The 115,343-nt window shown below is 65.6% G+C and carries 88 protein-coding genes, 1 other RNA gene and 1 pseudogene (2 of these 90 only partly in view); 39 read left to right on the forward strand and 51 right to left on the reverse strand.

The features are described 5' to 3' along the window. The 8 genes from FHW58_RS13360 to FHW58_RS13395 all read right to left on the reverse strand — a co-directional run. Positions 1-1,702: the 5' portion of a metallophosphoesterase gene (locus FHW58_RS13360; RefSeq protein WP_179673637.1), read on the reverse strand. The gene continues 437 nt to the left of window position 1, outside the view; 1,702 of the gene's 2,139 nt are visible here — the first part of the coding sequence; it begins with the start codon at positions 1,700-1,702; its stop codon lies off the left edge, out of view. An 87-nt stretch (positions 1,703-1,789) separates the two neighbouring features. Next, positions 1,790-3,094: an MFS transporter gene (locus FHW58_RS13365; protein WP_179674212.1), complete on the reverse strand. Its 1,305-nt coding sequence runs from the start codon at positions 3,092-3,094 to the stop codon at positions 1,790-1,792. Between the two features lie 219 nt (positions 3,095-3,313). Next, a complete protein-coding gene (locus tag FHW58_RS13370) occupies positions 3,314-4,024 on the reverse strand; it encodes a BON domain-containing protein (protein WP_179673638.1) in 711 nt (236 codons plus the stop codon). An 89-nt stretch (positions 4,025-4,113) separates the two neighbouring features. Beyond that, a complete protein-coding gene (locus FHW58_RS13375) occupies positions 4,114-4,788 on the reverse strand; it encodes a hypothetical protein (protein WP_179673639.1) in 675 nt (224 codons plus the stop codon). 80 nt (positions 4,789-4,868) lie between these two features. Continuing rightward, positions 4,869-6,569, reverse strand: coding sequence for a hypothetical protein (locus FHW58_RS13380; RefSeq protein ID WP_179673640.1), 1,701 nt, complete (start codon positions 6,567-6,569; stop codon positions 4,869-4,871). 240 nt (positions 6,570-6,809) lie between these two features. Next, positions 6,810-8,285, reverse strand: a complete 1,476-nt coding sequence (locus FHW58_RS13385; protein ID WP_179673641.1) for an efflux transporter outer membrane subunit — start codon at positions 8,283-8,285, stop codon at positions 6,810-6,812. A 24-nt stretch (positions 8,286-8,309) separates the two neighbouring features. Further along, positions 8,310-9,920, reverse strand: a complete 1,611-nt coding sequence (locus FHW58_RS13390; RefSeq protein WP_179673642.1) for a DHA2 family efflux MFS transporter permease subunit — start codon at positions 9,918-9,920, stop codon at positions 8,310-8,312. Positions 9,921-9,931: 11 nt separating this feature from the next. Beyond that, complete coding sequence (locus FHW58_RS13395; protein ID WP_179673643.1) at positions 9,932-11,056, reverse strand: HlyD family secretion protein; 1,125 nt, start codon at positions 11,054-11,056, stop codon at positions 9,932-9,934. A 131-nt stretch (positions 11,057-11,187) separates the two neighbouring features. Here FHW58_RS13395 and FHW58_RS13400 point away from each other — a divergent pair, with 131 nt between their 5' ends. From FHW58_RS13400 to FHW58_RS13410, 3 genes are all read left to right on the forward strand, one after another. Continuing rightward, positions 11,188-11,901: a TetR/AcrR family transcriptional regulator gene (locus FHW58_RS13400; RefSeq protein WP_179673644.1), complete on the forward strand. Its 714-nt coding sequence runs from the start codon at positions 11,188-11,190 to the stop codon at positions 11,899-11,901. 89 nt (positions 11,902-11,990) lie between these two features. Next, positions 11,991-12,173 carry a hypothetical protein gene (locus FHW58_RS13405; RefSeq protein ID WP_179673402.1) on the forward strand — a complete coding sequence of 61 codons (183 nt, stop codon included), beginning with the start codon at positions 11,991-11,993 and terminating at the stop codon, positions 12,171-12,173. A gap of 2 nt (positions 12,174-12,175) precedes the next feature. Then, the gene (locus FHW58_RS13410) at positions 12,176-13,120 is read left to right on the forward strand and encodes an alpha/beta fold hydrolase (RefSeq protein ID WP_179673645.1); all 945 of its coding nucleotides are present in this window, start codon (positions 12,176-12,178) and stop codon (positions 13,118-13,120) included. Positions 13,121-13,150: 30 nt separating this feature from the next. Here the strand turns inward: FHW58_RS13410 and FHW58_RS13415 are convergent, their stop codons facing one another. Together FHW58_RS13415 and FHW58_RS13420 are read right to left on the reverse strand one after the other, a co-directional pair. Further along, positions 13,151-13,816, reverse strand: a complete 666-nt coding sequence (locus FHW58_RS13415) for a thiol:disulfide interchange protein DsbA/DsbL (protein ID WP_179673646.1) — start codon at positions 13,814-13,816, stop codon at positions 13,151-13,153. A 33-nt stretch (positions 13,817-13,849) separates the two neighbouring features. Continuing rightward, complete coding sequence (locus FHW58_RS13420; RefSeq protein WP_179673647.1) at positions 13,850-14,761, reverse strand: LysR family transcriptional regulator; 912 nt, start codon at positions 14,759-14,761, stop codon at positions 13,850-13,852. A gap of 95 nt (positions 14,762-14,856) precedes the next feature. Between FHW58_RS13420 and FHW58_RS13425 the strand changes: the two genes are divergently transcribed. After that, a complete protein-coding gene (locus FHW58_RS13425) occupies positions 14,857-15,279 on the forward strand; it encodes a PACE efflux transporter (protein WP_179673648.1) in 423 nt (140 codons plus the stop codon). A 36-nt stretch (positions 15,280-15,315) separates the two neighbouring features. Then, positions 15,316-16,614, forward strand: coding sequence for a M20/M25/M40 family metallo-hydrolase (locus tag FHW58_RS13430; protein WP_179673649.1), 1,299 nt, complete (start codon positions 15,316-15,318; stop codon positions 16,612-16,614). Here the strand turns inward: FHW58_RS13430 and FHW58_RS13435 are convergent. Beyond that, complete coding sequence (locus FHW58_RS13435) at positions 16,611-17,033, reverse strand: hypothetical protein (protein WP_179673650.1); 423 nt, start codon at positions 17,031-17,033, stop codon at positions 16,611-16,613. The genes FHW58_RS13430 and FHW58_RS13435 overlap by 4 nt on opposite strands. Before the next feature lie 51 nt (positions 17,034-17,084). Here FHW58_RS13435 and FHW58_RS13440 point away from each other — a divergent pair, with 51 nt between their 5' ends. From FHW58_RS13440 to FHW58_RS13450, 3 genes are all read left to right on the forward strand, one after another. Further along, a complete protein-coding gene (locus FHW58_RS13440) occupies positions 17,085-18,320 on the forward strand; it encodes an HlyD family secretion protein (protein ID WP_229265315.1) in 1,236 nt (411 codons plus the stop codon). Positions 18,321-18,330: 10 nt separating this feature from the next. Beyond that, positions 18,331-20,427, forward strand: a complete 2,097-nt coding sequence (locus tag FHW58_RS13445) for a peptidase domain-containing ABC transporter (RefSeq protein WP_179673652.1) — start codon at positions 18,331-18,333, stop codon at positions 20,425-20,427. Positions 20,428-20,551: 124 nt separating this feature from the next. Continuing rightward, positions 20,552-20,728 (forward strand): hypothetical protein, encoded by a 177-nt coding sequence (locus tag FHW58_RS13450; RefSeq protein ID WP_179673653.1) that lies wholly within the window; start codon positions 20,552-20,554, stop codon positions 20,726-20,728. 73 nt (positions 20,729-20,801) lie between these two features. On the opposite strand, the gene FHW58_RS13455 is transcribed toward FHW58_RS13450, so the two are convergent. The 4 genes from FHW58_RS13455 to aceE all read right to left on the reverse strand — a co-directional run bounded on the left by FHW58_RS13455 (position 20,802) and on the right by aceE (position 27,500). Further along, the gene (locus FHW58_RS13455) at positions 20,802-21,065 is read right to left on the reverse strand and encodes a hypothetical protein (protein ID WP_179673654.1); all 264 of its coding nucleotides are present in this window, start codon (positions 21,063-21,065) and stop codon (positions 20,802-20,804) included. A 254-nt stretch (positions 21,066-21,319) separates the two neighbouring features. Beyond that, positions 21,320-23,113 (reverse strand): dihydrolipoyl dehydrogenase, encoded by a 1,794-nt coding sequence (gene lpdA, locus FHW58_RS13460; RefSeq protein WP_179673655.1) that lies wholly within the window; start codon positions 23,111-23,113, stop codon positions 21,320-21,322. 9 nt (positions 23,114-23,122) lie between these two features. Further along, entirely contained in the window at positions 23,123-24,790 is a 1,668-nt protein-coding gene (gene aceF, locus FHW58_RS13465) for a dihydrolipoyllysine-residue acetyltransferase (protein ID WP_179673656.1), read from the reverse strand. 19 nt (positions 24,791-24,809) lie between these two features. Next, positions 24,810-27,500, reverse strand: a complete 2,691-nt coding sequence (aceE, locus tag FHW58_RS13470; protein ID WP_179673657.1) for a pyruvate dehydrogenase (acetyl-transferring), homodimeric type — start codon at positions 27,498-27,500, stop codon at positions 24,810-24,812. Positions 27,501-27,768: 268 nt separating this feature from the next. Between aceE and folD the strand changes: the two genes are divergently transcribed. The 5 genes from folD (at position 27,769) to FHW58_RS13495 (ending at position 33,074) form a co-directional block, all read left to right on the forward strand. Beyond that, positions 27,769-28,614: a bifunctional methylenetetrahydrofolate dehydrogenase/methenyltetrahydrofolate cyclohydrolase FolD gene (gene folD / locus FHW58_RS13475; RefSeq protein WP_179673658.1), complete on the forward strand. Its 846-nt coding sequence runs from the start codon at positions 27,769-27,771 to the stop codon at positions 28,612-28,614. 101 nt (positions 28,615-28,715) lie between these two features. After that, complete coding sequence (locus FHW58_RS13480) at positions 28,716-30,794, forward strand: M3 family metallopeptidase (protein ID WP_179673659.1); 2,079 nt, start codon at positions 28,716-28,718, stop codon at positions 30,792-30,794. 91 nt (positions 30,795-30,885) lie between these two features. Then, on the forward strand, positions 30,886-31,317 hold the full coding sequence (locus tag FHW58_RS13485) for a DNA polymerase III subunit chi (protein WP_179673660.1): 432 nt from the start codon (positions 30,886-30,888) through the stop codon (positions 31,315-31,317). Continuing rightward, positions 31,314-31,691 carry a hypothetical protein gene (locus FHW58_RS13490; RefSeq protein ID WP_179673661.1) on the forward strand — a complete coding sequence of 126 codons (378 nt, stop codon included), beginning with the start codon at positions 31,314-31,316 and terminating at the stop codon, positions 31,689-31,691. Before FHW58_RS13485 ends, FHW58_RS13490 begins: the two co-directional genes overlap by 4 nt. A 246-nt stretch (positions 31,692-31,937) precedes the next feature. Beyond that, the gene (locus tag FHW58_RS13495; protein WP_179673662.1) at positions 31,938-33,074 is read left to right on the forward strand and encodes a branched-chain amino acid ABC transporter substrate-binding protein; all 1,137 of its coding nucleotides are present in this window, start codon (positions 31,938-31,940) and stop codon (positions 33,072-33,074) included. 97 nt (positions 33,075-33,171) lie between these two features. On the opposite strand, the gene FHW58_RS13500 is transcribed toward FHW58_RS13495, so the two are convergent. Beyond that, positions 33,172-33,492, reverse strand: coding sequence for a c-type cytochrome (locus tag FHW58_RS13500; protein WP_179673663.1), 321 nt, complete (start codon positions 33,490-33,492; stop codon positions 33,172-33,174). Between the two features lie 155 nt (positions 33,493-33,647). Between FHW58_RS13500 and FHW58_RS13505 the strand changes: the two genes are divergently transcribed. Then, positions 33,648-33,872 (forward strand): TIGR04438 family Trp-rich protein, encoded by a 225-nt coding sequence (locus FHW58_RS13505; protein ID WP_179673664.1) that lies wholly within the window; start codon positions 33,648-33,650, stop codon positions 33,870-33,872. A 38-nt stretch (positions 33,873-33,910) separates the two neighbouring features. Here FHW58_RS13505 and ilvD read toward each other — a convergent pair whose 3' ends face one another. Continuing rightward, positions 33,911-35,773: a dihydroxy-acid dehydratase gene (gene ilvD / locus FHW58_RS13510; protein ID WP_179673665.1), complete on the reverse strand. Its 1,863-nt coding sequence runs from the start codon at positions 35,771-35,773 to the stop codon at positions 33,911-33,913. A gap of 114 nt (positions 35,774-35,887) precedes the next feature. Between ilvD and FHW58_RS13515 the strand changes: the two genes are divergently transcribed. Further along, positions 35,888-36,784 carry a LysR substrate-binding domain-containing protein gene (locus FHW58_RS13515; RefSeq protein WP_179673666.1) on the forward strand — a complete coding sequence of 299 codons (897 nt, stop codon included), beginning with the start codon at positions 35,888-35,890 and terminating at the stop codon, positions 36,782-36,784. After that, positions 36,778-37,626 (forward strand): prolipoprotein diacylglyceryl transferase, encoded by an 849-nt coding sequence (gene lgt, locus FHW58_RS13520; RefSeq protein ID WP_179673667.1) that lies wholly within the window; start codon positions 36,778-36,780, stop codon positions 37,624-37,626. The genes FHW58_RS13515 and lgt overlap by 7 nt, the downstream gene beginning before the upstream one ends. A gap of 98 nt (positions 37,627-37,724) precedes the next feature. Here lgt and FHW58_RS13525 read toward each other — a convergent pair whose 3' ends face one another. The 8 genes from FHW58_RS13525 to FHW58_RS13560 form a co-directional block, all read right to left on the reverse strand. Beyond that, positions 37,725-38,186: an EVE domain-containing protein gene (locus FHW58_RS13525; protein WP_179673668.1), complete on the reverse strand. Its 462-nt coding sequence runs from the start codon at positions 38,184-38,186 to the stop codon at positions 37,725-37,727. 64 nt (positions 38,187-38,250) lie between these two features. Next, a non-coding RNA gene (gene ssrS, locus FHW58_RS13530) (6S RNA) lies at positions 38,251-38,430 on the reverse strand. Between the two features lie 55 nt (positions 38,431-38,485). Then, positions 38,486-38,797 (reverse strand): cell division protein ZapA, encoded by a 312-nt coding sequence (locus FHW58_RS13535; RefSeq protein ID WP_179673669.1) that lies wholly within the window; start codon positions 38,795-38,797, stop codon positions 38,486-38,488. Further along, entirely contained in the window at positions 38,794-39,036 is a 243-nt protein-coding gene (locus FHW58_RS13540; protein ID WP_179673670.1) for a hypothetical protein, read from the reverse strand. The genes FHW58_RS13535 and FHW58_RS13540 overlap by 4 nt, the downstream gene beginning before the upstream one ends. A gap of 88 nt (positions 39,037-39,124) precedes the next feature. Continuing rightward, complete coding sequence (gene galA, locus FHW58_RS13545) at positions 39,125-41,911, reverse strand: beta-galactosidase GalA (protein WP_229265316.1); 2,787 nt, start codon at positions 41,909-41,911, stop codon at positions 39,125-39,127. 109 nt (positions 41,912-42,020) lie between these two features. Continuing rightward, positions 42,021-44,618: a TonB-dependent receptor gene (locus FHW58_RS13550; RefSeq protein ID WP_179673671.1), complete on the reverse strand. Its 2,598-nt coding sequence runs from the start codon at positions 44,616-44,618 to the stop codon at positions 42,021-42,023. 136 nt (positions 44,619-44,754) lie between these two features. Beyond that, the gene (locus FHW58_RS13555) at positions 44,755-45,723 is read right to left on the reverse strand and encodes a LysR substrate-binding domain-containing protein (RefSeq protein ID WP_179673672.1); all 969 of its coding nucleotides are present in this window, start codon (positions 45,721-45,723) and stop codon (positions 44,755-44,757) included. A gap of 57 nt (positions 45,724-45,780) precedes the next feature. Next, on the reverse strand, positions 45,781-46,695 hold the full coding sequence (locus FHW58_RS13560) for an SMP-30/gluconolactonase/LRE family protein (RefSeq protein WP_229265317.1): 915 nt from the start codon (positions 46,693-46,695) through the stop codon (positions 45,781-45,783). A gap of 220 nt (positions 46,696-46,915) precedes the next feature. Here FHW58_RS13560 and dgoD point away from each other — a divergent pair, with 220 nt between their 5' ends. The 5 genes and pseudogenes from dgoD to araH all read left to right on the forward strand — a co-directional run bounded on the left by dgoD (position 46,916) and on the right by araH (position 54,366). Further along, a complete protein-coding gene (dgoD, locus tag FHW58_RS13565) occupies positions 46,916-48,064 on the forward strand; it encodes a galactonate dehydratase (protein ID WP_179673673.1) in 1,149 nt (382 codons plus the stop codon). Continuing rightward, positions 48,064-50,652 carry a beta-galactosidase gene (locus FHW58_RS13570; protein WP_179673674.1) on the forward strand — a complete coding sequence of 863 codons (2,589 nt, stop codon included), beginning with the start codon at positions 48,064-48,066 and terminating at the stop codon, positions 50,650-50,652. The genes dgoD and FHW58_RS13570 overlap by 1 nt, the downstream gene beginning before the upstream one ends. Positions 50,653-50,777: 125 nt before the next feature. Next, positions 50,778-51,749: an arabinose ABC transporter substrate-binding protein gene (locus FHW58_RS13575; protein WP_179673675.1), complete on the forward strand. Its 972-nt coding sequence runs from the start codon at positions 50,778-50,780 to the stop codon at positions 51,747-51,749. A gap of 2 nt (positions 51,750-51,751) precedes the next feature. Then, positions 51,752-53,260, forward strand: a pseudogene (araG, locus tag FHW58_RS13580) (L-arabinose ABC transporter ATP-binding protein AraG); the annotation flags it as partial. A gap of 125 nt (positions 53,261-53,385) precedes the next feature. Continuing rightward, the gene (gene araH / locus FHW58_RS13585; protein WP_179673677.1) at positions 53,386-54,366 is read left to right on the forward strand and encodes an L-arabinose ABC transporter permease AraH; all 981 of its coding nucleotides are present in this window, start codon (positions 53,386-53,388) and stop codon (positions 54,364-54,366) included. A gap of 9 nt (positions 54,367-54,375) precedes the next feature. Here araH and FHW58_RS13590 read toward each other — a convergent pair whose 3' ends face one another. Together FHW58_RS13590 and FHW58_RS13595 are read right to left on the reverse strand one after the other, a co-directional pair. Next, positions 54,376-55,758, reverse strand: coding sequence for an MFS transporter (locus FHW58_RS13590; protein WP_179673678.1), 1,383 nt, complete (start codon positions 55,756-55,758; stop codon positions 54,376-54,378). Between the two features lie 6 nt (positions 55,759-55,764). Continuing rightward, on the reverse strand, positions 55,765-56,889 hold the full coding sequence (locus tag FHW58_RS13595; RefSeq protein ID WP_179673679.1) for an ROK family transcriptional regulator: 1,125 nt from the start codon (positions 56,887-56,889) through the stop codon (positions 55,765-55,767). Positions 56,890-57,028: 139 nt separating this feature from the next. On the opposite strand from FHW58_RS13595, the gene FHW58_RS13600 reads away from it, so the two are divergent. Then, complete coding sequence (locus FHW58_RS13600; RefSeq protein WP_179673680.1) at positions 57,029-59,524, forward strand: TonB-dependent receptor; 2,496 nt, start codon at positions 57,029-57,031, stop codon at positions 59,522-59,524. 5 nt (positions 59,525-59,529) lie between these two features. Beyond that, positions 59,530-60,687, forward strand: coding sequence for a YdcF family protein (locus FHW58_RS13605; protein WP_179673681.1), 1,158 nt, complete (start codon positions 59,530-59,532; stop codon positions 60,685-60,687). On the opposite strand, the gene FHW58_RS13610 is transcribed toward FHW58_RS13605, so the two are convergent. Both FHW58_RS13610 and FHW58_RS13615 read right to left on the reverse strand, forming a co-directional pair. Continuing rightward, positions 60,582-62,129: an FAD-dependent monooxygenase gene (locus FHW58_RS13610; RefSeq protein WP_179673682.1), complete on the reverse strand. Its 1,548-nt coding sequence runs from the start codon at positions 62,127-62,129 to the stop codon at positions 60,582-60,584. The genes FHW58_RS13605 and FHW58_RS13610 overlap by 106 nt on opposite strands. A gap of 158 nt (positions 62,130-62,287) precedes the next feature. After that, positions 62,288-63,052, reverse strand: a complete 765-nt coding sequence (locus tag FHW58_RS13615; RefSeq protein WP_218892758.1) for a helix-turn-helix domain-containing protein — start codon at positions 63,050-63,052, stop codon at positions 62,288-62,290. Between the two features lie 159 nt (positions 63,053-63,211). On the opposite strand from FHW58_RS13615, the gene groES reads away from it, so the two are divergent. The 3 genes from groES (at position 63,212) to FHW58_RS13630 (ending at position 65,739) form a co-directional block, all read left to right on the forward strand. Beyond that, positions 63,212-63,502, forward strand: coding sequence for a co-chaperone GroES (gene groES / locus FHW58_RS13620; protein WP_161015212.1), 291 nt, complete (start codon positions 63,212-63,214; stop codon positions 63,500-63,502). Between the two features lie 46 nt (positions 63,503-63,548). Beyond that, positions 63,549-65,198: a chaperonin GroEL gene (gene groL / locus FHW58_RS13625; protein WP_179673683.1), complete on the forward strand. Its 1,650-nt coding sequence runs from the start codon at positions 63,549-63,551 to the stop codon at positions 65,196-65,198. Positions 65,199-65,286: 88 nt separating this feature from the next. Beyond that, entirely contained in the window at positions 65,287-65,739 is a 453-nt protein-coding gene (locus FHW58_RS13630) for a cupin domain-containing protein (protein ID WP_179673684.1), read from the forward strand. Between the two features lie 124 nt (positions 65,740-65,863). Here FHW58_RS13630 and FHW58_RS13635 read toward each other — a convergent pair whose 3' ends face one another. From FHW58_RS13635 to FHW58_RS13650, 4 genes are all read right to left on the reverse strand, one after another. Continuing rightward, positions 65,864-66,286, reverse strand: a complete 423-nt coding sequence (locus FHW58_RS13635) for a hypothetical protein (protein ID WP_179673685.1) — start codon at positions 66,284-66,286, stop codon at positions 65,864-65,866. Between the two features lie 218 nt (positions 66,287-66,504). Next, positions 66,505-67,386, reverse strand: a complete 882-nt coding sequence (locus FHW58_RS13640; protein WP_179673686.1) for an SMP-30/gluconolactonase/LRE family protein — start codon at positions 67,384-67,386, stop codon at positions 66,505-66,507. A 32-nt stretch (positions 67,387-67,418) separates the two neighbouring features. Further along, complete coding sequence (locus FHW58_RS13645; RefSeq protein WP_179673687.1) at positions 67,419-68,042, reverse strand: 2-dehydro-3-deoxy-6-phosphogalactonate aldolase; 624 nt, start codon at positions 68,040-68,042, stop codon at positions 67,419-67,421. A 2-nt stretch (positions 68,043-68,044) separates the two neighbouring features. Then, complete coding sequence (locus FHW58_RS13650; RefSeq protein WP_218892759.1) at positions 68,045-68,944, reverse strand: 2-dehydro-3-deoxygalactonokinase; 900 nt, start codon at positions 68,942-68,944, stop codon at positions 68,045-68,047. Positions 68,945-69,154: 210 nt separating this feature from the next. Between FHW58_RS13650 and FHW58_RS27520 the strand changes: the two genes are divergently transcribed. Then, positions 69,155-69,745, forward strand: coding sequence for a hypothetical protein (locus tag FHW58_RS27520; protein ID WP_229265318.1), 591 nt, complete (start codon positions 69,155-69,157; stop codon positions 69,743-69,745). A gap of 6 nt (positions 69,746-69,751) precedes the next feature. Here the strand turns inward: FHW58_RS27520 and FHW58_RS13660 are convergent, their stop codons facing one another. The 5 genes from FHW58_RS13660 to FHW58_RS13680 form a co-directional block, all read right to left on the reverse strand. Continuing rightward, a complete protein-coding gene (locus tag FHW58_RS13660) occupies positions 69,752-70,993 on the reverse strand; it encodes an MFS transporter (RefSeq protein WP_179673689.1) in 1,242 nt (413 codons plus the stop codon). After that, a complete protein-coding gene (locus tag FHW58_RS13665) occupies positions 70,990-71,517 on the reverse strand; it encodes a PadR family transcriptional regulator (protein WP_373996675.1) in 528 nt (175 codons plus the stop codon). Before FHW58_RS13665 ends, FHW58_RS13660 begins: the two co-directional genes overlap by 4 nt. Before the next feature lie 146 nt (positions 71,518-71,663). Continuing rightward, complete coding sequence (locus FHW58_RS13670) at positions 71,664-72,212, reverse strand: EF-hand domain-containing protein (RefSeq protein ID WP_179673690.1); 549 nt, start codon at positions 72,210-72,212, stop codon at positions 71,664-71,666. Positions 72,213-72,300: 88 nt separating this feature from the next. Then, on the reverse strand, positions 72,301-74,175 hold the full coding sequence (locus FHW58_RS13675) for a glucokinase (protein WP_179673691.1): 1,875 nt from the start codon (positions 74,173-74,175) through the stop codon (positions 72,301-72,303). 87 nt (positions 74,176-74,262) lie between these two features. Next, the gene (locus FHW58_RS13680; protein WP_179673692.1) at positions 74,263-75,900 is read right to left on the reverse strand and encodes an alpha-glucosidase family protein; all 1,638 of its coding nucleotides are present in this window, start codon (positions 75,898-75,900) and stop codon (positions 74,263-74,265) included. 220 nt (positions 75,901-76,120) lie between these two features. Here FHW58_RS13680 and FHW58_RS13685 point away from each other — a divergent pair, with 220 nt between their 5' ends. The 6 genes from FHW58_RS13685 (at position 76,121) to FHW58_RS13710 (ending at position 85,344) form a co-directional block, all read left to right on the forward strand. Continuing rightward, entirely contained in the window at positions 76,121-77,668 is a 1,548-nt protein-coding gene (locus tag FHW58_RS13685) for an oligopeptide:H+ symporter (protein WP_179674218.1), read from the forward strand. Between the two features lie 16 nt (positions 77,669-77,684). Then, positions 77,685-77,912 (forward strand): hypothetical protein, encoded by a 228-nt coding sequence (locus tag FHW58_RS13690; RefSeq protein ID WP_179673693.1) that lies wholly within the window; start codon positions 77,685-77,687, stop codon positions 77,910-77,912. Next, positions 77,896-78,165 carry a type II toxin-antitoxin system RelE/ParE family toxin gene (locus tag FHW58_RS13695; protein ID WP_179673694.1) on the forward strand — a complete coding sequence of 90 codons (270 nt, stop codon included), beginning with the start codon at positions 77,896-77,898 and terminating at the stop codon, positions 78,163-78,165. Before FHW58_RS13690 ends, FHW58_RS13695 begins: the two co-directional genes overlap by 17 nt. A gap of 85 nt (positions 78,166-78,250) precedes the next feature. Further along, positions 78,251-80,962, forward strand: coding sequence for an alpha-1,6-glucosidase domain-containing protein (locus FHW58_RS13700; protein WP_179673695.1), 2,712 nt, complete (start codon positions 78,251-78,253; stop codon positions 80,960-80,962). Positions 80,963-81,114: 152 nt separating this feature from the next. Then, complete coding sequence (locus tag FHW58_RS13705; RefSeq protein ID WP_179673696.1) at positions 81,115-83,394, forward strand: GH92 family glycosyl hydrolase; 2,280 nt, start codon at positions 81,115-81,117, stop codon at positions 83,392-83,394. 162 nt (positions 83,395-83,556) lie between these two features. Next, positions 83,557-85,344 (forward strand): GGDEF and EAL domain-containing protein, encoded by a 1,788-nt coding sequence (locus FHW58_RS13710; RefSeq protein WP_179673697.1) that lies wholly within the window; start codon positions 83,557-83,559, stop codon positions 85,342-85,344. 11 nt (positions 85,345-85,355) lie between these two features. On the opposite strand, the gene FHW58_RS13715 is transcribed toward FHW58_RS13710, so the two are convergent. The 3 genes from FHW58_RS13715 to FHW58_RS13725 form a co-directional block, all read right to left on the reverse strand. Continuing rightward, entirely contained in the window at positions 85,356-87,086 is a 1,731-nt protein-coding gene (locus FHW58_RS13715) for an alpha-amylase family glycosyl hydrolase (protein ID WP_179673698.1), read from the reverse strand. A gap of 19 nt (positions 87,087-87,105) precedes the next feature. After that, positions 87,106-88,737, reverse strand: coding sequence for an alpha-D-glucose phosphate-specific phosphoglucomutase (locus tag FHW58_RS13720; RefSeq protein ID WP_179673699.1), 1,632 nt, complete (start codon positions 88,735-88,737; stop codon positions 87,106-87,108). A gap of 99 nt (positions 88,738-88,836) precedes the next feature. Next, positions 88,837-90,153, reverse strand: a complete 1,317-nt coding sequence (locus FHW58_RS13725; protein WP_179673700.1) for an MFS transporter — start codon at positions 90,151-90,153, stop codon at positions 88,837-88,839. A gap of 257 nt (positions 90,154-90,410) precedes the next feature. Here FHW58_RS13725 and FHW58_RS13730 point away from each other — a divergent pair, with 257 nt between their 5' ends. Beyond that, positions 90,411-92,849: a TIM-barrel domain-containing protein gene (locus FHW58_RS13730; RefSeq protein WP_179673701.1), complete on the forward strand. Its 2,439-nt coding sequence runs from the start codon at positions 90,411-90,413 to the stop codon at positions 92,847-92,849. 8 nt (positions 92,850-92,857) lie between these two features. On the opposite strand, the gene FHW58_RS13735 is transcribed toward FHW58_RS13730, so the two are convergent. From FHW58_RS13735 to FHW58_RS13745, 3 genes are all read right to left on the reverse strand, one after another. Further along, complete coding sequence (locus FHW58_RS13735) at positions 92,858-94,504, reverse strand: response regulator (RefSeq protein WP_179673702.1); 1,647 nt, start codon at positions 94,502-94,504, stop codon at positions 92,858-92,860. Positions 94,505-94,506: 2 nt separating this feature from the next. Then, complete coding sequence (locus FHW58_RS13740; RefSeq protein WP_179673703.1) at positions 94,507-95,943, reverse strand: ATPase domain-containing protein; 1,437 nt, start codon at positions 95,941-95,943, stop codon at positions 94,507-94,509. Positions 95,944-96,092: 149 nt separating this feature from the next. After that, on the reverse strand, positions 96,093-97,730 hold the full coding sequence (locus tag FHW58_RS13745) for an ATP-dependent helicase (protein WP_179673704.1): 1,638 nt from the start codon (positions 97,728-97,730) through the stop codon (positions 96,093-96,095). A gap of 165 nt (positions 97,731-97,895) precedes the next feature. Here FHW58_RS13745 and FHW58_RS13750 point away from each other — a divergent pair, with 165 nt between their 5' ends. After that, positions 97,896-99,713 carry a M2 family metallopeptidase gene (locus FHW58_RS13750; RefSeq protein WP_179674219.1) on the forward strand — a complete coding sequence of 606 codons (1,818 nt, stop codon included), beginning with the start codon at positions 97,896-97,898 and terminating at the stop codon, positions 99,711-99,713. A 79-nt stretch (positions 99,714-99,792) separates the two neighbouring features. On the opposite strand, the gene FHW58_RS13755 is transcribed toward FHW58_RS13750, so the two are convergent. Then, positions 99,793-100,689 carry an SDR family oxidoreductase gene (locus tag FHW58_RS13755; RefSeq protein WP_179673705.1) on the reverse strand — a complete coding sequence of 299 codons (897 nt, stop codon included), beginning with the start codon at positions 100,687-100,689 and terminating at the stop codon, positions 99,793-99,795. Between the two features lie 93 nt (positions 100,690-100,782). Between FHW58_RS13755 and FHW58_RS13760 the strand changes: the two genes are divergently transcribed. Continuing rightward, positions 100,783-101,598, forward strand: a complete 816-nt coding sequence (locus tag FHW58_RS13760; RefSeq protein ID WP_179673706.1) for a helix-turn-helix transcriptional regulator — start codon at positions 100,783-100,785, stop codon at positions 101,596-101,598. Between the two features lie 44 nt (positions 101,599-101,642). Here the strand turns inward: FHW58_RS13760 and FHW58_RS13765 are convergent, their stop codons facing one another. Then, positions 101,643-104,396 (reverse strand): TonB-dependent receptor, encoded by a 2,754-nt coding sequence (locus FHW58_RS13765; protein WP_179673707.1) that lies wholly within the window; start codon positions 104,394-104,396, stop codon positions 101,643-101,645. Between the two features lie 513 nt (positions 104,397-104,909). Between FHW58_RS13765 and FHW58_RS13770 the strand changes: the two genes are divergently transcribed. Continuing rightward, positions 104,910-108,173 (forward strand): alpha/beta hydrolase-fold protein, encoded by a 3,264-nt coding sequence (locus FHW58_RS13770; RefSeq protein WP_179673708.1) that lies wholly within the window; start codon positions 104,910-104,912, stop codon positions 108,171-108,173. Here FHW58_RS13770 and FHW58_RS13775 read toward each other — a convergent pair. The 5 genes from FHW58_RS13775 to FHW58_RS13795 form a co-directional block, all read right to left on the reverse strand. Further along, positions 108,163-109,614: a bifunctional diguanylate cyclase/phosphodiesterase gene (locus FHW58_RS13775; protein ID WP_179673709.1), complete on the reverse strand. Its 1,452-nt coding sequence runs from the start codon at positions 109,612-109,614 to the stop codon at positions 108,163-108,165. The two genes, FHW58_RS13770 and FHW58_RS13775, sit on opposite strands and share 11 nt — an antisense overlap. Before the next feature lie 114 nt (positions 109,615-109,728). Continuing rightward, positions 109,729-111,342 carry a methyl-accepting chemotaxis protein gene (locus tag FHW58_RS13780; RefSeq protein WP_179673710.1) on the reverse strand — a complete coding sequence of 538 codons (1,614 nt, stop codon included), beginning with the start codon at positions 111,340-111,342 and terminating at the stop codon, positions 109,729-109,731. A 140-nt stretch (positions 111,343-111,482) separates the two neighbouring features. Next, a complete protein-coding gene (locus FHW58_RS13785; protein WP_179673711.1) occupies positions 111,483-111,995 on the reverse strand; it encodes a GNAT family N-acetyltransferase in 513 nt (170 codons plus the stop codon). Continuing rightward, on the reverse strand, positions 111,992-112,513 hold the full coding sequence (locus FHW58_RS13790) for a GNAT family N-acetyltransferase (RefSeq protein ID WP_179673712.1): 522 nt from the start codon (positions 112,511-112,513) through the stop codon (positions 111,992-111,994). Before FHW58_RS13790 ends, FHW58_RS13785 begins: the two co-directional genes overlap by 4 nt. Positions 112,514-112,591: 78 nt before the next feature. Then, on the reverse strand, positions 112,592-113,866 hold the full coding sequence (locus FHW58_RS13795; RefSeq protein ID WP_179673713.1) for an amidohydrolase family protein: 1,275 nt from the start codon (positions 113,864-113,866) through the stop codon (positions 112,592-112,594). Between the two features lie 158 nt (positions 113,867-114,024). Between FHW58_RS13795 and FHW58_RS13800 the strand changes: the two genes are divergently transcribed. Continuing rightward, positions 114,025-114,630 (forward strand): phasin family protein, encoded by a 606-nt coding sequence (locus tag FHW58_RS13800; RefSeq protein WP_179673714.1) that lies wholly within the window; start codon positions 114,025-114,027, stop codon positions 114,628-114,630. 142 nt (positions 114,631-114,772) lie between these two features. Then, positions 114,773-115,343: the start of an ABC transporter ATP-binding protein gene (locus FHW58_RS13805; protein WP_179673715.1), read on the forward strand. 1,184 nt of this gene lie beyond the right edge of the window; only the first 571 of its 1,755 coding nucleotides appear in the window; its start codon is at positions 114,773-114,775; its stop codon lies off the right edge, out of view.

A 115,343-nucleotide genomic window follows, 5' to 3' on the forward strand; every position in this document is an offset into this window, starting at 1 on the left:
TGCCCTTGGCGGCGCAGGCGGCGCTGATCGGCAGCACCGACGGGTTGTCTTTCAGCTGCGCCAGCGTGACCCTGGTTTGCAGTTGCGACAGGATCAGCATCTGCCGCGCGTCCAGCGACATCGCCGCCTCCTTCATTTCGCACGGCCAGTAATCGCCCATGAAGCGCAGGCGCGACAGTTCGCCGAAGTAGGTGCGGGTGAATTCGCCATACGATTTGCTGTCGAGGATGCCGCGGTTCCAGCGCTTGGCGACATCGCCGGCGGCGCTGCTGCCTTGCAGGTAGTCGTATTCGACCTGGTACAGCGGGAACAACTCGTTGTGGCGCGCCACGTTGTTGAGGCCGACCGTCTGCACGTCGACCACGTCCTTGCTCTGGTAGCTGACGATCTTGTACGCCGCGCCAAACACCGCCAGCGACGGCGACTGCACGTTGACCAGGTAGTTGCCGGCGCTGTCCTTGTAGTCGTTGGTGCCGTTGAAGTGCATGTGACCGCCGATGTGCAGCGGCAGGCCGGTGGCGGCCAGCGCGGCGGTGGTGGCGGCGGCCGGCATGCGCGACACCTGGAACGCGCCCGGCTTGAACACGGCCTTCATGGCGTCGGTCTGGTTGGCGTAGAAGTCCATGGTCGGGTAGTGCGAGAAGGCCATCAGCTGCTTGCCCTGGGCCTTGGCGCGTGCGGCCACCGACTTGATCCATTCCATCTGGTGGAGCTTGTGGGTCTGCACCTTGTTCCAGCCGGCGTCGCCGGCGTTGTCGAAGCCCTTGAAGGCGGTCGGATTGGCCGGATCGAAGTTGGCGTTGGGCACGTGGACGTTGGCGTCCAGCGCCAGCAGCCAGATGCCCTTGACCGGCTCGACCAGGTAGCTGGCGTCGATGATGCTGGTGCAGCGGCTGTAGGTCTTGCCGGCCACCTTGTACTTGCCGCCCTCGCCTTCGGCGCAGATGTCGAACTTGCGCTTGCTGAGGTCGGCCGCGGCGGCGGCGGCGTCGTAGCTGTACTTGTTGTCGGCGTAGCTGGTGAACGGGGTTTCCCAGTAGACGTCGTTCTTGTTGGGCGCGTAGCCAAATTCGGCCAGCTTGGTCAGCAGCTTGTCGTAGCCCTGCTCCATCAACTGGTTGGTGCACACCACGGCCGGATCCTTGGCCTTGCAGGCGGCGCTGTTGACGGCGTAGATTTTCTGTTCCTTGCCATCCTTGGTCAGGAAATCGTTCTTGCCGGCCTCGTCGTCATCGTACGGCTCGTTGGGGTCGTGGTTGCCGGGCGCGATGAAGAAGCGCATGCCCTTGGCCTGGTATTCGTGCAGGATGTCGGCCAGGCCGTCGATGTTGATCGGCTGGGCGTCGTCCGAGATGTCGCCCGGCAGCGCCACCAGGCGCAGGCCCTTGGCGTAGGCGTCGTCCAGCGCGGCGCGGAAGGCGAAGTAGTTTTCGTTGAACAGCCGGGTCGAGGTCAGCTCGGCGTACATGGTGCGGATGGTGGCGTTCTTGCCGTCCTTGGTCGGAATGCCGGCAAATTGCGTGCTCTTCAGGTCGCCGTAGATGTTCTCGAAGTGGACGTCGCTCATGAAGGCGACGGCGGTCTGGTTGACCGTGTCGGCCGGCGCGGCGGCGGCGGCCGGTTGGCTGTCGCTGCCGCAGGCGGCCAGCAGCGCGGCAATGGCGACGGCCGAGAGGGCCGCCGCCGGCAGGGCGTAACGCATACAAAACTCCATCAGGCTGGTTGCAAACCGGCGCATTGTCACACCGGCAAATGACAACCTGATTACATTTTGGAAGCGCTCCCAGGCTTATGCGGCGCGCGCCGCGGCCGGGGCGGCGGCACTGGCGGCGGCCGGCTTGCGGATCAGCCAGATGATGGCGGCGGCCAGCAGGCAGGCGGCGCCGGCGGCGAACAGCGCCGGGTTATAGGTCAGCAGCAGGGTGCGCACGCGACCGGCGCCATAGGCGGCCACTGCCGCGCCGAGCTGGTGGGCGGCGAAGATCCAGCCGAACACCATGCCGGCCTTTTCCTTGCCGAAGGTGGCGCCGGCCAGGCGCACGGTCGGCGGCACGGTGGCGATCCAGTCGAGGCCGTAGAACATGGCAAACACCGACAGGCCGTACAGCGTGAACTCGGAATACGGCAGCCACAGCAGCGACAAGCCGCGCAGGCCGTAGTACATGAACAGCAGCTTGCGGTTGTCGTAGCGGTCCGACAGCCAGCCGGAGGCGATGGTGCCGACCAGGTCGAAGGCGCCCATCATGGCCAGCACCGAGGCGGCCGGCACCGGACCGAGGCCGGCGTCGCCGCACAGCGAGATGAAGTGGGTCTGGATCAGGCCGTTGGTGCTGAGGCCGCAGATGAAGAAGGTGCCGGCCAGCACCCAGAACACGCGGCTGCGCGCGGCCTCGGCCAGGATGCGGAACGGCGTGGCCAGCGTGATGTGCATGGCCGGCGCGGCGGGCGCCACGCTGCCGGGGGCGGCGCCGTAGGGCGCCAGGCCGACGTCGGCTGGCCGGTTGCGCATCAGCAGGAACACCGCCACCGCCATCAGCGCGCAGGCGCTCAGCACCGGCAGCACGGCCAGGCGCCAGCCGTAGTGCTCGATCATCCACGCGCCGACCGGCAGGAAGATCAGCTGGCCGGTGGCCGAGCTGGCCGTGAGGATGCCGACCACCAGGCCGCGGTGCTGGTCGAACCAGCGGTTGGACACCACCGCGCTCAGCACCAGCGCGGTCAGGCCGGAGCCGACGCCAAGCATGATGCCCCAGAACAGCACCAGCTGCCAGAACTGGGTCATTTGCGTGGCCAGCGCCATGCCGGCCGCCACCAGCGTCAGCGCGGTGACGACGACGTTGCGCAGGCCGAAGCGCTCCATCAGGATGGCGGCGAACGGGCCCATCAGGCCAAACAGCGCGAAGCGCACCGCCAGCGCGGACGAGATCTGTTCGACGTCCCAGCCGAATTCTTTCGACAGCGGTTGCAGCAGCGCGCCGGGCAGGCCCAGCGCGGCGGACGAGCTGAGCGCGGTCAGGAAGGTCACCGCGACGATGACCCAGGAGTAGTGCAGGCCGCGCCGGTGCAGCCAGGTGGATAGGGGTTGTGCGAACATCATGTTCCTCATGCGGGCAATGCGCGCGGGAGGCGCGCTTGCCTTGCATTTTAAATGATGATCATCATGAATACAACCAGAATCAAGTTTTACCCCAAAAACGAAAGGGTCTGACCCCGTACGGGGTCAGACCCTGGCCGCAGCGCTGTGCGAGGTGCACCTGTGCCGCGGACGCAACAGGTAGGGCGGGCGGTGGTGGGGGAAGGCCGCCCTACGCCGTTACTTGATGCGCAGCGAGCTTTGCACTTTGTTCACGCCCTTGACGTTGCGGGCCACGTCCACTGCCTTGTCCACTTCGGCCTGCGAAGGCACGAAGCCGCTCAGCATCACGGTGCCGTTCATGGTTTCCACGTGCACGTCCAGCGATTTCAGCGCCGGCTCGGCCATCAGCTCGGTCTTGACCTTGGTGGTGATGGCGGTGTCGGCGATCGCGTCCTTGGCCAGCTCGGTCTTCGAGCGCGCTTCGCACGAGGCTTTGTCGCTGCCGGTCATGGCGCTGCAATCGATGCCGGTCTGCGCGGTGTCGGCGGCTTTCTTGCCGGCCTTGGCGTCGTTGACCCAGGCGGTGTGCTGCTGTTTCGCGCCGCTCAGGCAGCTGTCCTTGTCGGCGCCGCTGCGGTTGGCGCACTGCGCTTTGGCGAGGTCGTAGTTGGCGTCAGCCACGTTGATCTGGGCTTTTTCCACCGATTTTTTATCGTTCTTGTATTGCAGGGTGGCGGTCGATTCGGCGTTGGCGCGGGCCACTTTGGCCTGCTCCTGGCAGACATCCTTGGCATTACCCGATTGTGCGTCGCAAGCGGCCTTGGCCGCTTTGTAGTCGGCGTCCGATTTGTTGATGGCGGCCTTGTAGGCCACGGTGTCGTTGGTCGGCGTCGCGGCGAAGGCGGCGCTGGCTGCGGTGGCCAGCACGAAGCAGAGTAATTTGTTCATGATCTGTGTCCCTATTGTGGTGGTTGATGGACACATTAGACCTCTGCAGCGCTACCGGCTCCGTGCGGAAACGTACACAGATCCAGTTTTCATTGTTCTTGCAACAAGCCCTGGCGCCACAGCAGGCTGGCCTGCTCGAACACCGGCAGGCCCGGCTGGAAGGCGGCGCCGCTGGGCGCCAGTTGCAGCCAGGTCAGCGTGCTGTGGCTGCCGCTGGCCGGCGACGGTTCGCGCACCTGGCGCATCCAGGCCGCCACCGTGGCGTACTGGGCGGGATGACGCTGCTGGGTCCACGCCAGCGCCACCAGGTCGGCGTAGCCTTCCTCGCGGCGGGTGTCGCGCAGCTGTTCGGCGGCGGTGGCGTGCGTCTCCTGCTGGCGTTCCTCGAAGCCGGCCGGCAGCGCGTGCCACACGCCCTGGGCGTAGCGCCAGCAGTGGCCGAGCTCGTGCGCCACCATGGCTTCGATCATCAACGGCCGTTGCGCGGCGGGCACGCCGGCCAGGATGTCCTCGGCCTGCGGGTTGCCGCGCATCGACAGCACCAGCTTGCAGCGGCCGTTGTCGTAGCCCAACGCCAGCGGCACGTCGTTGGGGCGCGCCTGCGGCTGCACGGTGATGTCGATCGGCAGCTTCAGCTCCTGCTTGGCGTAAGCCAGCACGGCGGAACCGGCGGTCAGCCAGCGGATTTCCACCTCGGTCAGGTCGGCGGCGGAGGCCGCGCCGGACGTCAACAGCAGCAGGGGGAGGAAGGCGCGTTTGATCATGGTGATCAAACTGTAGCATGCACCGGGCAATAATTATTGCCCGGTGGCAGGTAAATTACTACGTAGAAAAACAGGAATGTTTACTGTGCCAACAAGGTATTTGCCGTTTTGAACTCGGGGCGAATGTCGTTGGGCACGGCCTTCATCTTGTCCAGCGCCTTTTGCACGTCGGGGCGGATCACCACGTAGCGGCTCATCATGTCCTTGGCGCGGGCATAGTCACCGGTGGCCTCGATGGTCAGGAACTCGCGGTCCAGGTCGGCCACGGCCTGCTTGATCTTGCCGAAGTCGACCGCGAAGGTGCCGTCGCCGTGCGACACGAAGCCGCCCTTGTCGAGGAGGTAGTTGACCTGGATCGCCATGCCGCGCGCGTGCGAGTCGGTCAGGCCGAAGTGCAGCGTGCGGAAGGCCGAGGCCAGGAAGGTGGTGTACAGCTTGCGCTCGGCCGCCGCGCCCTGCCCCAGCGTGCCCTTCAGCTGGCCCTTGTCCATCATGTAGGCCAGCGCGTACAGGCCGGTGATGTCGGCCTTGGCTTCCTCGATGGTGGAATAGGCTTCCTTCAGGTCCTGGCGCGGCGTCGATTCCTTGCCGTCCTTGCGGGTGATGTGCGGGCCGAGGCCGTGCGTGATTTCGTGCGCCAGGATGTGGGTGAAGAAGGAATCGAAGTCGAGGTCTTTCTGGTCGGCCGGGCGCAGCACCAGCTTGGCGATCGGCGTCAGCGTCGACTTGAACTTGGCCTGCTGGACGTTCTTCAGCATCACGCGCTTGGAGCCGCGCTGGCTGATGATGCGCTCGTCGTTGGGCAGGTTGTAGGCGGCGGTCTGCACGCCCATGTTGCCGTCGCCGGCGCCGTACACCTGGTTGACCACCACCATCGGCGCCAGCGCGCCGACCTTCGGATTGCGGTATTGCGCATCCAGCGGCAGGTTGTCTTCCAGCTCCTGCATGTGCTTGGCGAAGAAGTCGAGCTTCTGCGTTTCCTTCTGGTCGCGGATGTTGACGTAGGCTTCAAACGCGGCCTTGTAGCCGAACAGCTCGTCGTTGTAGGTTTCGTAGGGGCCGATGGTGACGTCGACCGGCGAGTCCAGGTCCATCCAGGCGAAGTCCGAGGCCAGGTAGTCGTTGCTGAGGAAGGCGTCGGCGCGCAGGTCGAGGAATTTCTTCAGCGAGGCGTTGTCGGTGTCGGCGGCGGCCTGCTTCAGCAGCGCCGCGGCTTTCTCCAGGTCGTCCTTGTATTCGTCGGCGTATTTGACGGTGGTGAACAGGCCGTCCTTGTTCTTGCGGATGACGGTGAAGAACCACTGCGCCTGCTCCTTGTCGACCGCCGGCAGCGCGTTCATCCACGCTTCCAGTTCGGCCTTGGTGGCGCCTTCCGGATAGAAGTTGCCGCCTTCCGGTTTCTTGTCCGGCACCTGGATGCCGACCACCTCGGCCGGCAGGAAGGACTGGTGATCGTCGAGGATGGACCACGGGCCCTTGTTAAGCCAGAAGTAGTTCAGGCGCGCCTTGCCCAGCGGCGTGGTGTCTTTTTGCAGCGCGGCCCACAGCGCCTCGTTGCCGGACCAGCGCTGGCGCAGTTGCAGCACGTCGATGATCTTGGCGGCCTCGATCAGCTTGGCGATGGCCTTCTTGTCGCCGGCCGACAGCTTGCTGGTGTCGGCGGTCAGCGCGACCGGCGCGTAGCGCTTGCTCATCTTGTTAAGTTGATTGACGTCGGCCGGCACGGCCCAGGCGGTGGCGCAGGCGACAACCATCGCCAGCGGGAGCAGGATTTTTTTCATGTGGTCCTCTTGTGGAGTGAGGGCCACATTGTAACCCCGCAGGGCCACAGAGGGGTCTGACCCCGCATGGGGTCAGACCCCGGCGGCGATGCACCGGTTGAGGGGGAAAGGTCGCGCCACCAGGCTGATAGATTTGGCCGGCTTCTCCCCCTCGACGTTCACAGCCGATTGACCTCGTTCTGCCACGCTTAGGACCAGCAGCGCCACCGCTGCTGGCCTCATCGCGTAAATGGAAAAGGCTTACTGCGCCTTGAGGTTGCCGTTCTGGGCGACCTGCGCCAGTTGCGGCGACGGCTGCCAGCCGGCGCCCAGCGCGCGCGCCACCGACACCGCCGCCAGCAGGCGCTGGGTGTTGATCTGCACCGCCGCGCGGTCGGCCGCCAGCGCGCTGCGCTGGGCGTCGGTCACGTCCAGGTAGGTCGACACGCCGCGCTCATAGCGCGCCCGCGCCACCAGGTAGCCGCGCGCCGCCGCTACTTGCGAGGCCTGCTGCGCCTCGCCCTGTTGCTGGCGTTGCTGCACGTCCGACAGCGCGTCCTCCACCTCGCGCAGCGCGGTCAGCAGCTTGGTCTGGTGGTTGGCGATCGCTTCCTCGTATTTGGCCTTGGCGATGGCCAGGTTGGCCTTGTTGCGGCCACCGTCGAACACCGGCAGCGACAGCGCCAGCGGGCCGACGCTGAACTGGCGGGCGTCGCCCTTGGCCAGGTTGCTCAGGCTCTCCGACGCGAAGCCGAAGTTACCGGTCAGCGAGAACGACGGGTAGAACGCGCCCTCGGCCACGCCGATCTGCGCGTTGGCCGAGCGCAGCGTCGCCACGCTGCCCGCCAGGTCCGGCCGCTGGGCCAGCAGGCTGGCCGGCAGGCCGACCGGGATCGCCGGCGGCGCCGGCAGCACGGCCGGGGTGGCGGTCGGCGCGGTCAGCATGGCCGACGGCGAGGCGCCCACCAGCGTGGCCAGGCTGTGCTCCAGCAGATTGCGCTGGCGCTGCACCTCGTGCAGGTCGGCCTGGGCGTTGGCGCGCTCGATGCGGGCGCGCGACACATCCAGTTCATTGGACAGGCCGGCGTCGAAGCGCGCCGTGACCAGCTCCTCGGTCTCGCGCCGGGTGTCCAGCGCGCCGTTGAGGATGGCGATTTCGGCGTCCAGGCCGCGCAGTTGCCAGTAGGTGGTGGCCAGCTGCGACGACAGCATCAGCAGCACGCCGTCGCGGTCGGCCTCGGCCGCCAGCGCCTGCGCGTCCGACGCCTCCACCAGGCGTCGCACGCGGCCCAGCAGGTCGATCTCGTACGAGAAGCTGGAGCCGACCGCGTAGTTGTTGCCCTTGATCGCGCGCCCGCCCAGCGCCAGGCCCTGCGAGGTTTCGGCCGAGGTACGCGAATTGGAGATGCCGGCGTTGACGCTCAACTGCGGCTGCTGGTTGGCGCGCGCCACGCCGGCCTGTTCCTGCGCCTGCAGCAGCCGCTGGGCGGCCGCCTTGACGCTCGGGTTGTCGCGCAGCGCGGCTTCCTCCAGGCGGTTCAGGGTGGCGTCGTTAAACACGGTCCACCACTGGGCCGGCAGGTGCGCGGCGCTGGTGCCGCCCTGCGGCAGGTGGCGGAACGACGCGTCGGCCACATTGGCCGGGGCCTGGAAGTCGCTGCCCACGGTGGCGCAGCCGGTCATGGCCAGGGTGACGGAAACAGCGAGCGTCAGGCGCTTCAAAGCTGAATGCAACATGTGATTACCTCTTGTTTGATTTTGTTAGTGAGCGCCGCCGCCACCGCCGGAGGGGGCTTTGACCTTGTCCGAGAACCACAGCACGCCGATGCACGCGAACAGCACCATCGCCACCAGGAAGAAGCCGTCGTTGTAGGCCATGACGAACGCCTCGCGGCGCACGATGCCGTCGACCGCCTTCACCGCCATGTCGGACGCGGTGGCGCTATCGAAGCCGTTGCCGACGAACGACGCCGTCAGCGCGCTCAGGCGCTCCTGCGTGGTCAGCGCGTAGTTGCTGACCGACTCGCCGATGCGCGCCGAGTGGAAGTGCTCGCGGTTGGTCAGCGCGGTGGCCAGCAGCGCGATGCCGATCGAGCCGCCCAGGTTGCGGGTCATGTTGATCAGGCTCGATGCCGACGGCATGTCCTTCGGCTGAATGCCGTTCATGGCGAAGTTCGACAGCGTCAGCATGACGAACGGCTGGCCCAGCGCGCGCACGATCTGCGACAGCAGCAGCTGGTCGTAGCCGGTGGTGGCGTCCATGTAGGAGTTCATCAGGCACGAGCCGCCGAACAGCAGCAGGCCGAAGGTGCACAGGATGCGGTTGTCGATCTTGGACGACAGCTTGGCCACGAACGGCATGATGAACAGCTGCGGCAGGCCGGCCCACATGATCACCTCGCCGATCTGCATCGGCGAGTAGCCAGGGATCTGCGCCAGGAACAGCGGCAGGATGAAGGCCGAGCCGTACAGGCCCATGCCCATCGCCATCGACAGCGCGGTGGCGGCGGCGAAGTTGCGCTGGCCATACAGGCCGAGGTTGACGAACGGCTGCTTGCGCAGCGTGCTGTTGACCACCCAGCCCAGCAGGCCGACCACGGCCAGCGCGGCAAAGGTGTTGATGAACGGCGAGTCGAACCAGTCCTTGGTGTTGCCCTCTTCCAGGAAGATGGTCAGGCTGCCCAGGCCAACGGCCATGAAGGCGATGCCCAGCCAGTCGGCGGTCAGCAGCGCCGCCAGGTTGCTCTTCTCCTTGTCCAGGCCAACGGCGATGCCGCCGATCAGCAGCAGGCCGGGCACCCAGTTGATGAAGAAGATCGACGGCCAGCCATACAGGTCGCTCAGGTAGCCGCCCAGCGTCGGGCCCATGGCCGGCGCCAGCGTCGCGGTCAGGCCGAAGATGGCCATGCCGGTGGCGCGCTTGGACGGCGGCAGCTTGGCCATCACCAGCGTCATCGCCATCGGGATCAGCGCGCCGCCGGTGAAGCCCTGCAGCATGCGGAACACGATCATGCTCGGCAGGTTCCAGGCGAAGCCGCACAGCGTCGAGAAACCGAGGAACAGCGCGGTGGTGCCCATCATGTAGGCGCGCATGCCGAACACGCGCACGAACAGCCCGGTCATCGGGATGACGATGATCTCGGCCACCAGGTAGGCAGTGGCGATCCACGAGCCCTCCTCCTGCGTGGCCGACAGGGCGCCGAGGATGTCCTTCAGCGACGAGTTGGTGATCTGGATGTCGAGCACCGCCATGAAGGCGCCCAACATGCCGGCGGCCACCGCCAGCCAGGTGCGGCCGGAAACCTTGTCGCTCGGCGCGGGCGGGGCGAACGCCTTCCCGCCGGCCGGCGTATCGAGAGTGGTGCTAGCCATGAGGCGGCTCCTTAGTGGGCGGCGTCGGACTTCAGCGACACTTCGGCGATCGCCGACATGCCCGGCACCAGGCGGCCGCTCAGGGCCTTGACGTCTTCCGGCTTGAAGGTGATCTTGACCGGCACGCGCTGGACGATCTTGGTGAAGTTGCCGGTGGCGTTATCCGGCGGCAGCAGCGAGAACTGCGCGCCCGAGGCCGGGGCGAAGCTGTCGACCTTGCCGATCAGTTCCTTGCCCGGCAGCGCGTCCACGGTCACCTTGACCGGCTGGCCCGGCTTCAGCTCGGCCAGCTGGGTTTCCTTGAAGTTGGCGGTCAGCCAGACGTTTTCCTGCACGATGGCGGTCAGCTGCTGGCCCGGCTGCACGCGCTGGCCCACCTCGATGGTGCGCTTGCCGATGCGGCCCGCCACCGGCGCCAGGATCTGGTTGTAGGCCAGCTGCTGCTTGGCGTCCTTCAGTTGCACCTGCAGCACGGCGATCTGCGCCTGCAGCACCTCTCGCGCCGACTTGGCCGAAGCAATCTGCGCCTTGGCGGCAGCGGCGCTGTCCTTGCGCGCAGCCACGTCGGCCACGGCGCTGGCGCGCGCCGCCACGGCGGCGTCCAGCTCGGCCTTCGAGACCGCCTTCATCTGGTTGTTGTACAGCTGGCCGAAGCGGTCAGCGTCCTGCTTGGCGCGCACCAGTTGCGCCTCCGACTGCGCCACCTGGGCGGCGGCGGCGCTGGCTTGGGCCTGCACCTGGGCGATCTGGGCGTCGGCCTGGGTTACCTGCTGTTGCGCCGAGGCGATCTGCGCCTGGATCTGCTCCACCTTGACGCCCTGGTCGAACGGATCGAGTTCAGCGATGACGTCGCCTTCCTTGACCAGCTGGTTGTCGTCAATCAGCACCTTGGTCACCACGCCGGCGATGCGCGCCGACACCGGATGCACGTGGCCGGCCACATAGGCGTTGTCAGTCTCGACATAGTAATGGCTGCGATACCACATGCGCCCGCCGATGCCGATGGCGGCCAGCGCGATGATGGCGGCCACCACCAGCACGCGGCGGTTCGGGCCCTGGGCAGCCGGCGCGGCGGCCGCTGCCGCGGCGGCCGCCGCCGGTGGAACTGCGCTGAGTTTTTGTTCTGGATTGGACATGGACAGCTCCGAAAAAAATGAAATGAGATAGGTGCATTATGGCGGGTTTCCGCGCAAAGTCAAGAAATGAAACGATTGCATTTCATTTTTTTTTGGACTAGCATGGCGGCATTCGCTATCATTCGACCGCCATGAACACCACCGACCTGACCGACCACGCCTCGGCGGACGAGCAAGATTGTCCGGAAGGCATGTATTCCCCCGACTCGCCCTGCTTCGGCAAGGCCGCCGGCCGCCCGCGCGCGGCCGACAAGGCGGCGCGCCGCGCGGCGCTGCTGCATACCGCCGGCCAGCTGTTCCTGGACAAGGGCTACAGCAAGGTCAGCCTGGAAATGATCGCCCGCGAGGCCCACGTGGCGGTGCGCACCATCTACGTCAAGTTCGGCGGCAAGGTCGGGCTGCTGGAGGCCATCATCGCCGACGGCCGCGCCAACTTCCTGGCCGGCGTGCCCGACATGGAAACCGACCCGCGGCCGATGGAGCAGGTGCTGGGCGACTTCGCGCTGCGCTTCCTGGAACTGATCTCGCTGCCCACCTTCACCAGCCTGCACCGCATGGTGGTGGCCGAGGCGCAAAGCACACCGGAACTGGCCAAGGCCTTCTTCGAGGCCGGGCCGCTGCGCACGCGCGAAGAGCTGGCGCGCTTCTTCGCCCGCGCCGACGTCCGCGCCGAGTTGCGGCCGGACGTGCGGCCCGAGCTGCTGCCGGTGTTCCTGCTCAACTGCATCATGGGCGACCACATGGCACGCCTGCTGTTCCCGACCGACCAGCCAGCCGACAAGGCCGTGCTGCGCGCCCGCGCGGCCGAGGGCCTGGACCTGTTCCTGCGCGGCGTGCGCCGCTGAGTTGCGACGCTAAGTTCGCTAGCGCACAGTAAAAAGCGCCCAAACTTTGCCAATTGGTCTATACTGATTTTTTGCAAATCGGAGCACACATGAGCAAAACGAATCGTCTGGACTGGAGCAAGCACATCACGCTCATGAACGAGCGCATCAAACACTTCCAGGCCAATCCCGGCCAGGAACAGCTGGAGGCGGTGATCGCCGAGCTGCAGGCGTACGCGGACGCGGCGCGCAGCGGCGGCATCGAGATCCCGGCCCGCTTCACCGTCAACTGAGTATGCAGGCCCTGCGCTGGGCGGTGCTGGCCATCGCGCTGGCGGGCGTCGGCGGGGCCGGCTACTACCACGTCCGCAATCCGGAACACCTGACGCTGGACGACGCCGCGCGCCGCGCCGCGCAGGCGCAATCGCCCGGCGCCTTTGTCACGCTGAGCGATGGCGTCACCCACTATGAAATGGCCGGCCCGGCCAACGGCCGCGTGGCGGTGCTGGTGCACGGCTTCTCGGTGCCGTCCTATATCTGGGACCCGACCTTCGCCGCCTTGCGCGACGCCGGCTACCGCGTGATCCGCTACGACCTGTTTGGCCGCGGCCTGTCCGACCGGCCGGACGCCGCCTACGACGGCGCCTTCTACGACCGCCAGCTCGACCAGCTGCTGGCCGCGCTCAAGGTGGACGGCAAGATCGATTTGTTTGGTTTGTCGTTTGGCGGCTACGTCAGCGCGCATTACGCCGCCACGCATCCGCAGCGGCTGCGCACGTTGACGCTGGTCGATCCGTCCAACAGCGCGCCCCGGCTGCCGTGGCAGATGACCACGCCGCTGCTCGGCCCGTATCTGTTCCAGACCGGCGCCGTGCCCGGCATGGCGGACAACCAGAGCGGCGACTTCCTGCATCCGGAACAATTCCCCGGCTGGGCCGAGCGCTACCGGCCGCAGATGCAGTACCACGGCTTCGGCCGCGCGCTGTACCGCTCGCGCCTGGCGCTGTCGCACGAGGATTTCGACGCGCTGTACGCCGCCATCGCCCGCGCCGGCACGCCGGTGCACCTGGTGTGGGGCCGGCAGGATCCGACCATCCCGGTGGCGCAGGCCGCGCGCCTGCGCGCCGCGATGCCGTCGCTGACCTACCGCGAGATCGACCAGTCCGGCCACCTGCCGCACATGGAGCAGACCGCGCTGTTCAACCACGACATGCTGACCTGGCTGGCGGCGCAGCCCTGACAGCCGCGCATCCGCGCGGCCGCGGAGACCTTACTTCTTGCCGGCGCGCGCCTGCGCCACCAGCGCGTCCAGCACCTGCAGCGTGGCCGCGTTCAGGTACTGGCGCGGCGTGCCCGGATTGCTGCTGTCGACCATGGTCGGATTGGTGACCCAGCGGCCATCCACCACCAGCGTCGGCGTGCTGTTGACCTCATAGGTGGCCGCCACGCGGCCGGCGTTCTTCAGGCGCGTCATCACCGCGAACGAGTTGTACATGGTGGTGAACTTGTCCTTGTCGATGCCGTTCTTGACCGCCCAGTCGATATTGTCGGCATCGCTCTTCAGGCGGCGGCGCTCGACGTGCCAGGTGCTCAGGATCTTGGCGTGCAGCTGCTCTTCCAGCTTGAGCGCCTCCAGCGTCAGGAACATGTGCGCTTCCGGATCGTTTTCGCCGGTCAGCGGCAGGTGGATGCGGCGGAACTGGATGTTATCGCCCTGCTTCTTGACCCAGGCCAGCATGTCCGGCTCCAGCGCGTAGCACGCCGGGCAGTGGTACATGAAGAACTCGATCACCTCGACCTTCTTGCCCTGTGCCTGCACCGGCTGCGGGGTTTTCAGGGTCAGGTACTCGGCGCCGTTGCGCGGCGCGGTCGGCGAAGCAAATGCGGTGGCGGCGCACAGGCCGGCGACCACCAGGGCCATCTTCATCAAACGCATGATCATCCTCAAAAGTGCAAAGACAGCAGAGTATCACTTCTGCGCCGGCCGCGCCTCCCATCCGGCCAGATTCCGCATCAGCGCGATCAGGCGGCGCGCGCCCAGGCCCAGCGGGCGGTCGTTGAGCCACACCACGTCCACCCACAACCGCAGCTCGCAACTCATGTGGGCGAAGGCGATCGCCAGCAGCTCGCCGCTGTCCAGCAGCGGCTGCGCCAGCCGGCGCGGCAGATAGGCCCAGCCCAGGCCGGCCAGCACCAGGCTGCGCGTGGCCAGGTGGCTGTCGGTGCGCCACAGCTTGCGCGACACCAGCACCCGCTGGTCGGCCTCCGCCGTCACGCGGCTGAAGATGGCGATCTGGCGCAGGTCGACCAGATCCTCCAGCCGGAAACTGCCGTTGCGCGCCAGCGCCAGCGGATGGCGCGGCGCGATCACCGGCACCAGCACCTCGCTGCCCAGCTCCTGGAAACTCTCATGCTCGTCGACGCGGGCGCGCTCGTAGATCAGCGCCAGCTGGGCGGCGCCGTCGTGCAGCATGCGCAGCGCGTCGTCCTGCGGCGCCGACAGCACCTCCACCTCCAGCGACGGAAACTCCTCGGCCAGCCGCGCCAACGGCTCGCTCCACGGCGCCGACAACAGCTCCGGCGCCACCGCCAGCGTCAGCCGCCGCTCCAGGCCCTGGTGCAGCGACAGCGCGTGCGCCTGCAAACGGCGCAACTGGCCGGCCATCTGCCGCGCCTCCGCCTCCAGCGCGCGCGCCGACTCGGTGGGACGCACCTCGCGCGAGCTGCGCTCGAACAGCGTCAGATCCAGTTCCGCCTCCAGCTGCGCGATGGCCATGCTCACCGCCGACGGCACCCGTCCCAGCGCCCGCGCCGCGGCCGAGAACGAGCCGTGGTCGAGCACTGCCAAAAAAATCGCGATGTTATCGGAAGAAAAAGCCATGGGCGTCAGCCTATCAGAAAAACTGACAGCCGCTGACTTTTTCGATCAGCAAACCGGCAGTACCATGCGGGCTTGTCCGGATTTGAGGAATTACCATGCAAGGCCTGAAACGCAAAGTCGTCTACGCCACCCTGTTTGAGCTGATCGCCATCGGCTTGACCAGCAGCCTGCTGATGTTCGGCGCCGGCCACGACGCCGGCCATGCCGGTGTGGCGGCGGTGGCGTCGTCGGCGGTGGCCTACGTCTGGAACTTCATCTTCAACTACGCGTTCGAGGCGTGGGAAGCGCGCCAGGCCAAGCGCGGGCGCGGCTGGCAACGGCGCGTGGCCCACGCGGTCGGCTTCGAAGGGGGACTGGTCGTGATGCTGGTGCCGCTGTTCGCGTGGTGGCTCGGGATTACGCTGTGGGACGCGCTGGTGCTGGACATCGGCCTGCTGCTGTTCTTCCTGGTCTACACCTACATCTACAACCTCGCCTTCGACCGCGTGTTCGGCCTACCCGCGTCGGCGCAGGGCTAGGCTACAATCGGCGGCATACCTGTCACTGGAGCCGTCATGAAGTTGAATCCGTTCGCATTTTCCGTGTTGGCATTGGCGCTGGGCGCCGCACACGCCGAGGGTCTGTCGCCGGCGGAGCAAAAGATCGTCGCCGAGGTCAAGGCGCACGCGCCGCAAGGGCTGGAGCTATTGGAACGCTCGGTCAACATCAACAGCGGCACCATGAACCACGACGGTGTGCGCGCTGTCGGCCAGGTGTTCCGCGAACAGTTCGACCAGTTGGGCTTCGCCACGCGCTGGGCCGAGATGCCGCCGGAGATGCGCCGCGCCGGCCACTTGATTGCCAGCCGCGAGGGCAAGCAGGGCAAGCGCCTGCTGCTGATCGGCCACCTCGACACCGTGTTTGAAAAGGACAGCCCGGTCCAGCTGTGGCAACGTAACGGCGACCGCGTACGCGGCCAGGGCGTCAACGACATGAAGGGCGGCGACGTCATTATCATCGAAGCGCTGCGCGCGCTGCAGCGCGTGGGCGCGCTGGACAACACCAGCATCACCGTGGTCTTCAGCGGCGACGAGGAAAACGCCGGCGACCCAATCGACATCTCGCGCGCCGACATGATCAATGCCGCCAAGCGCAGCGACGTCGCGCTGGCCTTCGAGGCCACGGTGCGCGACAAGAACGGGCGCGACACCGGCACCATCGGCCGCCGCGCCTCGTCGTCGTGGACGGTGGAGGTGAAGGGCAAGCAAGGCCACTCCAGCGGCATCTTCAGCGACACCGCCGGCTACGGCGCCGTGTACGAGGCGGCGCGCATCCTCGACGGTTTTCGCCAGCAGGTCATCGAGCCCGACCTGACTTTCAGCCCCGGCCTGATCCTCGGCGGCACCGACGTCAGCACCGGGCCGACCGTCACCCAGGGCCAGGCGGCCGGCAAGGATAACGTCATCGCCCGCAGCGCCCTCATCCACGGCGACCTGCGCTACCTGAGCGACGCACAGCGCGACCGCGCGCGCGCCAAGATGCGCGCCATCGTCGCCCAAAACCTGCCGGGCACCAGCGCCAGCATCCAGTTCCACGACGCCTACCCGCCGATGTCGCCGACGGCCGGCAACCTGGCGCTGCTCAAGGTCTACTCGCAAGCCAGCGTGGACGCCGGCCTGGGCGAGATCCCCGCCCTGCCGCCCGGCCAGCGCGGCGCCGGCGACGTCCAGTTCGTCGCGCCATTCCTCGACAGCCTGGACGGCCTCGGCGCCACCGGCAACGGCGCCCACTCGCCCGACGAGGATCTTGAGATCGCCTCGATCGAACGCGCCACCATCCGCACCGCCCTGCTGCTGTACCGCCTGACGCGCTAGCCCTCGCGCGCGCCCAGCCAGCTGCCAAACCGGGATTTCGCCTCCAAACCGGCCTGACCTGGAGCGAGCACCGCGCGCGCGCTGCGCGGCTGCACATACAGCCGGAAAAACTGCTTCCAGCTCCACGCGCGGAACCCTTCCGGCGTGGGCAGATCGTCAAGCGATCCTTGATGATCCAGGGATCTAAATATCACCCAAGGAGTGCCGCCCGCCACCGCGGCCACTTCGGCCGCCGTCAGTTCGGTCAGCCCGCAGGCTTGCTCGTTCCGATTCCTCATTTCATCCTCCAACAATAAATGGTCTGTGAACCCGCATCCTAGGACGACCGGCACACGCAAGCGATGATTGACCTCAACAGAATGCTTTAAAGTAATTTCTTGCGACGTCACAAATGCCGGCCGGGCAGGGCGCGGCATCATGCGTTCTTCTCCCTCAACGGAGCTGTCATGAATAGAACGTCCCTGTTCCGCATGGAAGCGCTGTCCGCGTCGCGCATAACCTGGCTCGGCGAGATCACCCTGATCCGGCCGTTGGGATTGAGCGTGCTGAGCGCCATCGCGGTGGCCTTTGGCATATTGATTGCCGCCCTGCTGCTGTTCGGCTGCTACACCCGGCGCAGCACCATCACCGGCCAACTGATGTCCGATCTGGGCGTCATCAAAATCCACGCGCCGCAGTCCGGTATCGTCCTCAGCAAAATGGTGCGCGAGGGCCAGGCCGTGCACCAGGGCGACGTGTTGTACCTCGTCTCCAGCGAGCGCCAGAGCGCCAACCTGGGCGACGTTCAACAGGCCATCACCCAGCAGGTTGCCTTACGCACGCAATCGCTGCGCGACGAGTTGATGCATACCAGACAACTGCAGCAGGACGAAGAGGCTGCACTACACAAAAAAATCGGCGCCATGGAGGCCGAGCAAAGCAATGTCGCACAGCAGATCGCTTCGCAGCGCCAGCGTGTCGAGCTCGCGGAGCGCTCGTTGCAGCGCACGACGCAATTGTCCGAACAGGGCTTCTTTTCGCAGGAGTCGACGCAGCAGAAGCAGGTGGACGTGCTGGACCAACGCCAGCGCCTGCAGATCCTGGAACGCGAAGAGATCAACCTGCGGCGCGATTTGCAGGCGGCGCACAGTGATCTGGCCAACCTGCCGCTACGGCATCGCAATCAGATCGCCCAGATTGATCGACAACTGTCCACCACCCGGCAGGAATGGACCGAGAGCGAGGCCAGGCGGTACAGCGCTGTCACCGCGCCGGCCAGCGGCATCGCCACCGCCATTACTGCGGAACCGGGCCAGGCCATTGATGCCAGCCAGCCCATCGTCAGCATCATTCCCGATGGCGCGCGGCTGCAGGCCCATTTGTACGCGCCCAGCCGGGCGGTCGGATTCATCCGCAAAAATGATCGGGTACTGCTGCGCTATCAATCCTTTCCATTTCAAAAGTTCGGCCATGCATACGGCACCGTGCTGTCGGTGTCCCAGAGCGCCCTCAGCGCGAAAGAGCTGAACGGCGTGGCGCTCGTCAACAACACGGGCGAACCGCTATACCGCGTCACCGTCAGCCTGGCGCGGCAGACGATGGCCGCCTATGGCCGGCCGCAGCCACTGCACCCCGGCATGCAGCTCGAAGCCGACGTTCTGCTGGAGCAGCGCAAGCTCTATGAGTGGGTGCTCGAGCCGCTGTACAGCGTCACCGGCAAACTATGAGGAGAATGCCATGTCGATTTTGAATGCGCTGCATTGGGGCGCGGGCCGCAGGCTGCCGATGGTGCTGCAAACCGAAGCGACGGAGTGCGGCCTGGCCTGCCTGGCGATGGTGGCGGGATTTCATCGCCACCAAACCGACATGATGACGTTGCGCCGCCAGTTCCCCATCTCCCTCAAGGGCGCCACGTTAAAGGACGTGATGCAGATCGCGCACCAGCTCGACATGGGCACACGGCCGCTCAAGCTTGACCTGGACAATATGGGCCAGCTGAAATTGCCTTGTGTGCTGCACTGGAACTTCAACCACTTCGTGGTACTGAAGCGGGTCGGCACGCGCGGCGTACACATTCACGACCCGGCCTGCGGCGCACGCAGCCTGTCGTGGGACGCAGTGTCGCAGGCATTCACCGGCGTCGCGCTGGAGGTGTGGCCGGCCGCCGGCTTCAAGCCAGCCCGGCAAACACAACCCGTCAGGCTGCGCCAGCTCACGGGGAAAATCTCCGGCCTGATGACCTCGCTGGCGCAGATGCTGGCCCTGGCGCTGGTGCTGGAGTTGTTTGCGCTGGTGTCGCCCTTTTTCCTGCAATGGGTGGTGGATCATGTACTGGTGGCGGCGGACCGCGATTTGCTGACCACACTGGCGCTGGGCTTTGGTCTGCTGATGCTGATGCAGCAAGCCGTCGGCGCGCTGCGCAGTTGGGGGATTCTCTACCTTGGCACCACGCTCAATATCCAGTGGCGCGCCAACGTGTTTACCCACCTCGTCCGGCTACCGGTGCAGTATTTTGAGAAGCGCCACCTGGGCGACATCGTCTCGCGCTTCGGCGCCATCGACCACATCCAGCACACGCTGACCACCGCGTTCCTGGAGGCGGTCCTCGACGGGCTGATGACCATCATCACGCTGGGCATGATCTTCGTCTACAGTCCGCTACTGGGGGCGGTGGCCCTGAGCACGATCGTCCTGTACGCCCTGTTGCGGTGGCTCTGGTACAGCCCGCTTCGCAACGCCACCGACGAACAAATCATCCACGCGGCGAAGCAACAGACGCACTTTCTTGAAACCGTACGCGGCATCAAGACCATTCAGCTATTTCAGCGCCAGGATTACCGTCGCGGAAGCTGGCTCAGTCTGCTGATCGCGCAAATCAACGCCGACCTGCGCATCCAAAAGCTGCAATTGGCCTACAAGCTGGTCAACGGTGTGCTATTCAGCGCAGAAAACATCTTGATCATCTGGCTCGGCGCCCGCCTGGTCCTCGACGGGAATTTCAGCGCCGGGGCCCTGCTGGCGGTGCTGGCCTACAAAGGACAATTCGACGCCCGTGCCAGTGCATTGGTCGACAAATTTTACGATGTCAAAATGCTGCAGTTACAGGGCGCCCGCCTGGCGGACATCGTCCTGGCGGAGCCTGACGCTGCTTACACCCACACCGCCCACGAGGCTGGGACGGCGCCGGTGCGGATTTGCGTGAAGCACCTCAGTTTTCGTTACGCCGAGCAGGAGGCGATGGTGCTGGAGGACATCAACTTCACGATCGAGGCAGGCGAATCGGTCGCCGTTGTTGGACCGTCCGGCTGCGGCAAGACCACGCTGATGAGCATTCTGCTGGGTCTGCTCACACCCACCTCTGGCCAGGTCACCATCAACGGCGTCGACCTGCGACATTGCGGCGCCGGCTATGTGCGCACACTGGTTGGCACGGTGCTGCAGGACGACGTGCTGTTCACCGGCAGCATTGCCGACAATATCCACTTCTTCGATCCGCACGCCGACCATGCCTGGGTAGAAAAATGCGCCGGGATGGCTGCGATTGCAGATGAGATCGGAACCATGCCCATGGGCTACCAAACGCTGGTTGGCGACATGGGGACCGTCCTGTCTGGCGGTCAAAAGCAGCGCATCCTGCTGGCCCGTGCTTTGTACAAACGCCCGCGCATATTGCTGCTGGACGAGGCGACGAGCCATCTGGATGTGGACAACGAAAAACTGGTCAACGAATCCATCAAAAGTCTCAACATAACTCGCATCATTATCGCGCATCGTCCAGAAACCATCGCCAGCACCGACCGAGTAATATCGATCGAAAATGGAAAAATCATGTGATTTATCAGAAATTGCTCATCTAAATTTTGCAACCAAAAAGTTTCGTACTAAATTTACCTCGTTGACAAAAAATTTATTTTGATGCCAACTTTCAATATTTATCAATCAACTTTTGGAGGGAAAAATGAAAGAACTCGATGATGCAGAGATCAACGCAGTATCTGGCGCAATTGTCAAACAGCTTTTAAACGCGACTGCAATGATCTTCACTGGATTGTATAACGCAGGAATGAACGCGAGACAAGTAGGTTTAGATGAAATGTATTTGGAGGCGCTTCGGGGAGGAAATCTAGGGGCTTAACCAGCAAGTCGGATAGTTATAGAACTATTCGACTTAACGTAGACATAGGATGAAAAATGAAGCCTCCTTACATCTATGATTTCATAAAAAATAATTCAGCCCTGTATTTGATTTTTATTTTTACAATGATATGGGCAAGCATCCAATTTTCAGGCCAAGCCGCTATATTTTTATTTCCACAAATCCAAGATCCGCACATAAACCAAACTTCGGCAGCAGAGATATTTTTCTCCACAGTAGCATCACCAATAATTGAAACAGCGATACTGGCATACTGTTTACTTATCGCAAGACAGATAATACGAAACAGGAACCTCTCTATAATGTGTGCGATCATTCCCGTCTGTCTTTTACATGCTTTCACTTATTGGCAACTAGCTTTTATCGTGGCGACACCGTTTTTCTTTCAAGCAATTGGGTACACATACCTTCGAGAAAAATATTCAGCTTTCCGAAGCACGCTGACAATCGCCACCTTGCATTCTCTGGCGAATCTTCTTACCCTATACTTGACCAATAGTTTCTAGTCTCAAGACAGCGCTAAAAAAAAACCGGGAACAAGTCCCGGTTTTGAGTGATGATGTTGACTGCTTAGCGCTTGCGCGGCGGTGGCAGGTCGGTGCAGACGCCTTCGTAGACTTCCGCCGCCATGCCGATCGATTCGCCCAGCGTTGGGTGCGGGTGGATCGTCTTGCCGATGTCGGTGCCGTCGGCGCCCATTTCGATGGCCAGCGCGATTTCGCCGATCATGTCGCCGGCGTGGGTGCCGACCATGGTGCCGCCGATGATGCGGTGAGTCTCAGCATCGAACAGCAGCTTGGTGAAGCCTTCGGCGCGGCCGTTGGCCACGGCGCGGCCGCTCGCCGCCCAAGGGAAGTGGCCCTTCTCGACCTTGATGCCCTTGGCTTTCGCTTCGTCCTCGGTGATGCCGGCCCACGCCACTTCCGGATCGGTGTAGGCCACCGACGGAATCACTTTCACATCGAAGTGCGACTTCTGGCCTGCTGCCGCCTCGGCAGCGACATGGCCTTCATGCACCGCCTTGTGCGCCAGCATCGGCTGGCCCACCAGGTCGCCGATGGCGAAGATGTTCGGCACGTTGGTGCGCATCTGGCTGTCGACCGGGATGAAGCCGCGATCGGTGACGATCACGCCAGCTTTTTCAGCGGCGATTTTCTTGCCGTTCGGGCTGCGGCCCACGGCCACCAGCACCAGGTCGTACACCTGCGGCGCAGGCGCGGTGGCACCGGCTTCCGCCGCTTCGAAGGTGACCTTGATCCCCTCCGGCAGCGCTTCAACGGCCACCGTCTTGGTCTTGGTCATGATGTTGTCGAAGCGCGCTTCGTTGTACTTCTGCCAGACCTTGACCGCGTCGCGATCGGCGCCCTGCATCAGGCCGTCCATCATTTCGACCACGTCGATGCGCGCGCCGAAGGTCGAGTAGACGGTGGCCATTTCCAGGCCGATGATGCCGCCGCCGATGACCAGCATGCGTTTCGGGATCTGGCGCAGTTCCAGCGCGCCGGTCGAGTCGACGATGCGCGGATCTTCCGGCACGAACGGCAGCTTTACCACCGACGAACCGGCGGCGATGATGGCCTGCTTGAACTGCACGACTTTTTTCGAACCATCCTTGGCGGTGACTTCGATGTGGTTGGCGCTCAGGAACTGGCCCACGCCTTGCACGACTTGGGTCTTGCGCGCCTTGGCCATGCCGGCCAGGCCGCCGGTCATGGTCTTGATCACGCCTTCCTTGTACGTGCGGACCTGGTCGATGTCGATGGTCGGCTTGGCGAAGGTGACGCCGGTCTTGGCCATGTGCGCGGTTTCATCGATCACCGAGGCCACGTGCAGCAGCGCTTTCGACGGGATGCAGCCGACGTTCAGGCACACGCCGCCCAGCGTGTCGTAACGCTCGACGATCACGGTGTTCAGGCCCAGGTCGGCGGCGCGGAAGGCGGCCGAGTAGCCGCCAGGACCACCGCCCAGCACCATCATGTCGCAGTCGACGTCGACCTGGCCGCTGTAGCTGCCACCGATCGGGGCCACGGCTGGCGCGACTGGTGCGGCAGGCGCCGCGGCCGGCGCGGGTGCAGGTGCAGCAGCAGCAGGCGCTGGCGCGGCGGCCGGTGCCGACGACGACGCGCCGGCGGCTTCTTCCACCACCAGCAGCGTCACGCCTTCCTTGACCTTGTCGCCGACCTTGACGCGCAGTTCCTTCACCACGCCGCTGTGCGACGACGGGATTTCCATGCTGGCCTTGTCCGACTCCACGGTGATCAGCGACTGATCGGCCTTGATCGTGTCGCCGACTTTCACCATCACTTCAATGACTTCTACTTCGCTGAAGTCGCCGATATTCGGCACTTTCACTTCGGTGCTCATGTGGGCTCCTTACAGCAGAATTTTGCGCATGTCGCCGAGCACTTCGCTCAGGTACACGGAGAAGCGGGCGCCCATCGCGCCGTCGATCACGCGGTGATCGTAGGACAGCGAGGTACCCATCATCAGGCGAGGCTGGAACTGCTTGCCATCCCACACCGGCTTGGTCGATGCCTTGGACAGGCCAAGGATCGCCACTTCCGGCGCGTTCACGATTGGCGTGAAGTGCGTGCCGCCGATGCCGCCCAGCGACGAGATGGTGAAGGTGGCGCCCTGCATGTCGGTCGGTTTCAGCTTGCCTTCGCGCGCCTGGGCCGACAGCTCGGTCATTTCCTTGGCGATCTGCGTCACCGATTTCTGGTCGGCGTTCTTGATCACCGGGACCACCAGGCCGTTCGGCGTGTCGGCCGCGAAGCCGATGTTGTAGAACTTCTTCAGGATCAGGTTCTCGCCCTTCTCGTCCAGCGACGAGTTAAAGGTCGGGAATTTCTTCAGCGCGGCAACCGAGGCCTTGATGACGAAAGCCAGCATGGTCAGCTTGACCGCGTCCTTGTTCTTGGCGTTGGCGTTATTCGACTCAACGCGGAACGCTTCCAGGTCGGTGATGTCGGCATCGTCGAACTGCGTGACGTGCGGGATCTGCACCCAGTTGCGGTGCAGGTTCGGGCCGGAGATCTTCTTGATGCGCGACAGCGGCAGCAGTTCGGTTTCGCCAAACTTGCTGAAGTCCAGCGACGGCCATGGCAGCACGCTGAAATTGCCGCCACCACCAACGGCCCCACCAGCGGCTGCCGGCGATGCGACGGTGCCGGCGATCACGCCCTTGACGTAGTTCTGCACGTCCTGCTGGGTGATGCGGCCTTTCGGACCGGAGCCCGGCACCTTGCCCAGATCCACGCCCAGTTCGCGCGCGAACTTGCGGATCGACGGCGAGGCGTGCGCCAGTTTGCCGGTTTGGACCGAGCCTTGCGACGCGGCCGGCGCGGCCGCAGCTGGTGCTGGCGACGGCGCGGCGGCAGGCGCTGGGGCCGGCGCGGCAGCGGTGGCAGGCGACGGCGTGGCGCTGGCCGGCGCGGCGGCGGCGCTCACCGGACCGCCGGTGGCCTCGACCACCAGCACGATCGAGCCCATGGCAACCTTGTCGCCGACCTTGACCTTCAGCTCTTTCACCACGCCGGCGTGCGACGATGGAATCTCCATCGATGCCTTGTCCGATTCAACGGTGATCAGCGACTGATCGACCTTGATGGTGTCGCCGACCTTGACCATGACTTCAATGACTTCCACTTCCTTGAAGTCGCCGATGTCCGGCACTTTGACTTCGACCGGGCCGACCGAAGCGGCAGGTGCCGGAGCCGCAGCGGCGGCAGCCGCCGGCGCGGGCGCCGGGGCAGCGGCGGCTGGCGCCGGAGCCGAAGCCGGAGCCGGAGCTGCGGCGGCGCCATCGGCCTCCAGCAGCAACACCAGCGAACCTTCCGCCACCTTGTCGCCGACCTTGACCTTGATCTCCTTCACCACGCCGGCGGCGGACGACGGGATCTCCATGCTGGCCTTATCCGATTCCACGGTAATCAGCGACTGGTCCACCTTGATGGTGTCGCCGACCTTGATCATCACTTCGATGATCTCGACTTCCTTGAAATCACCGATATCCGGGACTTTAACTTCCACAATGCTCATAGCGTTTGCTCCGTTCTAATTATTGGGTCACCGGATTTGGTTTGTTCGGATCGAGGTTGTACTTGGCAATCGCTTGCTCAACCACTTTGACATCGATCTTGCCTTCTTCCGACAGCGACTTCAGTGCGGCGACCGTGATGTAGTAACGGTTCACCTCAAAGAACTCGCGCAGCTTGGCGCGGCTGTCCGAACGGCCGAAGCCATCGGTGCCCAACACGCGGTAGGTGCGGTCCTTCGGAATGAAGGCGCGGATTTGCTCGGCAAACGCGCGCATGTAGTCGGTGGTCGCCACGATCGGACCCTGGGTATCCTTCAGCAGCTGGGCAACGTAAGGCACGCGCTGCGGCTGGGTAGGATTGACCAGGTTCCAGCGCTCGGCGTCCTGGCCGTCGCGCGCCACCAGCGTCAGCGACGGTGCGGACCACACGTCGGCGGCGATGCCCCAGTCGTTCAGCAGCAGTTCCTGGGCGAAGATCGACTCGCGCAGGATGGTGCCGGAACCGATCAGCTGCACGCGCTGCTTGGCTTTCTCGTCGCCCTTCTGCAGCAGGTACATACCTTTGAGGATGCCCTCTTCCTGGCCCGGCTTGATGCCTGGGTGCGGGTAGTTCTCGTTCATGATGGTGATGTAGTAGAACACGTCTTCCTGTTCTTCCACCATGCGGCGCATGCCGTCCTGGATGATGACGGCCAGCTCGTGACCGAAGGTCGGGTCATACGGCATGCAGTTCGGCACGGCGGCGGCGAACAGGTGGCTGTGGCCATCTTCGTGCTGCAGGCCTTCGCCGTTCAGCGTGGTGCGGCCAGCGGTGCCGCCCATCAGGAAGCCACGGGCGCGCATGTCGGCGGCGGCCCATACCAGGTCGCCGATACGCTGCATACCAAACATCGAGTAGTAGGTATAGAACGGGATCATCACGCGGTTGTTGGTCGAGTACGAGGTCGCCGCGGCGATCCACGAGCTCATACCACCGGCTTCGTTGATACCCTCTTGCAGGATCTGGCCGGCCTTGTCTTCACGGTAGTACATCACCTGGTCCTTGTCGACCGGCTCGTACAACTGGCCTTGCTGGTTGAAGATGCCGACCTGGCGGAACAGGCCTTCCATACCGAAGGTACGCGATTCATCCACCAGCACCGGCACGATGCGCGGGCCGACGCTTGGATCTTTCAGCAGCGTGGTCAGGATACGCACGTAGGCCTGGGTCGACGACACTTCGCGGCCTTCGGCGGTGGCGTCCAGCACGTTCTGGAATGCCGACAGCGGCGGCACGGTCAGCTTCTCGTCGGCCTGCTGGCGACGGGCCGGCAGGTAGCCGCCCAGCGCGGCGCGGCGCTCGTGCAGGTACTTGATCTCCGGCGCGTCATCGGCCGGCTTGTAGAACGGGATGTCGGCCAGCTTGTCGTCCGGGATAGGGATCGAGTAGCGGTCGCGCATTTCGCGCACGGCTTCGTCGGTCAGCTTCTTGGTGTTGTGCGCGGTGTTGCGCGCTTCGCCGTGCTTGCCCATGCCGAAGCCTTTGATGGTCTTCACCAGCAGCACGGTTGGTTGGCCCTTGTGTTCCTGCGCGACCTTGAAGGCGGCATAGATCTTGTGCGGATCGTGGCCGCCACGGGTCAGGCGCCAGATGTCGTCGTCGGTCATGTTGGCCACCATCTCCAGCAGCTTTGGATGCTTGCCGAAGAAGTGCTTGCGCACGTAGGCGCCGTCCTTGGCCTTGTAGTTCTGGTACTCGCCGTCGACGGTTTCCATCATCACCTTGCGCAGGATGCCTTCTTTATCCTTTTGCAGCAGCGCGTCCCAGCCCGGGCCCCAGATGACCTTGACCACGTTCCAGCCGGCGCCACGGAATTCGCCTTCCAGTTCCTGGATGATCTTGCCGTTGCCGCGCACCGGGCCGTCCAGGCGCTGCAGGTTGCAGTTGACCACGATGACCAGGTTGTCCAGCTTCTCGCGCGCGGCCATGCCGATCGCGCCCAGCGATTCCGGCTCGTCCATTTCGCCGTCGCCGCAGAAGGCCCAGACTTTACGGTCGGTGGTGTCGGCGATCGAGCGCGCGTGCAGGTACTTCAGGAAGCGCGCCTGGTAGATCGCCATCAGCGGGCCCAGGCCCATCGACACGGTCGGGAACTGCCAGAAGTTCGGCATCAGTTTCGGGTGCGGGTACGACGACAGGCCGCCGCCGTCCACTTCGCGGCGGAAGTGCAGCAACTGGTCTTCGGTCAGGCGGCCTTCCAGGAAGGCGCGCGCGTAGACGCCGGGCGACGAGTGGCCCTGGATGTACAGCAGGTCGCCGCCGTGGTTTTCGCTCGGCGCTTTCCAGAAGTGGTTGAAGCCGATGCCCAGCATGTTGGCCAGCGAGGCGAACGAGGACAGGTGGCCACCGAGGTCGCCGTCGAAGCGGTTGGCTTTCACCACCATGGCCATGGCGTTCCAGCGCATCCACGAGCGCAGTTTTTCTTCGTATTCCAGGTTGCCCGGGCAGTGCGCTTCCTTGTCGGCAGGGATGGTGTTGACGTAGGCGGTGTTGGCGGAGAACGGGATGTCCGAGCCGCTCTGGCGGGCCAGGTCGATCAGGCGCTCCAGCAGGTAGTGAGCACGTTCAGGGCCCTCTTGTTCCAGCACTGCGGCCAGGGAATCCAACCATTCTTTGGTTTCTTGCGAATCAGGGTCGGTGTTTGCCGTTACCTGGTCAAGTTGAGCTGACATGTAATAAGTCTCCTGCTGAGTTGAGATGTGCCCCGAACCATGCGGCTTTCGGGTTGAGAGTTCGCTGATTATTTACTAATACTTTGATGACGTGTGGGGATTCTAGCAGTGTATTTTTGCTTTTTCAAATTACGATAACGCATTTTATATCGTGAAATCTCACTATGAAAAACTTGTGCGGCGCAGCATGGGTGTCGCGCCAAAAACGCGGCGGGATGGGCCCGGCGGCCTTATAATGCGGTTCTCCCTCTACCACCCTGGTTAAATCATGTCTGCACAACTGATCGACGGCATCGCCCTCTCCAAAAAACTGCGCGCAGAAATTGCTGCACGTGCTGCAAAACTCACCGCCGAGGGCAAACAGCCCGGTCTGGCCGTGATCATCGTCGGCGACGACCCGGCCAGCCACGTCTATGTGCGCAACAAGGTCAAGGCGTGCGAGGACGCCGGCTTCTTCTCGCTGAAGGAAGAATACCCGGCCGACCTGACCGAGGCCGCGCTGTTGGACCGCATCGCCGCGCTCAACGCCGATCCGAAGATCCACGGCATCCTGGTGCAGATGCCGCTGCCGAAGCACATTAACCCGCACAAGGTGATCGAAGCCATCTCCACCAAGAAAGACGTGGACGGTTATTCGGTGCTGAGCGCCGGCGAACTGATGACCGGGCTGGAAGGCTTCCGTCCCTGCACGCCGTATGGCTGCATGAAGCTGATCGAGAGCACCGGCGTGGATCTGCGCGGCAAGCATGCGGTGGTGATCGGCCGTTCCAACACCGTCGGCAAGCCGATGGCGCTGCTGCTCTTGCAAGCCAACGCCACCGTCACCATCTGCCATAGCGCGACCCCGGACATTGGCGTGTACACGCGCCAGGCGGACGTGGTCGTGGCCGCAACCGGCCGCCGCAATACCCTGACTGCCGAGATGGTCAAGCCGGGCGCGATCGTGATCGACGTCGGCATCAACCGCAACGACGAGGGCAAGCTGTGCGGCGACGTGGACTTCGACGGCATCAAGGAAGTGGCATCGCACATCACGCCCGTGCCGGGCGGCGTGGGGCCGATGACCATTACCATGCTGCTGATGAACACGGTGGAAGCGGCCGAGCGCGCTTAACCCCGGACGATGGGGTCTGACCCCGTACGGGGTCAGACCCCTGCCTGCGGTGTGCGGGGTACAACTGTGCCATCTGGGCACGTAATTAAACGGATCTGATCATGACTATTGACGCTACCAACCCCCTCCTCGATTTTTCGGGTCTGCCGCGCTTCGACGCCATCAAACCGGAACACGTGACGCCGGCCATCGACGACCTGCTGGCCAAGAGCCGCGCCGTGGTCGGGCAACTGCAAGCCCCGGCCGACCACGTCACCTGGGACAGCTTCGTCACCCCGCTGGAAAACGCCACCGAACTGCTGGGCCGCGCCTGGGGCATCGTCAGCCATCTGAACAACGTGGTCGACACGCCGGAACTGCGCGCCGTCTACAACGAGAACCAACCCAAGGTCACCGAATTCTGGACCGAACTGGGCCAGAACGAGGCGCTGTTCGCCAAGTACAAGGCGCTGCGCGCCTCGGCCGAGTTCGACACGCTGTCGCCGGCCCGCAAGCGCATCATCGACAACGCCATCCGCGACTTCCGCATGGGCGGCGCCGAGCTGCCGGAAGATCAGAAAGCCCGCTTCGCCGACATCCAGGAAGAACACGCCAAGACCTCCACCCGCTTCTCGGAAAACGTGCTGGACGCCACCAACGACTACAAGCTGCTGGTGACCGACGAGGCCGACCTGGCCGGCCTGCCGGACGACGTCAAGGCCGCCGCCCGCGCCGCCGCCGAAAAGGCCGGCAAGCAAGGCTGGGAATTCTCGCTGCACTTCCCGTCCTACTACCCGATCCTGCAATTCGCCGACAAGCGCGAACTGCGCGAAACCATTTACCGCGCCAACGCCACCAAGGCCTCCGAGCAGGGCGAGGTGTTCAGCAAGAAGGACGAGTGGGACAACACCCAGAACATCGTCACGCTGCTGAAGCTGCGCGACGAGGAAGCCAAGCTGCTCGGCTATAACAACTTCGCCGAAGTGTCGCTGGTGCCGAAGATGGCCAAGTCGCCGGACGAGGTGATCGCCTTCCTGGAAGACCTGGCCCGGCGCGCCCGCCCGTTCGCCGAGAAGGACCTGGCCGAGCTGAAGCAGTTCGCCAGGGACCAGCTGGGCATCGCCGAGCTGAAGGCCTGGGACATCCCCTACGCTTCCGAAAAACTGCAGGAAGCGCGCTATGCCTTCTCGGCGCAGGAAGTGAAGCAGTACTTCCCTGAGCACAAGGTGATTGACGGCCTGTTCCGCCAGATCCAGAACCTGTTCAACGTCGAGATCAAGCCGGACGAGGCGCCGGTATGGCACAAGGACGTGCGCTTCTTCCGCATCGAGCGCGACGGCAAGCTGATCGGCCAGTTCTACCTCGACCTGTATGCGCGCGCCGGCAAGTCCGGCGGCGCCTGGATGGACGACGCGCGCGGCCGCCGCGCCGACGCCACCCATGTGCAGACGCCGGTCGCCTACCTGACCTGCAACTTCACCGAGCCGGCGGTCGAGGACGGCGTCACCAAGCCATCGCTGTTCACGCACGATGAAGTGATCACGCTGTTCCACGAATTCGGCCACGGCCTGCACCACATGCTGACCCAGGTGGATGAGCTGGGCGTGTCCGGCATTTCCGGCGTCGAATGGGACGCGGTGGAGTTGCCGTCGCAGTTCATGGAAAACTTCTGCTGGGAGTGGGAGGTGCTGGAGCACATGACCGCGCACGCCGTCACCGGCGAGCCGCTGCCGCGCGCGCTGTACGACAAGATGCTGGCCGCGAAGAACTTCCAGTCCGGTCTGCAGACGCTGCGCCAGGTCGAGTTCTCGCTGCTGGACATGCACCTGCACTACGACTACGATCCGGCCACCGGCCAGACCGTGCAGCAACTGATCGACGACGTGCGCCGCCAGTTCGCGCTGGTGATTCCGCCGGCGTTCAACCGCTTCCAGAACTCGTTCGGCCACATCTTCGCCGGCGGCTACGCGGCGGGCTACTACAGCTACAAGTGGGCCGAGGTGCTGTCCGCCGACGCCTACGCCGCGTTTGAAGAGGCGCAGAAACTGGGCCCGGCGGCGGTGTCGGAAACCGGCAAGCGCTACCTGGCCGAGATCCTGTCGGTCGGCGGTTCGCGTCCGGCGCTGGAATCGTTCACCGCCTTCCGCGGCCGCGAGCCGAGCATCGACGCGCTGTTGCGCCACAGCGGCATGGCCGCGTAACCATTCGTCTCACGTCCTCCACGCCGGAGCGCGCTCGGTAGCAACATCGATGCCAGCGTTCTCCGGCGTTTTCGCATACACTGGATTTACCATGACACGCATCGACTTCCACACCAACGTTCCGGACAAAGTCGCCTACGCCTGCCGCCTCGTGCGCAAGGCCTGGGCCGCCAACCACCGCGTGGTGCTGATGACCGACGATGCGGCCCAACTGGCAGAACTTGACGCGGCGATGTGGACGTTTTCCGCCACCGACTTCCTGCCGCACGTGGTGGCGGACGATGCGCTGGCGGCGCACACGCCGATCCTGTTGACGGACAACGATGAGGCGGAATTACCACACACGCACACGGAATTATTGGTCAATCTGTCGCGCCGCGCGCCGCGCAATGTGACGCGCTTCGCCCGCATGATTGAAGTGATTTCTTCTGAAGAAGATGATGCGGCTGAAGGCCGCAAGCGTTATGTCGCATACAAGCAGCAAGCCTATCCACTGACCCACTTTGTCGCAGGAAAATCATGAGCCAAGCATCGTTTGACGCCAGTATCCCTGTCTTGACCGAAGTTCTGAAAGCGGAACCGCTGAGCGACGAAGGCGCGCCGCCAGCGCCGATCGCCCCCGCCGCGCAACTGGAAGCCGACGCCATCGACGGCTGGACCGATGCCGAATGGGCGGTGATGGAGCACCGCCTGTCGGTGCGCATCATGCACCAGTTGCAGTCGCGCGTGGATTTTGTGCTGGAGCAGCGCATCAAGGACAGCATGGCCGACGTGCTGAGCCACGCGCTGCATGACCTGACCAACGAAATCCGCATCGGCCTGCACGACACGATAGAAAAAATCGTCTCGCGCGCGGTCGCCCAGGAACTGACGCACCTCCAGGCGCAGAAAAAATAACCCCAGAACGGAGGGGTCTGACCCCGTACGGGGTCAGACCCCGGCGCCGTCGCCGTGCGGGGTAAACAGTGCCGCCAGCCGCCAAATCACAACCATCCTGGTGCGCCGCGCGCACCACCCCGAAGCACCCCCGCATCAAATCAGGGAAACGCTCCAAAAAAGTACAAAAGCCCCGGTTTGCCGCTTTGCGCGGCGAATATTTTGTTGTACCTTGGTGGCCTTGCATACAACTATTGGAGATTGCACATGCAGTTCAAATGCATTCCGCTGGTCCTCGCCCTGGCATTCGCCGGCGCCGCCAGCGCGCAGGAAGTGATCAAGATCGGCCACGTCGCCCCAGTCTCCGGCCCCTCGGCCCACCTCGGCAAGGACAATGAAAACGGCGCCAAGATGGCGATCGAGGAGCTCAACGCCAAGGGCATCAAGATCGACGGCAAGCCGGTCAAATTCGTGCTGCTGCTGGAAGACGACGGCGGCGATCCCAAGCAGGGCACTGCGGTCGCGCAGAAGCTGGTCGACGCCAAGGTCAACGGCGTCATCGGCCACCTGAACTCCGGCACCTCCATCCCCGCCTCCAAGATTTACTACGACGCCGGCATCCCGCAAATCTCGCCGGCCACCACCCAGACCAAGTACACGCAGCAAGGCTTCAAGTCGACCTTCCGCGTGGTCGCCAACGACGCCAAGCTGGGCGGCACGCTGGGCAGCTACGCGGTCGGCAAGATCGGCGCCAAGAAGATCGCCGTGATCGACGACCGCACCGCCTACGGCCAGGGCGTGGCGGACGAGTTCGTCAAGGGCGCGAAGAAAGCGCTGCCGGGCGTGGACATGGTGGCGCGCGAATACACCACCGACAAGGCCACCGACTTCAACGCCATCCTCACCAAGATCAAGGCCAAGAATCCGGACCTGGTGTTCTTCGGCGGCATGGACTCGGTGGGCGGCCCGCTGCTGCGCCAGATGAAGGCGCTGGGCATCACCGCCAAGTACATGGGCGGCGACGGCACCTGCACCGAGTCGCTGCCGAAGCTGGCCGGCGCCGCGGCCGTGACCGGCACCGTGACCTGCGCCGAAGCCGGCGGCGTCACCGCCGAGCAGCAGAAGGGCATGGACGATTTCGTCGCCCGCTACAAGAAGAAATACAACGCCGATGTGCAGCTGTATTCGCCGTACGTGTACGACGCGGTGATGACCATGGCCACCGCCATGCAGCAGGCCAACTCGGCGCAGCCGGCCAAGTACCTGCCGTTCCTGCAGAAGATCCAGTACCAGGGCGTGACCGGCCTGATCTCGTTCGACGCCAAGGGCGACATCAAGGACGGCGCGCTGACGCTGTTCAACTACGACAACGGCAAGAAGACCAAGTTCGAAGTCATCAAGTAAAAAAAAACGCGCCTCGAAGGCGCGATATCGTTAAGTCAGCGTTTGATCCGTCATTCCGGCGGACGCCGGAACGACGGATCGTCAGATCAGGCGCGGCTCATTTCTGCGACAGCACCCATTTGACCAGCGTGTGGGCTTCGGCTTCGCTGACTTGCGGGTTGGCCGGCATCGGGATCGCGCCCCACACGCCCGAGCCGCCCTTCATCACCTTGGTGACCAGCTTGGCTTCGGCGTCTTTCTGGCCGGCGTATTTGGCAGCCACATCCTTGTAGGCCGGGCCGACCACCTTGTTGGCAACCGCGTGGCAAGCCATGCAGTTTTTCGCCTTGGCCAGATCCAGGCCGGCATCCGCCATGGCGGCTTGCGAAGCGAAGGCCGATGCAGCCACTACCCCAACCATCATCAAATTGCGTTTCATTGTGTGTTCTCCAGGTTAATGCGACTAAATCCCGCCGGTTCATTCTACCGCGTTTTGCTTTTAAACATTTAACGCTTAAATCAAGTAACGGTTGACGCGGCAAAGAATATTGCCCTCAATGAAACCAAGGTAAGATAGCGGAAAAGGAGAACATCATGCCATTGATCCTGCTGATCGTTGCTTTGGTTGTGCTGCGCTATTTTGAAATCTGGAAGTTCGCGGAACTGTCGTGGTGGGCCATCGGCGCCATCATGGTGCTGGCCTTCCTGTGGTTCGAGTTCCTCGAACCGATGCTGGGCTTCGACAAACGCAAAGCCCACAACGAAGACGAAAAACGCCGCAAGGAGCGCGTCAAGCAGTCCTTCGACAAGAAGAAATAAGGCCATTCCCGCGCCAGCGGGAATGGCGGCAGATAAACTTACTTCCGGAGTTGCGACAGGTCGCGCACCGCGCCGCGGTCGGCGGAAGTGGTCAGCGCGGCGTAGGCTTGCAGCGCTTGCGAAACGTAGCGCTCGCGGTTGACCGGCTGCCAGGCGGCAGCACCCTTGGCTTCCATGGCGGCGCGGCGCGCGGCCAGCTCGGCATCCGGAATGCGCAGGCTGATGGTGCGGTTGGGGATGTCGATGTCGATCATGTCGCCCTCTTCCACCAGGCCGATCGCGCCGCCCTCCGCCGCCTCCGGCGAGGCGTGGCCGATCACCAGGCCCGACGAGCCGCCCGAGAAACGGCCATCCGTCAGCAGCGCGCACGCCTTGCCCAGGCCCTTGGATTTGATGTACGAGGTCGGATACAGCATCTCCTGCATGCCGGGACCGCCCTTCGGCCCCTCGTAGCGGATGATGACCACGTCGCCGGCATGCACGGTGTCGCCGAGGATGCCCTTGACCGCCGCGTCCTGCGACTCGAACACGCGCGCCTTGCCGCTGAACTTCAGGATGCTCTCATCCACGCCCGCCGTCTTGACGATGCAGCCCTTCTCGGCCAGATTGCCATACAACACAGCCAGGCCGCCGTCTTTCGAATACGCGTGTTCCATGTCGCGGATGCAGCCGGCGCTGCGGTCCAGGTCCAGCGCCTCGTAGCGTTCCGATTGCGAGAAGGCCACCTGCGTCGGCACGCCGCCCGGCGCCGCGCGGAACAACTGGTGCACGGCCGGATCGTCGCTGCGCTTGATGTCGTTGCGCTCGATGGCCTCGGCCAGCGTCGGCGCATGGATGGTGGGACGCGAGGTATCCAGCAAGCCGGCGCGCGCCAGCTCGCCCAGGATCGCGATGATGCCGCCGGCGCGGTGCACGTCCTCGATGTGGAACTTGTCGGTCATCGGCGCCACCTTGCACAGGCACGGCACCTTGCGCGAGATGCGGTCGATGTCGGCCATGGTGAAGTCCACGCCGGCCTCGTGCGCGGCCGCCAGCAGGTGCAGCACGGTGTTGGTCGAGCCGCCCATCGACACGTCCAGCGCCATGGCGTTTTCCCAGGTCGCCTTGGTGGCGATGGAGCGCGGCAGGATGGTGTAGTCGTCCTGCTCGTAGTGGCGCTTGGCCAGTTCGACGATCAAGCGGCCGGCGCGCAGGAACAGTTGTTCGCGGTCGGCGTGGGTGGCGACGATGGTGCCGTTACCCGGCAGCGACAGGCCGAGCGCCTCGGTCAGGCAGTTCATCGAGTTGGCGGTGAACATGCCGGAGCACGAACCGCAGGTCGGGCAGGCCGAGCGCTCGATCTCCGCCACGTCGGCGTCGCTGACGGTGCTGTCGCCGGCCTTGATCATGGCGTCCACCAGGTCCAGCTTGATGACCTTCTGGCCGCCGTTGACCACCTTGACCACCTTGCCCGCTTCCATCGGGCCACCCGATACGAACACCACCGGGATGTTGAGGCGCATGGCGGCCATCAGCATGCCCGGCGTGATCTTGTCGCAGTTGGAGATGCACACCATCGCATCGGCGCAGTGGGCGTTGACCATGTACTCGACCGAGTCGGCGATCAGGTCGCGCGACGGCAGCGAATACAGCATGCCGCCGTGGCCCATGGCGATGCCGTCGTCAACCGCGATGGTGTTGAATTCCTTGGCCACACCGCCGGCCTTTTCGATCTCGCGCGCGACCAGTTGCCCCAGGTCCTTCAGGTGCACGTGGCCGGGCACGAACTGGGTGAAGGAATTGACCACGGCGACGATCGGCTTGTCGAAGTCGCCGTCTTTCATGCCGGTGGCGCGCCACAGGGCGCGGGCGCCGGCCATGTTGCGGCCGTGGGTGGTGGTGCGGGAACGGTATTGCGGCATGATGATTCTCCAAAGGTAAGGCTAGCCTAAGAGTGTGCGACTACCCTGTCACCGTGTCAAATATATGATTTCCGCTGCCGTGAGTCGTATAAAATATCACAGAGGCTTAATCATATGGAATTGCGACAACTACGCTACTTCGTCACCGTCGCCGAAGAACTCCACTTCGGCAAGGCGGCGCTGCGCTTGCACATGACGCAGCCGCCGCTGTCGCAAACCATCCAGGCACTGGAGGAGGAACTGGGCGCCGCGCTGTTCGACCGCAACCGCCGCGGCGTCGCGCTAACGCTGGCCGGCGCCGCCCTGCTGCCGGAAGCGCGGCGCATGCTGGCGCAGGCGCAGGAACTGCCGCAACTGGTGCGGCGCGCTGCCAGCGGCGAAGCCGGCCGCCTGACGCTGGCCTTCGTCTCCTCGGCCGACTACAGCGTGCTGCCGCCCTTCCTGCGCGCCTACCGCGCCGCCTATCCGCAAGTGCAGATCACGCTGCGCGAAGCCACCTCCGACCTGCAACTGGACGACCTGCTGCACAATCGCATCGACGCCGGCCTGCTGATTCCGCCGCTGCCGGACAAGGCAAAACAACAGCTCGACTACCTGCCGGTGCTCAGCGAGCCGCTGGTGCTGGCCCTGCCCGCCGGCCTGCCGGCGCTGAAGAAGCAAGGCAAGCTGCGCCTCGCCGCACTGCCGCCGCTGCCGCTGATCATCTTCCCGCGCGCGATTTCGCCAGCGCTGCACGACGCCATCCTGTCGGTGTTCCGCGACGCCGGCGTCACGCCGCAGATCGGCCAGGAAGCGATCCAGATGCAAACCATCGTCAGCCTGGTGTCGGCCGGCATCGGCATGGCGCTGGTGCCGCAGTCCGTCTCCAACCTGATGCGGACCGGGGTAGAATACCGGGCGCTGGCCGAGGCCACGCCGCTGGTCGAAACCGGCCTGGCCTGGCGGCGCGATAACCGCTCGCCGGTGCTGCACGGCTTTTTGGACTTACTAAGAAAGAACACTCTATGCTGATACACCCGATGCCCGATCCCATCGCCCTGCAGCTGGGGCCCATCGCCATCCACTGGTACGGCCTGATGTATGTGCTGGCCTTTGCCATGTTCATCGCGCTGGGCCGCGTGCGCATCAGGCAGCCGCACATCGCCGCGCAGCAGTGGAAAAAGGAGGACCTGGACGACATGCTGTTCTACGGCATGATGGGCGTGATCATCGGCGGCCGGCTGGGCGAGGTGCTGTTCTACGAGCCGGTCAAGTACTTCTCCGACCCGATAGAAATCTTCAAGGTGTGGCACGGCGGCATGTCGTTCCACGGCGGCTTTATTGGCGTGCTGATCGCCATGTCGCTGTGGGCGCGCAAGGCCGGCCGCAACCTGCTGGACGTGTACGACTTCATCGCGCCGTTGGTGCCGCTGGGCTACGCCGCCGGCCGCATGGGCAATTTCATCAACGCCGAACTGCCGGGCCGCGTGGTCAGCGACCAGTCGCTGCCATGGGCCATGCTGTGGCCGGACATCCGCTACCCGCTGCATCCGAATCCGGTGTTCCTGCCCGGCCTGCGCCATCCGTCGCCAATCTACCAGATGCTGATCGACGGTTTGCTGGTGTTCGTGATCCTGTGGTTCTTCTCGCGCAAGGAACGTCCACGGCTGGCGGTGGGCGCCATGTACACGCTGCTCTACGGCTGCGCGCGTTTCTTTACCGAATGGTTCCGCACGCCGGACTGGGAAACCGAAGTGTTTGGCCTGCCGATTACCTCCGGCCAGGTGCTGTCTCTGCCAATGATCGTCGGCGCCATCCTGATGCTGGTGTGGGCGTACAAGGTCAAGCAAAAAGGCCGCGCGCCGATCAAGTAAGCATCTCCCCCAGCCACCGTCATTCCGGCGCAAACCGGAATCCATGCTGAGCGTGCGTGCCAACGTTCCATGGATTCCGGCCTTCGCCGGAATGACGGTCAGCGGGTCAGGAGTTTGACGACCGCCGTCCATTGCGCCGGCGTCACCGGCGTGATCGACAGGCGGCTACCCTTCTGCAGCACCACCATGTCTTCCAGCGCCGGCAGGGTGCGCATCTCGGCCAGCGGCAGCAGCCGCGTTTTTTGCGTGCCCTTCACATCGATCGACATCCAGCGCGGCTGCTCCGGCGTGGCCTTGGCGTCGTAGTATTTGCTCTTGCTGTCGAACTGCGAGGCGTCCGGATAAGGAGCGCTCACTATCTCCGCCAGGCCGGCAATGCCGGGCTCCGGGCAACTGGAGTGGTAGAACAGCACGCCGTCGCCCACCTGCATCTGATCGCGCATGAAATTGCGCGCCTGGTAGTTGCGCACGCCGAACCAGGCGGTCGTCTGCTTGGGCGACGCCATGACGTCATCGATGCTCACCTCATCCGGTTCGGATTTCATCAGCCAGTATTGCATGCAAGTTCTCCAGACGAAAAAAAGCGGCTGCGCATTCTCATGCTTGCAACCGCTTTTTGTTGAATAGGGCCCCGCCTGTGCCGTCTTGCCGGCATCCCGAACCAAGAGGCTCAGGTGGTCACAGTTAGTTCAATTTCGGGTTCATCGGACTAGCGACGCTCTCGCCCATCGAACAAATTTCCGTAACCGGTGCAAAAGAATGGTTCAAGGAATATATGACAAGTCTCGAACACTGCAGGGTAAGACGAGTTTACTCTCTTGTGCGCCGCAAAGGAAGGGCTGATTCAATTAAAACCTGATTAAAACAGCGCTTCCTGCGGCGTCAGCGCGGCATCCAGCACCTTGTTCATGGCGGCGATCTTGGTCTGCACTTCCAGCAGCGACATGTCAGACAACGGCCCCTGCGGCGCCTTCACCGTCAGGAACTCCGCCGCCACGGCCAGCGCCGCCATCACGGCGATGCGGTCGTTGCCCTTGATCTTGCCGGCGTCACGGATCGAGCACATTTTGCGGTCGACCACCGACGCCGCCTTGCGCAGCGCCGCCTCTTCATCTTCCTTGCAGGCCAGCTTGTAGCTGTTGCCCATGATGGTCACGTCGACCTGAATCATCGTGCTTCCTCGTTTTCAGGCTGCTTGTCTTCTGGCGTGGCGCCATCCAGTGGCGGAATGTGTTCCAGCAACGCCTCGACGCGCGCGGTGGCCTCGCTCAGTCGGCGCTGATAGCCCATGTTCTCGACCACGAGGGCGGCATTGGCCTGGCGCAGCTGTGCATTTTCACGCCGCAGTTGCGTGGTCATCTCGGCCAGCTGGTCGATTTTGTCGGAGAGTTCTTGGAATTCTGAAATCATCCCGCCACTATAGGCAGCGCGCGGGATGCCGTCAACCGAATCGCGTGTTTGCGACCAACAAGCACGCGATTTATTTACACGCTGTCAACTAGCGCGCCGGTTCGATGGTCACATTGCCCTCGATGCCCACGCCCTGCCCCGCTTCCGCCTCCAGCAGCACGTTGATTTCGCGCTTGCCCGCACCTGCCGGCAACGGCACGTCGAGCGGCGCGGCGGCTGCGCTGTCCTTCTTGCCGATCAGCACGCCGTTGAGCCAAATCTCGGCCTTGCCCGCGATCGACGCGAAGCGGATGCGCCCGCTGCCATCGGCCAGGTTCTTGCGCGGCGTGAAGCTGGCGCGGTACAGGTGATACTTGCCGCCGGCGGCCGCGCGCATCGGCGGCGAGCCCCAGCCCCAGGTATTCATGTCGAAGCTGGCCAGCTTCTGGTTCGGGTCCGGACGCGCGTCGCTGTCCGGCGCGATGCGCCAGCTGCGCACGAAGGTCAGCGGCGCGTCGGCCAGCGCCACGAAGGGCTCGGCCGCCACAGGCTTGACCGGAATCGTCACGCGCGCCTCGCGCAGACCGGGCGCGGTGGCGCTGATGGTGACGGCGTCCCTGGCGTCGTAATTGGTCTGCACGATCAACTGCGCCAGGCCGTTGAACAGGCGCCGCGTGGCGCCCTTCTCGTCCTCGTGCGAATTCGGATCGCCGTTGCCATGGCCGATGGAGCGCCCGCCGCCGCTGACGGCGAAAGTCACCTGGTTGTCCGCCAGCGGCACGGCACGGCCTTGCGCGTCCAGCGCGCGCACGGTAAGCGGCATGGCGTCGCGGCCATCGCCGTTCAGTTGCGCGCGGTCCGGCACCAGCTCCAGGGCCACCGGCGCGCCGGTGGTTTCCACCGCCGTGCGCGCGACTTCCTTGCCGCCACGGTAGCCGATGGCCTCTAGCTTGCCCGGCTCGAAGACGACTTCGTAGTTGTTCATGCGGTACGGGTCGGCCTTCTGTTCACCCAGGTCGCGGCCATTCAGCAGCAGCTTGATACGCTCCACGTTGGACATCACCATCACGCGCACCTTGTCGCCCTGCTGCCAGTTCCAGTGCGGCGCGATGTGGATCAACGGCTTGTCCTTGATCCACTGCACCTGGTGGATGTAGTAGGCGGTCTTGGGGAAGCCGTTCAGGTCCATGATGCCGAACACCGAGCTGACCGACGGCCATTCGTTTGGCGTCGGCTCGCCGCGGTAGTCGAAGCCGGTCCACACGAAGCCGCCCGCCACGAACGGGCGCGTGTCGATGGCCTGCCACGCGTCGCGGTGGGTGTTGCCCCACTGGGCCGCGTCGTCGTCGTAGCTGGCGATCAGGTTCTTCTCCTTCACCGTCTTGTATTCGCCGCGCGTCATGAAGGCCGAGGTATCCTCCGAGCTGGTGAACGGCTTGTTGGGATAAGCCTTGTGGTAACGGTCATAGTCCGGCACCTGGTAGTTGGCGCCCACCACGTCCACCGCGTGCGACACATTCAGCTCGGTCAGGAAACCGCCGTTCATGGCGGCGGTGACGGGTCGCGTGTCGTCCAGCGCCTTCACGGCGGCCGACATGCGGCGCACCATCTCGTAACCGACTTCGGTGGCCTGCACCGGCTCCTCGTTGAACACCGACCACAGGATGATGCCCGGATGATGGCGGTCGCGCCTGACCATCCATTCCAGCTGCTTCATGTAGTCCGGCGACGGATTGAAATTGCGGTTCTCGTCCATGACCACGAAGCCCATGCGGTCCACCATGTCCAGCACCTCGGCGGCCGGCGCGTTGTGCGAGAAGCGGATGGCGTTCACGCCCATCTCCTTCAGGCGGCGCAGGCGATACTCCCACACCGAATCCGGCACCGCCACGCCCACGCCGGCGTGGTCCTGGTGGATGCACACACCCTGCAGCTTAACGTGCACGCCGTTGAGGAAAAAGCCCTGCGCGGCGTCGAAGCGGATGGTGCGGAAGCCGGTGTTGAGCGACACCTCGTCCTGCGCCTTGCCGGCCTGCAGAACGCGCGTGGTCACGCGGTACAGATTGGTTTTCTCCAGCGACCAGATGGCCGGATCGTTGATGGTCATCGGCAGCGCCACCGTGCTGGTGGCCAGCACACCCACGCGCGCCGGCGCGGTGCGCTGCGCCACCTGCTTGCCGGACGGATCGTACAGCGTCACTTCCACGATCACGTCGCCGGCGGCCTTGCCGCTGTTGTTCAGCGTGACCTCGACCGGAATGCTCCACTGCTTGCCCTGCACCAGGCGCGGCGTGGCGTGCACGCCGTCGGTCACCACGTGCACCGGGTTGCGCTTCACCAGCCAGCTATGGCGGTACATGCCGGCGCCCTCGTACCACCAGCCTTCCATCGCTTCGGCGTCGACGCGGATGGCGATGGTGTTGAGCGCGTCGCCGTAGCGCAGGAACGGCGTGATGTCGATGTAGCTGGCGTTGTAGCCGGACCAGTTGCGGTTGACCACATTGCCGTTGACCCAGACCGTGGCGTGGGTGGCGATGGCGTCGAACTGCAATTCAAAATGCTTGCCGCGGTCGGCCGGATCGACCTTCAGATAGCGCCGATACCAGCCGATGCCGCGCGGGCGGTAGCCCTGCGCCACATTGGCCTTGGGATCGAACGGGCCCTCGACCGCCCAGTCGTGCGGCAGGTCGAGATGGCGCCAGTCCGAGTCGTCGTATTCATTGCCCGCCGCGCCGCCGGCGCTGCCGGCCTTGGCGTTGCTGTAGGATTCCTCGTGTCCGAGGATGGGCGGCTGTACGATGTCGCCCTGATGGAACAGCCAGCCCCGGTCCAGCGACAGCCGCTCGCGCGTGGCGGCGCTGGCGCTGCCCATGCCGCTGACGCAGGCGACCAACAACAGTAGTGTGCTTATCAGTTTTGTTCTCACATTTGTCTCCCCTGATAAAAAAAAACGGAGCAGCGCCATCACGCACCGCTCCGCAAAACCACGATAAATGGTGACGTGCTTACAGTTTGAACGACAGCCCCAGATTGTAGCGGCGGCCAAACTCGGTCACTTCCTGCTGCACCGGAATGTTGGCGCTGGTGTAGACCGACTTCTGGTTGGTGACGTTGTCGATGCCAAAGCGCAGTTGCAGGTTCGGCGTCAGTTGCTTGGCGAAGTTCAGCGTGACATAGGTTTCGGCTTCGTTCATCAGCAGCTGGCCGGCGGTCCAGGTGGGATTACGCACGAACGGGCTGTGGTAGTTGGCCGACAGGCGCGCCTCGTAGCCGGCTTTCTCGTACCACAGCGTGATGCCGCCGTTGGACTTCATCAGGCCTTCGATCTGGTACGGATTCACCGACGGCGTCTGCTCGTGGATGCTGCTCTTGGTGTAAGCGTAGTTGCCGGAGAAGCCCAGGCCATCGAATGGCGCCGGCAGCCAGTTGAACGACTGCTGGTACGCCAGTTCCAGGCCGCGGATGTTGCCACCCTCGCCGTTCACCGAACGGGTCAGGGTCGCGGGACGGCCGTTGACGGTGGTCGTATCCGAGGTGATGGCGATGTAGCGCTGCACCTGCTTGTAGAACGCGCCAGCCGACAGCAGCGAACCTTTGGCGAAGTACCACTGGTAGGCCAGGTCCAGCTGATTGGCCATCATCGGCTTCAGGGTTGGGTTGCCGGCGCTGCCGGTGGTCGGTTGGGTCGAATCGAGCGGCACGCTCAGGTTGCGCGAGGCGCGCAGCTCGTCCAGCGGCGCGCGCGACATGGCGCGCGCAACACTGAAGCGCACCTGGCGTTCCTGCGCTTCGTCCATGTTGAAGATCAGGTTCATGCTAGGCAGGATCTCGGTGTACGACGTGCCGCCCTCCACCGGCGTGGCGGCCGCGTTGTCGATCGACTGCATGCCGTAGCCGGTCTGTTTGGTGTGCACCAGGCGCACGCCAACGTTGCCGCGATACGTCTTGCCGAACGCCTCGCCGTCCAGGTCACCCTGCACGAAGGCCGAGGTGCTGCGCTCCTTGACCTTCCAGCCCGACAGCAGATCGTTCTGCGTCTGTACGCGGCCGGTGGGATTGAAGGCGTCGGGGCCGAACGCCGAGTAGGCGGTGCCGTAGAAGTCCTTGAGCTGGATAAAGGCCGGATCGCCGGACACGTTCACCGTCTCGTAAGCCGAGTCGGGAATGGTGGCCGATGGCGTCAGCGACCAGGTGGTCTGGCGGTAGCTCTTCTCGCGGTCGGTGGCGCGCACGCCGATCTTGATGCGGCTGACGATGCCGTTCTCCAGCGGACGCGAAGCGCTCAGGCTGACCGCGTTCAACAAGTCCTTCACATGGCCGTCGGTATCGACGTACAGCGTGGCGCCGCCGAAGTTGGCCGGATTGCCGGTGTCCATGCCGAAGCTGTACGACTGGCGCTCGTCGCCGGTGAAATCCCAGGTGACGTTGGTGCCGGTCCTGGAATTCTGGCGGATGTCGCGCCACTGGCTGCTGCGCAGCGCGTGAGACGTCGACAGGTCGGCATCGATCTTCCAGTCGCCGGCGTTGAACTTGCCGTTCAGGCCACTGGCGGCCACGCTGGTGTCCTGCACGTAGAAGAAGTCGTTGTTGATGACGTTGACGTTGCTGACCGTGGCGCCGGCCACATAGCCGTTGCGGATATCCAGGTTGCTGTAGTTGCCGTTCTGGTAGCCGTCCCAGTTACCGAGGTCGCCGGTCCAGTGCTGCAGGCCGCGCTCATTGATCTTGGCCGATGCGTAGTAGGTGTCGGCGGTGATCAGCACGTCGCTGTTCGGTTTCCACTCCACCTTGCCCAGCACGCTGGCGCGCTTGTCCTTGCCGCGGCGAGCTTCGTCCTGGAAGCCCCACGGCGTCTTGTCGATCTTGCCGTCGCCGTTGATGTCGGCCGAATTGGTTTCGTTGAAGCCCCAGTGACGCACGTTCTTCTGCACCGAAGGCTGGTCCTGGTAGCTGAACGCCAGCGCCGCGCCGATGGTCTTGTTGGCAAACTGGTCGACGTAGATGCCGCCCAGGCGCGGCGCGGTGCTGTCGCCGCCGGGGATGTCCTTGGCCAGCGGGTAGTACAGCGCGTCGGCCTTGAGCGACAACTGGCGGCCGTTGTACTTCAGCGGCGACACGGTTTGCAGGTCGATGGTGGTAGCGATGCCGCCTTCCACCAGTTCGGCGTTCTGCGTCTTGTACACGGTGGCGCCGCTGATCGACTCCGACGGGAACTGCTCGAAGCGCACCGCGCGATTCGGCTCCGACGACGCCAGTTCGCGGCCGTTCAGCGTGGCGCCGATGAAGCGCGGCCCCATGCCGCGGGCGACGATCTGCGAGGCGTTGCCGCGATCCAGGCCGGACGACAGGCCGGGCAGGCGCGCCAGCGATTCAGCGATGGTGGTGTCCGGCAGTTTGCCGATGTCTTCCGACGACACCACTTCCACGATGCTGTTCGAGGCTTCCTTGGCCGCCAGCGCGTTGCGCACCGAAGCACGGATACCGGTCACGTTCACTTGCTGGATATCGCCTGCTGCGGCGGCTTCTTGCGCGATGGCTTGTTGAACCAGCAGCGGGGAGGTGAAGAGCGTGGCGATCAGCCAGCTCATTTTTTTGTGCTTCATTGTGCATCTCCAGTGTTTGTCTTGTCCCGTCTCTATCAAGATGTGGACGGATCACCGGATGCTAGCGAAACACGTGTTGACAAACCAATAGATTATTTAGCGCGGGCCATACCAAGTTCGTATATCAGCCTGCAAGTCAACCCTGCGCGGGCGCGCGATAGTGCGGATAGATGCTGGCCGCGGCGTCGCGCAGTGCGCCCAGCATGGCGTCGGCGCCGGGCGAGAGCTGGTGTCGCTTGCGCGTCACAATGCCGAACGAATCCATGCTCACGCCCAGCGCGAACGGCAGCGCCTTCAGCAGGCCGGCGTCCAGATACGGCTGCACCGCTTCCGCCGGCAGCGCCACGATCATGTCGTTGTTCAGCAGCAGGCTGGCGACCACCGGCATGTCCAGCGTCTCGACGGTTTCCGCCGGCTGCTCCAGGCCGTGCGACAGGAACAGCGCGGTCAGGCGGTCGCGCAGGATGGAGCCGGCCGGCGGCAGTATCCAGCACTGCGTCATCAGGTCTTCCAGCGTCAGATCGGTGCGGCCGATCAGCGGATGGCTGGCGCGCGCGATCAGCAAATGCGGCTCGTCGGTCAGCGGTTCAAAATTGAGTTCGTCGGCGGCCTCGGTGTCGAGGATGCGGCCCACCACCAGATCCAGCTCGCCGCTGCGCAGGCGCTCGACCAGCACCTTGCTGGTCGACATGGTCACCGCCACGTGCACGCGCGCGTGGCGCTCCTTCAGCAGGTTGATGGCCTTCGGCACCAGGCCGGTGGCCGGCGCCAGCACCGTCCCCAGGCCGACGCGGCCGCGCAGACCGGACAGCAGCTCCATCACTTCCTGGTGCGCCGCGTCCATCTCGGCCAGCGCCGCGCCGGCGCGGCGGATCAGCACCTTGCCATACCAGGTCGGCGACACGCCGCGCGACAGGCGCTCGAACAGCTGCACCCCGAGCGCGTGCTCCAGCTCGCCCAACAGCTTGGAGGCGCCGGGCTGCGTCAGGTTGGCGGCCTGCGCCGCGTGGGCGATGGACCCGTGCCGGCCCAGCTCGACCAGCAAGACCAGGTGGCGGGTTTTCAGGTGGGAGCGAACAAAGCGGTCCGAGCGGGAATCAGTCATAACGGTGCGTGGTTTGGTTGCCCATCATAAAGGGGGGCTGCACCAGCGTCAATCACGTCACGCCCGCGCCAGCGGGCTGGAAGCGCTACCGCCGTCAGCAAACAAGCCGTCCGCCACGCCCGGCGCCAGCCCCTCGGCCAGATCAGGCGGCAGCCCGTACAGGCCGCCCCGCGCGCCCAGCACCAGCAACTGATCCAGCCGCCGGCCGCCGAACGCCACCGAGGCCGCCGCCTCGCGCCCCGGCGCGATCCGCAGCAGCGCCTCGCCGTCGCGGTCGTACTGCACCAGCAGCCCGCCCTGCACGCTCCACAGATTGCCCTGACTGTCGGCGACGGCCGCGCCGGCGCCCGGCGCCTGCAGCACCGAAAATGCTTGCATCCCGCTGACCTTGGCCCGCTCGGGGTCGTAGCCGCATTGCATCAACTGGCCACGCGCGGCGTCGGCGAAGTACAGCGTGCGGCCGTCCGGGCTGAAGGCGATGCCGGTGGCGTGCACCACCGCCGGCAGGGCCAGCCGCCGCAGGCCGTGGCGTAGCGAATACTGGTAGAAACTGCCGATCGGCCGCCGGTCCGGTGCGGTGTTGGCGGTGCCGAACACGAAATTGCCGTCGCGGTCGGCGCAGCCGTCGCTGATGCTGGTGCGCGGCTCGGCCGCGTCGATGGTGATCAATACCTGGGCCTGCAGCGGCCGGCCCGGTTGCCCCGGCTGTGGCAAATCCACCATGCCCAGCCGCTTGCCCAGCCCCAGCAGCAGGCGCCCGGAGGTGCAACATGCCATCCCGCGTGCGCTTTCTAACATACGCACGCCGCCGGGCATCGCCGGCGCCGCCGGCCAGGCGTACAGTTGCTTACCTACCGGGTCCGGCCAACGCCAGCATTGCCCTACGGCATCCCATCGCAATGCGCAGCCGGCCTGGCCGGCGCGCAGCAGCATGACGCCGGGCGTGACAGCGGCGGAGGTGGCGACATTCATGGAAGTCCTGTGGCGGTTTTTGACAGCAGAAAGTCTACGGGAAGGAGGCCGGCGGCAGCTATGAATTTAGCGCCGCCAGCCATGCGGATATCGGATAGCAGGCCGGGCGCCCCTGCTATCAGATAATGATATGGCTCCTTGCGAATTAATCATATTTCCAGTGTGGCGAGCCGCTTTAGACTGAGCGTCTGTTCCCCGAACTCGATCCTGACTTTACCCTATGAAAATCATTAAACTGACGACCTACCGTGTGCCACCGCGCTGGATGCTGCTGAAAATCGAAACCGATGAAGGCGTGGTCGGCTGGGGCGAACCGGTGATCGAAGGCCGCGCCCGCACGGTGGAAACCGCGGTTCAGGAAATGGAACCCTATCTCATCGGCCAGGATCCGTCGCGCATCAACGACCTGTGGCAGACCATGTACCGCGCCGGCTTCTACCGCGGCGGCGCCATCCTGATGAGCGCGATCGCCGGCATCGACCAGGCGCTGTGGGACATCAAGGGCAAGGTGCTGGGCAAGCCGGTGTACGAACTGCTGGGCGGCCTGGTGCGCGACCGCATGAAGATGTACAGCTGGGTCGGCGGCGACCGCCCGGCCGACATCATCGCGCAAATGCGCACGCTGCAGCAAGGCGGCTTCAACACGTTCAAGATGAACGGCACCGAGGAACTGGGCATGCTGGACACCTCGGCCAAGGTCGACGAGGCGGTCAGACGCGTGGCCGAGATCCGCGAGGCGTTCGGCACCACCATCGAATTCGGCCTGGACTTCCACGGCCGCGTGGCCGCGCCGATGGCCAAGGCGCTGCTGCGCGAGCTGGAACCATTCCGCCCGCTGTTCGTCGAGGAACCGGTGCTGGCCGAACAGGCCGAGTACTACCCGCGCCTGGCCGAGATGACTTCGATCCCGCTGGCGGCGGGCGAGCGCATGTACTCGCGCTTCGAATTCAAGAACGTGTTCGCGGCCGGCGGCCTGTCGATCGTGCAGCCGGACCTGTCGCACGCCGGCGGCATCACCGAATGCCTGAAGATCGCCTCGATGGCCGAAGCCTACGACATCACGCTGGCGCCGCACTGCCCACTTGGCCCGGTGGCGCTGGCATCGTGCCTGCAGGTGGACTTCGTGTCGTACAATGCCGTGTTGCAGGAGCAGAGCATGGGCATCCACTACAACAAGGGCGGCGAGCTGCTGGACTACGTCATCAACAAGGAAGACTTCAAGATCGTCGACGGCTACTGCAAGCCGCTGCCAAAGCCCGGCCTGGGCGTGGAAGTGGACGAGGCGCGCGTGATTGAAGCCAGCAAGAACGCGCCCGACTGGCGCAATCCGGTGTGGCGCCACGAAGACGGCAGCGTCGCGGAATGGTAATGTCGACCCGCCTCCGCCTGTGCGCGGCGGTGGTGGCAAGCGTGCTGGCAGCCGGCTTTGCCGGCGCCGGCACGTTGACCATTGACGCCAGCGCCCCCACGCCCGTCCCGCTCAACGCCGCGCTGCGCCTCGGCAGCGCCACCGCGCCGAATGGCGACACGCTCGGCGCCAACGCCCGCTACCTGACCCGCAACGGCGCCCCATGGTTGCCGGTGATGGGCGAATTCCACTACAGCCGCACGCCCGCCGCGCAATGGGAGGCGGAACTGCGCAAGATGAAGGCGGCCGGCATCGACATCGTCGCCAGCTACGTCATGTGGAATCACCACGAGGAAGTGGAAGGCAAATTCGACTGGTCCGGCAACCGCGACCTGCGCCGCTTTATCCAGCTGGCCGGCAAGGCCGGGCTGGATGTCGTCGTCCGTGTCGGTCCGTGGGCGCATGCCGAAGTGCGCTACGGCGGCATTCCGGACTGGGTGGTCAACGCCATGCCGACCCGTTCCAACGATCCGCAATACATGACCTACGTCGAGCGCCTGTACGCGCAGATCGGCCAGCAGCTCAAAGGCCAGTTGTGGAAGGATGGCGGCCACGTGATCGGCATCCAGCTGGAAAACGAGTACAACCTCGATGGTCCCGGCAAGGGCGTGGCGCACATCGCCGCGCTCAAAAAGCTGGCGCTGAAGGCGGGCATGGATGTGCCCTACTACACCGTCACCGGCTGGGACGGCACCATCTACCCGACCGGCGAAGTGACGCCGGTGTTCGGCGGCTACCCGGATGAACCGTGGGGCGTCAGCACCAGGGAACTGCCGCCGAAGGAAACCTATGCGTTCCGCTTCGACACCCGCGTCAGCGGCGACCTGGGCGCGCAAACCGCCGCCCACGCGCCGGGCACCGCCGACACCGACAAGGACGTGACGCCCTTCCTCGGCGCCGAGTATGGCGCCGGCCTGCCATTCATGTACCGCCGCCGCACCGTGGTGTCGGCCGACGACATCGCCTCCATGCTGCCGGTGCAACTGGGCTCCGGCGTCAACCTGATGGGCTACTACATGTTCCACGGCGGCCGCAATCCGCTGAGCCTCGGCGGCACCGGCATGGAGGAAAGCACGCTCAGTGGCGGCTACAACGACACCACCATGATCAGCTACGACTTCCAGGCGCCGCTTGGCCCGGACGGCCAGCAGCGCAAGGTGCTGGAGAAGCTGCGGCCGTTCCATTTGTTCGTCCACGCCTTCGGCTCGCGGCTGGCGCCCATGACCGTGCGCCAGCCGGACGTGTCGCCGGCCAAGCCGGATGATCTGCGCACCGCGCGCTTTGCCGTGCGCAGCGAGGGTGATCGCGGCTTCCTGTTCGTGAACAACCACGTGCGCCAGTACGACATGGCGGCGCAGCAGGCGACGCAGTTCGCGGTCACGCTGCCGGGCCAGCGCATCACGCTGCCGAGCAAGCCGGTGGACATCGCCAACGGCGCCTACTTCATCTGGCCGCTGAACCTGGACCTCGACGGCACCAACCTGCGCTACGCCACCGCGCAGCCTTTGACGCTGCTGGACCAGGGCAAGGCGGGCGTGGTGGCGGTGTTCGGCGCCAGCGCCGGCGTGCCGGTCGAGCTGTCGTTCGACGCCGGCGCGCGCGTTGCGGCGGCGGGCGGCGCGCAAGTGTCGGCCGCCGATGGCCACACGCTGGTGACGGGCGTACAGCCTGGCGCCGGCGCGGCGGTCACGGTGCAGCGCGACGGCAAGCGCCCGCTGACCATCGTGGTGCTGACGGCGGAACAGTCGCAGCAACTCAGCGTGGTGCGGCTGGCCGGCCAACAGCGCCTGCTGCTCAGCGCCGATCAGGCCTACGTGGACGGCAACGCGCTGCAACTGCGCTCGGTCGGCGACAGCACGTTCCGCTTTGCTGTCTACCCGGCGCTGGCGGGTGCGCCGAAAGCCAGCACCACCGGCGCGGCGTGGAGCGCGCAACCGGCGCATGGCGGCAAGGCTGGCGTGTCGCGCGCGGCACTGCTGGCGGCGACGCCGAGCAATGGCGGCGGCGCGGCGGCGGCCGATGCGCCGACCGCCACCGTCGCCCTGCGCGCGGCCGGCAACGACGGCATCTTCCAGGCGTTTGAAGCCACGCTGCCGGCGCACGACATCCGGGCCACGCTGACGCCAACGCGCGAGGCGCAGGAAGCGGCGCCGGTCGTCATCGGCGGCACGGCAAAGGCGGCGATCCAGCCGATACCGGAAAACTTCAAGGCTGCGGGCGCGTGGCAGATCCACGTCCCGCGCGAGCAGCTGAAAGGGCTGGACGACGCGCTGCTGCAGATTGACTTTGTCGGCGACATCGGGCGGCTGTATGCTGGCACCCGCATGCTCGACGACTGGTACTACAGCGGCTACCCGTGGCAGTTTGGCCTGCGCCAGCAAGCCGCGCTGCTGGACCAGCCGCTGACACTGTCGGTACTGCCGCTGCGCGCGGACGCGCCCATCTACCTGCCCAAAGAGGCACGCCCCGATTTCGGCGGCGCGAAGCAGATGGCAACCGTGCGCGGGGTGAAGGTGATTCCGGTGTATCAATTACGCGTTACCCCGTGAGCAGTTCGTTTTAAAAGTGCGCTGCACCTGCCAAACCCGCACACCGCTGCGGCCAGGGTCTGACCCCGTACGGGGTCAGACCCTTTCGGTCGGGGTAGCTCCAAAAAATCGAATGGAGACTCGATATGAAACGTACTTTGTTGGCGGTTGCGGCGCTCTGCGCCGCAACCCTTGCCCATGCCGCTGATCCCATCAAAATCGGCTTCCTCGTCAAACAGGCCGAAGAACCCTGGTTCCAGGACGAATGGCGCTATGCGGACGTCGCCGCCAGGGAAAAAGGCTTCACGCTGGTAAAAATCGGCATCCCCAACGGCGAAAAAACCATGGCCGCCATCGACAACCTGGCGGCGCAGAAAGCCCAGGGCTTCGTCATCTGCGCCCCGGACGTCAAGCTGGGCAAGGCCATCGAGCGCGCCGCCAAACGCAACAACCTCAAGGTCGTCTCGGTCGACGACCGCCTGGTCGACGGCAGCGGCAAACCGATCGAATCCATTCCGCACATGGGCATCTCCGGCTACCAGATCGGCAAGCAGGTCGGCGAGGGCATCGTCGCCGAGATCAAGGCCCGCAAATGGAATATGGCGGAAGTGGGCGCCATCCGCGTCGCCTACGACCAGCTCCCCACCGGCAAGGAACGCACCACCGGCGCGGTCGATGCGCTGAAAGCCGCTGGCTTCCCGGCAGCGAACATCATCGACGCGCCGCAAGCCAAGACCGACACCGAAAACGCCTTCAACGCCGCCAACATCGCGCTGACCAAGAACGCAAAATTCAAGCACTGGGTGGCCGTGGGCCTGAACGACGAGGCGGTGCTGGGCGCCGTGCGCGCCGCTGAAGGACGAGGCATCAAGGCCGACAACATGATCGGCATCGGCATCGGCGGCGCCAAGGCCGCTGAAAATGAATTGAACAAGCCACAGCCAACCGGCTTCTTTGGCTCGGTGATGATCAGCGCTAAAGAACACGGCTACCAGACCTCGGTCAACCTGTTCAACTGGATCACCGGCAAAGCCACACCGCCGGCGGAAGTGCTCACCAAAGGGATGTTGATGACCCGCGCCAACCAGGCCGAGGTCCGCAAAGCGATGGGCCAGTAACCATGGCCGCGTATCTGGAATTCGACCAGGTCAGCAAATTCTTCCCCGGCGTTAAGGCGCTGAACGACGTCAGCTTCGCGGCCCACGCCGGCCAAGTCCATGGCCTGCTGGGCGAGAACGGCGCGGGCAAGTCGACGCTGTTGAAGATCCTCGGCGGCCAGTACAAGCCGGATGGCGGGCGCCTGCTGGTCAACGGCGAAGAGCGCCACTTCAGCAGCGCCAAGGACGCCATCCGCGCCGGCATCGCCGTGATTCACCAGGAACTGCAGTACGTGCCGGAGCTGACGGTGGCCGAGAACGTGCTGCTGGGCCGCATGCCGACCCGCTTTGGCTTGCTGGACAAGCGCGCCGCGCACCGCATGGTGGCCGAACGCCTGGCCGCCATCGGCGTGGACCTGTCCCCCGCCGCGCGCCTGGCCGACTTGTCGATCGCGCAGCGGCAGATGGTGGAGATCTGCAAGGCCATCATGCAGGAGGCGCAGGTCATCGCCTTCGACGAACCCACCTCCTCGCTGTCGCACCGCGAGACCGAGATCCTGTTCCGCCTCGTGAAAGACCTGCGCGCCAACGGCCGCACGCTGATCTACATCTCGCACCGGCTGGAGGAGCTGTATGCATTGTGCGACGCCTGCACCATCTTCCGCGACGGCCGCAAGATCGTCACGCACGATGTGATGGCCGAGGTGCCGCGCGATCGCCTCATCAGCGACATGGTCGGCCGTGAACTGAGCGACATCTACGACTACCGCGAACGCCCGCGCGGCGCGGCGCGCCTGCAGGTACAGGGACTGGACGGCAAACACCTGCAAGGCCCGCAAAGCTTCAGCGTGCACGCGGGCGAGGTGCTGGGCTTCTTTGGCCTGGTCGGCGCGGGACGCAGCGAGTTGATGCGCCTGCTGTACAACGCCGACGCGCGCAGCGGCGGCACGGTGCTGCTGGACGGCGCGCCCGTGGCCACGGGCGGACCGGCGGACGCCATCGCCGCCGGCATCGTGCTGTGCCCGGAGGACCGTAAGGAACAAGGCATCCTCGCCACCGCCTCGGTGGCGGAAAACATCAACATCAGCGTGCGACGCAATGACCTGCGCGGCGGCATATTCCTGCGCCACCAGCGCGAGGCGGCGCTGGCGGATGACTTCATCGCCCGCCTGCGCATCAAGACGCCCCATCGCCAGCAGGAGATACGACTGCTTTCCGGCGGCAACCAGCAGAAGGTGATCCTGGCGCGCTGGCTGGCCGAGCCGGGACTGAAGGTGCTGATACTGGACGAGCCGACGCGCGGCATCGACGTCGGCGCCAAAAACGATATCTATCGCATCATTCACGAGGTGGCGGAACGCGGCTGCTGCGTGATCGTGGTGTCGAGCGAGCTGCCGGAGGTGCTGGGCATCGCCGACCGCGTGATCGTCATGCGCGAGGGGGCCATCTGCGGCGAACTGCCGCGCGTCCAGGCCACCGAAACCGCGGTGCTGCGTCTCGCCCTGCCCGACAATGCCGCCCCCTCCACCGCCGCGCCAAGCGCCGCCGTGCCGCCCGCCGCTGTGCCGCCCGGCGCCGCTGCCATGCCGCCCGGCGCCGTGGCCGATGCGCCGGCCGCGCACCTTGAATCGCCTGCCCAACCTGCACGGAGCAACGCATGAGCGCCTCACAACTGAAATCCGCCACCGCCGCCTCGCCGCTGGTCTCGCGCCAGTGGTTGTCCGACTACAGCATGCCGCTAGCCTACCTGGTGCTGTTTGCCGTGCTGTCGGCCACCGTGGAAAACTTCTTCTCCGTGACCAACGTGGTCGGCCTGATGCTGTCGGTCGCGCAGATCGGCATGGTAGCCTGCACCATGATGCTATGCCTCGCCTCGCGCGACTTCGACCTGTCGGTCGGCTCCACCATCGCCTTCGCCGGCGTGCTGGGCGCCATCGTGCTGGAACGCAGCGGCAGCGTAGCGATCGCGGTCGCCGCCGGTCTCGGCGCCGGCGCGCTGATCGGCGCGCTGAATGGTGTGTTGATCGCCTACCTGCGCATCAACGCGCTGATCGCCACCCTGGCCACCATGCTGATGGTGCGCGGCCTGGCCTTCATCGTCTCCAAGGGCCAGGCGGTCGGCATCAACGACGACAGCTTCATCGACTTCGGCGACACCCGCCTCGTCGGCCTGCCGCTGCCGGTGCTGGTGGCCGGCGCCTGCTTCATCGTCTTCGGCATCCTGCTCAACCAGACCGTCTTCGGCCGCAACACGCTGGCCATCGGCGGCAATCCGGAAGCGGCGCGGCTGGCCGGCGTGCGCGTCGAACGGCTGCGCGTCTGGATCTTCCTGCTGCAAGGCGTGGTGACGGCGATGGCGGGCCTGATTCTCGCCTCGCGCATCACCAGCGGCCAACCGAATGCCGCGCAGGGCTTCGAGCTGGATGTGATTTCTGCCTGTGTGCTCGGCGGCGTCTCGCTACAAGGCGGCAAGGCGCGCATCTTCGGGGTGCTGATCGGGGTGCTGATCATGGGCACGGTGGAAAACGTCATGAACCTGCTGGACGTCGACGCCTTCTACCAATACCTGATGCGTGGCCTGATCCTGCTGGTGGCCGTGCTGCTCGACCAGTTGAAGACGCGCGGAGAGCGGCGCTAAGCATCAAGGTCAGGGGCCCGGGCGCGCGCGCCGCAGTTGGTTGGCGCGCAGCACGCGCGCATGCGCCTGATGGCCAATCGCCAGCCTGCGCAGCGTCAGCACCGCCAGCACGGAGCCCAGTGCCGGCACGCCGAACGCCAGCACCTGCATGCCCCGCACCACGGACAGCGACTGCGCCAGGCCCGGCACGTAGCCGAGCGCGCCCAGCGTCCAGCCGATGGCCGCCGACGATGCCGCCGCCCCGGCCTTGAGAATCACCAGCACGGTGGCGAAGGTGGCCGTCTCGCGCCGCTCGCGGTGGCGGAACTCGGCGAAGTCGATGACGTCGGCCAGTATCCCCCACGGCAGCATGAAGATGCCGCCGAAGCCGACGCCGGTCACGGCCGCCGCCGCAAGCAGCGGCGCCGGCCTGGCGTCGGCCAGCGCGCACAGGGCGATGCCGCCCAGCGCCACACCATGGCTGACCGCCAGCAGCCGTGTCTTGTCGTGATGGCGGATCATGAAGATCCACCAGACCGCGCCGGCAAACTGCCCCAGCGTCAGCATGAACAGTACCCTGCCCGCCAGCGCCGGCTGATGCCAGGCGTAGGTGGCCACGTACAGCATCATCTTGCCGAACACCGGCGTGGCGAAGCCGGTCACGCCGGCGATCAGCGCCATCGCCGCGAACAGCCGATCCAGCCGCGGCAGGAAGACGGCGCCGGCCGGGCGCCGCGCCCCCGCGCCCGGCGCGCCCGCCGCGTCAAGCTCCTCGCGCGACGACCACGCGGCCAGCAGCATGGCCCCGCAGAACAGCAGGCCGCCGGCCATGCCCAGCCACGCCAGCTGCCCCGGCGCGGCGTGCTGGCCCGGCTGGGCGTGCTGGCCGGCGCCGCCGACCAGCGGCACTACCACCGTTGCGATCACCACGCCGGCCGCCGAACTGAACACGGTTCGGTAGCCGGACGCCCGCCCGCGCGCGCGGCTGTCGCTGGTGATGCGCGCCAGCAGGCTGTTATGCGGCACATCGATCACCGCATAGGCAGCGCGGAACAACAGGATCGCCGCGCCGCTCAGCGCCAGGCTGGCGTGACCCAGCAACGGCAGGCTGAAGATCAACGCGAAGGCCAGCGCGCACGGCAGCGTGCCCAGCACGATCAGGCGGCGGTAGCCGATGCCGCTGTGTTGCGCGCGGCTGGCCAGCAGGCCGGCACCGAGGTCCAGCAGCAGATCGCCGCAGAACACCACCGCCATCAGCACGCTGACCTGCTGCGCCGGCACGCCCAGCAGGTCGGTCAGCAGGAACAGCAGCGTGACGTCGACACTGCCCAGCAGCAGATTCTTGCCGAAGTTGCCGACCGAGTAGCCGATCAGGTGACGGTCCCGCGTCAGCAGATAGCGGTGGCTGCCCATGGCGCCCTACCAAAACGAGACGGCGGTGGAAGCGTGGATCGGCAGCAGCGCCGCGCCCAGCGCGATCGAACTGCCGCCCAGCCGCGACACGCGGATGGCGGCGGCCGGCCGGTGCGGCGGCCAGTGCAGCTGTCCCTGGTTGAGGCGCGCGGCCAGCCGCGTCATGATCGATTGCGGCAGCGGGCTGGAAAAGATGATCTCGCCCGGATCGAACCACGAAATGGCGCTGTTGACCACCAGCTCCAGCTGGCCGGCGGCGCGCTCCAGCCAGCGCTCGATCAGCGCCTCGTGGCCGGCAATCGCCTGGTCACAATGCGCCACCGACTGGATCTGGCAACCGGCCTCGCGCAGCACCGACAGCAAATCCATGGTGCTCGGGCGCGGGCGGTCCATCGGGTACAGGCCGCCGATGTCGCCGGCGCCGCCGAATTCCCCCTTCAGCAGGCGGCCGTCCTCGATCACGCCGGCGCCGATACCGTAACCGAGCAGGAACACCACCACCGTCGCCGCGCGCCGCACGGTGTCGTCCAGGTAGTACTCGGCCAGCGCCGACAGGTTGGCGTCGTTGTCCAGCATGGTCGGCAGGCCGAGCGCGTCGTCGAGGATCTGGCGCAGCGGCACGTCGCGCCAGCCCGGCAGGTCGTTGACGATGTTCCAGCGGTCGCCCGCGCGGCCCGTCGGCGGCCCCGGCAGGCCGATGCCGACGCCCAGGAAACGTCCGCCCAGCAATTTGTGCCGCACCGACAGCTCGGTGATGCGCTGCTCCAGCAGGCGGGCGAAGGCCAGCGGGTCCGGCGCGCCGACGTCCTCGCTGGTCAACGAGATGATGCCGCCGGCGTAATCGACCAGCGCGATCTCCAGCACGCCCTTGTGCACGGTGGCGCCGACGGCGAAGCCGCCGGCCGGCGAAATCGTCAGCGGCACGGTCGGCCGGCCGCGGCCGCTGACATCGGCCGACGCCTGCTCCTCCACCAGCCCCAGGCTGATCAGGTTGCGCGACAGCTTGGTCAGCGCCGAATTGCTGACCTGTAGCGCCTGCGACAGCTCGGTGCGCGGCATCGCGCCCTGCGTGCGCAACTGCCATAACAAACGTTTTTCTTCTGAAGACAGTTTTAGTCGCGCAATTTTCATACAAACGCTGGCAAACAGACAATTCTTGTCACACAATTGTCATATTCTATTTATTTCACAAGTAATAAATAATTATACCGAAAACGCCGCCCTATACTCGCCGCCAGTTGCCTTTCCCCCTACCCAACTGGAGAAACAGATGAGTACCAAAAAGAAGATGCTGGCGCACGCCATCAGCATGGCGTGCGCGGTAGCCGGCCCCGCGCTGGCACAGGACGTGACGCCCGCGCCAGCGCCGGCGCCAGATGTGCCCGCAGCCGAGGTCGATAGCGTGGTGGTCACGGGCTCGGCCCGCCCGCAGCGCCGCTTCGACGTCTCGTACGCGGTCAACGCGCTGTCGCAGAACGAGGTGCAGAAGCTGGCGCCGCAGAACATGGCCGACCTGCTGGGCAAGCTGCCCGGCATCCAGGTCGAGGCCACCGGCGGCGAGGTGCAGAACATCACCCGCGTGCGCGGCATCCCCACCGACGACGGCCTGGCGCTGTTCCAGCAGGATGGACTGCCGCTGTTCACCGAAATCAACGGCTTCTTCTTCCGTGGCGACAGCCTCAACCGCTACGACCTGATGACCAAGAGCCTCGAAGTGGTGCGCGGCGGCCCTGCCTCGATCTACGCCAGCCAGGCGGCGGCCATCGTCAACAGCACCACCGTCACCGGCACCGACAAGACCAAGGGCAAGGCGCAGGTGACGCTGGGCACCACCGGCCTGGCCCGGCTCGACCTGTACCAGGCCGGCAAGATCGACGACCAGACCTTCTACGCGGTCGGCGGCTTCATCCGCCAGGACGACGGCCACCGCGACAACGGCTTCCCCAATGACAAGGGCGGCCAGATTCGCGGCAACCTCAAGCGTGTGCTGGAGCACGGCACGCTGACCGTCAGCGCCAACTACCTGAACGACCACAACACCTTCTACCTGCCGATTCCGATCGCCGATCCGCGCAATCCGGCGGTGTCGCTGAACCAGTACATCGATTACTTCGACGGCACCATGAATTCGCCGGCGCTGCGCAACGTGCCGATCAAGTACCGCGACGGCAGCGGCAAGCTGGCCACCGACACGCGCGACCTGGCTGATGGCCGCCATCTGCAATACGGCAACCTCGGCGTCCAGTACGAGGGCGAACTGGGCCAGTGGCTGCTGTCGGCCAAGGCCGGCGCCACCAAGGGCACGCTGGACTTCGACGCCTTCTACTCCACCTCCAACCCGGCCGACGCCACACAGTTCGCCAACGGTTTCCTCAACGCCGCGAAAAGCGCGTTCGGCGCGGTCGACCATCTCGGCTACGCGATTGCCGGCAGCAACGGCGCCCAGGTCTACAACCCGGCCGCCGCCTCGGGCCTGGTGATGCAGGCGCAGTATCGCGCCGCCGGCTCGGACTTTTATTCCAACCAGGCCGACATCAACCTGACCCGCAACTTCCAGACCGGCAGCGGCAGCCACGACGTCAAGCTGGGCGTCTACCTGAGCGGCTACGGCCAGACCAGCAAGTCGGTCTACAACGACATGCTGATCGAGGTGCACGGCCAGCCGCGCACGCTGGACCTGGTGGCCTACTCGGCCAGCGGCGCGGTGCTCGGCGCGGTGACCGACAATGGCGTGCTGCGCTACACCACCACGCTGAACCAGGGCGACGTCGACGCGCGCATGGGCGCTTTCTACGTCAACGACACCTGGGAAGTGACGGACCGCCTGCGCCTGGATGGCGGCGTGCGCCGCGAGCGCTATCACTACGACGGCTACGCGCTGCTGACCAACCAGGTCAACCTGGGCGATCCAAAGACGCTGGCCGACGACACCACGCGCGCCTTCACCGGCGGCGTGCAGGCGCACAAGTACAACGTCAATACCATCAACTGGACGCTGGGCGCCAACTACGACTTCACCCGCCAGCTGGGCGCCTATGCGCGCGCCTCGCACCTGGAAGTGCCGCCGTCGATGCAGGTGGCGGCGTCGGTCGACCCGCTGGTGCTGAAGACCAAGGCCAACCAGTTCGAGGTGGGCTTCAAGGCCACCGCCGGCCGCTCCTATTTGTACGTGACCGGCTTCTACACCCAGTTCAATCCGCTCAACGCCTCGTTCGTGGCGTTCAACCCGGCCACCGGCCGTAACGACCAGACCGTGCCGTTCTTCGGCAAGGCGGTGGTCCGTGGCGCCGAGCTGGACGGCGCGCTGGCGCTGGGTTCGCGCTTCTCGCTGGCCGGCTCGCTGACGGTGCAAGACCCGCAATACCGCGACTTCGTCAACGCCACCGGCGCCGATCCGTCCAAGGTGGTGGGCAACCAGATCATCCGCGAGCCCAAGGTGTTCGGCAACATCCGCCCCAACTACGACTTCAACGTGCGCGATTACCTGGTCGAGCTGTACGGCAGCTATGCCTACACCGGCAAGCGCTATGTCGACTTCTTCGAGGCCACGGCGCTGCCGGCCTACCACTCGCTGGGCGCCGGCGTGTCGGTCACACGCGGCGACTGGAAGCTGCAGCTGTCCGGCGACAACCTTACCAATGCGAAAGGCTTGACCGAAGGCAACACGCGCACTGATACACTGGCGGGCCAGGGCAGCCAGCAGGCCATCTACGGACGTCCCGTCTTTGGCCGCAGCTTCCGCCTGGTCCTGAGCAAAGCATGGTGAACCGAATGATCAAGAAAACTGTATTGCCGCTGTCCTTCGTCCTGTCGCTCGCCTGGTCGCTGCCGGGCGGCGCGGCCCCGGTCACCGACCAGCACTGGTCGCTGCTGGCGCGCCAGCTGTTCCCGGCGCTGACCGACCTGGGCAACGCCCGCCTCGCCACCGCCAACGCCGTGCTGGCCACGCGCCGCGCCCGCATCGACGCCTGCCAGCAGGCGCCGGCCTGCGTGCTGAACGCCGGCCTGTGGAACGAGGCAGAGATCAGCGAACTGGCCGCTGTCGCCGCCAAGGCCCCGGCCTCGGCCTGGCACAAGCCGGCGCTGGCCGACGATGGCATCCCGGCCCAGGTGGGCCGCGAGCTGCGCGGCCTGAACGGCATCCTGCAAGTGTACGGCCTCGGCGCAGCGCCGCACTACCCGCTGATCGACGGCCCGCTCGACGCCGCCGGCACGCCGCGCTTCAGCGCCACCGTGGCCGACGCCGTGGCGCTGGCCGCGGCCGGCGCCGACGATCCGGCGCTGGCGCTCGACGCCAGCCTGCGCCTGGCGGTGGCGCTGCTGGACGCCAACGGCCGCGACGACGCGGTCGCCTTCGAGCCGCTCGACCCGCAGCACAACGCGGCGGCGCTGGGCCGCGCCCACATCATCGACTGGACGCTGTACCGCTACACGGCGATCATCATTCCCGGTATCGGCCCGGAAAACGCGCTGCCGCTCAGCCCGCGCGGCAAGCTGAACGTGCGCATGGCCGCCAAGCGCTTCGCCGACGGCGAGGCGCCGTTCATCATCCTCAGCGGCGCCTCGGTGCACCCGCGCGGCACCCGCTACGTGGAGGCGGTGGAGATGCGGCGCGCGCTGATCGAGCGTTACGGCGTGCCGGCCGAGTCCATCATCATCGAGCCGTACGCGCGCCACACCACCACCAACCTGCGCAACGTCACGCGCCGGCTGGTGGCGATGGGCGCGCCGCTGGACAAGGACAGCCTGATCATCACCAACACCAGCCAGAGCGGCTATATCGAGAGTCCCGAGTTCTCGGCCCGCAACCAGAAGGAGCTGGGTTATTTGCCGGGCAAGGTGGGCGCGCGGCTGTCGCCGACCGAGCTGACCTTCCGGCCGTCGGCCAAGTCGCTGCGCATCGACCCGGCCGATCCGCTCGATCCCTGAGCGGTGGCGCCGAACCACGGCGCGGCGGCGCGCGACAGGTCATCGTTGCCGTCGCCGTCATACCAAGCGATCACGCCATCCGGCCGCACCAGCAGCGCGTGGTAGCCGAGGCGCTCCGCCACCGCGCCGCTGACGTAGCGGATGCCATGCCGGCGCGCCCAATCGCGGCGCGCCGGATCGGCATCGAAGTCCAACAGCATGCCGTGGCCGTCGCGCAGCATCTGATTCACCGTCACGCCATCGATCACAACATTCGGCACGCTGCTGGCGTGGATGCCCCACACGCGGCTGGCGACGTAGGTCGCGCCATCGCGCGTGCCGATTAGATCGCGGAAGATGGCATGCAGCGCGCGCGCCTCGGGGCCGGGGCGCATGATGGCCACCTGTGCGCGCGACCAGTCCAGCACACGCTCGCCGAGCGGATGGCGCTCCGCCTCGTAACTATCCAGCAGCCCATCCGGCGCATCGCCGCGGGCGGTGGCGGCCAGCTTCCAGCCCAGATTCATCGCATCGCCCAGCCCCAGATTCAGTCCCTGCCCGCCCAGTGGCGAATGGATGTGCGCGGCGTCGCCGGCCAGCAGGATGCGGCCGTTGCGGTAATGGGTGGCCTGGCGCGCGCGATCGGTCCAGGTGCTGGCCACGTGCAGCGCGGTGATGGTCACGTCCAGGCCGGAGATATGGCGCAGCACCGCCTGCGCATGCTCGCGCGTGACCGCCTCGCCGCGCTGATGAAACGCGCCGCCGTCAAAATCCTGCAGCACCAGGTAGCCGGGCTGCGACTGCAGATACATGCCGCGCGGCGTGACGTGGCGGCCGACGCCCAAGGGCTCGGCGCCGGCCAGCTCGGCGTGCAGCGTGTAGCCGGTGAACGCCGGCTCGGTGCCGGCGAAATCGAAACCGCCGGCCTTGCGCACCACGCTGCGCGCGCCATCGCAGCCTACCAGCCAGCGCGCGCGGAAGGCGGCGGCGCCGGCGTGCACGGTGACGCCGGCAGCATCCTGTCCGGCCCCGATGACGCCGGCGCCACGGCGGATCGCCACGCCCAGCGACTGCGCGCGGCGTGTCAGCAGCGCCTCCAACTGCGCCACTTCGACCGGCAAGGTGAACGGCGTGGACGTCGGCAAGCGGCGCGGCCATTGCGCGGTATCGATATCGGACTGCAGGAACGGAATACCGGCGAAGTGTCCACCCTGTCCTGCGCCCACGTGGCCGGCCGGATGCCGCTGCGGCACCTCAAGCTGCTCAAGCAGCCCGCGCCGGTCCAACGCCTCGATCGACGGCGCGTTCAAGCCGCGCAGGCCAAACGGTAGCCGCTTCAACGGCGCGTCCGGCCGCGCCGCCTGCTCCAGCACCAGCACGGCGCAGCCGCCCAGCGCCAGCTCGCCAGCGAGAAACAAGCCGACCGGGCCGGCGCCAGAAATAATGATGTCGTAAGTTTTCATGCCCGCCAGTCTAAGCAGCGCCGGCCCGGCCGGATTGTACAAACGCGACAAACCCCAACATCGGGGTCAGTGCCGACATTCGGACACGAACACAACCGTAATGCCGCTCTACGGTTGTGTTCGTGTCCGAATGTCGGCACTGACCCCGGTTTTAGGTTTTACGGGCGGCGCTTGCGGGCGAAGGCGGCCGGTGTCATGCCGCTGTAACGCTTGAACTCGCGCGTCAGGTGCGACTGGTCGGTGTAGCCCAGCGATTGCGCCAGCGCGGCCAGACTGGTGTCCGGTTCGGCCCACAGCCGGTTGCGCGCCTGCTCGAAGCGCATCAGCCCCGACACGTCCTTCACCGTCCGGCCGGACGATTGCTTGAACTTGCGCTCCAGCGTGCGCACCGTCGCGTGCGCGGCCGCCGCCACCGCGCTGACCGGCAGCGCGCCGCGCGCGGCCAGCATTGCCGCGCCGGCCTTGAACAGCGTGCCGTCCGGCGCGGCCGGCGGCGCGCCGCTGAAATAGCGCGCCAGCAAGGCTACCGCGTCGTCGATGCTGCCCTCGGCCACACACGCCGCCAACGGCGTCTGCAGCCGCGCCACCGGATGCGCGAACGTCCGCACGCCTTCCCGTCCCGGCGGCAGGCCGAGCAGCTCGAACACCGTCCAGGGATAGCAGCGCACGCCCAGCACGTCCAGCGGACCATCGGTGGTCAGCACCACCGGCTGGTCGAGCAGGCCCATCAGGAACGGCGACGGCAGCGGCTTGCCATCGAGATAACAGCTGCCGACGTAAAAGATGATTTCCGCATACCCGTCGGGCACGATCTCGAAACGCGGTCCGGTGAACGGCCGGCGCGTATGCCACAGGCAGCGGATGGCGCCGCGCAGCGCCTCCGGCGGCGCAAATTCACGGTGCAGAGCATGTGTTGTAGTCATATCGATACTATTTTCGCTTCTTTTTGAGGTTTCGCAAGCTTGCGCGCCTTGAAATGCCCCAAGGTCATCCCTATAATTGGCACTCGTTAGGGATGAGTGCTAACAACACACCCAACTACCAACACACTGTATCATTGCTAAAAAATTAAGGAGTTTTGTATGAACCTTCGCCCTTTGAACGATCGCGTCATCGTCAAACGTCTGGACCAAGAGACCAAAACTGCGTCCGGCCTGATCATCCCTGATGCGGCTGCTGAGAAACCAGACCAAGGCGAAGTCCTGGCTGTTGGCAATGGCAAGATCCTGGACGACGGCAAAGTCCGTCCGCTGGATGTCAAAGTAGGCGACCGCGTCCTGTTCGGCAAGTACGCCGGCCAGACCGTCAAGATCGACGGCCAGGAACTGATGGTCATGCGCGAAGAAGACATCATGGCGATCGTCACCAAGTAATGCTTGGCTGAACTGATCCCACCTAACACCTCAAGGAGTAATAAACATGGCAGCTAAAGAAGTGATCTTCGGCGACGCAGCGCGCGCCAAAATGGTTGAAGGCGTCAACGTCCTGGCCAACGCGGTAAAAGTGACCCTGGGCCCGAAAGGCCGCAACGTGGTGCTGGAGCGCTCGTTCGGCGCCCCGACCGTCACCAAGGACGGCGTGTCGGTTGCCAAGGAAGTCGAACTGAAAGACAAGCTGCAGAACATGGGCGCGCAGATGGTCAAGGAAGTGGCCTCGCGCACCAGCGACAACGCCGGTGACGGCACCACCACCGCGACCGTGCTGGCCCAGGCCATCGTGCGCGAAGGCATGAAATTCGTGGCCGCCGGCATGAACCCGATGGACCTGAAGCGCGGCATCGACAAGGCTGTCGCCGCTACCGTGGAAGAGCTGAAGAAAATCGCCAAGCCAACCACCACCTCGAAAGAAATCGCCCAGGTTGGCGCGATCTCGGCCAACTCGGACACCTCGATCGGCGAGCGCATCGCTGAAGCGATGGAAAAAGTCGGCAAGGAAGGCGTGATCACCGTGGAAGACGGCAAGTCGCTGAACGACGAGCTGGACATCGTGGAAGGCATGCAGTTCGACCGTGGCTACCTGTCGCCGTACTTCATCAACAACCAGGAAAAACAAGTTGCCGCGCTGGACAACCCGTTCGTCCTGCTGTGCGACAAGAAAATCTCGAACATCCGCGACCTGCTGCCAGTACTGGAGCAAGTGGCCAAGGCCGGCCGTCCGCTGCTGATCATCGCTGAAGACATCGAAGGCGAAGCGCTGGCGACCCTGGTGGTCAACAACATCCGCGGCATCCTGAAGACCGTTGCCGTGAAAGCCCCTGGCTTCGGCGATCGTCGCAAGGCCATGCTGGAAGACATCGCCATCCTGACCGGTGGCCAGGTGGTGGCGGAAGAAGTCGGCCTGACCCTGGAAAAAATCACCCTGGAAGAGCTGGGCCAGGCCAAGCGCATCGAAGTGGGCAAGGAAAACACCATCGTTATCGACGGTGCTGGCCAGGCTGCCGCGATCGAAGGCCGCGTCAAGCAGATCCGCGTGCAGATCGACGAAGCGACCTCGGACTACGACCGTGAAAAACTGCAAGAGCGCGTGGCCAAGCTGGCCGGCGGTGTGGCAGTGATCAAGGTTGGCGCCGCCACCGAAGTGGAAATGAAAGAGAAGAAAGCCCGCGTGGAAGACGCGCTGCACGCGACCCGCGCTGCCGTCGAAGAAGGCATCGTGCCAGGCGGCGGCGTTGCCCTGCTGCGCGCCCGCGCCCAAGTGCAAGGCCTGAAAGGCGACAACGCCGACCAGGACGCCGGCATCAAGATCGTGCTGCGCGCGATGGAAGAGCCGCTGCGCATGATCGTCCAGAACGCCGGCGAAGAAGCGTCGGTGGTGGTGGCCGCGGTACTGGCCGGCTCGGGTAACTACGGTTACAACGCCGCCAACGGCACCTACGGCGACATGGTTGAAATGGGCGTGCTGGATCCAGCCAAGGTGACCCGTTCGGCGCTGCAAAACGCCGCATCGATCGCCGGCCTGATGCTGACCACCGATTGCATGGTGGCTGAGGTGGTCGAAGACAAACCAGCCGGCGGCATGGGCGGTATGGGTGGCATGGGCGGTATGGGCGGCATGGACGGCATGATGTAATCCTGCCGGCCGGCTGACTTAGCCTGCCAACAAAAGCCCGCGCAGCTTCGGCGACGCGGGCTTTTTTTCGTCTGTTACACTGGTGCTTATGAAATTACTTCCTCTTCTGTTCGCCGCCTTGCCGGCGCTGGCCATGGCGCAGGCGTTGCCGCCGGTGCTGCATCCCGATCAACTGACCGCGATTCAGGCGGCGCCCGGCGTCACGCTGTGGGAACTGAGCGGCCGTACCGCGCCGGCCGGCGCCCGCAGCGACAAGGTCAGCGTGGCGCTGTTCCGCCTGGAACCGGGCAAGGCCAGCGCCTGGAGCCATAACAAGCTGGGCGAGGAATCGTTCTTCGTGCTGAGCGGCGAGGGCGAGGTCTGGACCGATGGCAAGGTGCAGGCGGTGAAGCCGGGTTCGTACATCGTCATCCAGCCCGCCACCGTGCGCTCGATCCGCGCCAGCAAGGGCGTGCCGTTGACGTTTTACGCCGTCACCTCGCCCGCGTGGAGCAGCGACGACGACGTGCTGACCACCGTGCCCGCCGGCGCGCCGAAATAATCGCCCCATCCTGGCGCGGGTAAAGGCGGGAACGACCGTCACCACCGGGCGCGCCGGGCGAACGCCCGGCTTGCCTGGCTACTGCGCCGGCTGCATGCCGGCATGCGGAGGTGCCTGGGGTGACTCAGGCGTCGCTGTAGGCGGCTTCGAGGTCTTCGCGGCGCGGGGCGTCGGCGATGTGGAGGATCAGGGTGTGCTTCAGGTCGGCCGGGTGCGCGGCGCGGTGACGGGCGTACCAGAAGACTTCGTCCAGCTCATCGTCCTCGTGCGCGGTGACCAGCACGCGGCGCTCGTCGGGGACGTCTTCGTAGTTGACAGCCTCCAGCGCCGCGTCCTCGATCGCCTCGCGCCACTGTTCGCTGTCTTGGCCCCACACTAGCACGTACAGGCTGCCGGAGTCGATCAGCCAGCGGCTGACGTCCCACATCATCGGCTCCTGCACGTCGGCGTCGGCGACGAGGATGGTTTTGAACTGGCGCAAGCCTTCCAGCGCCGGCAAGTCGCTGGAAGGGGTCAGATGAAGATAGTTGAGGGTGGAATTCAGCATGACCGCATTCTCGCCGGATCAGCCCAATCCCGCAAGCCTGGCCTTAGCACGGATCGAGCGCAATGGTGAACTTGCCGCTGGCGTCCATCGCGCCCTACCCGCTCGATTCCTGCTGGCTGCCCCTGCTGAGATCGGCGCCGTTGGCAAACGTGGCGCCACGTGCGGACAGGGCGAACGCCAGCCGCACGCCGCCCATCGCAAAGAGTTGAGATGTCGGGTTAGCCGAAGCGCGCGGCCGGTACGCCGGGCACGTCAACGCGCACGGCGAAGACGGCGCCGGTCAGCGGATGGGCGGCCAGTTGCTCGGGCGTGTTGTCCTCGCGCGCGGTGGTGATGAACAGCGTTTTCAGGTCATCGCCGCCGAAGGTACAGGAGGCGGGATTGCGCACCGGCACGGTGATCGTCTCCAGCAGCGCGCCCTCCGGCGAATAACGGCAGACGCGGCTGCCGCCCCACTGGGCGATCCACACGCAGCCTGCGCTGTCGACCGTCATGCCGTCCGGCGAGCCTTCGCCGTCGCCGAACTGGCGCCACACGCGCGGCGCGCCCAGCGTGCCGTCGGCGGCCAGCGGATAGGCGTAGGTGCGGCCTTCGTAGCTGTCGGTGTGGTACATGGTGGCGCCGTCCAGGCTGAAGGTCGGGCCGTTGCAGATGTGGTATTCGTTGTCGGCCGCGTGCAGCTGGTGGTCGGTGTCCAGGCGGAACAGCGTGCCGACCGCCTGCGCGTAGTCGGTGTTGTGCATGGAACCGGCCCAGATGCGGCCGGCGCTGTCGACCTTGGCGTCGTTCATGCGCAGGCCGCTGCCCTCGGCGAACGGACGGTGCAGGTACTCGATGCGCAGTTCCGGCTCCAGCCACACGCGGGCGATGCCGTCGCGCAGGCCGGCCATGAAACCGTCGCCGTCGCGGCGGGCGATCAGCCAGCAGATGTAGTCCGGCATGGTCCAGCTGCGGCGCGCGCCGCCGGCGCTGTCCACCGAGTGCAGGGTCTGGTTCTTGAGGTCGACAAAGTACAGGCGGTTCTGTTCCGCCACCCACAGCGGGCCTTCGCCCAGTTGCGCGCCCACGTCCCACAGGCACTGCACATCATGCTTGCTCATCAGTTCGATCCGGTTAAATTAGACAGCCGCCATCATACGGCCAAAGCGCGCCAGGTGTTGACGAAGGATGCCGCGCGTTCTTGCAATTGCGCCAGCGTGACGCCGGGCGTGTACAGCGCGCCGCCGATGCCGAAACCGGTGGCGCCGGCCTTGACCCAGTCGGCCATGGTGTCCGGCGCCACGCCGCCGACCGGCCACACCGGCGTGCCGGCCGGCAGCACGCTCTTGAGTGCCTTGATGCCGCCGTGGCCGACCGACTCGGCCGGGAAAATCTTCAGCGCGTGGGCGCCGGCGTCCAGCGCGGCAAACGCCTCGGTCGGCGTGGCCACGCCCGGCGCGCAGTACATGCCGAGATCGGCGGCGCGGCGGATCACCGCCGGCACGCAGTTCGGCGACACCAGCAGGCGGCCGCCGGCCGCGTGCACGGCTTCCACGTGCTCGACAGTGAGCATGGTGCCGCCGCCGACCAGCGTGTCCGGCAGGTTCAACGCGACGATGGCCCGGATGGCCTCGATGGCGCCCGGCCGGTTCAGCGGCACTTCCAGCGCGCGGAAGCCGGCCGCGTGCAGCACCTTGGCCACATCGGCCGCCTCGGCGGGATCGAGGCCGCGCAGGATGGCGACCAGCGGTGTATTGGGATGGGAAACAGTCGTCATGATCAGGCCTTAAGGAATTGGGAAATGGCGGTGCAGTACACCTGATGTGGGTCCAGCACTGCGCAGTGCAAGCCAAAGTGGCGGGCGGCCAGCGCATAGCGCGCGGCCAGCGCCGGCGAGCCGATGACGGCGATGCCCTGCCCTTCGGCCGCGCGCGCGGCGGCGGCAAATTCGGCGCCGATCAGCAAGCCGCTGACGGTGGCGGCCGCCTGCTCGGCAGGCGCCGCGCGCGACACCACGCCGGCCCGTACACGGAACAGGCTGTTCGACAGCGGCTCGTGGCGCGCCGCCTGGTGGAGGCCGGTGGCAAAGCCCTCGGCATCGCTGCTGTCGCCGCCCATCATCGCCGCCAGCGTGCCGCCCTTGGACAGCATGGCAAACAACTCGCCGGTCATGTAGGTGGCGAACGACTGGATCACGCCGTCGCGCAGCAGCACCCACTTGCTGTGGGTGCCTGGCAGCACCAGCCAGCCGTCGCGGTGGCCCTGCAGGACCGCGCCCAGCAACTGGGTTTCCTCGCCGCGCATGACGTCGGCGGCGGCGCCGTGGCGGTACACATAGCCGGGCACGATGGTGGCGCGGCCGGCCCAGGCCGGGTCGGTGACCGGCGCCAGGTGGCGCGGCAACTGTTCCAGCGGCACCGAGGCGTCGAGGTAGCCGACTTCCTGCCAGCCGGAGGCGCTGCCCACCATGCCGGACATGATGACCGGCACGTCGGCCGGCAGCCGCATGGCGTCCAGCAGGCCGGCCAGCGCGGCGCCGAAGTGCTCGCGCCCGCCGACCGCCAGCATGCCCAGGCCATCCTCATGCTCGGCCAGGCAGGCGCCGGTCTGATCTATCAGATAGGCGCGCCGGTTGCTGGTGCCCCAATCGATCCCCACTATGTGCTTGTTCACAGGCATATCCTTTACTGATGCTGCCTCGATGGTACGAAAAACCGCCCTCAACAGCCAATGAATTATCGCGCCGGAGTAATACCAAAATAATATAGGCAAGTCACGGAACAATAGCAACGAGACAAGCAAAATCGCGTAAAAAACGGGCAAAAGTTGCCCCTGAGATGCCTTTAGTTTAGTATGGCCGACTATAAAATCCGTCTTCTGAATCCCCTCATGGAATTAAGCAAGCAGTCCTCCCGCAAACTGGTCATCGCCGGCGTCGCCACGACCGTCATTGCGCTGGGTTTGGCCGCCTACTTCGCCAGCTCGCCCACCGCTGAATCGCACGTGGTGGTCAAGGCGCCGGTGACGGCGCCATCCAGCGCCAGCAGCGCGGCCTCGGCCAAAAAGCCGGCGCCGGCCGCCACGCCGCAGCGCCCGGCCGAGATCAAGGATCCGGCGCCGCCGGGCGAACCGCGCGCCATCCGTACCAAGGAGCAAGGCGCGGCCGCCCTGATGGCGCTGCCGGAACTGCAAGCTTGGTCGGCGCTGATCGAAAAAAATACCAATGGCAAGGCCCACGGCGGCCTGCTGGAATACGACCCGGTGCCACGCAAGCTGAACGGCAAGAACTACTGGCAGTTCAGCTTCGTGGAAAACAGCGCCGAGTCGGCGCTGCGCTGGGAAAGCTTCCTGGTGTCCTCCAGCGACGATGAAATCCTGGTGGAGGACGCCGCCAACGACGAGGTCATCAGCCTGGGACGCTGGCGCCGCGAAAAGCATCCGGACAAGCGCACCAGCTTCGACGCCCCGGCGCCGCACTAAGCCACACTAGGCCGCCTTGGCCTCCCCCGCCGGCGCCGCCGGCGCGGCGGCGCCGCGCACCTGCCCCACCCACAGCACCGTCAGCACCGCCAGCCCGGCGGCAATCCAGCCATTCAGCCCATAGCCGGCGATATGGCCGGACGCCGCCGTGTGCAAGGTCAGCCCGCCCAGCAGCGCGCCGATGCCGGTGCCCATCTGCTGGATCGCCGAGTTGGCGCTGAGGAAGGCGCCACGCCGCGCTGGCTCCGGCACCGTGGTCATCAGCGCCTGCATCGGAATATTGCGGCCCGACGCCAGCACCATGAAGAACGGGAAGAACAGCATCACGCCCACCAGCGGCACCACCGGCATGTGGGTGATGAACAGCACCGGCACAATGAACAGCAGCGAAACGATGCGGTACACCTTCTGCGCGCCATACCGGTCCGACCACTTGCCGATCAGGCGCGCGGTGAAGAAGGTCGCCAGGCCGCCGGCCAGGTACACATAGGTGATCTCGGCCGGCTGCAGGCCGACGTTGCTGACCAGCACAGGCGAGATGAAGGGAATCACCATCATGCCGGTCATCATGTTGACCACCGACAGCAGGAAGGCCTTCAGGTGTTGCGGCTTCCGGTACAGCGCCACCAGGTTGGGCAGCACCTCGGCCAGCGGCACGCGGTTGGGCAGGTGGCTGTCCAGCGCCGGCAGCACGCGCGCGGCCAGCAGCAGAATCGGCAGCGAGCACAGCACCAGGATGTAGAACGGCGACGCCCAGCCATAGTGGGCGGCCAGCATGACCCCGGTCGGCACGCCGGCCACCGAGGCCATGCTGAACGAGGTCATGACGATGCCGGTGGCGGCGCCGCGCCGGTTGGCCGGAATCAGGTCGCCGATGATGGCCATGACGATGGCGCCGAGGATGCCGCCGGTCAGCCCGGCGAACGCGCGCGACAGCACCAGCACATGGAAGTTGGGCGCGACCGCGCACGCCAGGTTGGACAGCGTGAACAACGCAAACACGGTCAGCAGCAGCTTGCGGCGGTCGAAGCGGTCGATATACATCGCCGCCGCCAGGCCGGAGAGGCCGGCGCACCAGGCGTAGGCCGACACCGCGCCCGACACGGCGGCCGGCTCGATGGCAAACGCGTGCATCAGCTGCGGCGCCAGCGGCATCATCACCATGAAATCCATGATGACGGTGAACTGCGTCAGCGCCAGCAGCCACAGCACCAGGCGCTCGCGCGCCGGAGTCAGGGGCAGGCTCATAGCGCGTTGATGTCCTCGGCCGCCTTGCGCAGGATGGCGCGGATCTGCTCGATGCGTTCCGGGCTGTGGTGGCTGGCGCGCGCCTGCTCAATGGCGGCGTGCTTCAGCTCGTGCATGACGGCGCGCAGGCCGTCGCGGTGCGCGTCGCCTTCCGTCAGGCGGGCCAGGATGGCGTCGACGAACTGGCGGTTCTCGGCCAGGAAGGCCTCGCCCTCCGGCGTGATGGTGTGCAGCTTCTTGTTGCCGTCGGCGGAGGCGACCACGTGGCCCATGTCCAGCAGCATGGACAGCAGCGGATAGATCGCCCCCGGGCTGGGCGAATAGCCGCCGCCGGAACGCTGCTCCAGCTCCTTGATGATCTGGTAGCCGTGGCGCGGCTTCTCGGCGATCAATTGCAGCACGACATAGCGCATGGCGCCGGCGTCGAACATCTTCGGGCCCCGGCCGCGCGGGCCGGGACCGCCGTGGTGGTGGTGATGGCCATGCGGGCCGTGCGGGTGATGATGGTGATGGAATCCAAACACGATAAACTCCTTAAGATATAACTTAATACGATATATCTTAACACATCTCCACACTCCGGGGTCAGGTCCTCCATTTCTACACGACCTCTGCCGTACGCGTGCGTACGGCAGAGGTCGTGTAGAAATGGAGGACCTGACCCCGGAGTTTAGCGCTCGTTGCCGGATTGTTTGGCGTATTGGGCGGCCAGCTCTTTGCCCTTTTGCATGAAGGCGGCGTAGGCGTTCAGGTCGAGGTGGCCGTCGTCGCCGTTGATGTAGGAGTTCAGCAGGTTCTTGAACAGGTCGTTGCCGCTGGCGATGCTGTCCTTGACGCCCTGGATGTATTCGTCCGGCGAGACCTTGCCGTCGCCCGAGGCGTCGAAGGTGGCGAACAGTTTTTTCGCGTCGTCGGCGCTGACGCCGATGCGCGCCAGTTGCTTGCCGAATTCGTCGGCGTCGATTTGCTGGTCCTGGTTGCCGTCGCCCGCCACCAGCATCTCCGGCGACCGCAGCACCGCCAACGGCGTGGCTTTCAGCGCGCTGGCGTCGCGCTCAATCACGTTCATGGAACTGCCGTCGCTGAGCGTGACGATCGACGACTTGCCGTCGCCGCTTGGCGTTGACGTTACCGCCGGCTTGGCGGCGCCGGCGCTGTCATTGTTGCTTGGGGCGGCAGAATAGCCGCCGCTTGCTGAGTTGATGCCCGAAATAGCCATGATCGTGCTCCCTGATGTGTTGAGTTGATGAGCACGATATCGCCACTAAAAGTCGCAACTTGAGAAAATACCTCGATCGGTGGAGTGCCTAGCCGTCCAGGTGCGAAATCAGCAGCCGGCGGTTGTCGGCCTCGCCATTGCTGCTCTTGTGCTCGACCACCAGCCGCGCGTTCTGCGCGTCAAGCGAAATGCCCACCGACAAGATGTCGATCAGCAGCAGTTGCAGGATGCGCGAGATCATCGACAGGAAGGTGGTGCTGTCTTCCGTGTGGTCGACCGCCAGGCACACGCTGGCCTTTTTCGCCAGCGCCGAGTTACTGGAAGTAATGGCGATGACGTCGGCGCCGGCCGCGCGCGCGGCGTCCACCGCCGCCAGCAGGTCCGGCAGCTTGCCGGAATTCGAGATCGCGATCACCACGTCGCCCGGTTTCAGCAGCTCGGCCGCCAGCGTCAGCAGGTGCGAGTCGCCGTAGGCCGCGGTGGGAATGCGGAAGCGGAAGAATTTGTGCTGGCCGTCCAGCGCCACCACGCGCGAGTTGCCCATGGCGTAGAACTCGACGCGCTTGGCCTTGGCCACCAGCGCGATCGCCTTGTCCAGCGAGCGCACGTCCAGCTGGTCGCGGAATTTCAGGATCGCCGATACGGTGTTGTCGATGACCTTGGCGCTGAGGTCGTGCGTGCTGTCGCTGACCCGCACCTGGCTATGGCGCACCGGAATGGCACCGGTCAGGCTGCTGGCAAATTTCAGTTTGAAGTCGGCCAGGCCGAGGAAGCCCAGCGAGCGGCAGAAGCGGATCACGGTCGGCTGGCTGACCTCGGCCAGGCGCGCGATGTCGGCGATCGGTTCGTTCAGCACCAGGCGCGGCTGCTCCAGCACCAGCTGGGCGACGCGCTGCTCGGCCGGCGTCAGCTCGTGCTGCAGATGCTGCACGCGCTCCATCAGCGTGTTGGCGCCGCTGCGCCCGCGCAGGTGTTCGGACAGGATGGTCGCCACGCCGTAGAAGGCCGGGTTGGGCGTGGTGATGACGTAGGTGGGAATCTCGGCCAGGTAGCTGGTGAAGCGGCCCTTGGCTTCGAAGCGCGCGCGGAACGGCGACGAGGTGAACCACTCGCCCAGGCGCGGCACGATGCCGCCGCCGATGAACATGCCGCCAAACGCGCCCAGCGTCACGGCCAGGTTGGCGGTGGCGCCGCCCAGCATGGCGCAGAAGCATTCCAGCACTTCCAGGCACAGCGGGTCCTTGTCGGTCAGCGCGCCGGAGATGATTTCCTGCGAGGTCAGATCGCGCACCTGGCGGCCGTTGCGCTTGGCGATGGCGCGGTAGATGATTTCCATGCCGGGGCCGGAGATCAGGCGCTCGGTCGACACGTGCGACCAGGTTTGCCACGCGTATTGCAGGATCGCGTACTCGCGCTCGTCGGCCGGGGCGAAGTTGGTGTGGCCGCCTTCCGAGCCGAGCGTGACGAAGCCGTCGACGGTCGGGATCACGCCCGACACGCCGAGGCCGGTGCCGGGACCGAGCACGCCGATGACCGAATTCGGCGCCGGCTTGCCGCCGCCCACCTGCATCAGGTCGGCCGGCTTGAGGCCCGGCAGCGACATCGCCAGCGCGGTGAAGTCGTTGACCACCAGCAGCGTGTGCAGGCCGAGCGCACGCCGTACTTCGTCGGTGGAGAATTCCCAGTCGCGGTTGGTCATGCGGATGTAGTCGCCGCTGACCGGGTTGGCGACGGCCAGCGCCGCGTGGTTCAGATTGACGCCGGCGTGGTCCGACAGGTAGGACCGCAGCATGGCCACGATGTCCGGGTAGTCGTCGCACTTGAGCACGCGCACGGCGCGGAATTCGCCGGGCGCGGTCTGCAGGGCAAAGCGGGCATGGGTGGCGCCGATGTCGGCCAGCAGGCGCGGGCCGTCGGCGAAGGCGGTACGGTTCAGTTTTTGATCCACTTCAGCTTGTTTCATCGTCGTTCAGTCCGGACAGTTGGCGGAAGCATACCTGAAATGTTGACTTACCACTATGTCATTCCGGCGTGCGCCGGAATGACGTTGTTAGGCGGCGTAGGCGAACCAGGCGCCGTAAGGCGGCAGCTGGACCTTGCCGCCGTCCGCCGTGCCCGGCAGTCCGTGACCAGACAACGGCTCGGCACCCACGCTAACCGGCAGATCGACTGTCTGCGCCTCGCCGCTCAGATTGAACACGGCCAGCATGCCACGCTCGCCGGCCAGATCCCGGCGCAGCGCCAGCACCTGGTCCTGCGTATCGAAGAACACGATATCGCCGCGCAGCAGCTGCGGATGCTTGCGGCGCCAGGCGGTGAACGCGCGGGTGAAGGCCAGCGTCGACTCCTGATCCCCCTCCTGCACCGAGGCCGCCTTGGCCAGGTGGTCCGGCGACACCGGCAGCCACGGCTTGCCGGTGGTGAAGCCGCCGTTGGCGCCATCGGTCCAGGCGATCGGCGTGCGGCAGCCATCGCGGCCCTTGAACTCCGGCCAGAAGGTGATGCCATACGGGTCCTGCAGCAGCTCGAACGGCACATCCGCCTCGGCAAACGCCAGCTCGTCGCCCTGGTACAGGCACGGCGTGCCCTTCAGCGACAACTGCATCGCCAGCGCCAGCTTGGCGAAGGCCTGCGGCGCCGCCGGGCCACCCCAGCGCGAAGCCACGCGCGGCACGTCGTGATTGCCGACCGACCACGAGGCCCAGCCGCCCTTGACGCGCTGTTCAAACTGCTCGACCTGCTGGCGGATGTAATGCGACGACAGCTGGTTGACCAGCAGGTTGAAGCTGTACGCCATGTGCAGCTTGTCGCCGCCCTCGGTGTACTCGGCCATGGTGGCCAGCGAATCGTCCGAGCCCACCTCGCCGATCGACACCGCCTTGTATTCATCCAGCAGCGCGCGCAGCTTCTTCAGGAAGGGCACGTTTTCCGGCTGCGTCTTGTCGTGGTCATGCGCCTGCATGCCGTACGGGTTGACGTCGGTGACGGTGATCGAATCGCGGTTGGTGGCCGGCGGGTTGTCGCGCAGCTGGCGGTCGTGGAAGTGGTAGTTGCAGGCGTCGAGACGGATGCCGTCGACGCCGCGCTCCAGCCAGAAACGCAGCGCGTCCAGGTGCGCCTGCTGCACGGCCGGATTGTGGAAGTTCAGCTGCGGCTGGCTGACCAGGAAATTGTGCATGTAGTACTGGCGGCGGCGGGTATCCCACTGCCAGGCCGAGCCGCCGAACACCGACAGCCAGTTGTTCGGCGGATTGCCGTCCGGCTTGGGATCGGACCAGACGTACCAGTCGGCCTTGGGGTTGTCGCGGCTCGACCGGCTCTCCTTGAACCACGGATGCTCTTCCGCCGTGTGCGCCATCACCTGGTCGATCATGATCTTCAGGCCCAGGCTGTGCGCCTTGGCGATGAGCGCGTCGAAGTCGGCCAGCGTGCCAAACAGCGGATCGACGTCGCAGTAGTCGGCGATGTCGTAGCCGAAGTCTTTCATCGGCGATTTGAAGAATGGCGAAATCCAGACGATGTCCACGCCCAGCGATGCGATATAGTCCAACTTTGCCGTGATGCCCGGAAGGTCGCCCACGCCGTCGCCGTTGCTGTCCATGTAGCTGCGCGGATAAACCTGGTAGATGATCGCGTCGCGATACCAGTCGGCGGGGTGTGGGGACACTTGAGTAAGTTGCTTAGTCATAAGAAAATCCGGGGTTGGCTGGCTGTGGTTTATTTTTTGTAGAGAATATACATCACGAAAATAGATTTTTCAATCAGCGCCCGACCATACAAAAACCGGCCATAAACCTTTAAAAACAAAAGCTTAGGTATTCCAACCGGAATCCTTGACATAAAAAATAGTAGTCAAACTACACAACTTCAGGAGTGAACAGACAGTGAGCACCAACGGCAACGGGCCGATGCCCCGGCAAATTCCCTACATCATCGCCAACGAAGGCTGCGAGCGTTTCAGCTTTTACGGCATGCGCAACATCCTGACGCCCTTCCTTCTCAGCACGCTTCTGCTGTTCATTCCGGTCGGCGACCGCGCCACCGAAGCCAAGCACGTGTTCCACACCTTCGTCATCGGCGTCTACTTCTTCCCGCTGCTGGGCGGCTGGATCGCCGACCGCTTCTGGGGCAAGTACAAGACGGTGTTCTGGTTCAGCCTGATCTACGTGGCCGGCCACGCCTGCCTGGCGATCTTCGAGCACAACCTGGAGGGCTTCTACCTCGGCCTGGCGCTGATCGCGTTCGGCTCGGGCGGCATCAAGCCGCTGGTGGTGTCGTTTGTCGGCGACCAGTTTGACCAGACCAACAAGAACCGCGCCAAGGTGGTGTTTGATGCCTTCTACTGGATCATCAACTTTGGCTCCTTCTTCGCCTCGCTGCTGATGCCGGTATTCCTGCGCGACTACGGCCCGGCCGTGGCGTTCGGCATTCCGGGCATCCTGATGGCGATTGCCACGCTGGTGTTCTGGGCCGGCCGCAAGAAGTATGTGCACGTGCCGCCGGCCGCGCCGAATCCGGATTCCTTCAGCAGCGTGGCGCGTACCGCGCTGCTGGCGCGCGCGCCCGGCCAATCGCGGCCCGGCCTGATGGTGGCCGGCGCCGGCGCGGTCGCCGCCGTGATCTCGCTGTGCATGACGCCGGCCTGGGGCTTCGTCATCGCCGCCTGCACGGCGCTGGTGCTGCTGCTGGCGTTTGGCGGCATCGGCGTGTCGCTGCAACTGGAACGCGCGCGCGGCCAGCACACCGATGAAGCGGTGGAAGGCGTGCGCTCGGTGCTGCGCATCCTGATCGTGTTCGCGCTGACCACGCCGTTCTGGTCGCTGTTCGACCAGAAGGCCTCGACCTGGATCGTCCAGGCCAACGCCATGGACAGCCCGCTGCTGTCGGTGTTCGGCTGGGATTTCAAGCTGCTGCCAGCGCAGATGCAGGCGGTGAATCCGATCCTGGTGATGCTGCTGATCCCGTTCAACAACGTTGCCTTGTTCCCGCTGATGCGCGCAGTCGGCATCACGCCCACGCCGCTGCGCCGCATGGGCCTGGGCATCGCCTTCTCGGCGGCGGCGTGGGTGGTGATCGGCATGATCCAGCTGTGGATGGACGGCGGCGACAAGGTTTCCATCCTGTGGCAGCTGCTGCCCTACGCGCTGCTGACCCTGGGCGAGGTGCTGGTGTCGGCCACCGGCCTGGAATTCGCCTACAGCCAGGCGCCGGCCTCGATGAAGGGCATCATCCTCAGCTTCTGGTACCTGGCCGTCACGGTCGGCAACCTGTGGGTGCTGATCGTGAACGCGGGCGTGAAGAACGACGTGGTGGGCGGCTGGATCGCCAGCAGCGGCCTGACTCCGATCGCCTTCCAGATGTTCCTGTTCGCCGCCTTCGCCGCCATCGTCGCCGCCCTGTTCGCGCTCTACGCCCTGCGCTACAAGATGGTGGATAATTACCGCAAGACGGCATAACCAAACGAGGCACGCCATGGCGATTTCTGTTGAACTGGATGAAAAAATAGAACAGCGCTTGAGAAAGTTGGCCATGCGCACAGGGAAGACGCTCGACGACCACCTTCACGAACTCATTTCACGCGGCATCGACGATCTGGAGGATCTTTACTTCGCCGATACCATCATGCGTCGCGTCGCCGAAGGCAAAGAACCAGTTTATTCATCAGAACAGGTCAGGAAAAATCTTGGCCTGGCAGATTGACTATACCCGTCAGGCGCAGCGTCAGCTGGCAAAGCTGGACAAAGCTGCGGCGCGGCGCATCCTCGACTACATGGATCAGCAAGTTGCACCACATGCTGACCCGCGTCGCCTCGGCAAAGCGCTGACAGGTGCCAGGCTTGGCAACTACTGGCGCTATCGCGTCGGTGACTATCGCATCATTTGCGATATACAGGATGGCATTCTGCATGTACTGGTTGTCGGGATAGGCCATCGAAGGCACATCTACCGCTAAATTCCTACACGGTAGATGGCGAATGCCAAATCAGTGAATTCTGGAGTACCATAGCCGCCAATTTTTATGTTTCAGGAGACGGCAGATGGTTGGCAAGCGTTGGGCGGCAGGTTGGTTGGGCGGCGCGTTGGCGCTGACGTGTTGCGCGGCGTCGGCCGCGCCCACGCTGGCGGATTGTGATGGACCGTTCGCCTCGCCGCTGCACGCCGCGCCCGCCGTCGATGCGCGCGCCTACTGGCTGAATCGCCAGCTAATCAAATGGCCGGGCGCCGATGCGGCGCGCGGCGTCTTCAAGCTGTATTACTCGTCCAGCGCGTTGCTGCGCGCCGCGCCGGGCGCGCGCGTGACCGGCGAGGATGGCGTCATCGCGCTGTCGCGCTTCGACGGCGAACTGCCGGCCAGCGTGGCGCAGCGCTTCAAGTTCACCGCCGACGGCATCGTCTTCAGCGTCGCCAACGCGGCCCGGCTGATGACGCAGCAGGTGTTGCTGGTACAGGAGGCCGAGGACGGCACCGTGCGCGACGCCACCACGCTGCAGATCGCCGGCGCGCTGGATGACCTCTACGCCAGCGCCGCCAAGGCCGACGACTTGGGCGCCACCGTGACCACGCGCGGCACCGCCTTCAAGCTGTGGGCGCCGACCGCGCAGGGCGTGGCCGTGTGTTCCTACGCCAGCGGCGCCGGCAAGGCCACCGCCATCACGCCAATGCAGCGCGACGACAATACCGGCATCTGGTCGGCCACCGCGCCCGGCCCCTACTACCAGTATGTGGTCGACGTGATGACGCCGACCGCCGGCATCGTCCGCAACCTGGTCACCGATCCGTACTCGGTCAGCCTGACCACCGATTCAAAGCGCAGCTACGTCGCCAACCTGAACGCCGCCAGATTCAAGCCGGCCGGCTGGGACAGCACGCCATCGCCGAATAAGGTCGCCGCGCAAACCGACATGACGGTCTACGAGCTGCACGTGCGCGACTTCTCGATCAACGACAACACCGTCAGCGCCGCCAATCGCGGCAAATACCTGGCCTTCACCGAGGCGAAGTCCAACGGCATGAAGCACCTGGCCGCGCTGGCCAGGGCCGGCATGACCGACATCCACCTGCTGCCCGTGTACGACATCGGCAGCGTGCCGGAACAAGGCTGCGCCGATCCGGAGATTCCGGTGGCGGCGGCGGACAGCGAGGAACAGCAGGCCGCCGTGGAAAAAGTCAAACTGAAGGATTGCTTCAACTGGGGTTACGATCCGTTCCACTACAACGCGCCGGAAGGCAGCTACAGCACCGATCCGGCCGACGGCGCCAGGCGCATCGTCGAGTTCCGCCAGATGGTGCAGGCGCTGCACCGCACCGGCCTGCGCGTCGGCATGGACGTGGTCTACAACCACACCTTCATCGCCGGCCAGAACGAGAAGTCGGTGCTGGACCGCGTGGTGCCCGGCTACTACCACCGCCTCAACGCCAAGGGCGAGATCGAGCGCTCGACCTGCTGTGACAACACCGCCACCGAAAACCTCATGATGGGCAAGCTGATGGTGGACTCGGTGGCCTTCTGGGCCAGGCACTACAAGATCGATTCCTTCCGCTTCGACCTGATGGGCCACCAGCCGCGCGCGGTGATGGAGCAGGTGCAGGCGCGGGCCGATAAAGCCGCCGGCCGTCACATCAACCTGATCGGCGAGGGCTGGAACTTCGGCGAGGTGGCCGACGGCGCGCGCTTCGTGCAGGCCTCGCAGCTGTCGCTGAACGGCAGCGGCATCGGTACCTTCAGCGACCGCGGACGCGACGCCGTACGCGGCGGCGGCGCCGGCGACAGCGGCCAGCAACTGTTCACGCAGCAGGGCTACATCAATGGCCTGGTGTACGACGCCAACGAGCAGGCCGGCCAGCGCCCCGCCGCCGACCTGCTGCGCGCGGCGGACATGGTCAAGGTCGGCCTGGCCGGCACCATCCGCGGCTACCAGCTGACCACCGCCGACGGCAACACCGTGGCGCTGCAGGACATCGTCTACGGCGGCAACCAGCCGGCCGGCTACGCCAGCGAGCCGGGCGAAGTGGTCAACTACGTCGAGAACCACGACAACCAGACGCTGTTCGATATCGACGCGCTCAAGCTGCCGCAAACCACCACGCCGCGCGAGCGCGCGCAGGTGCAGATGCTGGGCGCCGCCATCAACGCCTTCAGCCAGGGCGTGGCCTACTTCCACGCCGGCTTCGACATCCTGCGTTCCAAGTCGCTGGACCGCAACAGCTTTGAATCGGGCGACTGGTTCAATCGCCTGGACTGGAGCTACCAAGACAACTACTTCGGCACCGGCCTGCCGCCGGCCGCCGACAACGGCAAGGACTGGCCGCTGCTCAAGCCTGTTCTGCTGAACGCGAACGTCAAGCCGGCACCGGCGGACATCGCCTACGCGCGTGACGCCTTCCGTGACCTGCTGGCGATCCGCGCCAGCAGCACCTTGTTCCGCCTGCGCAGCGCCAACGACATCCGGCAGCGCCTGCGCTTCCTCAACACCGGCCCGTCGCAGGTACCGACCGTGGTGGCCGCGCGCCTCGACGGCAAGGGCTACGCCGGGGCGCGCTTCAAGAGCATTGTCTACCTGATCAACGTCGACAAGGTCGAGCAGCGCGTGACCGCCACCGAGGAACGCAACCGCCGCTACCAGCTGCATCCGGTCCACACCGGCGCCAACGCGGCGGACAAGCGCGTGGCCGCGCAGGCCAGCTACGACAAGCTGAGTGGCACCTTCACCCTGCCGCCGCGCAGCGCCGTGGTCTTCGTGGAGAACTGACGGCGCCCCGCCCGCCCCCGTCATTCCGGCGCCAGCCGGAATGACGGTGTTTAGTAAATCGGCGTTAAACAAGCCGCCGCCCGCGTCCCGGCGGCTTGGGCTGGCGGCATGGCTGCTACACTAGGTCATCGTCAGCCACCACACCCCAGGACATGAAACTGCACACGCTCGCATTGCCCGCCCTGCTGTTTGCGCTCTCCGCCACCGCCGCGCCGGTCGCCGATCCGGTCGACTGGATCAATCCCCTGATGGGCACCGCCAGCAAGCCGGAACTCTCCAACGGCAATACCTACCCGACCATCGCGCTGCCGTGGGGGATGAATTTCTGGACGCCGCAAACCGGCAAGATGGGCAACGGCTGGGCCTACACCTACGACGCCGACAAGATCCGCGGCTTCAAGCAGACGCACCAGCCATCGCCGTGGATGAACGACTACGGCCAGTTCGCCATCATGCCGGTGACGGGCAAGCTGCGCTTCACCCAGGACGACCGCGCCAGCTGGTTCTCGCACAAGGCGGAAGTGGCCAAGCCGTACTACTACAGCGTCTACCTGGCCGACTCGGATGTGACCACCGAAATCGCGCCGACCGAGCGCGCCGCGCAGTTCCGCTTCACGTATCCGAAGACCGACGAGGCCTACGTGGTGGTGGATGCCTACGACAAGGGCTCCTACGTCAAGCTGCTGCCGGAGCAGCGCAAGATCGTCGGCTACAGCACCCGCTATGCGCGCGGCCCGCTGCCGAAGAATTTCAAGAACTACTTCGTCATCTATTTCGACAAGCCGTTCACGTCGGCCCGCATCTGGAGCGGCGACAAGCTGGTGGACGGCGTAACGGAACTGGCCAGCAACCATAGCGGCGCGGTGGTCGGCTTCAAGACCGACAAGGGCGAAAAGGTCGGCATGCGCGTGGCCTCGTCCTTCATCAGCGAGGAGCAGGCAGAACTCAATCTGCAACGCGAACTGGCCGGCGACAGCTTCGACGCCACCGCGCAAAAAGGCAGGGAGGTGTGGAACAAGACGCTCAGCCGCATCGGCGTGGAAGGCGGCAGCGTCGACCAGACGCGCACCTTCTATTCCAGCTTGTACCGCATGCTGTTCTTCCCAAACAAGCTGTACGAGATCGACGCCAACAACCAGATCGTCCACTGGAGCCCCTACAACGGCCAGGTCCTGCCCGGCTACATGTTCGCCGGCACCGGCTTCTGGGACACCTTCCGCGCGCTCTACCCGTTCCTCAACCTGATGTACCCGTCGATCAACCGCGAGATGCAGGCGGGCCTGGTCAACGATTACAAGGAAGGCGGCTGGCTGCCCGAGTGGTCCAGCCCCGGCCTGGCCAACGTCATGATCGGCAATAACTCGGCCTCGGTGGTGGCCGAGGCCTACGTCAAGGGCCTGCGCGGCTACGACATCGACACGCTGTGGCAGGCGCTCAAGCACGGCGCCGGCCACGAGGGGCCGATGGACGCCGTCGGCCGCAAGGGCGTCCAGTACTACAACGAGCTAGGTTACGTGCCGTATGACGTCAAGATCAACGAGAACGCCGCGCGCACGCTGGAATACGCCTACGACGATTTCGCCATCTGGCAGCTGGGCAAGGCGCTCGGCAAGCCGGAAGCGGAAATCGCCATCTACAAGCAGCGCGCCATGAACTACAAGAAGCTGTTCGATCCGGAGACGGGCCTGATGCGCGGCCGTAACCAGGACGGCAGCTTCCAGGCGCCGTTCAATCCCTTCAAGTGGGGCGACGCCTTCACCGAGGGGAACAGCTGGCACTACACCTGGTCGGTGTTCCAGGATGTGGATGGCCTGATGCAGCTGATGGGCGGGCGCGACAAATTCGTCGCCAAGCTGGATCAGGTGTTCACGCTGCCGCCGACCTTTGACGAAAGCTACTACGGTGAGGTGATCCACGAGATCCGCGAAATGCAGATCGCGAACATGGGCCAGTACGCGCACGGCAATCAGCCGATCCAGCACATGATCTACCTGTACGGCTACGCCGGCGCGCCGTGGAAGACCCAGTACTGGGTGCGCGAAACCATGAACCGCCTGTACCAGGCCACGCCGGACGGCTACTGCGGCGACGAGGACAATGGCCAGACCTCGGCCTGGTACGTGTTCTCGGCGCTGGGCTTCTACCCGGTCACGCCGGCGGTGCCGCAGTACGTGCTGGGCGCGCCGCTGTTCAAGAAGGCCACGCTGCGGCTGGAAAATGGCAAAACCATCATCATTAACGCGCCGGCCAACAGCGACAGCCAGCGCTACGTGCGGACGCTCAAGGTCAACGGCCAGCCTTACGCCCACAACTGGCTCGATCACGCGGCACTGACCCGCGGCGCGACGCTGGACTTCGACATGGCGGCGCGGCCCAACACGCAGCGCGGCACGGCGCCGGCCGACGCGCCGTTTTCGCTATCGCGTCCATAGTTAATCATGTGGGCGGCGCGGGCCGGATCGTGTTACCATGCAGTTTCCATCTGGAAACATCATTGAATGCTTCTACAAGCATCCCGAGCCCTCGCCCCGCTCCCCGCCACCTTCGTCAGTGCCCAAGCCCGCATTGCACCCTGACCGCTTACGGACTTGCACATGACGCCCATCACCACCTGCGAACTCGCCGAGGCGCGCCGCCTCGACGCGCTGTATAAACTTCACCTGCTGGACACGCCGCCCAGCGAGGCCTTTGACCGCATCACGCGCATGGCGGCCAATCTGTTCCAGTTGCCGATTGCGGCGGTGTCGCTGACCGACGCCGACCGCCAGTGGTTCAAGTCGCGCGTCGGCGTCGAGCACACCAGCATCCCGCGCCTGCGCGCGCCGTGCGGCCAGGTGGCCGACGACAGCGGCCTGCTGGTCATCCCCGACCTGATGGCGGACGACTATTACCGCGACAGCCCGCTGGCCGCCAGCGGCATCCGCTACTACGCCGGCGCGCCGCTGATCACCGCCGACGGCCACTGCCTGGGCGCCATGTGCGTGCTGGGCACAACGCCGCGCCAGACCACGCCGCAGGAGATCAGCGCGCTGTGCGATCTGGCCGGCATGGTGATGGCGCAGATCGAGCTGCAGCATGCGCTGGGCCGGGTCGACGCCGTCAGCGGCCTGCCCAACCGCCACCAGTTCAGCGAGGATTTCGACGACCTGCAGCGCGATGCCGCCGGCGGCGAGCAGGGGTTGGCGGTGCTGGTCAACCTGGCCACGCCGGAGCAGTTGGCGCACGCCGCGCGCGCCATGCAATCGTCCTACCTGGACGAGCTGGTGACCGACGCCGCGCGCTGGCTGCGCGAGACGCTGGGGCCGGGCCGGCGCATCTATCACGTCGCCACCGCGCAGTTCATGCTGCTGTCGCCGCCGGGCGCCACGCTGAAAAGCTGGCTGCCGCTGGTGGAGGCGCGCATGCAGGCGGCGCTGGCCATCGCCCGCGGGCGCCACGTGGTCACGCCGTCGGCCGGCGTGGTGCCGTTCGAGATCGGCCGCGCCGACAGCCTGGCGGTGCTGCGCCAGGCGCAAAGCGCGGCGCACGACGCCATCGATAGCCCGACCCACGTGGCGGTGTATTCGCAGGTGGAGGATGCGCTATACCAGCGCCGCTTCCGCCTGCTGAACGATTTCGTGGCGGCACTGGAGAGCGGCGACCAGCTGCGCCTGGTGTACCAGCCGCGCGTGGACGTGGCCAGCGGCCGCGTTGTCGGCGCCGAGGCGCTGCTGCGCTGGACCCACCCGCAACTGGGCGCCATCGGTCCGGCCGAGTTCATTCCCATCATCGAGCGTTCCGGCCTGGCGCAGGCCACCACCGCGCGGGTGCTGGAGATGGCGCTGCGCCAGCAGCGCGCCTGGCGCGCGGACGGCATCCTGCTGCAGATGTCGGTCAACGTGTCGGCCGCCAATCTGGCCGAGCCAGGATTTGCCGACGCCGTGTCGGCCGCGCTGGCGCGCCACCAGTTGCCGGCCGATTGCCTGGAGCTGGAGATCACCGAGAGCGCCATCATGGCGCAGCCGCTGAAGGCGCACGCCACGCTGGCGCAAATCGCCGCGCTGGGCGTGGGCCTGGCGATCGATGATTTCGGCACCGGCTACAGCAGCCTGGCCTACCTGCAAACCATGCCGGCCGACGTGGTCAAGATCGACCAGTCCTTCATCCGCCAGCTCGATGGCGACGCCCGCCAGCAGGCGCTGGTGACGGCGATGATCACGCTGTCGCAGGATCTGGGCCACCGCGTGGTGGCCGAGGGTGTGGAAACCGAGGCGGCGCTGGACTTCCTGCGCCGCGCCGGCTGCGAGGAGGCGCAGGGCTATCTGTTTTCGGCGCCGCTGGAGGCCGCGGCCTGCGCCGGGCGCGCCGCCGGCATGAGCGGCGCCGGCGCGCGCCCGCACTAGGACGCCACGGCTTACTGGCCGATCAGCACCAGCGCGTTCCGGGTGCCGAAATTGACGCTGCCGCCGCGCACGATGGCAGTTTTGCCGGAGTAGTAGTCGGTCACGCGCTGGCCGTTGGCGAACACGCCGTGCAGGTTGATGGTCGCCGCCTTATCGGTCGGCAGGTCCAGCGCCACCACCACCTTGTCGATGACGCCGTCCTTGTTGTAGGTGCGCTTGAAAACGTAGGGTTTGGCCTGCAGCTGCTGGTGCACGCCGGCGCCGACCGCCACGTGGGCTTTGCGGAACTGGCCCAGTTTGGCCCAGTGTGCGCGCACGTCGGCCACCTTGTAGCCATCGCGCGCGGCGTTCTGTTCCAGCTCGTCCCAGTTCATGAAGGAGCGCAGCTTGGCGTCGCCGCTGGCCTCGGCCACGTCGAGCCTGCGCGCGGTTTCGTCGCCGTAGTAGATCTGCGCGGCGCCCGGCGCCAGCAGCAGCTTGGTGGCGCTTTCGAAGGGCTTCTTGCGCGCGGCGTCGAACGGCGCGCCGTCGTCGTGCGAGTCGAGATAGTTGAGCACCGAGTAGCCATTCAGGCGGCCGCCATGCAGCGCGTTCGAGTAGCTGCTGAACAGCGTTTCGTAATCCTGCCCGGCGTCCTTGACCAGGCCAAAGTTGATCATGCTGTTGAAGTTGGCCTGGTAGTAGTTGACGCTCTGGCCACCGCCCAGGTCGTGGTACAGGCCATCGCTGATCTTGTAGTTGTACACCTCGGCGGTCATGTAGAACTTGTCGTCGCCGAGCTTCTTGTCCGGGTTGGCCTTCTTCCAGTCCTCGAAGGCCAGTGCCGCTTCCTTCTGCAGTTCCTTCCACACCTTGGCCTCGACGTGCTTGACGGTGTCGGCGCGGAAGCCGTCCACGCCGTACTTGCGGATCCAGTCGGTGTGCCACTTGATCAGGTAGTAGCGCGGCGCGCGCGGGTAGCCGGTGCGGGCGAAGAACTCGTTCAGGCTCTTGACCTCCTGCTCAAAGCGGCCCTCGCGCTGCCACTTGGCCATCAGGCGCTCCGGCAGTTCGACCGGCTGGTCGCTCTCGGTGCGGAAGTCCGGCAGGTTTTTCACCAGCGTGCATTCGATGGTGGTCTTGGCGTCCTTGTAGGTGCACTGCGGCGCGGTGCGCACCCAGTCGTTCGGCCACACCGGATCTTCCTCGGTGACCGGGCCAGTGTGGTTCATCACCACGTCCAGCAGCACGCGGATGCCGTGCGCGTGGGCCGCTTCCACCAGGTTGCGGAAGTCGTTCTCGGTGCCGAGGTTGGCGTCCACCGTGGTGAAGTCGGAGGCCCAGTAGCCGTGGAAGCCGTAGGACTTGCCGGTGCCTTCGTCGGTGCCGCCGTGGATCTGCTCCACCGGCGGCGTGATCCAGATGGCGTTGACGCCCAGGCTGTCGAAGTAGCCGTCGTTGATCTTGTTGATCACGCCGGCCAGGTCGCCGCCCAGGTAGCCGCGCAGCGGCGCCGCATCCTTCTGGCGGTCGTAGGCCAGGTCGTTGCCGGTGAAGGCGTTGCTGAAGCGGTCGGTCAGCAGGAAATAGACGGTCGCGTTCTCCCACAGGAAGGGCCGCTGCTGCGCGGCCGGCCTGGCCACGGCGGCCGGCGCCTTGGCGGCGTGGGCAACGCCGCCGGCGCCGATGGCCGCCATGGCCGCCAGGGTGGCCATGGCGCCGAGGCCCGGTGCGAGGGAGGAGGCGAGTGTCGTCAATTTCATGCTGTCGTCCTTATCGTGGTTATGTGGTGACGGTGGGGTGGGCGCGGCCGGTCCAGTCGGCGATGCCCGCGACCTGTTCGGCGATCAGGATCAGCGGGTACAGCGCCTGCTGCGTCGGCAGGTGGTGGAACTCGGGGTCGGCCTCGTAGCGCTCCAGGTAGACGCGCAGCGTGGCGCCCTCGGTGCCGGTGCCGGACAGGCGGAACACGATGCGCGAGCCGTTGGTCATGACGATGCGCACGCCCTGCTGCTTCGCCACCGAGCCATCCACCGGGTCGGTGTATTCGAAGTCGTCGGCAAAGTCGACCACGTAGTGGCCCAGGTCCTGGCCCTTCAGCGTGGCCAGCTTGATGCGCAGGGAGGCCATCAGCTCATTGGCGGCGTGGGTTTCCACCGCCTCGTAGTCGTGGCGCGAGTAGTAGTTGCGGCCGAAGCGCTGCCAGTGCTCGCTGACCAACTGCTCGACCGATTTGCCGCTGGCGGCCAGCAGGTTCAGCCAGAACAGCACCGCCCACACGCCGTCCTTTTCGCGGATGTGGTCGGAGCCGGTGCCGTAGCTCTCCTCGCCGCACAGCGTGGCCTTGCCGGCGTCCAGCAGGTTGCCGAAGAACTTCCAGCCGGTCGGCGTCTCGAAGGCGGGGATGCCCAGCGCCTGCGCCACGCGGTCGGCCGCCTGCGAGGTCGGCATCGAGCGGGCGATGCCTTTCAGGCCGGCGCGGTAGCCCGGCGCCACGGTCGCGTGCGCGGCCAGCACGGCCAGGCTGTCGGACGGCGTGACGTCGAATTTGCGGCCGAGGATCATGTTGCGGTCGCCGTCGCCGTCGGAGGCGGCGCCGAAGTCCGGCGCGTCGTCGGCGGCCATGATGGCGATCAGCTCGGCGGCGTTGACCGGGTTTGGGTCCGGGTGGTGGCCGCCGAAGTCCTCCAGCGGCACGGCGTTGATGACGGTGCCGGCCGGCGCGCCCAACAGGCCTTCGATGATGGCCTTGGCGTACGGGCCGGAGACGGCGTGCATGCCGTCGAAACACATGCGGAAGCCGCCGGCGAACAGCGCGCGGATGGCGTCGAAGTCGAACAACTGCTGCATCAGTTCCGCGTAGTCGGCCACCGAGTCGATCACCTCGACCTCGGTGGCTTCGATGCGCGTGACGCCGAGCCGATTCAGGTCGATGTCGGCGGCGTCGCTGATGCGGTACTGGGCGATGGCTTCGGTGCGCCGGTAGATCGCCTCGGTCACGCCTTCCGGCGCCGGGCCGCCGTTGTCGATGTTGTACTTGATGCCGAAGTCGCCGTCCGGGCCGCCGGGATTATGGCTGGCCGACAGCACGATGCCGCCCAGCGCGCCGCGCTTGCGGATCACGCAGCTGACGGCCGGCGTCGACAGGATGCCGCCCTGCCCCACCAGCACCCTGGCGTAGCCGTGCGCCGCCGCCATGCGCAGGATGGTCTGCACCGCCACGCGGTTGTGGTAGCGGCCATCGCCGCCCACCACCAGCGTTTTGCCGGCGCAATCGCCCAGCGTGTCGAACACGCTTTGGACGAAGTTTTCGAGGTAATGGGGCTGCTGGAAGACGCTGACTTTCTTGCGCAGGCCCGAGGTGCCCGGCCGCTGGCCGGGGAAGGGAGTGGTGCTGACGGTCTGGATACTCATGTTCGCTCCGCGTGGGTAGATGACAAATTGGCTGCGACGGTTTTACCTGTTCCGGCAAAATCGCGTCGCACAACTGCTTGTCTCGCGAACAATATTACATCAGCCCTCGGCCGTGTCGCGTACCACCAGCGTCAGCACGCCCGCCACCACCATGCACAAGCCGCCCAGCATCAGCGTCTTGACGGTGTGGCCGGCAAACCAGTGCCTGGTGACGAAGCCGAGCAGCAGGCCGCTGACAATCTGCGGGATGACGATGAAGAAGTTGAACACGCCCATGTAGTAGCCCATGCGGTTGGCCGGCAGCGCGCCGGCCAGGATCGCGTACGGCATGGTCAGGATCGAGGCCCAGGCGATGCCGACGCCGATCATCGGGTAGAACAGGCTATCGAGGTCGCGGATGGTGTAGATGCTGAACAGGCTCACGCCGCCGATCACCAGGCACACCAGGTGCACCACCTTGCGGCTGGTGTGGCGCGCAAACACCGGCAGGATGAAGGCAGCCAGCGCCGACACGCCGCTGTACACGGCAAACATCACGCCGACGTGGTTGCCGGCTTCCTGGAACGCGGCCGATTGGGCGTCGGTGGTGCCGAACACGTTTTCGGCGACGGCGTTGGTGGTGTAGATCCACATGGCGAACAGGCCGATCCAGGTGAAGAACTGTACCGCCGCCAGTTGCACCATGGTGGCCGGCATTTTGCCGAAGCCGCCGAAGATTTCCTTCAGCGCGTGGCCCAGGCCCTTGCCGTTCTGCTGGGCGGCGCGGAACGCGGCCAGGTCGTCCGGCGGCGTTTCCTTGGCGGTCAGCACGGTCCACAGCACGGCGCAGAAGTAGACCGCGCCGCCGGCGTAGAACGAGTAGCGCACGGTGTCGGGGATGGTGCCGCCGGCGGCGTCGTTGCTGACGCCGAGGTGGGTGAAGATGGTCGGCAGCAGCGAGGCGATCACCGCGCCCCATCCGATGAAGAAGGTCTGCATCGCGAAGCCGGCGGTCTGCTGGCGCGGGCCGAGCTTGTCGCCGACGAAGGCGCGGAATGGTTCCATCGAGACGTTGATGGCGCCGTCCAGCAGCCACAGGACGATGACGGCCATCCACAGCGAGGCGGCATTCGGCATCAGGAACAGCGCGATCGACGCCAGCAGCGCGCCGATGAAGAAGAACGGCCGGCGGCGGCCCCACACCGGGTGCCAGGTGTTATCGCTCAGGTAGCCGATGATGGGCTGCACCAGCAGGCCGGTGACCGGCGCGGCCAGCCAGAACAGGGACAGGTCGTCGGGGTTGGCGCCCAGCGTCGAGAAAATGCGGCTGACGTTGGCGTTTTGCAGGGCGAAGCCGAATTGAATGCCGAAGAAGCCGAGGCTCATGTTCCACAGCTGCCAGAACGACAGTATGGGCTTGTTGCTGGAAGAATGCATGCTGCGCGTCCCGATATTAAAATTTGTAGCAAAATAACACGCTGGGCGGGGCGTGTCAATCACAAGAAATCTTCAATAAAATGAAGGGAATAGGGCTGTTCAGGGGGTGGAATATGGTGTCAAATGTAGCCAAACAACAGCCGAACCCCGCAGGGCCACAGAGGGGTCTGACCCCGTACGGGGTCAGACCCCGCGTCGACGCACCGGTTTGCGGGGTAAGCGCACGATAACAGACAACTCCACCGACAACTAAGCTGATGAACACCACCCCGCTGACCCTCCTCGCCGCCGCGCTGCTGACCACCCTCCCCGCCCACGCTCAAAACGCCGAGCGCAAGTTCGATGGCCTCACCCAGCGTGACGGCTTGCTCGAAGTCCGCACCAGCGACGGCGCTTATCTGTTCAAGCCCTACGCCGCCGGCATCATCGAAACCACCTTTGTGCCGAAAGGCGAAAGCGCCGATCCGGCCTCGCACGCGGTGGTGCTGGCGCCGGCCGCCGTCAAGACCACGCTGAAGCAGAAAGCCGGCACCATCGAATACGCGACACCGGGCCTGACCGTCATCATCACCAAGGCGCCGTTCAAAATCGCCTACGCCTACAAGGGCAAGCCGCTGGTGGCCGAGAAACGCGGCTACCTCCACATCAAGGACGACCCGGCCAAGGGCAGCAAGGATATCAACCAGGGCGAGGCCCGCGCGCTCGAAGCCATCGAGTTCGCGCTGGATAAGAACGAGGCCCTGTACGGCGCCGGCTCGCGCGCGGTGGGCATGGACCGCCGTGGCCACCGCTTCACGTTGTATAACAAGGCGCACTACGGCTACGGCGACCATTCGGAGCTGATGGGCTACACCATGCCGGTGGCGCTGTCGTCGAAGATGTACGCCATCCACTTCGACAATCCGCAAACCGGTTACCTCGATTTCGACAGCCGCAAGAACAACACGCTGACCTACGAAACCATCGGCGGCCGCAAGACCTACCAGGTGGTGGCCGGCGATACGTGGGAGGACGTGGTGGCCAACTACACCAGCCTGACCGGCCGCCAGCCCTTGCCGCCGCGCTGGGCCTTCGGCAATTTCGCCATGCGCTTCGGCTATCGCAACGAGCGGCAGGCGCGCGACACGGTCGACAAGTTCATCGCCGACGACATCCCGCTGGACGCCATCGTGTTCGACCTTTTCTGGTTCGGCAAGGAGGTCAAGGGCACCATGGGCAATCTGGCCTGGGACAAGGACAACTATCCCGACCCGCAGGGCATGATCGCCGACTTCCAGAAAAAAGGCGTGCAGACGGTGCTGATCTCGGAGCCGTTCGTGGTCGATACCTCCAACCGCTGGCGGGAGGCGGTCGACAAGCAGGTGCTGGCCACCGGCGCCGATGGCAAGCCGCTGGCGTATGACTTCTTCTTCGGCCACACCGGCTTGATCGACATCTTCAGCCAGCGCGGCAAGGACTGGCTGTGGGACATCTACAAGGGCCTGCACCAGCAGGGCGTGAAAGGCGTGTGGGGCGACCTGGGCGAGCCGGAAGTGCATCCCGCCGAAGCGCGCCACGCCACCGGCACGGCCGAGCAGGTGCACAACATCTACGGCCACCAGTGGGCCAGGCTGGTGGCGGAAGGCTACCAGCGCGACTTCCCGAACGAGCGGCCGTTCATCCTGATGCGCGCCGGTTACTCCGGCACCCAGCGCTACGGCATCATGCCGTGGTCGGGCGACGTCAATCGCGGCTGGGACGGACTGCAGTCGCAGCCGGAGATCGCGCTGCAGATGGGCATGCAGGGCGTGGCGTATATGCACTCGGACCTGGGCGGCTTCGCCAATCCGGTGCTGGACAACGAGCTGTATCAGCGCTGGCTGCAATACGGCGTGTTCCAGCCGGTGTTCCGCCCGCACGCGCAGGAGGAGGTGCCGTCGGAGCCGGTCTACCGCGAGGAACGCACCAAGGCGCTGGCGCGCGAGACAATCCGCCTGCGCTATCGCCTGCTGCCGTATAACTACACGCTGGCCTTCGACAACAACCAGCAAGGCCTGCCGCTGATGCGTCCCATGTTGTACGAAGAGCCGGGCAACGCCAGGGTGCGGGCGATGTCGTCAACCTACTTGTGGGGCAAGGACTTGCTGGTCACGCCGGTGCTGAAGCCGGGCGCGGTCACGGCCGACGTCTACTTCCCGGCGCGCAGCGCGTGGTTCGACTTCTACACCGGCGAAAGGCAGGCCGGCGGCGCCACGCGCGCCGTCGCGCTGACGCCGGACCATGTGCCGGTCTACGTGCGCGCCGGCGCTTTCATCCCGATGGCCAAGGTGGTGCAGACCACGCGCGATTACAGCACCCGGCAACTGGAGCTGCACTACTGGCACGACGATACGGTGCGCGCCGCCAGCGGCAAGCTGTATGACGACGACGGCCTGACCGCGCAGGCCTACGAACAGGGCAAGTATGAACTGGTGCGCTTCAGCGGCAAGCTGCAGGGCAAGGTGCTGTCGCTGCGGGTCGAATCGGAAGTCGGCCAGCAGTACCAGCGCCCGGAGCGGGCGATTGCGCTGACCGTGCATAACGTGGCCACGGCGCCGTCGTCGGTGCGGGTGGACGGACGCGTCGCGGTGTTTGCGTGGGATGAAGCGGCCAGGCTGTTGACCGTTGAACTGCCGGCCAGCGCCCAGGCCAGCCGCGGTGTCGACATCGCGCTGTAGTCGCGCCGTCAGCGCAGGCGCGCGATGGCGGCGCGCGCCGCCGCGTTGATGGTCTCCAGGCTGTAAGGCTTGCGGATGAATTCCAGCGCCAGTCCATCCAGCCGCGCCGGGTCGCCGAGGAAGCCGCTGGCCAGCACGATCGGCAGCGCGGGATGGTCGCGCCGCAGCTGGCGCGCCATTTCCACGCCGTCCATCGACCCGGGCATTTTCACGTCCGAGAAAACGAAATCGATCTGCGCGAAGTCCGATGTCAGCGCCGTGTCGGCATCGTGCGCGCAGCACACGCGGCAACCCATGTTGGCAAACATCTCGACCGCCAGTTCGGCCACGAACGGGTCGTCTTCCACGCACAGCACACGCTTGCCGGCGAGGATCTGGCCGTCGCCGCCCGCTTCCGCGCCGGCGTCGGCGCGCGCCGGCGCGGCGGCCGCCGAGGCCTCCTGCCCGCGCGGCAGCACGATGTGCACCGTGGTGCCATGGTCCGAGGTGCGCAGGTAGGCCAGGCCGTTGCTCTGCTGCGCGTAGCCGTACACCTGCGACAGTCCCAGCCCGGTGCCCTTGCCCAGCGGCTTGGTGGTGAAGAACGGCTCGAACGCCTGCGCCGCCACGGCCGGCGTCATGCCCTCGCCCTCGTCGGCCAGCGCCAGCTGCACGAACTCGCCGCGCAGGCTTTGCAGCTCCGGCAGCGCCGCATCGGGCAGCCGCAGATTGGTCACCGACAGCACCACCTTGCCGCCGTCCGGCATGGCGTCGCGCGCGTTGACCACCAAATTCAGCAGCGCGATCTCCAGCTGCGCCAGGTCGGTGCGCACCGGCCAGGCGTCGTCCGGGATGCGCAGCGACAGTTCGATGTTCTTGCTCAGCGAATGCTGCAGCAACTGGGCGATGTCCGGCAGGTGCTGCTGCAGCCGCACGTCGGCGATCTGCATCGGCTGGCGGCGCGCGAACGACAGCAGTTGCTGCGTCAATTGCGCGCCCTGGGCGGTGGCGCGGGCGATGCTGTCCACGCTTTTCAGCAGCGCCGGCTGTTCCTTCAGCTGGAAGCGCATCAGCGCCGAGGCCGAGGCGATCACCTGCAGCAGGTTGTTGAAGTCGTGCGCGACGCCGCCGGTCAGCCGCCCCAGCGACTCCAGCCGGCGCGCTTCCGACAGCGACAGCTCGATCTGGCGCCGCTCGCGCACCTCGCGCGACAGCGCGGCGGTGCGCTCGTCGACGCGCCGTTCCAGTTCGGCCGCGTGGGCGTTCAGTTCTTCCAGCTGGTCGCGCACCTGCCACTGCAGGCCGCGCGTGCGCTGCGCCGACAAGATGGCCAGCATCAGCACCTCGTGGCGCAGGGGTCGGGTCAGCAGCGTGACGTTGCCCAGCCTTTCCAGCACCGAGGTCGGCCCGCCGGGAATCAGCGCGTCGGCGTCGGCGATCGCCAAAATCGGGATGCTCGACCAGAACGGCTGCTTGGCCAGTTGCGCCGCCAACTGCTGCGCCGAGCAGCGCGTCAGCCCCTCCTCGGAGGCGATCGCCATCAGCGCGGTCTGGTCCAGCGCGGCGCAGAACGCGTCCGGGCTGTCGCAGCGCACCGAGTCGATATGAAAGGCCGCCAGGATGCTGCTCAAGACCTGGGCATCGCGCCCCAACGGTGCGTAGATGACCGCATGCATAATCAGGCGTCCGTGACGGTGTCGCCGACCGTGAAGCCGTCCTCGGTCAGGATGAATTCACGCACGTCGTGGCTATGGGCGCTGTGGCGCTTTTTCAGCACGCAGATGTTTTTGCGGATGCGGCCATGCGCCACATCGCTGCTGAGGGAAATCACGTTGTCGGTGATGATCGACAGCGCGTCCGGCTCGCGCGAGGTGTCCAGCGTGTGCGAGTGGGCGCCCACCACCACCGCGATCACGCCCATGTTGGCCAGGTAGGAGAACAGCTCGTTCATCTGCAGCAGCAGCGTGCGCTCCTCCTTGATCAGGTCGAGGTAGGAGTTGATGCTGTCGATGACGACGACCCGCACGTTGTCATCCTCGACGCGGCGCCGCACCTGCCAGATAAAGGCGCCGGCCGAGATGCGCGATGGGTTGATGCGCGAGATCAGCAGGTCCTGCGGCTGCGCGCCGCCCTCGCCCTCGCCCTCGCCCTCGCCCTCGCCCTCGCCGACGCCGAAGCGCTCGATCATGCGCGACTTCAGCGTGATCTCCGCCTCGTCCAGCACGAAGTAGGCGGCCTTGCCGCCGGCGCGCACGGCGGCCAGTGCGTATTGCAGCGCCAGCGTGGTCTTGCCGGCGCCCGAGGTGCCGATGATCATGGTCGAGGTGCCGCTCAGCAGGCCGCCGCCCATCATCTGGTCCAGTCCCTCGACGCCGCTGTCGAGCGTGGAGCGTTCGTAATCGCGGTGGTGCTCCTCGGCGATCAGGCTGGGGAACACCAGGATCTCGCTGCGCTGGATGGCGAAGTCGTGCCAGCCGCTCTGGTAGTCGGCGCCGCGCAGCTTGACCACCTTCATCACCCGCCGCACCGAGCCATACGAGCGCTCGCGCTGCTCCAGCGTGATGGCGCCGTGCACCGCGCTTTGCAGCTCGAATTCGTGCTCCACCGAGGTCAGGTCGTCCAGCAGCAGCACGGTGGCGCCGGCGCGCGTGAGCCGCTCGCGCAGCGAAATCACCTGGCGCCGGTAGTGCGAGCTGTTATGCGCCAGCAGGCGGATTTCGGCCATCGAATCGATCACCACCAGCTTGGCGCCGGTGCGTTCCACCTCGCCGGCGATGGTGCCGATCAGGCGTGACAGCTCGGCGTCGCTGGGCAGCATGATGGTTTGTTCGCCGTACTCCTGGGGGCTGAACAGCTCGGGGTTAAACAACAGCACGCCGTCCAGCGACCAGCCATGGCTGGCGGCCGTCGCGTGCAGTTCCTCCGCCGATTCCGACAGCGAGATGTACAGGCGCACCAGATCCTGGTCCGTCTCCGAAATCAGGAAGCGCATGCCGATCGTGGTTTTGCCGGTGCCCGGCCGCCCCTCCAGCAAGTGGATGCGGCTTTTAATCAGACCGCCGCGCAGCACGGCGTCAAATTCGGGAATCCCGGTGGGAACGCGCTCAGGTGACATGGTTTGATCCTGCTCGATGATTGATGTGATAACTCATCATCCCATGGGCAGCGGCTTTCCTATGCGACACAACGCACAAGAGCGCGCGCGTGCCGCGCCGACCTGCGCGCGACTGTGAGGCCGCTAACAAAAGCGGCGCCTCCGCCGCGCTAGCCGATGCGGTCCAGGATCATCTGCTCGGCGCGGTCGGTCAGCACCAGCACCAGCTTCAGGCGCGCGCGCGTCATGCCGACGAACAGCTTGCGCAGCACCAGCTGGTCCATCTGCTCGAAATCGATCTCGGTGAAGATGATGGCCGGCGCCGACTGGCCCTTGAAGCGGTACACCGATTCGGCCAGCAGCCCGCCGTCGCGGTACTGCGGATTGCCGAACAGGTCGTACTCGCCGGTGAAGGACTTCAGCGTGTGCACGTCGCTCAGCTGGTCCAGGTGCAGGATCACCGACTTCTCGCGGCCGCGGAACGAGGCGATGGCGATGTCCTCGCGCGTGAAGCCGGCGCCCAGGCACAGGGTGACGGCGCGCCGCGTCTGCGCCAGCATGGCCTCGGTGTCGCCCTGCGGGTACACCAGCTCCTCGATGTCCGCGCCCTTGAACGGGCTGCCCGCCTCCACCGGCGTCTGCGTGGCGCCGATGGTGGCCAGCAGGTCGACGATCTGGCGCGGGCTGCGGTAGTTGGTGTCCGAATGCAGTGTCACCCAGCCGGGCAGCGGCACGCCTTCCTTGCCGTACAGGTTCTGGTTCGGGTCTTCCAGCCAGATGGCGCGGCCGTCTTCCCTCAGCATGCGCAGCAGGATGTCGCGCCAGGCCGGCGAGAAGTCCTGGCCCTCGTCGACGATCAGCACATCGTATTGCCAGCTGGCCGGCAGCGGCGACTCCGTCATCTGCTGCTCGATCCGGTCCCATACATCCGGCGCCGCGTAGTTGGGCGTGTCGCCGCGCTCGCGGGCGAAGGCGTCGCTCAGCATGTGGAAGCTGGTGACGCGGCCGCCGTCCGGCACCAGCGTCTGGATATGGTCGGCCAGCGGGCGGTTGTAGCACACGTACAGCGGGCACAGGCCGGCCTCGATGGCGGCCGTGTATTCGGACAGCGCCAGCTGCGTCTTGCCGCTGCCGGCCGTGCCCACCACGCGCAGGCGGAACGGCGCGAACTCCAGCCGGTGCGCCCACGTGGCCAGGCCGCCGGACAGGCGCGCCACCATGCGCGCGGCGTTGCCGATCATGGCGCTGGGGTCGGGACGGAGGCTGAGCATATTGCCGAGGAAGCGCGACACCTTGTCGAACTGCGCGTCCGGCCGCGGGTCGTCCACCGGCAAGATGTCGCGCACCATCTGCGCCAGCCGGTGCTTGTTGGTGGAGTCGATGATGTGGCGCGGGTCCAGCCCCGCCAGGTGCGGCTCGCGCACGATGTAGTCGGGGCAGTACAGCACGTAGTCGATCGACAGCTCGCCGCCAAAGCGCTCGCTCAGCACGCGGATCGAGCGCATGATGTGCTGCGCCACGCGGCGCGGCTTGCCGGCGTACTGCTTGACCAGGCCATCCGGCGTCTCGTTGAGGAAGCCGGCGATCTGCTCGATCAGCAGCACGCGGCCGTTGGGCGCCACGATCACGAAGTCCACCTCGTCGAACACCGAGTAGCCCTTCTCCACGTTGGTCCAGTGGACGCCGTGGTAGATATGGTAGGGCGATTCCGCCAGCGTGGCGTTCAGGTAAGCCAGCGTTTCAATCTCGCGCGCCGCCGCGCCGGTTGCCGACATCTCTTGCCAGCCGGTGGGATGAAGATGAGCCATGAAGTGGAAGCCGTGATGGGAAAAATGCATTGTAAGGCATCAGCTAATCGGCGCCCGCCCGCCTCGGGCCCGTCATGCCTCCTTTGAATAAGCGGCCGGCGACCGTGTATGATGACCGGCGGTCGCCGCCATGAGCGCGACCGCCACCACACCACACCTCGGGAGATGTCTGTGACACCAAAAATTATCAGCACGCTGCTGGCCTCCGCGCTCGCAGCCGCCAGCGTGACCGCGCTGGCCGCACCCGCCGCCAAGCCGAGCGTCGCCGAAGCCGAGCGCTTCCTGGCTGACACCGAAGCCAAACTGAACAAGCTGAACAACGAGCAGTCGCGCGCGGCCTGGGTCGGTTCCAACTTCATCACCGACGACACCGAGGCCATCGCCTCCTGGTTCGCCGAGCGCTACCTGACCGCCTCGGGCGAAGCCGCCATCGGCGCGCGCCGCTTCAACGGCGTCAAGCTGTCGCCCGAATCCGCGCGCAAGATGATGCTGCTGCAGCAAACGCTGGTCTTCGCCGATCCGAAGGAACGCGAACAATACGCCCAGCTGCAGGCCGTCATGAACGGCGCCTACGGCAAAGCCAAATACTGCCCGACCAAGGACAACTGCCTGGCGCTGGGCGAGATGGAAAAAGTCCTGGCCACCAGCCGCGACGAGGCCAAACTGAAAGAGATGTGGCTCGGCTGGCACGCCCAGTCGCCCTCGTACAAGCAGAAATACGTCGACTACGTCGCCCTGTCCAACAAGGGTGCCAGGCAAATGGGCTTCGCCGACACCGGTGTGATGTGGCGCTCGCAGTACGACATGCCGCCTGAGGCCTTTGCCGCCGAGATGGAACGCCTGTGGCAGCAGGTCAAGCCGCTGTACGACTCGCTGCTGACCTACACCCGCTACAAGCTGCGCGCCACCTATGGCCCGGACGTGGTGCCGCTGGACGGCCCGATCCCGGCCCACCTGTTCGGCAATATGTGGGGCCAGACCTGGACCAATCTGTACCCGATCCTGAAACCGGCGACGGGCGCCAGCAGCTACGACCTGACCAAGGTGCTGGAAGAGCGCAAGACCAGCGCCAAGCAGATGACGCAATATGCCGAGGGCTTCTACACCTCGCTCGGCATGCAGAAACTGCCGGCCACCTTCTGGGAACGCTCGCTGCTGACCAAGCCGCGCGACCGTGAAGTCGTGTGCCACGCGTCGGCCTGGCCGATCAACGAAAAGGACGACGTGCGCATCAAGATGTGCATCACGCCGACCGCCGAAGACTTCACGGTGATCCACCATGAACTGGGCCACGTCTACTACTTCCTGGCCTACAACCAGCAGCCCTTCCTGTTCCGCAACGGCGCCAACGACGGCTTCCACGAAGCCATCGGCGACACCGTGGCGCTGTCGATCACGCCGGGCTACCTGAAGAAGATCGGCCTGATGGACCAGGAACCGGACGTCACCGCCGACATCCCGCAGCTGCTGGAGCGCGCGCTGAGCAAGGTGGCGATCCTGCCGTTCGCGTATTCTGTGGACAAATGGCGTTGGGACGTCTATGCCGGCAAGACCAAGCCGGCCGACTACGACGCCAGCTGGTGGCAGCTGCGCGAGCAGTACATGGGCATGAAGCGTCCGGCGCCGGTCAACGGCATCGCCGGCTTTGACGCCGGCGCCAAGTACCACGTGGCCGCCGACGTGCCATACGCGCGCTACTTCCTGGCCGACATGCTGCAATTCCAGTTCCACCGCGCGCTGTGCCGCGAAGCCGGCTACACCGGCCCGCTGAACCGCTGCTCGGTGTACGGCAACGCCAAGGCCGGCGCCAAGCTGCAGCAGATGTTGGCCATGGGCGCCAGCAAGCCGTGGCCGGAAGCGCTGAAAGCCATCTCCGGCGAAGACAAAATCGACGGCAACGCGCTGCTCGAATACTTCGCGCCGCTGAAGACCTGGCTGGACCAGCAAAACGCCGCCCTCGCCGCGGCGGAAAAGAAATCGTAACGCCACCCCGCACGGCCCCCCTGGGGTCTGACCCCGTACGGGGTCAGACCCCGAAGCGCAAGCCTCGGGGTGCGCGGGTTTAAGCTAAGGCGTAATCCATCGCCTGCAGATCGGCGATCAGCCCCGGCCCCACCGGTTGCCAGCCCAGCCGCTCCCGCGTCAGCGCGCTGGACGCCGCCATGTCGACGCCCGCGAACATCCCCAGCCAGCCGAAATGCGCGCCCGCCTGCTCCGGGCTGATCGACTGGACCGGCACGCCCAGCCCCTTGCCCACCACCTCGGCGATGGCGCGCGCCGTGACGCCCTCCTCGCCCACCGCGTGATAACGCTCGCCGGCGCGCCCCTTCTCCAGCGCCAGCCGGTACAACAGCGCCACGTCGCCCAGATGACCGGCCGACCAGCGATTCTGGCCATCGCCGATATACGCCGACACGCCCTTCTCGCGGCTGTTCTGAATCAGGTACGTCACCAGCCCCTGCTTGCGCGTATCGTGCACCTGCGGCAGCCGCACCACGCGCAGGTCCACGCCCGCCTCCAGCGCCGCCATGCCGGCCAGCTCGGACGCGATGCGCGGATTGCGGTGTTCGCGGTTCAGCACCGTCTCCAGCGCCGGCTCGCCATGGGCGCGCTCGCCCATGCCAACGCCGGACGTGATGATCAGCGGCCGCGCCGAACCGCGTAGCGCCTCGCCCATCGCCGCGATCAGGCGCCCGTCGTGCGCGCAGCTCTCGACGAATTTGCCGAAGTCGTCATGGTTGAACGCCGTATGGATCACGGCGTCGGCCTGCGCCGCGCCGGCCACGATCCGCGCCACATCGTCCAACTCGGCGCGATACGGCTGCGCGCCCGCCGCCGACAGCGCCGCGGCGCCGGCGTCCGAGCGCGTCATGCCCACCACCTGGTGGCCGGCCGCCAGCAACTGGTCCACCACCCGGGCGCCGATAAAACCGGTCGCGCCTGTCACAAATACCTGCATCGCATCCTCCATCATCGTTTGAGTCAGCGTATTATGGACAGCGCAGCTTTCCTATTAAAGTAGTGACGTTATACAGGTATAAACACCAACAGCATGAACGACCTCAACCCCCTCGGCCAATTCCTGCGCGACCGCCGCACCCGGCTCGACCCGGCCGCCTTCGGCATCCCCGCCGGCCGCCGCCGCACGGCCGGTTTGCGCCGCGAGGAAGTCGCACAGCGCGCCAACATCAGCACCACCTGGTACACCTGGCTGGAACAAGGGCGCGGCGGCGCCGCCTCGGCCGAGGTGCTGGACCGCATTGCCGCCGGCCTGATGCTCACCGAGCCCGAGCGCGAGCACCTGTTCATGCTCGGCCTGGGGCGGCCGCCGGAAGCGCGCTACAAGGCGCCGGACGCCATCACGCCGCGCCTGCAGCGGGTGCTGGACGCCTTCCGCGGCAGCGCCGCCATGCTGCGCACGCCAACCTGGGACATCGTCGCCTGGAACCGCGCCGCCACCCTGCTGCTGACCGACTACGCCCAGCTGGCGCCGAAGGACCGCAACGTCGCCCGCCTGATGTTCAGCAACGCCCGCGTGCGCGCCTTGCAAAGCGACTGGGAACACGTGGCCCGCTTCGTGGTCGGCTCGCTGCGCGCCGACGCCATCCGCGCCGGCGCCGGCCACGAGGTGGCCGCGCTGGCCGACGAACTGTCGCGCCAGAGCCCCGAATTCGCCGCCATGTGGGCCGACAATGAAGTGATCAGCGTCTCCGACGGCCGCAAGGTGCTGCACCACCACGCGCTCGGCCCCATCGCGCTGGAATTCTCCACCTTCGCCGTCGACGGCCGGCCCGACCTGTCGATGATGGTCTACAACCCGGCCACGCCGGACAGCGCCGCCCGCATCGCCGCCTATCTGGCCCAATAAAAAAGGCGCCCCGAGGGGCGCCTTGGACTGGCAAGCGCGGACGCTTAGAACTTGTAGTTGACGCCAGCCAGCACGGTGCGGCCGTACTTCTGGTATTCCAGCTGCTGCGCGCGGTCACCGTTGTAGGTTTCGTAGGCAGCGTTGCGCAGGTTGTTCACCTGGACCAGCAGGCCCACGCCCTTCAGCGGACCGTTTTCGAAGGTGTAGCCCAGCTGCAGGTCGATGACGTTCTCGCCGACCACGTAACGCAGCGCGCGGTCGTTCGAGAAGTTGCCGATCTCGCCGACGAAGTCCGAACGCTTGCGCTGGCTGACGCGCGCCTCGAAACCAGCCTTCTCGTAGTAGGCGGTCAGGTTGGTGACGCGCTTCGACAGGCCTGGCAGCGGGATGTGCTGGCCGATGCTGCCGCTCGGATCCTCGATCGAGATCTTGCTGTCGGTGTAGGTGGTGCTGGCGGTCACGCCAAAGCCATCCAGCGCCTTGGTCAGCATGTTCAGCGGCAGCGAGGCCGACAGCTCAACACCCTTCAGGTTGCCACCGTTGCCGTTATACGGCGCGGTGTAGTTACCGATGGTGGTGTGTAGCGGGAAGCCGGCCGCGTCGCCCACCGAGCCTGGCGGCACGTAGGCGCTGAAGTCATACGACTTGGTCTGGGTGAAGATGTAGGTGTCCAGCTTCTTGTAGAACGCCGCGGCCGCGAAGTAGGCCTTCTTGTCGAAGTACTTCTCGTACGAGATGTCGAAGGCCTTGGCGCGCCATGGGTCCAGGCGGGCATTGCCGCCGCTGCCGCCCGGCTCGCGCTTGGTGGTGTCGATGCCGAAGTCCAGCGCCGAACGCATCTGGTCCACGCGCGGACGCGCCAGTTGCTTGGCCAGCGCCACGCGCACGGTCTGCTGGTTGTCGAAGCCGAACGCCAGGTTCATGCTCGGCAGCACGTCGGTGTACTTCTTGCCGTCGTCCACCGGCTTGATGGTGCCGGTGGTGTTGTCGTACCAGCGCGAGGCCGACGACTGGTCGGTGCGCTGCACCTGGACGCCGACGTTGCCGCGCAGGCTGACGTCGCTGCCCAGCTCGGCCTCGATGTTGGCCTTGGCAAAGGCGGTAGTGATTTTCTCGCTGACTTCCCAGGTCTTGGCGATCAGGTAACCCTGGGTGTCGGTTGGCGCGAACACCATGTACTTGTCGACCACGGCCGGCACGTTCCAGGTCGGGATGAAGCCGGCGCCGGCGAAGCCCAGGTTGGCCGACTGGTAGAACAGGTCCGGCGAGATGGTGGTCGGCGCGCCCTTCAGGTTGATATTGCCTTCAGGCTGGTGCTTGTTCTTGGTACGGTCGCTGTAGTTGGCGCCGATGTCGAAGCTGGAGAACGCCTTTTCCAGCATGCCCCACGACTGGATGTTGGCGGTAACCTTGAAGCCCTTCAGCTCGTCTTCCACGCTCGGCGTCTTGCCGTAGCCGGAACCGTAGATGGTGTTGGTCACGTACAGGGCATTGCGGTTGTTGTAGTCCAGGCCCGGGGTCAGCTGCGAGAAGCCGCCGTTGCCGTAGCCGAGCTTGACGTAATCCAGGAAGGGCGCGCCGGCGGCGTTGCTCATCTGCAGATTGTTTTCCAGGCTCAGCTCGGCGCGCTTGGCTTTCGAGTAGTTCAGGTCGGTGAACAGCGACCAGCCGTCCATCTTGAATTCGTTGCTCCAGCCGGCCGCGCGGATATCGTCCTTGCGCTTGTTGTACATGCCGCGCACCAGTGGGTAGACGTTGTTGTCGGTGCCGCTGGCAATGGTGCCGTTGTTGATCACCACCGGGTTGTAGATCGGGTCCGGCTTGTTGCCGCCGTTCCAGCCGCTCAGGCTGATTTCCAGTTGGTTGGCGGTTTCCTCGTTCTTGAACTGCGACGCGTACACGTCGACGATCGAGGTCCACTGCTTGTTCGGACGGTACTGCAGCACGCCCATCAGGCCGTCGCGCTGGTTGCGGCCGCTCTTGGCCACCGCCTTGATGCCGTCCGAGGCGAAGGTGCCGCTCGGCAGCCCGGCGCGGTCGTCGCGCTTCCATGGCTCATACAGGCCGGTTTCATTGTCCAGCACCGGGGTTTCCAGGTGGGCGTAGCCCAACGCCACGCCGATCGTGCGGTTGGCGAACTGATCGATGTAGCTGGCGCTGAAGCGGTTGCCGGTGTCCTTGGCGTTACCGATCTTGCCCAGCGAATTCTTTTCCCCGCGCGCGTTCAGCGCCACGGCGCGGCCGCCGAAGGCCAGCGGACGCACGGTCTGCAGGTCGATGGTGCCGGACAGGCCCTGGCCCACCAGGCCCGCGTCCGGGGTCTTGTAGACCGTCACGGCGCTGATCAGTTCAGATGGATACTGGTCGAATTCGACGCTGCGGTTGTCGCCGGTCGAGACTTGCTCGCGGCCGTTCAGCAGGGTGGTCGAGAAGTCCGGCGACAGGCCGCGCACGGAAATCACCTGGGCACGGCCGGCCACGCGCTGGGCGGCCAGGCCTGGCAGGCGCGAGATCGATTCGGCAATCGACACGTCCGGCAGCTTGCCGATGTCCTCGGCCGAAATGGCTTCCACGATGGAGCTGGCGTCACGCTTGACCGAGATCGCGTCCTCGATGCCGCGGCGGATACCGGCCACGGTCACCGATGCGATATTGTCGCCGCTGTTGGCGGCTGGCTTGTCGGCGCTGGTCTGTGCAAACGCTGGTGCGGCGGCGGCCGCCATCAGCAGGGCGCAGCCGGCAGCCACTGGCTTCAACGGGAACGCAGTGTGGCTGCGCTTGCGTGCGAAGATATTCATTAATGTCCCCTCTCAACTGACACAAATTTAAGTCCCGCATTCAGCAAACGCCACGGGATCCAAGGATTAACAACGTTCTAAAGACGTTCTAGGCGGAATTCTGTACTAAAACTAGATTTGGTGTCAATGAAACTTCCCTGTCACTACGGATTGACAGGCCTTATCTACAAGGCCTCTCCTATGAAAACATGGTTGTCGTTGTATTTCGGCTACAACACCCCACGGCTGGTGGTGTAGTAGAACTACAGTTTGACTGCCCAAAGCTATCATTTTTGTAGCGTTTCGTCATGCCATGTGACGCGCCAGGGGGAGACTTTCCCAATTGAAATCAAATTTGTCGAAAACTGACGATGCAGCTGTATTCCGACTAAATTTTGCTCGGCCGCTGCGTTTGATACCTTCGCACTTTCAGAGTATTCTCTTGAAAAATCAATGAATTAAGCAAAGCTGCGATAAAAGACTGGCCATGTAGTACAACTACTAGCCGGTCAACATAAAGGAGATGCCAGAAGAATGAAACCAGTCCACACCGCGCTCTGCGCCGCCGCCCTGCTGCCGCTGTTCGCCCACGCGGCGCCCGGAGCGGCCACCGCCACCTACCCCACCTGGGACGGCAAGCAGGAAAGCGTGCGCTACGCCTCGCCCGATGCCGGCGCCGCGCTGCGCAGCTACACGCAGTCGACCACGATGACGGTACGCGAGGGCGGCAAGCAGGAAATCAGCTACAGCGAGAGCGCCGCGCTGCCGACGGTCCGCAGCGGCAACCTCGCCTTCGACGCGCTGTTCGCGCTGGCCGGCGCCGAAATGAAGCAGGACTCGGTCAGCGAGATCCGCGACGGCAGCTACAACGGCGGCAACGCCATCCCGTGCGAGTGCTTCGAGACCGGCGAGTTGTGGCATTACGTGTGGACCCGCGACCTGTCCTACGCCGCCTCGCTGGGCCTCGGCATGCTCGATCCGCTACGCACCCGCAACTCGCTGGCCTTCAAGCTGGCAGGCTACCGCGACGGCGTCAAGGCCGGCCCGCACGCCATCGGCGACGGCTATCAGATCGTGCAGGACACCGGCAGCGGCGGCAGCTGGCCGGTCAGCACCGACCGCGTGAGCTGGGCCTTCGGCGCCGACGAGGCGTTGAAAGCGCTGCCGCCGGTCGAACGCCAGGCCTTCGCCAGGCAGGCGCTGCACGCGCTGCGCAACACGCTGGAGAACGACCGCATCGCCATCTGGGACGCGGCCGATGGTCTGTATCAGGGCGAGGAGTCTTTCCTCGACTGGCGCGAACAAAGCTACGCCGCGTGGATGCCGAACGAACTGTCGTACATGGCCACGTCCAAGGCGCTGTCCACCAACGCCGCCCACTACAAGGCGCTGACGCTGGCCGCGCAGCTGGCGGCCGAACAGGGCGACGCCGCCACCGCCGCCCGCTACAGCGGCTGGGCCGCCGCGCTGAAGACCGCCATCAACCAGCGCTTCTGGCAGGCCGACAGCGGCATGTACAGCAGCCTGACCGCCGGCCACTTCGACGGCGCCGCCATGTACAAGTACGACTGGCTCGGCCAGTCGCTGGCCATCATCACCGGCATCGCCGACGCGCGCCAGGCGAAAAGCATCCTCGCGCATTACCCGCACGGGCCGCTGGGCGCGCCGGTGATCTGGCCGCAGCAGGCCGATACCGCCGTCTACCACAACCGCGCCATCTGGCCGTTCGTCACCGCGTTTGGCCTGAAGGCCGCCGCCATCGGCGGCAATGTCGCCGTGGCTGACGCGGCCTATGCCACGCTGATGCGCGGCGCCGCCACCAATCTGTCCAACATGGAGAATCTGGAATGGCTGTCCGGCCAGCCGATGCTGGACGACGGCAAGCTGAGAGGCCCGGTGGTCAATTCGCGCCGCCAGCTGTGGTCGGTCGGCGGCTATCTGGGCATGGTGGTCGGCAGCGTGTTCGGCGTGCAGACCACCAACGACGGCATCGCCGTGCGGCCGTTCATCACGGCGCGCCTGCGCCGCGAAACCTTTGCCGGCAGCGAGGCAATCATGCTGAACAACCTGAACGTGCGCGGCAAGCCCTTGCAGGTGCGCGTGCAACTGCCCGCCGCCGTGGCGGGGGATGGCTACTACGCGGTCGAGGGCATCACCTTGAACGGCAAGCCTGCCAGCGCGACGCTGGCATGGGCTGCGCTGGGCGACGATAATGTCATCGAGGTCCGCCTCGGCAAGCTGCTGCCCGGCCAGCAGGCCAAGCACAGCGTGACCGCCAAGCCGCTGGTGCGGGACGCCGCCGTCTACGCGCCGGCCGAACCGCGCATCACCCGGCTGGAACGCGGCACCTACGGCTTTCCGACGCTGCACATCGCCAGCGGCCCACGGCACGATGGCGCGAGCAGTGGCGCGGACGGCAGCGGCGGCGCCGGCGGTGCCGGCACATTGGCGAGCGGCGACATCGTCTACAACATCTACCGCGATGGTCAGCTGGTCGCGCCGCGCGTCAGCGCCGGCACGTGGTCCGACCGCCATGCGAACGCCGACGCGTGCTACGCGGTGGAAGCCATGTCCACCCGCTCCGGCAACCGCAGCCACCACAGCATGCCGGCCTGCCTGAACCCAGGCCAGGAAATCGCCGTCTCCCGCCCCGCTTGGGGCGCTCCGGCCGACACCTTCTCGCAGCAGTTCACCGTGCGGGCAGCCGGCAACTATGCGGTGCAAATCAAATACCGCAACACGGCGCACCAGATCAACCTGGGCATCAGCGGCGGCGTCAAATGGGCTGCGCTGACAGACAACAACGGCGCCACCGTCGCCAGCGGCGTGGTCCAGTTGCCGCACTCCCCGGCCAGCGAGGGGGCCAAGTACTCCACGCCCCTGCGCGCCGCGCTCAAGCCGGGCAGCTACACGCTGCGGCTGGAGGACTTCTACAACATGAGCTACATGCAGAACAACGCCACCTACAGCGATGCGGGTGGCGTCCAAGGCCCGTCCAACCGCTTCGACATCCATGGCGTGCGCGTGATGCCGGTGGCGAAGGGCGACACCGCCGCCGGCACCCTGCGCATCGTCGACAACTTCGCCTCGCCGCAACTGGGCAACAGCCGCAAGCTGCGCATCTACCTGCCACCCGGCTACGAGGCCAATCCGCGCCAGCGCTACCCGGTGCTCTACATGCATGACGGCCAGAACCTGTTCGATCCCAGGACCGCCGCCTACGGCACCGCATGGGAGATCGGCGCCACCGTCGACCGGCTGATTGCCAGCGGCGCCATCGAACCGATCATCGTGGTCGGCATCGATAACACGCCCGACCGCATCGCCGAATACACGCCGTGCTGCGACAAGCAGCACGGCGGCGGCAAGATCGACGCCTACGCCGCCTTCATCGTCGACACCGTCAAGCCCTGGGCCGACGCCAACCTGCGCACGCAAAAGGAGCGCGGGCACACCGCCATCATGGGCTCCTCGCTGGGCGGCATCGCTTCGGTCTACATCGCGCAGAAATACCCGCAAGTGTTCTCGATGGCCGGCGGCGTTTCCAGCTCCTTCTGGTGGAACGATCAGATGTTGCGCAAGAATCTGCCGGCGCGCCAGCCGGTCAAGTTCTACCTCGACGCCGGCACCGAAGGCGACGGCATCGACGATACCATCGCCTACCGCGACGCCATGCTGGCCAAGGGCTACGTGGAAGGCAAAGACCTGCTCTACCTCCGTGCCGAAGGCGGCTCCCACAACGAAAAATCGTGGGCCCAGCGCGTCGACACGCCACTGACCTGGTTCTTCAGGAAGTAAGCGACACCGCCTGCTGCTGGCGCGCCGCCAGCAGCAGCTCCACCTCCGCCGGCGGCACCGGCGCGCTCAGGCAGAAACCAAACGCCTCGTCGCAGCCCATCGCCGACAGCTGCGCCAACTGCTCGTCCGTCTCCACGCCCGCCGCGATCACCCGCATGTTCAGCGAGTGCGCCATGTCGATAATCGAGCGCACCATCGTGCCGCCGCGCGCCAGGTCGTCGATGAACGACTTGTCGATCTTCACCACGTCCACCGGAAAGCGCCGCAGATAATTCAGCGACGCATAGCCGGTGCCGAAATCGCTGATCGCCACCCGCACGCCCAGTTGCCGGAACTGCTGCAGGATCTCCTCGGCGTGCTGGTTGCGGTCGATCAGCATCGCCTCCGACAGCTCCACCTCGATGCAGCGCCCCGGCAGCTGCGCCTTCTCCAGCACCGCCGCGAGACTCTGCACGATATCCTTGTGGAAGAACTGGCGCGGCGACAGCTGCACCGCCACCGTCAGCGCCAGCCCGCGCTCCAGCCAGCGCCGCGCCTGCGCCGCCGCCGTCGCCATCACCCACGCGCCCACCGGCAGGATCAGCGCGCTCTGCTCCAGCACCGGCAGGAAATCCAGCGGCATCACCAGTCCCAGCTCCGGGTGCTTCCAGCGCAGCAGCGCCTTGACGCCGTTGATGCGCCGCTCGCGCAGCGCCATCTTCGGCTGATACGTCAGCAGGAACTCGTTGTGCTCCAGCGCGTGGCGCAGCGCCGTCTCCAGGATCAGCCGCGAATACGCCTTGGCCTGCATGCTGGGCAGGAAGCGCAGGCTGGCGCCCTTGCCGCGCTGCTTGGCCGCGTACATCGCCAGATCGGCTTTCTCGATCAGCGCCTCGATATCCTCGTCGTCATCGGGATACACCGCCACGCCGATGCTGGCCGCCACGTCCAGCAGATCGCCGTTCACCGTGAACGGCGCGGCCACCGCCTGCATGATCTTGGCCGCCACCTGCTGCGCGGCGGCGCCGTTGCGCAGCTCCGTCAGCAGCACGATGAACTCGTCGCCGCCCTGGCGCGCCACCGTGTCGACCTCGCGCACGCACTGGCGCAGGCGCTGGGCAAACTGCACCAGCACCTGGTCGCCGGCGTCGTGGCCCAGCGTGTCGTTGATGCTCTTGAAGCGGTCGATATCGACAAACAGCACCGCCAGCAGGCTGCCGTGGCGGCGCGCGTAGGCCACGCCGTGCTCCAGCTGCAGCTGCAACTGCAGCCGGTTCGGCAAGCCGGTCAGGCTGTCGTGATGGGCGATGAAGTCCAGCCGCATCTCGGTGTCGCGCTGCGCCGCCAGCGCGGCCTGCAACTGCGCGCAGCGCGCGCGCAGGCCGCGCGTCTGCCATTGACCGAGCGCCAGCGCCAGCAAACATGGCGCCACGCCGGCCGCTACCGGCCATAAGCTGTTCATGCTGTCCCTCTTCCTCGGGTGCACTGCGGAAGAGGAAATGATAGAGGATAGTGCCGCGCGCAATCGTCCGTTCACGCGTCCGGTTGAGGCACATCAAACGGCCTGTGGCGGATTTCAGTGCGCCAGCCGCAGCGCCCCGCCGCGCGCCGTCGCCGGCTGCCCCTGCAACTTAAAGATGCTGACCGCCGCCGACAGGCTGGCCGCCTGCCGCTCCAGCGACTCGGCCGCCGCCGCCGCTTCCTCCACCAGCGCCGCGTTCTGTTGCGTCACGCTGTCCATCTGGCTGATGGCGATGCTGATCTGCTCGATGCCGTCGCGCTGCTCGCCGCTGGCCACCGAGATATCGCCGATGATGGCCGTCACCCGCTGCACGCTGGCGACCACCTCGTGCATCGTCTCGCCGGCCTGGCCCACCAGCCGGCTGCCCTCCTCCACGCGGCCGACCGAGGTGCCGATCAGCGCCTTGATCTCGCGCGCCGCCGCCGCCGAGCGCTGCGCCAGGTTGCGCACCTCCGACGCCACCACCGCAAAACCGCGCCCCTGCTCGCCGGCGCGCGCCGCCTCCACCGCCGCGTTCAGCGCCAGGATGTTGGTCTGGAAGGCGATGCCGTCGATGACGCCGATGATGTCGGCGATCTGGCGCGAGCTGTCGTTGATCTCGCCCATGGTGCGCACCATCTGCGCCACCGCGTCGCCGCCGCGCGCGGCCACCACCGAGGCGGTGTCGGCCAGCTTGCAGGCCTCGGAGGCGTTGGCGTTGTTCTGCTGCACGGTGGTGGTCAGCTGCACCATGGCGGCGGCGGTCTGCTCCAGCGAGCTGGCCTGCTCCTCAGTGCGGCCCGACAAATCCAGGTTGCCGGCGGCGATCTCGGTGGCCGCGTGGTGGATGGTGTCAGTGCCGGTGCGCACCTGGCCGACGATGCTGCTCAGGTTGTGCTGCATCGCCTTCAGCGCGCCCAGCAGGTCGCCGATCTCGTCCTTCCGATTGACGCGCACCTCGCTGCGCAGGTCGCCGCCGGCCACCGTCTGCGCCACGCTCACCGCCGCGTCCAGCGGCCGGGTGATGCTGCGGATCAGCGACATGACCGTCACGCAGCCGACCACGACGGTAATCAGCAGCGTCACGCCCATGGTGGCCAGCGTCTGCGCATAGGCCGCGCGGTTGTCCTCCTCCATGGCGGCCGTCAGGCGCGCCGACTCCTTGCCGATGAAGGCGACGATGTCGTCGATTTTCTTGGTCGGCTCGCGGTCCATGCCCTTGACCCGCGCATCGACCACCTGCGCGCTGCCGGCGTTGGCCGGATCGTATTGCTTGAGCGCCTCCATGTAGCGCGTCACCAGTTCGGTCTGGGTGCGGATCGCCTCGTCGACCAGCGGCGTGCGCAGGCCCAGCGTGTTGAGCATGCCGTCGAGCTTCTTCAACTCGGCGCGGGTGCTCTCGCCGCCCTTGACGAAGGCCTTGCTGTATTTGTCGAGCTGGGCGGGATCATTGCCGCGGATCAGGATGTTCTTCCACTCCTGCACCTGGATCTTGAACTCGACCTGGGCGCTGCGCGCGGCGTCGATGGCCTGGCTCAGCGCGGTCGCGCGGGCCAGCGCGTCGGCGCTGCGCACATTGCTATGATCCAGCGCGCGCCAGCCGGCCAGCGCCACGATGGCCAGCGCCAGCAAAAAGAAGCCGCCCAACAACGCCAGCCGCACGCCAATTTTCATATCGGCCAATTTCATACCCACCCCTCTTCAAGAATTCAATTCAGACAAGCTTGCTGCTTTGCTTAATTGGTTCCGTTTTTTGGGGAACAGGCAACGATGATTGCCGTGATTTTATGATGCTATAGACGCCAGAAAAAATCTATCGAATCCGCGCGCTAGCGAAGTTCGCGCTGGTAAATATTGGTAGGACGGTTATCCGGCGGCAGCATTTTGTGTTCAATAAACGTCAGCCCCAGCTTGGCCAGCAGCTTGATCGACACCGTGTTGGCCGGATTGGTGATGCCCATCAGCCGCTTCAGGCCCAGCACGTCGCGCGCATAGGCCACCACCGCCGACGCCGCCTCGTAGGTGTAGCCCTGGCCGAAATAGGCCGGGCGGATGGCATAGCCAATGTCCACTTCCGGCAGGCTGTCGCGCTTGATCAGGCCGCACAAGCCCAGCGGCTCGCCGTCCTGCTTGCGCTCCATCACGTACAGCGAATGGCCCAAGCGCTCCTGCATCGCGCACGGCCCCTCGATGATGGCGGCGCGCGCGCCGTCGACGCTGCGGATGCCCTTGTCGCCGATGTGCTCGATCCAGCTCGGGTCATTCACCAGCGCATAGTAAAACGCCGCGTCGTCGGCATGGATGGTGCGCAGGCGCAGGCGTTCGGTGTCGAGGATCTTCATGCGTCCGGCCAGTGCGACGGATCTTCCAGCAGCTGGTACATCACATACACGTCGACATAGCCGAGATACTGGTGGCGGTAGGCGCGCGGCAGCGTGCCGACGATGGAAAAACCGAGCTTCTTCCACAGCAGCACGGCCGGCATGTTGGAGCTGACCACGTAGTTGAACTGCATCGCCAGGTAGCCCTCGGCGCGCGCGCGCTCCAGGCAATCCTGCCCCAGCAGCTTGCCGACGCCGACGCCCTGCGCCGCCGGGCTGACCATGAACGAGGCGTTGGCCACGTGGGCGCCGCGGTCGCGCTGGTTGGCGACCAGCCGGTACATGCCCACCAGCCGCTCGCCGTTGAGGATGGCCACGTAGCTGCTAACGCCGGGGCCGAACCAGTACGCGTGGCAATCGTCGCGGCTGGTGTCGGCGGCAAAATAATAGGTGTCGCCGCTGGCGATCAGTTCCTGAAATATGTCCCACATGGCGCCGAAGTCGGCGTCCGTGGCGGGTCGGATGGCGATTTCTTTCAAGGCAGCTCCAGGCGGATTAAACAGTGTTCAATTGTCATGTATTTCCGCCTGCAAGTCCAGCCGACAGCGGCTGCCGAACTAGCGGTGCAGGCGGAAATCGACCTGCTCCGGCCGCCCCGGCAAGGTCAGCCGCGCCTGCGCGCGCGGCGACTCGGCGATAATTTTTCCCCGGCGCATCACCATGCGGCGCGCGGCGCGCAAGCGGATCGCCTCCACCGGATCGGCCGCGTCCAGCAGCACCAGGTCGGCGTGGCAACCGGGCGCCACGCCATAGCCTTGCAGGCCGAGGATGGCCGCCGGCGTGCTGGTCACGGCGCGGAAGCAATCGCGCATCGCCTCCTGGCCGGTCATCTGCGCCACGTGCAGGCCCATGTGCGCCACCTCCAGCATGTCGCCCGAGCCCAGGCCGTACCACGGGTCCATCACGCAGTCGTGGCCGAACGCCACCGGCACGCCGGCCGCCAGCAGTTCCGGCACCCGCGTCATGCCGCGCCGCTTCGGGTAGGTGTCGTGGCGGCCCTGCAGCGTGATGTTGATGAGCGGATTGGCAATGGCGTTGACGCCGGCCTCGCGCATCAGCGGCAGCAGCTTGCTGACGTAGTAGTTGTCCATCGAATGCATCGACGTCAGGTGCGAGCCGGTGACGCGGCCGTGCAGGCCAAGCCGGTTGCTCTGGTAGGCCAGCGTCTCGATATGGCGCGACAGCGGATCGTCCGACTCGTCGCAATGCAGGTCCACCATCAGCCCCTGGTCGGCCGCGTACTCGCACAGGATGCGCACCGACTCGGCGCCGTCGGCCATGGTGCGCTCGAAATGCGGAATGCCGCCAACCACGTCCACGCCCATGCCGATCGCGCGCTTCAGGTTGATCAGCGCGTTGGGCGCGCGCAGCACGCCATCCTGCGGAAACGCCACCAGTTGCAAGTCCAGGTAAGGCGCCACTTGGCGCTTGACCTCCAGCAGCGCCTCCACCGCCAGCAGGCGGTCATCGCAGACGTCGACGTGCGAGCGGATCGCCAGCAGGCCGCGCGCCACCGCCCAGTCGCAGTACTGCAGCGCGCGCTCGATCAGCGCCTGCTGCGTCAGGTCCGGCTTCAGTTCACCCCACAGCGCGATGCCCTCCAGCAGCGTGCCGGAGGCGTTCACGCGCGGCAAACCGTAGCTCAGCGTGGCGTCCATGTGGAAGTGCGCGTCCACGAACGGCGCGCTGAGCAGATCGCCGTCGGCGTCGATCTCCCGCCCGGCTTGCACCGCCAGCCGCGGCCCGACCGCGACGATGCGGCCCCGCTCGATGGCCACGTCCATACCCTGCTGGCCGTCCGCCAGATTGGCGTTGCGTATCACGACATCCATCTGCACTCCCATTGATTTGACGTAAAACCATTGTAGACATATTCAACAAAATACAGCAATTATTGCATTGCACCACATGGTAGAAAAAATAACTTTCCATCACCAAAAATCGTCGCTAGAATGGACTTATTGCGTTGCATCATAATTCAGGAGAAACCATGTCTTCGATCACCGAACAGTTTTCCGCAGCCACGAAATCGCAACTTGAAGCGCAATTCCACCTCATCAACACCATCGCCAGCACGGCGGTGGACAGCGCCGAAAAAGTCATCGCGCTGAACATCAACACCACCAAGGCCTCGGTGGAAAAATCGTCGGCCGCCGCCAAGCAATGGCTGGCGGTTAAAGACCCGAAGGAATTTTTTACGCTGAGCGCGCAGCAGCCGGGCAGCTTCGACAGCCTGCTGGCCTATGGCCGCGAATTGGCCAACATCGCCAGCACCGCCCAGAGCGAGCTGATCAAAAGCGCGCAAAGCACGCTGAAGCAGGTGACCGACCTGGCCGTGACCAAGGTGGAACCGACGCCAGTCAAGGCCACGCCGCCAGCGCTGGCGGCCGCCGTCAGCGCCGCCGTCGAGGCGGTGAACGAGCCGGTGGCGGCCGTGGTGCCGAAAGTCCCGAAAGCCAAGCCGCTGGCCGCCCCGATTCCCGCGCAGGAAGACTTCATCGAAGTCAAAGCCGACGTCAAGCCCAGCAGCTTCCCCAAGCCGATTGCCCTCGGCGGCGAACCCAAGCCCGCTAAAACCGCCAAACCGAAAAAGTAACCCCGACCGAAGGGGTCTGACCCCATGCGGGGTCAGACCCCGGGCGTGCCGGTGTGCGGGGTCCGGCGGTGCCATCCGCACCCACACCTTTTTTGTGCATGCTGTATCCTAGCGCCCTACCCCGCACTACAAGGCAACATGCATGTCTAAACTCTCCCGGCTGATCGGCGGCTTCGTCCGCCAGCACAGCCGCGCCTATCTCCTGTCCGGCGCCATGCTGGCCGGCGTCGCCACGCTCAGCGTCTGGGTGCCGCGCAAGGTCGGCGCCATGATCGACGGCCTGGCCAGCCACACGCTGGCCGGCACCGCCCTGCTGATGGAAATCGGCACGCTGCTGCTGATCGGCCTCGGCATCTACTTCCTGCGCGTGGCCTGGCGCCAGATCCTGTACGGCGCCGCCTACCAGCTCGGCGTCTCGCTGCGCACCCGCCTGTACACGCGCATGACGCTGCAAGGCCCGGGCTTCTACCAGCGCCAGCGCACCGGCGACCTGATGGCGCTGGCCACCAACGACATCGACGCCATCGAAATGGCCGCCGGCGAGGCCATGCTGGCCGGCTTCGACGGTGCCCTGACGCTGGTCATGGTGCTGGGCGTGATGCTGCTCGGCGTCGACTGGCGCCTGGCCTGCGTCGCGCTGCTGCCATTCCCGCTGATGGGCTGGGCCTTCTGGTACATCTCCGGCCATATCCACACCGCCTCCACCGATTCGC

It is taken from the genome of Duganella sp. 1224 (assembly GCF_013408245.1).
Lineage (GTDB): Bacteria > Pseudomonadota > Gammaproteobacteria > Burkholderiales > Burkholderiaceae_D > Rugamonas.

Excerpts from the sequence above, each read along its gene's own strand:
- FHW58_RS13365 (WP_179674212.1), bottom strand. The coding sequence starts at position 3,094 with ATGTTCGCACAACCCCTATCCACCTGGCTGCACCGGCGCGGCCTGCAC.
- FHW58_RS13370 (WP_179673638.1), bottom strand. The coding sequence starts at position 4,024 with ATGAACAAATTACTCTGCTTCGTGCTGGCCACCGCAGCCAGCGCCGCC.
- FHW58_RS13375 (WP_179673639.1), bottom strand. The coding sequence starts at position 4,788 with ATGATCAAACGCGCCTTCCTCCCCCTGCTGCTGTTGACGTCCGGCGCG.
- FHW58_RS13380 (WP_179673640.1), bottom strand. The coding sequence starts at position 6,569 with ATGAAAAAAATCCTGCTCCCGCTGGCGATGGTTGTCGCCTGCGCCACC.
- FHW58_RS13385 (WP_179673641.1), bottom strand. The coding sequence starts at position 8,285 with ATGTTGCATTCAGCTTTGAAGCGCCTGACGCTCGCTGTTTCCGTCACC.
- FHW58_RS13390 (WP_179673642.1), bottom strand. The coding sequence starts at position 9,920 with ATGGCTAGCACCACTCTCGATACGCCGGCCGGCGGGAAGGCGTTCGCC.
- FHW58_RS13395 (WP_179673643.1), bottom strand. The coding sequence starts at position 11,056 with ATGTCCAATCCAGAACAAAAACTCAGCGCAGTTCCACCGGCGGCGGCC.
- FHW58_RS13400 (WP_179673644.1), top strand. The coding sequence starts at position 11,188 with ATGAACACCACCGACCTGACCGACCACGCCTCGGCGGACGAGCAAGAT.
- FHW58_RS13405 (WP_179673402.1), top strand. The coding sequence starts at position 11,991 with ATGAGCAAAACGAATCGTCTGGACTGGAGCAAGCACATCACGCTCATG.
- FHW58_RS13410 (WP_179673645.1), top strand. The coding sequence starts at position 12,176 with ATGCAGGCCCTGCGCTGGGCGGTGCTGGCCATCGCGCTGGCGGGCGTC.
- FHW58_RS13415 (WP_179673646.1), bottom strand. The coding sequence starts at position 13,816 with ATGCGTTTGATGAAGATGGCCCTGGTGGTCGCCGGCCTGTGCGCCGCC.
- FHW58_RS13420 (WP_179673647.1), bottom strand. The coding sequence starts at position 14,761 with ATGGCTTTTTCTTCCGATAACATCGCGATTTTTTTGGCAGTGCTCGAC.
- FHW58_RS13425 (WP_179673648.1), top strand. The coding sequence starts at position 14,857 with ATGCAAGGCCTGAAACGCAAAGTCGTCTACGCCACCCTGTTTGAGCTG.
- FHW58_RS13430 (WP_179673649.1), top strand. The coding sequence starts at position 15,316 with ATGAAGTTGAATCCGTTCGCATTTTCCGTGTTGGCATTGGCGCTGGGC.
- FHW58_RS13435 (WP_179673650.1), bottom strand. The coding sequence starts at position 17,033 with ATGATGCCGCGCCCTGCCCGGCCGGCATTTGTGACGTCGCAAGAAATT.
- FHW58_RS13440 (WP_229265315.1), top strand. The coding sequence starts at position 17,085 with ATGGAAGCGCTGTCCGCGTCGCGCATAACCTGGCTCGGCGAGATCACC.
- FHW58_RS13445 (WP_179673652.1), top strand. The coding sequence starts at position 18,331 with ATGTCGATTTTGAATGCGCTGCATTGGGGCGCGGGCCGCAGGCTGCCG.
- FHW58_RS13450 (WP_179673653.1), top strand. The coding sequence starts at position 20,552 with ATGAAAGAACTCGATGATGCAGAGATCAACGCAGTATCTGGCGCAATT.
- FHW58_RS13455 (WP_179673654.1), bottom strand. The coding sequence starts at position 21,065 with ATGATCGCACACATTATAGAGAGGTTCCTGTTTCGTATTATCTGTCTT.
- lpdA (WP_179673655.1), bottom strand. The coding sequence starts at position 23,113 with ATGAGCACCGAAGTGAAAGTGCCGAATATCGGCGACTTCAGCGAAGTA.
- aceF (WP_179673656.1), bottom strand. The coding sequence starts at position 24,790 with ATGAGCATTGTGGAAGTTAAAGTCCCGGATATCGGTGATTTCAAGGAA.
- aceE (WP_179673657.1), bottom strand. The coding sequence starts at position 27,500 with ATGTCAGCTCAACTTGACCAGGTAACGGCAAACACCGACCCTGATTCG.
- folD (WP_179673658.1), top strand. The coding sequence starts at position 27,769 with ATGTCTGCACAACTGATCGACGGCATCGCCCTCTCCAAAAAACTGCGC.
- FHW58_RS13480 (WP_179673659.1), top strand. The coding sequence starts at position 28,716 with ATGACTATTGACGCTACCAACCCCCTCCTCGATTTTTCGGGTCTGCCG.
- FHW58_RS13485 (WP_179673660.1), top strand. The coding sequence starts at position 30,886 with ATGACACGCATCGACTTCCACACCAACGTTCCGGACAAAGTCGCCTAC.
- FHW58_RS13490 (WP_179673661.1), top strand. The coding sequence starts at position 31,314 with ATGAGCCAAGCATCGTTTGACGCCAGTATCCCTGTCTTGACCGAAGTT.
- FHW58_RS13495 (WP_179673662.1), top strand. The coding sequence starts at position 31,938 with ATGCAGTTCAAATGCATTCCGCTGGTCCTCGCCCTGGCATTCGCCGGC.
- FHW58_RS13500 (WP_179673663.1), bottom strand. The coding sequence starts at position 33,492 with ATGAAACGCAATTTGATGATGGTTGGGGTAGTGGCTGCATCGGCCTTC.
- FHW58_RS13505 (WP_179673664.1), top strand. The coding sequence starts at position 33,648 with ATGCCATTGATCCTGCTGATCGTTGCTTTGGTTGTGCTGCGCTATTTT.
- ilvD (WP_179673665.1), bottom strand. The coding sequence starts at position 35,773 with ATGCCGCAATACCGTTCCCGCACCACCACCCACGGCCGCAACATGGCC.
- FHW58_RS13515 (WP_179673666.1), top strand. The coding sequence starts at position 35,888 with ATGGAATTGCGACAACTACGCTACTTCGTCACCGTCGCCGAAGAACTC.
- lgt (WP_179673667.1), top strand. The coding sequence starts at position 36,778 with ATGCTGATACACCCGATGCCCGATCCCATCGCCCTGCAGCTGGGGCCC.
- FHW58_RS13525 (WP_179673668.1), bottom strand. The coding sequence starts at position 38,186 with ATGCAATACTGGCTGATGAAATCCGAACCGGATGAGGTGAGCATCGAT.
- FHW58_RS13535 (WP_179673669.1), bottom strand. The coding sequence starts at position 38,797 with ATGATTCAGGTCGACGTGACCATCATGGGCAACAGCTACAAGCTGGCC.
- FHW58_RS13540 (WP_179673670.1), bottom strand. The coding sequence starts at position 39,036 with ATGATTTCAGAATTCCAAGAACTCTCCGACAAAATCGACCAGCTGGCC.
- FHW58_RS13550 (WP_179673671.1), bottom strand. The coding sequence starts at position 44,618 with ATGAAGCACAAAAAAATGAGCTGGCTGATCGCCACGCTCTTCACCTCC.
- FHW58_RS13555 (WP_179673672.1), bottom strand. The coding sequence starts at position 45,723 with ATGACTGATTCCCGCTCGGACCGCTTTGTTCGCTCCCACCTGAAAACC.
- FHW58_RS13560 (WP_229265317.1), bottom strand. The coding sequence starts at position 46,695 with ATGAATGTCGCCACCTCCGCCGCTGTCACGCCCGGCGTCATGCTGCTG.
- dgoD (WP_179673673.1), top strand. The coding sequence starts at position 46,916 with ATGAAAATCATTAAACTGACGACCTACCGTGTGCCACCGCGCTGGATG.
- FHW58_RS13570 (WP_179673674.1), top strand. The coding sequence starts at position 48,064 with ATGTCGACCCGCCTCCGCCTGTGCGCGGCGGTGGTGGCAAGCGTGCTG.
- FHW58_RS13575 (WP_179673675.1), top strand. The coding sequence starts at position 50,778 with ATGAAACGTACTTTGTTGGCGGTTGCGGCGCTCTGCGCCGCAACCCTT.
- araH (WP_179673677.1), top strand. The coding sequence starts at position 53,386 with ATGAGCGCCTCACAACTGAAATCCGCCACCGCCGCCTCGCCGCTGGTC.
- FHW58_RS13590 (WP_179673678.1), bottom strand. The coding sequence starts at position 55,758 with ATGGGCAGCCACCGCTATCTGCTGACGCGGGACCGTCACCTGATCGGC.
- FHW58_RS13595 (WP_179673679.1), bottom strand. The coding sequence starts at position 56,889 with ATGAAAATTGCGCGACTAAAACTGTCTTCAGAAGAAAAACGTTTGTTA.
- FHW58_RS13600 (WP_179673680.1), top strand. The coding sequence starts at position 57,029 with ATGAGTACCAAAAAGAAGATGCTGGCGCACGCCATCAGCATGGCGTGC.
- FHW58_RS13605 (WP_179673681.1), top strand. The coding sequence starts at position 59,530 with ATGATCAAGAAAACTGTATTGCCGCTGTCCTTCGTCCTGTCGCTCGCC.
- FHW58_RS13610 (WP_179673682.1), bottom strand. The coding sequence starts at position 62,129 with ATGAAAACTTACGACATCATTATTTCTGGCGCCGGCCCGGTCGGCTTG.
- FHW58_RS13615 (WP_218892758.1), bottom strand. The coding sequence starts at position 63,052 with ATGACTACAACACATGCTCTGCACCGTGAATTTGCGCCGCCGGAGGCG.
- groES (WP_161015212.1), top strand. The coding sequence starts at position 63,212 with ATGAACCTTCGCCCTTTGAACGATCGCGTCATCGTCAAACGTCTGGAC.
- groL (WP_179673683.1), top strand. The coding sequence starts at position 63,549 with ATGGCAGCTAAAGAAGTGATCTTCGGCGACGCAGCGCGCGCCAAAATG.
- FHW58_RS13630 (WP_179673684.1), top strand. The coding sequence starts at position 65,287 with ATGAAATTACTTCCTCTTCTGTTCGCCGCCTTGCCGGCGCTGGCCATG.
- FHW58_RS13635 (WP_179673685.1), bottom strand. The coding sequence starts at position 66,286 with ATGCTGAATTCCACCCTCAACTATCTTCATCTGACCCCTTCCAGCGAC.
- FHW58_RS13640 (WP_179673686.1), bottom strand. The coding sequence starts at position 67,386 with ATGAGCAAGCATGATGTGCAGTGCCTGTGGGACGTGGGCGCGCAACTG.
- FHW58_RS13645 (WP_179673687.1), bottom strand. The coding sequence starts at position 68,042 with ATGACGACTGTTTCCCATCCCAATACACCGCTGGTCGCCATCCTGCGC.
- FHW58_RS13650 (WP_218892759.1), bottom strand. The coding sequence starts at position 68,944 with ATGCCTGTGAACAAGCACATAGTGGGGATCGATTGGGGCACCAGCAAC.
- FHW58_RS27520 (WP_229265318.1), top strand. The coding sequence starts at position 69,155 with ATGGAATTAAGCAAGCAGTCCTCCCGCAAACTGGTCATCGCCGGCGTC.
- FHW58_RS13660 (WP_179673689.1), bottom strand. The coding sequence starts at position 70,993 with ATGAGCCTGCCCCTGACTCCGGCGCGCGAGCGCCTGGTGCTGTGGCTG.
- FHW58_RS13670 (WP_179673690.1), bottom strand. The coding sequence starts at position 72,212 with ATGGCTATTTCGGGCATCAACTCAGCAAGCGGCGGCTATTCTGCCGCC.
- FHW58_RS13675 (WP_179673691.1), bottom strand. The coding sequence starts at position 74,175 with ATGAAACAAGCTGAAGTGGATCAAAAACTGAACCGTACCGCCTTCGCC.
- FHW58_RS13680 (WP_179673692.1), bottom strand. The coding sequence starts at position 75,900 with ATGACTAAGCAACTTACTCAAGTGTCCCCACACCCCGCCGACTGGTAT.
- FHW58_RS13685 (WP_179674218.1), top strand. The coding sequence starts at position 76,121 with ATGCCCCGGCAAATTCCCTACATCATCGCCAACGAAGGCTGCGAGCGT.
- FHW58_RS13690 (WP_179673693.1), top strand. The coding sequence starts at position 77,685 with ATGGCGATTTCTGTTGAACTGGATGAAAAAATAGAACAGCGCTTGAGA.
- FHW58_RS13700 (WP_179673695.1), top strand. The coding sequence starts at position 78,251 with ATGGTTGGCAAGCGTTGGGCGGCAGGTTGGTTGGGCGGCGCGTTGGCG.
- FHW58_RS13705 (WP_179673696.1), top strand. The coding sequence starts at position 81,115 with ATGAAACTGCACACGCTCGCATTGCCCGCCCTGCTGTTTGCGCTCTCC.
- FHW58_RS13710 (WP_179673697.1), top strand. The coding sequence starts at position 83,557 with ATGACGCCCATCACCACCTGCGAACTCGCCGAGGCGCGCCGCCTCGAC.
- FHW58_RS13715 (WP_179673698.1), bottom strand. The coding sequence starts at position 87,086 with ATGAAATTGACGACACTCGCCTCCTCCCTCGCACCGGGCCTCGGCGCC.
- FHW58_RS13720 (WP_179673699.1), bottom strand. The coding sequence starts at position 88,737 with ATGAGTATCCAGACCGTCAGCACCACTCCCTTCCCCGGCCAGCGGCCG.
- FHW58_RS13725 (WP_179673700.1), bottom strand. The coding sequence starts at position 90,153 with ATGCATTCTTCCAGCAACAAGCCCATACTGTCGTTCTGGCAGCTGTGG.
- FHW58_RS13730 (WP_179673701.1), top strand. The coding sequence starts at position 90,411 with ATGAACACCACCCCGCTGACCCTCCTCGCCGCCGCGCTGCTGACCACC.
- FHW58_RS13735 (WP_179673702.1), bottom strand. The coding sequence starts at position 94,504 with ATGCATGCGGTCATCTACGCACCGTTGGGGCGCGATGCCCAGGTCTTG.
- FHW58_RS13740 (WP_179673703.1), bottom strand. The coding sequence starts at position 95,943 with ATGTCACCTGAGCGCGTTCCCACCGGGATTCCCGAATTTGACGCCGTG.
- FHW58_RS13745 (WP_179673704.1), bottom strand. The coding sequence starts at position 97,730 with ATGGCTCATCTTCATCCCACCGGCTGGCAAGAGATGTCGGCAACCGGC.
- FHW58_RS13750 (WP_179674219.1), top strand. The coding sequence starts at position 97,896 with ATGTCTGTGACACCAAAAATTATCAGCACGCTGCTGGCCTCCGCGCTC.
- FHW58_RS13755 (WP_179673705.1), bottom strand. The coding sequence starts at position 100,689 with ATGCAGGTATTTGTGACAGGCGCGACCGGTTTTATCGGCGCCCGGGTG.
- FHW58_RS13760 (WP_179673706.1), top strand. The coding sequence starts at position 100,783 with ATGAACGACCTCAACCCCCTCGGCCAATTCCTGCGCGACCGCCGCACC.
- FHW58_RS13765 (WP_179673707.1), bottom strand. The coding sequence starts at position 104,396 with ATGAATATCTTCGCACGCAAGCGCAGCCACACTGCGTTCCCGTTGAAG.
- FHW58_RS13770 (WP_179673708.1), top strand. The coding sequence starts at position 104,910 with ATGAAACCAGTCCACACCGCGCTCTGCGCCGCCGCCCTGCTGCCGCTG.
- FHW58_RS13775 (WP_179673709.1), bottom strand. The coding sequence starts at position 109,614 with ATGAACAGCTTATGGCCGGTAGCGGCCGGCGTGGCGCCATGTTTGCTG.
- FHW58_RS13780 (WP_179673710.1), bottom strand. The coding sequence starts at position 111,342 with ATGAAATTGGCCGATATGAAAATTGGCGTGCGGCTGGCGTTGTTGGGC.
- FHW58_RS13785 (WP_179673711.1), bottom strand. The coding sequence starts at position 111,995 with ATGAAGATCCTCGACACCGAACGCCTGCGCCTGCGCACCATCCATGCC.
- FHW58_RS13795 (WP_179673713.1), bottom strand. The coding sequence starts at position 113,866 with ATGGATGTCGTGATACGCAACGCCAATCTGGCGGACGGCCAGCAGGGT.
- FHW58_RS13800 (WP_179673714.1), top strand. The coding sequence starts at position 114,025 with ATGTCTTCGATCACCGAACAGTTTTCCGCAGCCACGAAATCGCAACTT.